Below are 101,930 nucleotides of genomic sequence, written 5' to 3'. Positions count from 1 at the left end.
TTGCCGCATTCTGCCGCAACCAGCCATACCTCAGCTTGTCGATTCAGAGCGCCTCAAGGGTTCGCTGCGCCGGGCTTACGCCCGCCCTTGACCCGCTAACATCACCCACTCGGAATTCAAAAGAGGCGAAAAAAGCGCTCGCTGTGCCGAAGGCGGTCAGCGCCGATCGCGCTTCATGGAAGCGCGCATGGGCGTGGCAAACGCTGCGGCGCTCGAGGGTTTCGCAGCCGCGATGTCGACAGCGTTCGGATACGATGCCAATAGCACCCGTAGCACGCCGTTGGTCCAGCCGAAGCCGTCCTGCAGCGGATACTCGCCACCACCGGCGGCCGACGTATCGGCACTCACATCGTATTTTTCGACGAGTTTTCCCGTGCGGACATAGGCCGCGACGTTGGTGCGAATCCAACGCGTCGCGATCGTGCGCGCCAGTTCGTCCTCGCCATAGCGGCGCAGCCCGGTCACCGCAAGATACTGCAGCGGTGCCCAGCCGTTCGGTTCGTCCCATTGCTGGCCGGTCTTGACTTGCGTCGTCGCCATGCCGCCGGGCCGAAGCAGTCCTCGCCGAATCGTTGCGGCGGTTTCGTGCGCCTCGTCGCGCGTCGCGACGCCGGCAAACAGCGGGTAGACGGCGGCAGCCGTCAATCGATGAGTGAGCTTGCGCTGGACGAATTGATAGTCGCCGAACGCCTTGATCTGCGGATCCCACAACCAGCGCCGAATCGCTTCGGCACGTGTCCTCGCCCGCACCTCCAGGTTCTCCGCATGCGCGGCATCGCCCTGGATACGGTACGCCTTTGCCAGCGTCTTCTCGAGACCGTACATGAGCGAATTCAGGTCGACGGGGATCAGTTCCGTCACTTCGATAGACGCGAGCGTCGCATCGTCGGCGAACCATCTCGAGCTGAAATCCCAGCCCGTCTCGCCGCCCGCGCGCAAATTGCGCCACAGGTCGGGTGCGCCGCGTTGCGGGGTGGCGGCCGCAGTCGCCAGGTCCTCGCGATACGATTCATCGCGCGGCAGCGCGAGGTCGTCCCAGTAGCGATTGAGCAATGTGCCGTCTGGTAGCCGAACCACGTGGCGATAAGCGCGGCCGGGCGCAAGCTTGTCCGCGCCGTCCATCCAGTAGGCATATTCCGCTTTGAGTTCCGGCAGCGAATCCAGATAGACACGGTCGCCGTCCTCGCTCGCGATGAGGCCGACCATCTGCGCGAAGAACGGCGGTTGCGAGCGGCTCAGATAATAGGTGCGATTGCCGTTGGGAATGTGCCCGTAACGGTCGATCAGCGTGGCGAAATTCTCGAGCTCCTCCTTCGCCAAGTCGTGCCGGCCGCTTTGTTCGAGGCCGAGCATGATGAAGTACGAATCCCAGTAATAGATTTCGTCGAAGCGGCCACCCGGGACGACGTAGGGCTGAGGCAGCGCCAGCAGAGACGACCATCGGCTCTCGACGCGATCGGGGCCGCGGCGTAGCACGTTCCAAAGCGTGTCGATGTGCGCGACGACGTTCTGATTCGGATCCGTTGCATAGTGGCTATCGCTGCCGGCCGGGGCGCTGAACCGCGCTTCCACGAATTTGCGCAGATCGAATCCGGGCTGGTCCCGCTGTGCGGCGAACTCGGCGACGATCTTCTGTGGCGGTGCGTTCGGAATCATATCGGCGAACGTCTTGCTATCCGGAAAAATCCGGGCGAGCTCCACCGCGCGATAGAGCTCGCCGTACAGCGCGAACGGAGATGCCGGCTCGACGGGAGAGGGCTGGGCGTGGGGGTTGACCTGCGATGCCGCGATCGGCGGCGATTGCCGGGCGACAGCGCTCGAATATGGCGGCGCCTCGATCGGCTGCGCGCCGTAACAGACGCTGAGCGCAACCAGGCTCGCGGACAGGGTGGCCGTGAGGCTGGCCGCTGCGAGGCGCCGGGCGAGGGAGAGCGACATAGGCGGTCCTTGGCGATTGGGCCCGAGCGCATGTCACCGGCGCGCTCGCAGCAACGATGGGGTGCGTCGGCGCCAGGGCGGGCGACGTGCGCGTCGGCGAATGAGCAACCGCTGTTCCCACTGCGTGGCGGCCTTCGACGAACGTCTTCGTGAAGCCAAGAAAAAGCCGCGCGCACGTGACGCGTGGCGCGCGGCAAATTCCGTCCGGTGGCTGTCCGCGTCAGGAGTGTCGGCGCGGCGCCGGACGGGGGCGGAACCGACGTGCGGCAACGATGCCGCGAAGCATCGCGGCGCCGCTATTGCAGATGCTGTCCACCGTTGATCGAGATGTTGGCCCCGGTGACGAAACCCGCTTCGTCCGAGCACAAATAGGCGATCAACGCGGCGACCTCCTCGGGCTGACCGAGTCGGCCGACGGGAATCTCGGGCAGGATTTTCGTCTTCAAGACGTCCTCCGGTACCGCCATGACCATACGCGTTGCAATGAAGCCCGGCGATACGGTATTGACCGTCACCCCCTTGCGGGCCAATTCGAGCGCAAGCGACTTGGTAAACCCATGCATGCCTGCCTTCGCCGCAGCGTAGTTCGTTTGCCCGAACCCGCCTTTACAGCCGATCACAGATGAAATATTGACGATGCGCCCCCAACCGCGGGCCGTCATGTCCTCGTACCACTGCTTCGTCATGTTGAAGACCGAATCCAGATTGGTGCTCAATACGGCATCCCAGGCACCCTTGTCGAGCTTCTTGAAACTGGCGTCGCGTGTGATGCCGGCATTGTTGATGAGGATGTCGATCGGTCCGATTTCGGAGCGGATCTGCGCGGCACAGCGCGCACATGACTCGTAGTCGGCGACATCCACGGCATACGCGCGAAACTGGCGCCCGTTCGCGTCCATCTTGGCAAGCCAGCTGTCCGCATTCGTATTATTCGGCGAGTAAGTGACGACGACGGTGTATCCGGCGTCATGCAGCTTGACGCTGATTGCTTCGCCGATTCCGCCCATGCCGCCAGTAACGAGGGCAACTCTTCTTGCCATATAGGGTTCTCCAAAATTGTGATGTACGAAGGGATGCCGGACGGCGCCAGGCCGTCATCGCATGCGTGCGAACGCCTCGAGGACCGAGTTGCCGTTCGGCGTGATGCGCGGCCGCGGTATCCCGCGCTCCGCCTCGTCGAGCGCGACGAGTTCGCGCTCGAGCAAGGTGCCGAGTTCGGCGCGGTGTGCCTCGATCTGGTCGGGGGCATCGCGGACCAGAATCAAAGTGGCAAATTCATGTGGGCTTAACATGCTCTACTCCCAGTAAAACCAGACCATCTATTCGTTTTCGCCGATCAGCCAGGAGAGCGACGGAATCGGTTTTGCGCGGTGGATTGCCTTTCACCCACACCGTCGCGCACTGCGACGGGTGAAAATCGCAAAAAATTCAATCGATCGATTAAATACGAACATGCTCTATAATCAATTAGTGCTACGAGTTGAAACGTTTTCGCTTCCCTCTTACGATAATGTAAGAACGAGTATTAATTACGGATAGGCGTGTGCCCGCACGGGCTGAGCGGGTAATTGTTTCGGATATCCACGCTGATGACGCACGCTCAAACTCGGATTCGCTGCTGGAGCAATACTAATACCGCTCGCCGAACTTCGCAATATGGAATGGATTTCTACGAAGCGAACCTGTTTGGTTTGCGAGGTAGGCATTTTACCGAAGCGTCATTTCGACCGATGTCAAGTATGTCTATAAGAACGATTTGCTTGTCACCGAGTAGTAACGGTCCGATGGCATGGAATAACAATATTGCCAATCGGGATATCGTCGTCATTTATCGGATGTGTGAAGAAATGGTGGCGGAACCCTGATTTTGGGCTGACCGCCGGCCCGCGGAGCCCGGTCCGCCGTTTGCTGCGCGTTCTGCATTGCGGCTCGGTGCCGGTCTTTAGGGAGAACTGCTCATGCAAGACACCAACGAACAACATCCGGGAGATGAAGGCCCCCCGGGCGCACCGGGTGTCGGCGAAACGCCGTGCCAGGCGTGCCGCGGCACTGGCACTGTAGAGGGAAAGCCGTGCACAGTTTGCGGCGGGACCGGCCGCGTGTTACAGGGCATAGGCGGAGGATAAACGGATGCCATTCGGACCGCCGCCGCAACGGCGGCGGTCCCGCGGCTGCCGGCTACTTAGTGATGAGGTTCGTCCCGGGGGACGGTGCCGCTCGGCATGTCGAGATCGCTATTCAGGTCGCTCGCGCTCGAGCCCCAATACGGCGCGGTCCCGTAATAGTCATGCAGTTCGCTGGCCCACGCCACGTCCGCCATCGCAGGCCAGTGGTCCTTGTCGAACCCCGGAGCATTCTTGACGGTGTCGGACGACACGGACAGTTGGAAGCATTTGCGGTCCGTATCGAGCGTGAGGGCCTTCCATGGCAACGCGAGCAGTTTGTCGCCGATGCCGAGAAAACCGCCCACGGACATCACGGCGTAGGCAATGCGTCCCGTGTAAACGTCGAGCATGATCTCCTTGATCTTGCCCGCTTCCTTACCGTCGGAACACATGACCTTGTCGCCTTCCAGCGTGCTGGCCGCCATCACATAGGGCCCCGGACCTTCGGCCGTTTCGCTGCCTTTGCCGATGATGCGCGTTTCACCTCTGCTGCCTAGTGGATCGGTTGAGATGGGCATAACTTTCTCCATTCTGTTAATCGAATCGATGTGCGGGCCGGCGCTCAGTGTTGCCGGCTGATCGCCTTCGATACCGCCGCCGGGCTGTCGTACTCGTGATCGGGCAGGTTATCGATCAGCTCGACGATCTCGCGATCGGCATGGTGGGATCGCGCCACTTCGACAAGGTGCTCGCGGGTCGTCGGGTAGTCGACGCCGGCGAGCGCCTTTTGAATCTCGACTGGCGATGGTTGTCCCGAATGCCGCTGGTGCTGCGAATGCGCTGGATGTTGCGCCATGTACGCCTCCTTGTGCGCGGGTTGGACATATTCGATACGCAGCAACGTCCGTTCCATGAGACGCTGAACGCGCGATGCGGCGCGGTTCAGGGCGGCCATGAAAAACCTGCACCGGCGCTGCACGCATTGCCGGCTCGGGCGACACGCGCGGGCCGGCTGTCCGATACGGATAGGTACATGCGTTGCTGTAGTGCCATGGATCAGTCGCTTACTGCCTTGCGAGGAAGCCCCCCATGCAACGAGACCCGAGGCTCGATCGGTTGGCGATCGACACCATTCGCACGCTGGCCATGGATGCTGTGCAAAAGGCGAACTCTGGGCACCCCGGCACGCCGATGGCGCTCGCGCCCGTCATGTACGAGCTTTGGCAGCACCATCTGCGTTACGACCCTCAAACGCCGTTATGGCCCAACCGCGATCGGTTCGTGCTCTCGGTAGGACATCGGGGCCCGCGGCGAGGCGGCACGGCGCGAATGGGAGCGGCGCCGAGAAGCCTACGCGCGGCGCTATCCGGACCTCGCCCGCGAGCTCTCGCAAATCGAAGCGCATACCTTGCCGGATGGGTGGGATGCCGATATTCCGAGGTTCGACCCCGATGCGAAAGGCGCCGCGACGCGGGAGTCATCCGGCAAAGTCCTCAATGCCGTCGCGGCGCGCGTGCCGTGGATGATCGGCGGCGCCGCCGACCTGGCGCCTTCGACCAAAACGCTGCTCAAGTTCGAAGGCGCGGGCAGCTTCAGTCGCGACGATCCAGGTGGGCGCAATCTGCATTTCGGTGTGCGGGAACATGCGATGGGGGCGGTGTGCAACGGCCTCGCGCTTTCGAACCTGAGGCCGTTCGCGGCAACCTTCCTCATCTTTAGCGACTATATGAAGCCGCCGATCAGGTTGGCGGCGATCATGGAGATACCGGTCGTCTACGTATTCACTCACGATTCGATCGGACTGGGCGAGGACGGCCCCACGCATCAACCGGTGGAGCAACTCGCCTCGTTGCGTGGCATACCGGGGCTCACCGTGCTGCGCCCCGCCGATGCGAACGAGGTCAGCGAAGCCTGGCGCATTGCGCTTTCGCAACCGTACCGCCCTACAGCTCTCGTCTTGTCGCGCCAGCCGTTGCCGACTCTCGACCGGACGCGTTACGGGTCGGCGGACGGTGTACGGCGCGGCGCCTATGTGCTCGCCGATCCACCGGATGCAAGCGCCCCGCAGGTACTGTTGCTCGCAACAGGCAGCGAGGTATCGGTATGCATCGAAGCGTACGAGCGGCTGACACGCGAAGGCATTGCGGCACGCGTCGTCTCGATGCCGTCATGGGATATCTTCGAGCGGCAGGACGAGGCCTATCGGGACAGCGTGCTGCCGCCCGAAGTCGAGGCGCGTGTGGCGGTCGAACAGGCGGCGACGCTCGGTTGGGACAGATACGTGGGGCGCACCGGTGCTCGAATCGTGATGCACACGTTCGGCGCATCGGCTCCGGTGCGGGCTCTTCAACGCAAATTCGGGTTCACGCCCGAATGCGTTTATGACGCCGCCAAGCGGCAGCTCGCACGTACGGTCGCGACGAGGGGCCTGCACGGGGAGAGCTGAGCTGCCGGGGCAATCCGGGCGCGTCCGCACGGACGCGCCGGCTCGACGCCGGGGCCCGACGCATCGCGCGCCGGGCCTCCGGGAACTCATACGTCACTCATGACCTTGATCCGGCGGGCTCTGAGGCGTCTTCGGACCATATGTGCCGTTGGTCGTGTCCGGGGTCTGTTCGTCGGTGCTGCGCGGCTGCATCGTCGAGTTGCTGCCTGCGCCCATGCCCGTTGTGCCAGGCGAACCGTACCCGCCCCGGTCCCGTTTGCTTCGCATGTGTTGACGCTTGGACGGCGTATTGAGCGTGCTGCCGTCCGGCGAGGCGCCCGCACCCGGGCCGCCCACCGCGCCGGTCGTGTTGCCGCCCGCGCCGCCGCCCGTGCCCGCCGGGCCGCCGCCGGCGGCTTGCGCGTACACGCCGCTCGCGCATGCGATGGCGAGCGCCGAAGCAAGTAAGGTCTTCGTCGTGGATTTCATCGTGATTCCTCCATCGAAAGGTTTTTCCTATGCGCGTCGGATTTCGCACGCATGGAAAGACCCGCAAGCACCATGCCTCGAAGCGCTTCCGACGTACCCGGGAACGCCCATTGCATCGCACGGACGACAGCGCAAGCTCGCAATTTTGCGTGTACGGGCATGGATAGGCCGCTATGATCGCCGTAACCGAAACTGACGACGCTCGTCGAGTGAATAAGTGAGAGACCCCGCTGCCGCCCGCGCCAGGCTCAAGCGGCGCATTGCCGGCGACCTGTGGCAGGCCGTCTGGCGTTACCGGAAAGAGACGCTCGGCGCCACCGCGCTGATGATCGCGGCGAAGCTCGCGGGTGTGTCGGTCCCGCTGGCACTGCGCTCGCTCGTCGACGATCTCGGCCACCGCACGCCGCTCGCGCTCGTTCCCGTTTTTCTGGTGCTCGCGTACGCGCTGCTGCGCTTTTTAGGCGACGCATTCGGCGAGGCGAGGGACGTCGTTTTCAGCACCGTCACTCAGCACACGGTGGCCTCGCTCGCCGAGCGCACGTTTGCGCGCCTGCATCGCCTCGGCGCCCGCTTCCATGCCAAACGCGAGACGGGCTCCATCGTGCGCGACGTGCAGAAAGGAACCGATGGCATCGGCTACCTGCTTGGCGTCGGCTTGTTCACGATCCTGCCGGCGTTGATCGAGATTGCCAGCATCATCGGCATCATGGTGCTGAACTTCACCGCGACGTTCATCTGGATCATTGCCGGTACGCTGGTGGCGTACTCGACCTACACGATGATCTTCACGCGCCGGCGCATGACCGTGCAGCGCGAGGTCAACCGGCTCGAGTCGGCGGCGGACAGTCGCCTCGTCGACAGCATGCTCAACTATGACACGGTGAAGTATTTCGCCGCCGAGGAGGTCGAGAGCGAGCGCTACCGTGGCGTGCTCGCGGGGTGGGTGCTCGCACGCCTGCGTAATCAGCGCGCACTCACGGCACTGCACCTCGGCCAGAGTGCGATCGTCTGTCTCGGCATCGCGGCCACGATGCTGCTGGCCGTGCAGTATGTGGCGGCGGCGCGGATGACCGTCGGCGATCTCGTGCTCGTGAACGCATATATCGTGCAGGTCTGCATGCCGCTGAACACCCTGGGCTTCGTCTTCCGGGAAACCAACGACGCACTCGTCAACGTAGAGCGCATGTTCGCGGTGCTCGCGGGCGACGAGCACGGCGAACATGCGGACGAGCTGGAGGATCGCGATGCGTCCGGCGCGCAACCGATCGTCGTGGGCGCCGGCGAGATCGTGTTCGACCACGTCGACTTCGGCTATGACCCCGCGCGGCAGATCCTGCACGAGGTCAGTTTTCGGGCGACACCGGGCCGCACGCTCGCTGTGGTCGGGGGAAGCGGGTCCGGGAAGTCGACGCTGGTGCGGCTCCTCTTTCGGCTCTACGCGCCGGCCCGCGGGCGCATTTCCATCGACGGCCAGGATGTGGCGAACGTGACGCGCCGCACGCTCAGAGAGGCGATCGGCATCGTGCCGCAGGACACGGTGCTCTTTAACGAAACCATCGCCTATAACATCGGCTACGGGCGGGCGAGGGCGACCCGTGCCGATATCGTGCGCGCTGCGCGTGCGGCCCAGCTCGACGAGTTCGTCGAGCGGCTGCCCGATCATTACGACACGCGAGTCGGTGAGCGCGGCCTGCGGCTGTCCGGCGGCGAACGCCAACGCATCGCCATCGCGCGCGCATTCTTGAAGGACCCGCCCATCATCGTCTTCGACGAAGCCACGTCCGCGCTCGACACGCGCTCCGAGCGCGCGATCCAGAACGAGTTCCGTCGCCTATCCGAGGGTCGTACGTCGATCGTGATCGCGCATCGCCTTTCGACGATCGTCGATGCCGACAAGATTCTCGTGATGGAGCACGGACGAATCGTCGAACAAGGCACGCACGACGAACTGCTCGGGCGGCGCGACGGCGTCTACGCCCGCATGTGGGCACTGCAGCGCGAACAGGGCGAGCTCGAACACGCGCAGCGCAAGCTTGCCGCGCACCCGCTGCCGATCGGCGAACTCGCCGCAGCGATTGCGACACGCGTCGTCACAAAGGCGGCGGCACGCAATGTCGCGTTCGAGACCGACGTCGCCGATGCGACGCTGCCCGTCACCGGCGAAACCGAGGAGATCGAGCACGCTGTTGCGATGTTGTGTGCCAACGAGATCGAGCATGCGTCTGCCGGCGAGCGCGTCGTGTTGCGCGCGCAACGCATGGAGAACGTGGTCTGGCTCGTGGTGCTCGGTGCCCACGCGGAGCCCGCGCCACTGACGGACGAGCAGGCCATGGAGGCCGAGCGTGTGCTTGGCGCCGCCGGCGGCACGTTCATGCCGAGGCCATTCGAGACGCGCGTGGCCTATGTCGCTGCATTGCCGCTCGTACCGGTCGTGCCGGCCGTCGCCCCTTGGCTCGTGACAAAGCCGGGCACGGAGCGCGCGCAAGGCCCGGCCGCCGAAGCACGGCGTCTGCTTCCGCTCGACGGCATCGCGGTGCTTGCCATCGACGACGACGAGGAGGCGCGCGACGCGCTCGAAGCCGCGCTGGTCGCGAATGGAGCGACGGTCGAGTTGGCCGGGACCGGCACCGATGCGCTTGAGCGGCTCGAGTGTACTGCGCCTTCGCAATGGCCGGGGGTCGTCGTATGCGATGTCACATTGTCCGACGAGGACGGATGCGACGTGTTGTCGCGCATTCGCGAATTGGCCAGACGGCGTACTGCGACGGTGCCGCCCGCCATTGCGCTGACGGGTCATGCCGACGGCGCGACGCGCCAGCGTACGCAGCGCGCCGGATTCGATGCGCATCTCGTCAAGCCCGTTCAGATCGACGCGCTGGCCGAAGAGATTCAGCGGCTCGCCGCGCACGCCTGAGCAGGACGAGCCGCACAGCCGCTCGCGCTTGCTGCGTTCAAGCGGCTAAGCAGCGCTGCGACGCTCGTTCGAGGACTTCGTCGGCCCACTGATTGATGCTCTTGCCGGCGGCGGCAGCCGCGACGCCGATCGCCGCATGGACTTCCGGACGAATGCGCAACATCAGCTTGCCCGATGCGGGCTTTTCCGGAAGGCGGCCGGTTCTGCGGCAATCGGCAAGATAGTGATCGATTGCAGCATGAAAATCCTCGGTCAGTCCGGCCACTGTCTCGCCGTGAAACGAAATGCGATCGGACACACCGAGCACATGGCCGACCAAGATGTTTTCGCGCGGATCGTATTCGATGCGCGCAAGATATCCGTTATAGCGCATGACATTCATCACGGCTCGACTCCCAATTCACTGAACCATTCCCGTAGAGCTTCCACTTGGTACCTTCGTGCGTCTTTGCCGGGATGCGGCCGATGCAGGTACCGGCGCGAGCAGCGGATCTCGAACACGACTCGTGAGCCCGAGCCGCCCCTGACTTCCCCGCCCAACCCGAGGACCCACGCTTCGATCTCGGCGAAGACGATGCCCGCCAGCGTGGGCTGGTGGAATATCGCCGCGAGCGTTTTCGCATGTTTGCCCTTCATCGCACCTCGCGATAGCAAAAAATGATATCAGATGAACCGAGAGAATGCTACCGACGCGTGTGGCGTAGAGACAGTCGGCCATTCGGGTAACGGAATGGCGATCGAGCGGTCCACGATGGCGTATCGGACGGCGGATTCGGGACCTTCCTTTGCTGCGCGTTGGATTCGGTTCCTACGAGTTCTTTGGAGGGCAAAAATGAAGGCAGTCGTTTTTCATGGGATAGGCGACATCCGGCTCGATACCGTGGCCGAGCCGACGGTGCAGGCGCCGTCGGATGCGATCGTCCGTCTGACCGCAAGCGCGATTTGCGGCACAGACCTTCATATGGTGCGCGGCACGCTGAGCGGGATGGTGCCCGGAATGATTCTCGGGCATGAGGGCGTCGGTGTGATCGAGGAGATCGGCAAAGGGGTGCGCAACCTGTCGAAGGGCGATCGGGTCCTCATCCCGTCGACGATTTCGTGCGGTTACTGCGCCTACTGCCGAAGCGGCTACACCGCTCAGTGCGACAACGCGAACCCCAATGGTCGGCTAGCCGGCACGGCGTTTTTCGGCGGCCCGAAAACAAGCGCGGACGTCTGGGGCGGCGCGGCGGACGAGGTTGATCGTCGAGCAGAGGGTGTCCCATGCGACCGACATCGGTTTGTTCGTGCTCGGTGCCTACTGACAGACCCATTGTCGTCGGTCAACCCGGTGTTACGCCCGACACTAGTCTTTCTCGGAAGTGCGCGGCCGTCGTGCGCAAACCCGCGTCGAGCGTCGTCGTCGGTTCCCAGCCCATCAATGCGCGCGCCGCGGAAATGTCGGGTTGCCGATGCCACGGGTCGTCTATCGGCAGCGGCCGAAACGTAATCTCGCTCGACGAGTCCGTCGCGCGCAGCACGTGCCCGGCGAGTTCCAGCATCGTGACCTCGTGCGGGTTACCGAGGTTGACGGGATTGCAGGTCCCGTCCGGCGCATCCATGAGGCGGATGAACGCATCGATCATGTCGTCGACATAGCAAAGCGAGCGCGTTTGCGAGCCGTCGCCATAGACCGTGAGCGGCTCGCCCGACAGCGCCTGAACCATGAAGTTCGAGACCACACGCCCGTCCGCCGGGTGCATGCGCGGACCGTACGTATTGAAGATACGTGCGATGCGTATTTCGAGCCCGTATTGACGGTGATAGTCGGCGAACAGCGTTTCCGCGCAGCGCTTGCCTTCGTCGTAGCAGGAGCGGGGGCCAATGGGGTTCACATGGCCCCAGTAGTCTTCCTTTTGGGGGTGTACACGCGCATCGCCATAGACTTCGCTCGTCGACGCTTGAAAGATCTTCGCGCGTACCCGCTTTGCTAGCCCGAGCATGTTGATCGCGCCATGTACGCTGGTTTTCGTGGTGCGTACCGGATCGTATTGGTAATGGACGGGCGACGCAGGACAGGCGAGGTTGTAGATTTCATCGACCTCGACATACAGCGGAAACGTCACGTCGTGGCGCATCAATTCGAAGTTGGCGCGTGGCAACAGGTGCGAGACGTTCTCGCGCGTGCCGGTAAAGAAGTTATCCACGCAGAGCACGTCGTGGCCCGCGTCGACCAGTCGCTCGCACAGGTGCGAGCCGAGAAAGCCCGCACCGCCTGTCACGAGTATTCGCTTTCGATCGAGTTCCTTCACGTCGTTTCTCCGGTTAAGCGGTGACCTCGTCCAGGACGCGACACCAGTCTTCGATGAAGCGGCCGATGGAAAAGCGCTCGAGCGCGACACGGCGCGCGCCGTCGCCGAGCCGCTTGGCTTCGCCGCGATCGCGCAGCAGGCACTGCATGTCTCGCACGAGCGAATCGACATCGGTCGAGATGAAACCGCTCTCGCCGTTTTTGATTACGGTGACGAGCTCGGTCGTCGCCAGCCCGACGATCGGCATGCCGATCGTCATCGCTTCTACGATCGCGAGCCCGAGGCTCGTCCAACGGATCGGATTGAAAAAGAGCCGGTAGCGGGCGCAAAACGCGGCGAGATCGAGATTGCCGATTTCGCCGAGCCCGCCTGCGCTTTGCGCATCCATGCCGACCAGATCGAGCGGGACGCGCTCGGCCACGCTTCGGTAGATGTCGGCGCCGAGCCGGCGCCCGCGGCTCGCGAGATTGTTGATGACCACGATGCCGCGTTCGAGCTCGCCCGTATAGCGGACGCCCTCGGGCACGACGACGCCATGCTCGATGACCCGCGTCGGCGTATCGCCGCACTCCCACATCAGTCGATTGAACGGCGTCACGTGAACGATAAGCGTGCTCGGATCGTCGACCCAGTGTCGTTCGCAAAACGGATTGCGCTGGGGCGGGTCGTGCTCCAGATAGATGCGCGGCAGCGCGCGCTGAGCGTCGGACAACACCTCGAGGCGGTCCGTCTCCCAGTGCTCGCGATGCTGATACAACACGACATCGAATTCGCGTCCGGGAACCTCCTGTGCGTCGACTTCATGAACGTTGTCGCCCCATGGCAATACGCCTGTTCTTCCGGCATGGCCCGGCGGATTGCCGGGGCGCGTGACGAGCCAGAAATCGTGAGGTGCTTGTGTCAGGTAATAGAGATAGTTGCCGTGCACGTGCCAGGTCAGCACACGCAGTCTGCGCTCAGTTCGCATGCCGTTTCTCCCTCGCCGGTGTATTGCGCATATGCAGCACGCCGGGCGCACCCCGGTGCGTGCGCATGCGATGCGCCAATTGAGCGAGCGCCTCGCCCACGACGCTCTCGACGCTGACGTTGCGCGCGCACGCGTGCTCGTACGGACACTCGCGAAACGCGCAGGGACGGCATGGCGGATAGTCCGCCAGCACGTGATGAAGCTCGCGATCGAGCGGTGCCCAACGGCGCGTGTCGCTGCCCGAAGCGATGACCGTACTTGGCGTACACATGGCGGCGGCCAGATGCGAAATGCCCGTGTCGTTGCAAACGACGAGCCGTGCACGGGCGACGAGCGCGGCCAGTCCGCCAAGCGATGTGGCTCCCGCGAGATGGAGCGCCGGGGCCGTCATGGCGCCCAATACCGCCGCGGTGATGTCCGCCTCGTGCGACGTGCCGGTGATCGCGATCTGCCAGCCCTGTTCCGAGAGCGCATCGGCGACTTCGGCGAAGCGGGCGGCCGGCCATCGGCGCGACGGCAACTGCGCTCCGGGATGCAGCAATACGAGCCGCTCCGGCTCGATGCCGTGCAGCGCTTCCAGCGCGGCATACTCGGCGCGATCCTGCGCGGTGAGCGGAAACCAGAGGGTGTCGTCGGCCGCGGGAAGCCCGAGCGCCCGCACGAGGGCGAGGTATCGACGCGGTTCCGCTAGCGTGTCGGGCCATGCCAGGAGCCCGGGTGCTGGCGCTTCGTGTGGCTCGATAAAGCCCGCGCAGGCGGTCGCGCCCAACTGGCTGACGATTGCATTGGCGGGGCCGCCGCTGCCATGCATCTGAATGGCGAGATCGAAGCGGCGCCGGCGCATGGCCGCGAAAAACGACGGCAGGCCCGCCTCGCTTTCTTCCTGCTCGGGAAAGCCGGGCGCGCCCGGAAAGACGACGAGCTCGTCGACGAGCGAGCTGAAGCGCTCCACGAATTGCGTCGCCCACGGCAAGCCGATCAGCGTGATATACGCCTGCGGCCAGGCAGAGCGCAGCGCGCGCAGCGCAGGCACGGCGCACAACATATCGCCCAATTGCAGCGCGCGGAATATCGCGACGCGGCTCGGCGCCGGAAAGATCGGCACGGCCGGCGCGGTGTCGTTCAGAGGAACCATGTTCGATAGCTCAAGGCGCCGCGAAGACGCCAGTAGATCGATAGGAACGGAATCAGCGCCGATGTCGCGGCCATTTCGGCGATATGCCGCCAGGCGCGAGAGCGCCCCTGCATACGAACGGCGAAAAACCGCGCGGTGAGCGCAAGCCAGATCAGCGCGGCACCGCCGGCGGCCCACGGCGCGCCGGCCGCGGCGCAGCCCAGTGCGATGAGCGCTGCCGCCACCGTGACGTAATAGTCGATGGGCGGCCTGCGGGCGATGCGGCGCTTGTACAAATCGCGATGCTTGTTGTAAAGAAGCGCCTCGAAGCGACTCTTCTTCTGCTGCGCGAGGCTCACCCCCCACCGTGCCGGCCGTACCGGATGCAGCACGACCGCATCGGTTGCCTGAACGATGCGCGCTCCGATGGAAAGCAGCGCAAATTGCAGGTCCGAGTCCTCGCGCCATGCTGCCGTGAAGCGCTCGTCGAATCCCCCGACGGCTGCGAGTGCGTCGCGACGCACGAATGCGTTGGCGGTGGCGAACTCGGCTCGTTCGAGCCCGCTCGCATCGGCTTCGTAGTCGGTCGGCTGAGGTGGCAGTGGCACGACGATTTTGCCGGCCGCGGCGCCTACGCCGTCGGTCAGCGCGGCGAGGCCACGTTCGAGCCAGTGCGCATCGGGTATCGTGTCGTCGTCGGTAAAAGCAATGACCGGCGCACGCGCGTGTCGCCAGCCCGCGTTTCGCGCGGCAGCCGGACCTTGTGTCGCGCGAATCGGCAGATAGTCGATGTGCAAACCGCGTTCGGTCTGCACGCGCGCGAAGCGCTGCGTCAGCTCGAAGGTGGCGTCATCCGGACCGTCGTCGCAGACGACGATCTCGTAGCGTTGCGGTGCCAACGTCTGATGCGTGAGCGCATTCAGGCACCGTTCGAGCAGATCCGGTCGGCGCCAAGTGGGCACCACCACCGATATCTCGGGCATCGACGCGGCGAGGCCGGGAGGCCCCACGACGCGCGACGCGGCGTCTGCTTGCGGATCGCGCGCGTTCACCCGGCCCTCCCGTTCGCAGCGTCCTTGCCCTTCGTGACGAGGAACGGGCCGATCACGAGTGCGTCGAGCGGAGACGTCCAGAACGACTCGAGCGCGTCGCGCGGCGAATTGACCATCGGCTCCCCGCGCGTGTTGAACGACGTATTGACGAGAATCGGCACGCCCGTGCGCGCGTGAAATGCCGCGAGCAAGTCGTAGTAGAGCGGATGCTGCGCTCGGTTGATGGTCTGGATGCGCGCGGTGCCGTCGACATGACGGACCGCTGGAATCCGCTCGGCGCGATCGGGCCGGACATCGAAGATGAACAACATGAAAGGCGCCTTGCGTGCGCCGACGAACCAGTCGGCCGCATGCTCTTCCATCACGACCGGCGCGACGGGGCGGAAATCTTCGCGGTCCTTGATCTCGTTGAGTTTTGCCTGCATGCCGGGATCGATCGGCGACGCGAGGATCGAGCGGGCGCCGAGCGCCCGCGGCCCGAACTCGGTACGGCCCTGGTACCACCCGATGACGTTGCCGGCGGCCAACAATTCCGCCGTCTCGCCGGCGATATCGGTCAAGCGCCTGAACGGCAGTTTCGACCAACGCAAAAACGCCTCGATTTCAGCATCGGAATAAGCGGGGCCCAGGTAGGCATGGTCCATCGTCCACCGGCGCTCGTCGTCGCCCTGGCGGCTGCGCTCGCGCGAGTCGATCCAGAGCGCCGCGCCGAGTGCCGTGCCCGCATCGCCCGCGGCCGGCTGCACCCAGACCTCCTCGAACGGGCCGTGATCGCGGATGAACGAGTTCATCACGCAATTGAGCGCAACGCCTCCGGCCATGGCGAGGCGAGGCAGACCGGTGCGTTCATGCAGCCACTGCGCCAACTGCAGCACCGTCTCCTGCAACACGGACTGCAACGATGCCGCGATGTCGTAGTGCCGAGCGTCGAGCGGTCCGCCCCGTTCGCGCGGCGCACCGAAGCGTTCCTCGAGGCGCGGCGGCTCGACGGTATAGCTGCCATCGCCGCGATAACGGACGATTTCGCGGAACACATCGGCATGGACCGGCTTGCCGAACGCGGCGAGCGCCATGACCTTGTACTCGTCGGAGGAGTGCAAAAAGCCGAGCCAGTCGGTCACGGCCTCGTAAAGCAGCCCGAGCGAATGCGGCAGTTCGACTTGCTTGATACGTTTGTATCGCCCGCCGACGTATTGGCCGAGGCTCGTCGTCACGCCTTCACCGCGGCCGTCCATCGTGAGCACGGCCGTATCGCCGCCCGGCGCGGCAAGAAAAGCGCTGGCTTCATGGGCGAGATGGTGTTCGACGTAGTGCCAGGCGAAGCGATGTTCCCCCTTCGGTGCCCGGAAACGTTTGGCCAGGTGGTGCGGCGCGCCGTCGATGAGTTGTGCCCGCGCGTTGACGATGTAGCTCAAAAAGAGCGGATCCCATGGCGACGCATTCGGATCGCCCGGTTGCTCCAAACCGGGTTCGAGCGGCAGCGTGATCGAGGCGCGGCCGGCGCGCGTTGCCGCGGGCATGATTGGCAGGAGCGCCGGATCGTAGGAATAGGCCACATGATCCACATCGGCCAGCGAAATGCCGGCTTCCTTCAAGCAATAATCGATCGCATCGAATGGCAGTTGCCATGTCGAGAACGGTACTGGACGCTTCCCATGCTTCACATGAGTGAAGCGTTCGTCTTCGGCCGCGGCAAGGACTATCCCGTCGCGCACGATCACCGCGGCGCTGTCGTGATAAACGGCATTGATTCCCAAAGTATGCATGGCTGTCACTCGTCAATCGTCGTTCGTCGTTCGTCAAAATTCGATGACACACGTTCGGGGAGATGGGGCGTCGCTATCGCCCGAACGGCATCGGGGGCGGGCATCGAAGCGGTGCGTTTGGCCGCGAGTTCGAGTGCGGCCGCGGCGACCTCGGCGGCTGGCACGCCGAGCAGGCAGGCATGATGACCTTTCGGACAGACGCTGCGATAACACCAGCGGCAGTCGACGTCGCGAAAGAGCACACGATGTTCCGTTTGCCATGGCGTATGCTGCGGATTGGTCAGCGCGTACAGATCCACAACGGGCGTGCCGAGCGCCGAGGCGAGATGGACGGGGCCGCTGTTATTGCTGACCAGCACGGCAGCTCGCTCGATCAGTGCACCGAGTTCGCCGATATTCAGTTGTCCTGACAGATCGTGCAGGCGCGTTTGCGCCGCGGGTCCTGCAGCCGAAATGACGGACCGGATCAGTTCGCGTTCGTCGGCGCTGCCGGTCAGCAGGATCGGCAGTGTGCTCATGCGTGCCAGCCGGGTCACCGCTTCGCCGTAGCGTTCGGGCGGATAGCGGCGCGATGCGGCGCTCGCACCTGGATGAACGACGAACCACGGGCCGCGTGCCGCGATGCCGCGCGCCGCGAGCCGGCGCGTGAGCGTGCGTCGTGCCTGGGCACTCACGTCGAAGCGCATGCGCATATCGCCGCAGGTCGCGCCGACCTGAGCGACCAGGTGCAACTGTCGTTCCGCTTCGTGCCGCACGCCGTCGTGCGGCTCCGTTTCGCAGACCCAGTCGGTCAGAAGGCCGTACGGGTTCTCGCGGCAATGCGCCAGCCGCCGCGGTATGCCCGCCAGGTAGCAGAGCATTGCAGCCGGCAGCGGATTCTGGCTGTAGACGGTGAAGATCGCTGCCGCATCGAAGTGACGCGCGCGCAGCGCGTCCGTCATCGCGAGATCGGGCCCGGGGTCGAGCGTGTCCTTGCAGCCGTGCCAGGGCGCATCGTAGCTGAGCACTTCGTCGACATCGCCGAGGAACGGCGCGAGCCCCGCGTTTGCCTTGGATGTCAGCAGCGTCAGTTGCCGCCCGGGCACGGCCGCGCGCAAAGCATGCAGAGCGGGCGTCGTCATCAGCACGTCGCCCATGTGATCGAGGCGCACGCAGAGAATGCGCTTGACCTCTGGGCCCCAGCGCGACGCTGTCGATTCGCGCGCATGTGCGTGCGCCGAGGAGGGAGCCACCGAAAACGGCAGTGCGTTCATCCCGCGGCCCTCGCTGTCTCGATGGACGCATGCGCCCGGGACTGCTGTCGCTGAAGCGAATCGACGATGGCGAGCGCCGCCTCGCGCATGTCGTGCACGCGCAGCGTCGGCCGCCGCAGCGGGCCATCGTGCCACTCCGTCTCGTGGCCGTTATCGATCAATACCGTTCGGCAGCCGGCCCGCGTGCCGGCTTCGATGTCATCGAGGATGTCGCCGACGAACCAGCTCGCGCCGAGATCGAGACCGTGCTCGCGCGCGGCGCGCAGCAACAGCCCGGGCGCCGGCTTGCGACAGGCGCAGGGGCCGGCATAAGGGGCGACGTGGCCGTGCGGATGGTGAGGGCACCAGTAGGCGCCGGCGAGCACGGCGCCGCACGAGGCGAACATATCGCGCAGATGAGCTTGCATCGTATCGAGTGCACTGTGAGGAAAACGTCCGAGCGCGACACCGCCTTGATTGCTGACGACGACGAGCGTCACGCCGTGCGCCGCAAAAAGGCGCAGCGCATCGGCCGCGCCGGGAGCAAATCGCATCGACGCGGGATCGACGTTATAGGGCACGTCTTCGAGCAACGTGCCGTCCTTGTCGAGTAATACGGCGGGTTTGAGCATGGCAGCGTCATGCTCAAACGCGGCCCGCGGCTGCGCGTGCGCCGCGTTGCTGCTTCTTGGCCCGTTCGCGACGGATATCGGTTACCGGCAGATCTGCCGGGATTCGTGCCACGCGGCGATAGACGGCTTCGAGTCGAGCCGCGACGTGAGCCCACGTGAACTCGCGGTGAGCGCGGGCGAGCCCCGCTTCGCCCATGCGTGCGCCGAGCGCCGGGTCGGCGGCGAGCTGCGCGAGCCGTTCGGCCAGCGCCATCGGGTGGTGCGGCGGCACGAGAAAGCCGGTTTCGGAATCGACGACCGAATAGCGGATACCGCCCACGTCCGCGCCGATCACCGGACGCGCGCATGCCATCGCTTCCAGCGGCGTGATGCCGAAGGGCTCGTACCACGGCGTCGTCACGAACACATCGGCCGCGCCATAGTACTGACGAAGCCCGGCGCGCCCGCGCCGCCCGACGAACGTCACGTGCTCGGCCACGCCGCACTCCGCGGCGATGCCACGCAGGCGCGCGATTTCCGGTGTCGCGATTTCGTTCGGAAGATCGGCATTGCCTCCCACGACGTACAGATGAGCATCGACATCCCTTCGTTCACGCAACAGCGCCAGGGCGCGAACGACATTCTCGATGCCTTTACGCGGCACGATCCTGCCCAGTTGCAACACGGCGAACTGGTCATTCGGCCAGCCGAGCATCTTGCGCGCGAGTTCGCGCTCCATCGGCGCGAATTCGGCGGTATCGAAGCCGCAGGGAACGATTTCCACGCGTGACGGATCGACCGCATAGTGCTCGCGAAGGTCCGCTGCATCCTGCGGACACTCGGCGATGACGACGTCGCTTTCCCGCACGAGCTGCTCTTCGATCGCAAAGCGCTCGTCGGGAAAGCCGTCGTCGGCACCCTGATGGAGCCTGCGCACTTTACCGAGCGCATGGAACGTCATGACGAGCGGGATGCGCTGTGCGTGTTTCGCTTTGAGCGCCGCCAGGCCCGACATGAAGAAGTTGGCGTGAATCACGTCGTAAGGCCTCGATTCGCGCCGGCAAAAGCCGAGCAGAAAGTCGGCGAAGGCCGGCATATAGGGGAGGAGCGCTTCCTTCGGCATTTGCGTTGGCGGACCCGCCGGCACATGGATCACCCGCACGCCGTCCATGTCCGAAATAGCGGGCAGCAAGGCGCGATCGCGCCGTGTGAACACATCGACGTGGTGCCCGGCACGCCGCAGTTGTCGGGCGACGTTGGCGACATAGATGTTTTGGCCGCCGCTGTCGACACCGCCCGCGACGGCGAGCGGAGAAGCATGTTCACTGACCAGTGCGATTTTCATGTGGTGTCCTTCATACGGAGACGGTGCAGGGCGTTTCGCCGATGGCCTCCCTGGCAGGTACACACGCGAGGCCGTCTCCCGCCCCCGAGCATGCCTTGTGCCAATCGCATCCGGTCAAAGCTTCACAAGCGCTGGGGAAGCGCTGCATCGCTTCTGTGTTCTTTACTCAACGAACGGCGCACCGCCGCTCTTACCGGAACGATGTAATTAGGACGCACCTTTGCCGGCCGCCGGATGGCGGGAATCGCTGGAGCACTTCTTGCTGCCGCGATGGCGTCCCGGGCGAACGGAAGGTCCGGAGAGTCGTCAAGACAGCGGGAACCGCAAGGAGCGAGAGCCGAGATGAACACCCGAATCTCCGTAGTCGTGTTGACCTACAACCGCCTACCCGAGGTGATGCGAACGGTGTCGCAGCTACTTTCGCTACCCGAAGCGCCGCCCGTCATCGTGGCGGACAACGGTTCGACGGACGGCACGGCGACCGCGCTGCGCGAGCGCTTTCCCGACATTCAGGTGATCGAGTGCGGCGCCAACCTTGGCGCGGCGGGGCGCAATCGCGGCGCGAAACTCGCAAGAACGGATTACATCGCCTTCAGCGACGACGACACGGAATGGCAGCCCGGTGCGCTCGACGAAGCGGTTCGCATACTCGATTCAGCGCCAAGCGTGGCAGTGATTTCCGGGCGCGTGCTCGTCGGCGAATCGCGCGAACTCGATCCGACCTGCGCGCGCATGCGGGCAAGCCCGCTCGATCGGGCCGGCTTGCCCGGACCGGCACTCGTGGGTTATATGGCCGGCGCCTGTGTACTCCGAGCCGCGGTGTTCCGGCAAGTGGGCGGGTACGAGCCTCGGCTTTTCATCGGCGGCGAGGAAGCGCTCGTTGCGCTGGATGTGCTCGATGCCGGCTACGCGATCGTCTACTGCGATTCCGTCGTGACCCTGCACCGGCCGTCGGCTGCGCGGGACGCATCGTTGCGCCGGCGCATGCTCGCGCGCAACGCCGCACTCGTGGCATGGCTGCGCCTGCCGCGGGGCGACGCGTTGACGGCGAGCTTCCACGCATTCGAGGCACTTGCGGGCGAACGCGATTTCGTCAGACATGCTGCCGCCTTGCTGCGTGACATCGCGTGGGCTATGCGCAGGCGCCGTGCGGTGGGTGCCGCCGTCGTGCGAATGTGCGAGCAGGTACGGCAGGCGGAGCTGACGGCGCTCGGCCGAGGGCAGGCGCTTCAGCGGCTGCAGTTCGCGCGCCGATACACGCTGCGCGCGAGCGATAAACGCCAATAGCGCTCGGGTTCGACGAGATCGTTCGGATGCGCGTCGCCGAGCGCGCGCAATTGACTTCGATAGGCTCGCACGCTCCGCCATTTTTGCGCGGCCGCGCGCGCGCTCCGAACGGGCCCGAGAATGTCGTCGGTGTCGGGTGTCGTCAGGATTCCCCTCGACGCGAGGGAGCCGCGGCGCTCCAGCGCGATTCGCCCGATGTGCCGATAGATCGCTTCCTCGTATGCGATCAGCGGGGCAACCTTTGCCGAGCCGAGCAATGAGCAACAGGCGTCGGCAACGAGTACGTGGTCGGAGTGATAAAGGCCGAGCGGCACGACAAAGGAGAGACGGCCGCTTCGTTGCCATGCCTCGTAAAGCGCCGCGCTCAGGGTCTCGATTGCCGGGGTGTGGCGGTATTGGCTGTCGGTAAACGCCAGCCGGATTGGCCGGGCATCGAGCAATGCGAGCGCGCGATCGTCTTCGCGCCTGCGCGCGTCCAATGCGGCGTCCGAATCGGCAAAGCCCGAGGCCTCATCCCACGGTGTAGATAGAGCAGGCCGCGGTGCGCCCGCGAATACGGTGCAGACGATCGAGCCTGGGTGCATCGCGAGCAGCATGCCGCAGCTGAAAACGGCATCGTCGAGATGGGGCGAAACGACGAAAAGCGGCGAGGGACTCATGCGGCGGGAAAGGCGAGCCGGCGGCGGCAACGCAGGCATGCGCCGCAAGGACAATGCCCGCCGTTCGCGCTCAGGCCGCCAGGGCTTGGCGGATTGCGGAGGCCAGATCGCCGGCCTGGAACTTGGCCACGTACCCCGTCGCACCCGCGTTCTTGACGTGCGCCTCGTTGGCCGTGCCCGTCAGCGACGAGTGAATGATGACGGGGATGTCGCAAGTGCGTTCGTCGGCCTTGATCTGCCGTGTCAGCATGAACCCGTCCATTTCCGGCATTTCGAGGTCGGTCAGCACCAGCGCGATCTTGTCGCGTGTGCGCACGCCTTCGTCCTGCGCTTCGCGGGAGATCTTGCTGAGAATATCCCACGCCTCCTGACCCGTCTTGGCGATGATGTATTCGGCGCCGAGCGCGGCCAGGCTTTGCTCGATCAGCTTGCGGGCGAAACCGGAATCGTCGGCCGCCAGAATCTTCGCTCCGGTTTTGACCGTCACGGCTGCGCCGACCTCCTGCGGGTCGACGCTCGGATGCTGCGCCGGAAACACGTCGCGCAGTACCTGCTCGACGTCGACCACCTGCGCGAGCCGGGAGTCGCCGGTATTGCCGTCGATGCGGGCAATGCTCGTGACCGAGCTGGCGCCTGCCGACGCTTCGGCCGAAAGAACCTGATTCCATTCGAGGCGGACGATGTCGTCCACTTCCTCGACCGCGAACGCCTGCGTCGAGCGGGCGAATTCGGTGACGAGCAGGATGTTGAGGCCCCGTGTCGGGTTGCATCCCATGAGCCGCGGCAGATCGATCACAGGAATGATCTGGCCGCGGATGTCGACCGCACCGAGTACGTGAACGGACGAACCGGCAATCGGCGTCACGGCCGGCATCGTCATGATCTCGCGCACCTTGAAGACGTTGATGCCGTAGAGCTCGTGCGGATCGCCTTCGTCGCCGGAGGCCGCGCCGAGCCGGAATAGCAGGAGTTCGAACTTGTTCGAACTGGTCAGATTGGTGCGTTCGTCGATCGAGTGATGATCTGCGGCCATTGAAGCATTCCTCGAGGTTGGACCTGTCGATACAAGGGTTGCGGCCCCGATTCCGGGCACGGGTGGGCGTGCCGGGGGCTTACCAGCTTGATAACGGCCGCGAGCGCCAAAAATTGATAGGCCCCCTCGTTTGCCCTAGGCAAACGCGTTTTCGACTGCGTGGGGTGCCCACAGCGCGTCGATGGCCGGAGTGCCTCAAACGCGGCGCGTCAACTGCCCGCGCGCCCGTTCGCGTTCGTCGGCGCTGAGCTCCGCCAGGAAATCGAAGTGCCCGGAGATCAGCGTCGCAATCGGTACGCCATCGCGAAAGACGATGCGGTTCCCCGCGAGCGCAGGGATCTTGTCGCCCGGCAAGATGGTACCGACGAGGTTGAGCGGGTCCGCGCCGTTCACGCAGACCAACGTGCCGTCGGCGGGACGCTTGCGCGTTTCGCGCAAGACCGGAATCGCTTCGGGCAAGGCGAATTGTTCGCCCGACAGGCCGTTGACGAACCTCCCGCCGCGTACTTCGCCGCGCCCCTCCAGCCGGTGGAAGGTACGCAGCAGCTCGCGCCAGCGCGGCAGCCACGACGGCTCGCGCTCGAGCAGCTGCCAGCAGACGACGCCATAACGTCGCAGCAATGTCATGGCGACATGTTCGAGTACGTCCGCCGATGCGGCGCTCGAGTGCCGTGCATCGCCGATACCGGCGGGCGCATCCGCGGCCGCGGTCTCTCCGACGGGTGGCCGCCTGATCAACGCCCAGCGCCCGGCATCCGCCATGCCGCCGATGAACGCCCCGTGTCGCGCGCCGCGCCGAGGCCCGTGACGCGCGGTGCGCTGGCGTGCCGCGGCCGGCTGCAGCAGCGCGCGCAGTCCCGCGAAGCTGTCGGCATTGACGAGGCCGGCTGCGACCAGTTCGCCGAGGGCCGCTTCGAGCTCGATGGGCAGCGAGCGCGTCTCGTGAAGCTGCTCATCGAAAAACATCGCTCCGTGTCGCGAGAGTGCGTCGAAGACGGCGCGGGCGCGGGCAGATAGCGCATCGGCGGCAGGCGGTTCGCTCAGCGCCTGCCAGAGCGGCAGATGGCGGCGAGCGAGCAGCACGATCGGCGTCGAGCGCACAGGCGTACTCGATACGCGGGCGGACGCTTGCGCGAGCCGGGCCCAGACGAGCCGGCCTGAGCGGCATAGCGCGTCGAGCGACGTGCCCGTATAGTCGCGAATCCGGCCGGGCAGGATGTCTTCTTCCCACGCGGCGGCGGGCGCCTCGAAGCCTTCGAGTTGCTCGAGCGTGGCGGCGAGCGCATCGGGTCCCATGCCGCGCGCGTCGGGCGCAACGCGCTGCCATTCGAACAGGAAACGCATGAAATCGGCACGCTCGACAGGCTCGATCTCGCGACGCAAACGCCGAATGGTATAGCGGTGAATCCGTGCGAGCAGATGCCGCTCGCACCATTCGTCCATGTTCGCGCCCGGTGAAAAGCGGCCGCGCATGACGTAGCCTTGTGCTTCGAGCGCGACGAGCGCGCCGGCAACGGCCGAGGCGGGCAGCGCAAGCGGGCGCGCCAATTGGGCAACGGTGGATGGCGGCAGGGCGCTCAGACGCGACCGGACGATTTCGACGAGCGCATCGTCGGTCGATCCGCCCGCATCGAACTGCGCCGGGACGACGAGGCGCGGCTCGTACACGGCGTCGGGATAGACCGCGCGAAAAGCGGCAAGCCGTTCGAGCGGCAACCAAAGGGCATCGTCTTGCGCGATCTGCATGCGGGTTGCACGCCCCGACCGCGCCAACTCCGCGAGCCACGTGGCCCACCCGTCGTTCGACCGAACCTCGCTTTCGCTCGCGCACGCGAGCGTCATCAACGCCTCGTGCATCTCGTCGGCGTTTCGCACGCCAGGCCATGCTTCCTCGCGCACCGTGTCGATCGCGTGCGCATCGAGCGCGCCGAGATCGTTGGCGCTGTCAGGCTCGCTGAAACGGCGCGAGAGCACTGCTTGCGTACGGCGCTCTTCGAGCGGGGCGTCGTCGAGGAATGCGTAGGGCCGTGCATTGAGAATCTCAGCGGCGAGCGGTGACGGCGCCGCAAGCTCGCGCGTCACGAGCGAGACGCTGCCGCTTTCGATTCGACGCAGCAACGCAACCCAGCCTTCGCAGTCCATCGCTTCATGCAGGCAGTCGTCGATCGTCTGATCGACAAGCGGATGATTCGGCAGTTCGCGCTCGCCGGCGATGTTCTCGAGGCACGCCACTTGATCGGGGAAGACGGCCGCCAGCAAATCCTCGCTTTTCATGCGCTGCAATTGAGGTGCCGTCTTGCGCCCGCCCGTGAAGCGCGGCAACGCCAGCGAAGTCGTCGCGTTCCAGCGCCAGCGTACGTTGAACAGCGGTGCGTCGAGCAGAGCCTGAATCAGAACATGCTCGGCCGTATTCGAATGCAGATAGCGCCAGACTTCGTCGAGCGGAAAACTATGGGCGCTCGTGAGCGAGAGGACGATGGCGTCCTCGGTTGCCGCGGCTTGCAGCTCGAAGTTGAACGTGCGGCAAAAACGCTTGCGCAAGGCGAGCCCCCACGCGCGATTGATCCGGCTACCGAACGGCGAATGGATCACGAGCTGCGCGCCCCCCGATTCGTCGAAGAAGCGCTCCATCACGAGCGTATCCTGCGTGGGCAAGGTCGTCAGTGCAGCGCGGGCGCGGGCCAGATATTCGACGATCTGGCGTGCGGCGCTCTCGCTCACGTTCAGCTCGCGCATGAGCGTCTTCACTGCGTCATCCACGAGGGCGGGCGGCACGGACGATTGCGCCATATCGTCGGGAGACCTCAGTAATGCGTCGATGCGCGCGCGTAGACGCGAAACTGCGGCGGACAGTTCGTCGCTGCGCCCGGGCGCCTCACCGAGCCAGAACGGGATGTTCGGTGCTTGCCCCGCCGCATCGACGACGCGCACGCGTCCGGCTTCGACGCGTAGGATGCGATAGGCCGTGTTGCCGAGCTGAAAGACATCGCCGGCGAGGCTTTCGACCGCGAAGTCTTCGTTGACGGTGCCGATATTGATGCCTTGCGGCTCGAGCAGCACCGCATAGTCGGCGTTATCAGGGATGGTGCCACCGGACGTGACGGCCGTGAGCTTACCGCCGCGGCGCGCACGTAGCGTGCCGCTCACGATGTCGCGATGCACGTACGCACCGCGCGGCCCATGTCGGCTTGTGTAGCCTTCGGCCAGCATGCGCAGCACGGCATCGAAGCGTTCGCGCGTGAGCGTTGCATACGGCGCGGCGTGGCGATAGCACTCGAACAGCGCATCCTCGCTCCATTCCTCGCAGCCTACCTCCGCCACGATCTGCTGGGCGAGCACGTCGAGCGGCGCACGCGGAATGACGAGTGCATCGAGTTCGCCGCGCCGCGTGCAATCGATCAGCGCGGCGCATTCGACGAGATCGTCGCGCGAAGTCGGAAAAAGTCGGCCTTTCGGCATACCGCCGACATGGTGTCCCGAGCGGCCCACGCGTTGCAGGAAAGGCGCAATGGCACGCGGCGAGCCCAGCTGACACACGAGGTCGACGTCGCCGATATCGATGCCGAGTTCGAGAGAGGCGGTGGCGACCAGCACACGCAGAGCGCCGCGCTTGAGCCGCGATTCGGCATCGAGCCGATGTTCCTTGGCCATGCTGCCGTGATGCGCCGCGACGGCATCCTTGCCGAGCCGCTCCGTCAGATGACGCGCGGCGCGCTCGGCCATGCGGCGGGTATTGACGAAGACGAGCGTCGTGGCATGCGCCGCCGCGAGCTCGGCGAGTCTGTCGTAGACACGTTCCCAGACCTCGTTGGCCATGACGGCTTCGAGCGGGACCGGGGGCAACTCGAGCGCGAGATCGCGCGGGCGGTTGTGGCCCACGTCGACGATCGCGCACTGCGCATGCGGGCCCTGCCCGACGAGAAACTGAGCGACGGTCTCGATCGGCTTTTGGGTGGCGGACAGTCCGATGCGCGGCAGACGACGCTTGCAGAGCGCGTCGAGCCGTTCCAGCGAGAGCGCTAGATGGCTGCCGCGCTTGGTAGCGGCGACAGCGTGGATTTCATCGACGATGACTGTGCGCGTCGTGGCGAGCATGCGGCGGCCCGAATCGGACGAGAGCAGCACGTAGAGCGATTCTGGGGTCGTGACGAGGATGTGCGGGGCCCGTTGGCGTTGCGCCGATCGTTCGCGTTGCGTCGTGTCGCCCGTACGGACCGCCGTGCGGATATCGACGGGCGGCAGCCCGAGGCGGGCCAGTTCTTCCGCGATGCCGGCCAGCGGCCGCTCGAGATTGGCATGGATGTCGTTCGACAGCGCCTTGAGCGGCGAGACATAGACGACGAGCGTTGCGTCCGGCAACGCGCCGCCCGCGGCGAGCCCGTCGCGCACGAGTTGATCGAGCGCCCAGAGAAAAGCCGTCAGTGTTTTGCCTGAGCCGGTCGGCGCGGCGACAAGCGTCGACCGGCCGCGCCGGATAGGCGGCCATGCACGGCACTGTGCCTCGGTGGGCGCATCGAACGTGCGCTCGAACCACGCGGCGACCGCGGGGTGGAATTCGGCGAGCGCCTCGTGAGCGAGAGAGGGCGTCATGACGTCGATATATGGCGCTTGCGCTGAACTTTCAAGCTGGCGTATCCGCGCCGGTTCGCCGGTTCGCGAACAGATCGCGGTAAGCCGCAAACGTCGACAGATACGCGAGCGGCGCAAGCACGATGAGGCCGATGCCGAGTGTGACCAGCGCGGCGCCGGCCAGGCCCGCGATGAACACCCCATACACGAGCGCCGCCAGCGGATTGCGCCAGGTCGCGACCGCGCTGGCTTTGAGCGCGTCCAGCGGCGGCATGCGTTCGAGCACGATCAGCGATGGCGCGAGCCAAAGCGTGATCGCGGCGCCGATGACCGCTATCGCATAGAGTAGCGCGGCGAGCCACGGCGCGCTTGCGCTTGCCGCGCCGGGGGTAGCGAGTGCGAGCGCATTGAACGATGCTGCCATGCGGCTTGCGGCGAAATCGCAGACGAGCGCGGCAGCCAGTGCGACGAGGCTGGCGGCAAAGAGCGGCTGAGCATGACGGCGGATGCCGTTGAACGCATCGGCCACGCGCACGGTGCCGAGCGTGCGGCAGTTTTCGGCCGCGGCGCTCATGCCGCCGGCCCATAAAACGGTGAATACGGGCGTGAGATCGCTGATCACCGGAATCATGCTGAGCAAAACCGTGACGACCAAGTCGATTGCGCCGAGCGCGACCCATACGGCGGGCCGCACGCGGAACAGCGCCCATCCCTCCACGATCCATTGCGAGCCGTGATGAGCGGGAACGGTGTGCGTGTACATGGATGATGGCTCCGAAAGGACAACGCCCAGACGACTGACGAGCGCCGATGCCGCGAATTATCCACCAGCGCGCCGCTGGTCAGTTGCGGTGCTCGCGGCTGTCAGCCCGGGACCGTTTGCGTAAATGTCTGGTTCAAATAGTACTTTTTTTGCGGCGGAGAGACCCGTTTTCGCCTCGTGATGGATGCGCAGCGCAGACTCTCGTTCCTGAGCCTGCTCCAAGCCGTCAGCTGTCACCACGGAATGCGACTACGGAACTTCGTCGTTTCGCAAACCATTTCCGCGTGATATAAGCGCGTGCATACGATGATTTACGAGGAGGGGACTTCATGAATTCAATCAGCCGCATCAAGGCCACCGCGGCAGGGTGGAGTGTCGTTGCGCTGGCAACGGCATCGCTCGGCCTGATGGAAAGCGTACCGGCCGTCGCAAAGACCGGTACGGCGAAACCCGTATTGACGGCATCGGCCATGGCGGTCGCGGACGAGTTCAGCGCCGATGCGGCCGAGCAGATCTTCAAGGAAGGCGGCAACGCAGTCGATGCGGCAGTGGCGATCGCCTTCACGCTGGCCGTGACATATCCCGAGGCAGGCAACATCGGCGGCGGCGGGTTCATGACGCTCTACGTCAACGGCAAGCCGTACTTCCTCGATTACCGCGAGCGGGCCCCGCTGGCGGCGACGAAGGACATGTACCTCGACAAGGACGGCAACGTGATCAAGGGCATGAGTCTCGTCGGCCCGCGCGCCGTCGGCGTGCCTGGCACGGTGGAGGGAATGTGGGAGGCGCAAAAGCGCTTTGGCCGGCTGAAATGGAAGCAGGTCCTCGCTCCGGCCATCCACTACGCGCGAGACGGCTTCGAGGTCAGCGATCAATTGCAGGAGCGTCGCGACAACGCGGCAAAGGAGTTCGGCGATAAAACGAACTTCGGCAAATATTTCGGCGGCCTGAATACCGGCGTCACGTTCAAGCAGCCGGAGCTCGCTGCGACGCTCACGCGCATCGCCGAGAAAGGCGCGAAAGAGTTCTACGACGGCAAGACGGCCGACCTGATCGCGGCCTCGATGAAAGCGGATGGCGGCCTCATCACGAAGCGCGACCTGCAGCAATACAAGGCTGTATGGCGCCAACCGGTGCAAGCTGACTGGAACGGCTATCACGTGATTACGGCGCCGCCGCCGAGCTCAGGCGGCATCGGGCTCGTGCAGTTGCTGAAGATGAAGGCCGACTTGAAGGACAAGTTCGAGGGCGTGCCGCTCAATTCGGCGAAGTACATTCACCTCGTCGCGGAAATCGAAAAGCGTGTCTTCGCCGACCGCGCGCAATATCTCGGCGATCCCGATTTCTTCAAGGTACCTGTTGCACAGTTGATCGCCGACGATTACATCGCCAAGCGCGCGGCCGAAGTCAATCCGGACAAGCCGTCGGACACGAAGAGCGTGCAGCCGGGCCTCGGCGCCTCGATGCCGGAGAAAGCGGAGACGACCCACTTCTCCGTGATCGACAAATGGGGCAACGCCGTCTCGAACACTTACACGATCAACGGTTACTTCGGATCGGGCGTCGTGGCGGACGGAACGGGCATTCTGTTGAACGACGAGATGGACGACTTCTCCGCCAAGCCTGGCGTGGCGAACATGTTCGGCGTGGTCGGCAGCGATGCGAATTCGATCGAGCCGAAAAAGCGTCCCTTGTCGTCGATGTCGCCGACGATCCTGACGAAGGATGGCAAAGTGGCGCTCGTCATCGGCACACCGGGCGGCTCGCGCATCTTCACGTCGATCTTCCAGGTCGTCAGCAACGTCTATGACTTCAAGATGCCGTTGCCCGATGCCGTTGCGGCGATGCGCTTTCACCACCAATTGCTGCCGCCCAACACGATCTTCTGGGAGCCGTACAAGCCGATCGAGGGCGAACTCGCGAAGCAATTGCAGGACATGGGCTACGTCTTGCAGAAGCAGGGTTTCAACGGCGACATCCAGGCCATCGAGATCAACGGCGATACGCCGGAGCCGGCGGCCGATCCGCGCGGACGGGGCGTGACCAGAATCGTTCAATAAACGCGCTATGGTTGGCTGTGCGCGCCCCCTAGAGCGCGCAGCCAATCGAAAATTTATCGGCACCGCGACCGGAATAGGAACGGTGCTTGCTCGGTCGGCCATATGATGCAAAGTTCCGACGAACGAGCGATGGCAATTCATATTGGCATTTCCGGCTGGCGCTACGAGGGTTGGCGTGGCGTCTTCTATCCGAAAGGATTGCGACAGGCGAGCGAACTCGCGTACGCATCGCGAGCCGTCGATACGATCGAAATCAACGGCTCGCACTATTCCTTACAGACGATAGACAGCTATCGGAGTTGGCATGATGCGGTGCCCGAGGAGTTCGTGTTCAGCGTGAAAGGGCCACGCTATCTCACGCATATGCTGCGTTTTCGCGACGAGTCGGCCCGGCCCGCGATCGCGAATTTCTTCGCCTCCGGAGTCCTCGCGCTGGAAGGCAAGCTCGGCCCGTTTCTCTGGCAGTTTCCGCCGAACTTCCCATTCGAGGCGACACGGCTCGAACGGTTTCTCGCACTGCTCCCTCCAACGGTGGAAGACGCCGTAACGCTTGCGAAACGACATGATGCGCGCGTAAAGAAACCGTGGTGCGAAACGCGGCGGGCGGGGCAATTACGCCATGCGGTCGAAATCCGGCACCGCAGTTTTTGCACGGCCGAGTTTCCCGAAATCCTGCGACGGTATGGCGTTGCGCTCGTGATCTCCGACGCCGTGGCCGACTGGCCCTATACCGAAGACGTGACGGCCGATTTTCTCTATTTGCGTCTGCATGGCACCGAAACGCTCTACAGCGGCGCTTATTCGGACGCCGCACTCGAACGCTGGGCGAGACGTATCGCCACGTGGGCACGCGGCAGCGAGCCGCGCGACGCAAGACTTATTGCGAAGACACCCCTGACACGTACGCCGAGGGATATCTATTGCTACTTCGACAACGACCAGAAAGTGCAGGCGCCTTTCGATGCGCAGCGCCTGAAGCAATGGCTCGGGCGCGAAGGCGTCGCCATCCGGAAGCGCGAGGCCCCGCCGTCACGGGCCGCGGCAAGCGCAGCTCGGCGCAAGCCGCGCTCCAATGCCGTGCAAGCATCGCACGAGTAAAGTACAGTGCATGCAAAAGCGGTGGCCGCCACCGATAGAAACGATGCGGGCCGCGCCGGTAGCGCGGATCGGACCGTGTTTGCTTTGATGAAGGAGCGAAAGCCGATGGGCTGCGATGTATCCCAGCTGCGGCAGGCCTTCGAAGAAGTCCGCCGATACAGCCTCGAACTGGCCCGCCCGCTCTCGGCGGAGGATCAACAGGTTCAGTCCATGACGGATGCCAGCCCCACCAAATGGCATCTGGCCCACACGAGCTGGTTCTTCGAGACGGTGCTGCTCGCGCAGCATGTCCCGGGTTACCGGTTTTTCGACCAACGCTATCCGTTTCTCTTCAACTCGTATTACGAAGCGCTGGGGCCTCGCCACGAGCGGGCACAGCGTGGGATGCTGACCCGCCCCTCGCTCGACGAGGTGCATGCCTACCGCCGGCATGTGGACGAAGCGGTGCTGGCGTTGCTCGCCCGCGCCGAGCCTGATCGGCTCGATACGATCGAGCCGATCGTGACGCTTGGACTTCACCACGAACAGCAACACCAGGAACTGATCGTGACGGATGCCCTGCATGCGTTCTCATGCAATCCTCTCCTGCCGGCTTATCGGAGCCCGGATGTGGGCGCGCCGCTTTGGCCCACGACGCATGCCGGGCCGATCGAATGGCTGTCCCGGCCCGGCGGCGTTGTGAGGATCGGTCATGAGGGCGGGGATTTTTGCTTCGATAACGAGGCACCCAGGCATGAAGTTTTGCTCCGTCCCTACGAAATCGCGCATCGGCTCGTCACATGTGGCGACTACACTGCCTTTATCGCGGACGGAGGTTACGAGCGGCCTGAACTCTGGCTCTCGGACGGATGGGCGATGGTGCAGCGCGAAGGGATGCACGCGCCGGCCTATTGGCGCCAGCGCAGGCAGGGTGCCGCATCGGATGCGGCGAGTGTGGACGAGTGGCTCGTATTCGGGGTTGGCGGTCTCGAGCCGATGAAGGCCGAAGCACCGGTGTCGCAGCTGAGCTTTTATGAAGCCGCGGCGTACGCGGAGTGGGCCGGCGCCCGATTGCCGACGGAGTTTGAATGGGAGGCAGCCTTCGATGTACCGGGCATCGACCAGATGATGGGCCACGTCTGGCAATGGACGCGGTCGTCATACGATCCTTATCCGGGCTTTCGCGCCATGTCGGGCCTTGCAGCGGAATACAACGGCAAGTTCATGGTGGGGCAACTCGTCTTGCGCGGCAGCAGTATCGCGACGCCGCCGGGTCATGCCCGTCGCAGTTACCGAAACTTCTTTCCGCCGGCGGCGCGCTGGCAATTCTCTGGAGTACGCCTTGTTCGAGACATCTGACACGTCGGGGCTGACCGGCGCCGGCTCGCGCGCCGCGGCATTCGTCGGCGACGTTCGGCAACCGCGCGGTGCAAGCAACGCCTTCGAACGCGACTTCTTGGCCGGTCTGTCCGTGAAGCCGCGGCGGGTGGCACCGAAGTATTTCTACGATGCGGCCGGATCTGCGCTTTTCGACCGGATATGCGACTTACCGGAGTACTACCCGACTCGGACCGAGTTCGCCATCCTCGAGCGCAATGCACGCGCGATCGCCGAATGTATCGGCCCGCGCGCGGATATCGTCGAGTTCGGCGCAGGATCGCTTTCAAAGATCCGGCGCCTGCTCGATGCATTCGAGCCTGCGCATGCCCCGCGCCGTTTCTTTCCGATCGATATTTCAGCGGACCATCTCCAGGGTGCGGCGCGCAGACTTCATGCCGACTATCCGTGGCTGCACGTACACCCGGTGGGAGCGGACTATATGCAGGAGGGCGCGCTCGGTGACCTGGAGGCCGCGTCGGAGCGCCGTGTCGGGTTCTTTCCGGGCTCGACGATCGGCAACCTCGACCCCGACGAGGCGCGCGGCTTTCTACGTCGGGCGGCACGCCTGCTACAAGGCGGGGGCCTCTTGATCGGTGTCGATCTCGTGAAGGACCCCGACGTCTTGCACCGCGCCTATAACGATCGGCAAGGCGTCACCGCCGCGTTCAATTTGAATTTGCTTCGGCGTGCCAACGAAGAGCTGGGAGCCGATTTCGAGTTGAGCCGGTTCGCGCATTACGCGTTTTACGAGCCGCGCCGACAGCGTATCGAAATGCATCTCGTGAGCCGTTGCGCGCAGACGGTCACGCTCGGCGGACACGCCTTTGCGTTCGATCAGGGCGAGAGCATTCACACGGAGAACTCGCACAAGTTCACGGTCGAGGGCTTCCGCGCACTTGCGGTATCGACAGGATTCGAGCCGGGTCCCGTCTGGACAGACGAGGCCCGGCTTTTCAGCGTGCATTGGCTCGCCAGCCCACTGGGCAGGACGAGCCGTTAGCATCAATAGCCGTAACCGCCCCAACGGCGTTCGCGCCATTGGTGCTCACGCCATTCATGCTCGCGCCATTCGCGGCGGCGCCACTCGCGTTCGCGCCAGTCGTCGCCGCGGTAATAGCCTACCGCCACGGGTGCCGCGTAGGCCGGGGCCGGCGGCGCCACGTAGACGGGTTGCGGAGCCACATATACCGGCGCGGGGATGCCGACGCCGATGGCCAGATCGACGTGCGCGGATGCCGCGCTCGATACACCCAATACCGTCAGGCCGATCAATGCTCCCACGAGCTTCTTGTTCATCGCGCTACTCCTTGCACTCCAGGTGCGTTGTTTTGACTGCGGAGCCAGTGTAGGGGCCGCGCGCTGACACAGGTGAAAGCGGCTTGCGAGATCGGTAACGCTGGATTACGGGCCGCAAGCCTTGCCTGGAGCGGAGTTCGGGCCGCATGACCCGACGACTGCAGCGCAATCAGTCGTCTTCGGGGAAAACGGCGCGGCCCTGCGTGAGATCGCGCAACGTGTTGCGTGCGGCCTCGATTTCGCTCGCCGGCATCTGCATGGCGAGCCACACCTGCGCACCGTAGCGGCTCTCGAGGAGCACGACGTCGTGCTGCTCCATCCACCGTCGCGCGCGTGCCTCGTCCGCATAGCTGAGCTCGACGGCCAACCGGGCCTGAGCGATGCGCTCGACACGTTGCGCCTCAACCAGCGCGGTGGCAATGGCGTCGGTATAGGCACGCACGAGGCCGCCCGCACCGAGCTTGACCCCGCCGTAGTAGCGAACGACGGCGCCGAGCACGCTATCGAGATCGTGATGGCGCAGGACTTCGAGAATCGGGCGGCCGGCCGAGCCGGACGGCTCTCCATCGTCCGACATGCCGGACTGCCCTCCGGCGAGCAGCGCCCAGCAAACATGCGTGGCACCGGGATGCGCGTCGCGCAACTGCCGCAGCACCTCCATTGCCGCGTCCCGATCGGCGACGGGCAGCGCATGCGCAATGAAGCGGCTTTTGCGGATTTCGAGTTCGGCCGTGACCGGCGCGGCAAGTGTGAAGACGGGCAAAGCGGTGGGCGAAGAAAGCGGGAGGCGCCAGTTTAACGCACCGGCCGGGAGGGACTCGCCTACGGCCGGCTGGCTGACCGGGCTTCGGGTAGCCCGGCGGGACTTATCCCCAGATATTGTTGGCAAACCTGTGTATAACCCGCCGGGAGTCCATGTAAGTACTTGATGCGAAAGCATGTGGATCGCAGCGATACGAACCTGAGCAGGCTCGAAGGATTTGCGCGGACCGGCGGCGATCGAGCCGAGACACCCGATTTCGGACCGGCCGCCGCCCGACGATGGCATGATATGCGCCTCGGCCTTTTTCGTTCGTTCACCGCTCATCCCCAATATGTCTGACCTTATCGTTCACGGCGGCCTTCCGCTGCGCGGCGAAATCACGCCTTCGGCCAACAAGAACGCCGTTCTGCCGATTCTTTGCGCCACCTTGCTGACCGATGCGCCGTTGCGGCTCATCGGCGTGCCCGACATCACCGATGTCAGGAAAATCCTCGATATCTTTCGCACGCTCGGCAGCGAGGTCTCGATGGATTTCGCGACCGGGGTGCTCGAACTCCATCATCGCTCGACCGTGTTCGATCCGAGTCGCCATCACCTGCCCGAGGAGATGCGCTCGTCGATCATGCTGGTGCCGCCGCTGCTTGCACGCTTCGGCGTGGCGCGCCTCGAAAACGACGTCAAGGGTTGCACGCTCGGTGTACGAGAGATCGATCCGCACGTCGAAGTGTTCGAACGGTTCGGCGCGCGCATCGAGCGCACGAAGGGCTCGCTGATCGTACGCAGCGACGCCGCGATGCGCGCGAACGATCACTGGCTCGATTACGCCTCCGTGACGACGACCGAGAACTTCGTGCTCTGCGCCGCAGCCGCATCGGGAACGTCGACGTTGGTCAATGCCGCATCCGAGCCGCACGTGCAAGAGTTTTGCCGGTTCATCGCGATGCTGGGTGTACCGATCGACGGTATCGGCACATCGAAGCTCGCCATCTCCGGTGGCTGCAGGCTCGGCGGCGGAGAGTTCCGATTCGACGAGGATTTTCACGAGATCGCCACGTTTCTCGCGCTGGGTGCGATCACGGGCGGCGATATTGTGGTCAAAAACAGTGCGCCCGAGCAGTTCCCGTTGATCGACAGGACATTCGCCAAGTTCGGCATCGATGTCGTCCACCGCGATGGCTGGTCGCGCGCGCGGCGCGATGGGCCGCTACGCGTGCGCAAGCCGTTTACGCCGAACATCCTGACCAAGATCGAGGCGGCGCCATGGCCGTATCTGCCCGTGGATCTTCTGCCGATTTTCATTGCGCTCGGTGTGCGAGCCGAAGGCAGCGCGATGTTCTGGAACAAGGTGTACGACGGTGCAATGGGCTGGTCTGTCGAGCTATCGAAGTTCGGCGCGCACGTGTTTCTTTCGGACCCGCATCGGCTCATCACGTTCGGCGGTATCCCGCTCACGCCGGCCAAAGTGGAGAGCCCCTATATCATCCGCGTAGCCATCGCACTTTTCATGGTGGCGGCCAGCATCGAAGGGCAATCGGTCATCAAGAACGCCGTGCCGATCCGGCGCGCGCACCCGCATTTCGTCGAGAACCTGCGTTCTGTCGGTGCGAACGTCGAATGGACGAGCACGGAGTAAAGCGATGCGGCGGGCGCGCGTATCGCGTGCCGGCCGCTATGCCCAGTGCGGGCAGTCGATCGATTATTCGCTCACGCCTTTTTTCTTGGCGAGCGATTCGGCCATCCGATAATGCTTTTCGATTACCGGAAGCTCTTTTTGCGCGAATTTCTTGAGATCCGCGTTTTGGCCACTCTCGATTTCCTTCTTGAAGGCGGCTACTGCTTCTTCGTGGCCCTTCACTCCAAGCTTGCTGATATAGGCTCGATCGAACTCTTTACCCTTGAGCCCGCGTAGCGAATCGAGCAGCTCGGTGTCCGAGTTGTCCTTCGGTGCCGTCACATCATGAGGCGCCGCCGCCTTGAGCTGCACCGTCATCTTCGTATGGTCATACATCATGTGGCGTGCAAACGATTTCACATCCTTGTCGTTCGAATGCGACTGGGCGAGCTTGCCCGCGTCGATTTCGGTCGACGACGATTTCGTTGCCGCCTGTACGAAGCTGCGATCGGGTTCGGGTAGCGGATTGGCCGACGTCGTCGACGCGGCCTCGGTTTGCGCATTGCCGAGCCCGGGGATCAACAACGCGCAGCAAGCCAAAGCTAAGAACGAACGCTTCATAACGGCTCCTCGAATGGTTGGGAATAACCCAGCCCTGCCGACGAGGCGCTGGGCTGCGGTACCGATAGGGCACCGCAAACAACGTACCGCTTCACACCGAGAGCGCGTCCGCGCGGCGGTTGCGGCTTCGCAGCATGCGTGCGTAAGAGTTGCAATCCGATGAGTCGATGTTGCCGTAGCGCGGCAATCGAGCCAGGCTGCGTGTACCCCGACGCGTTCGAACGGGCCCGCCGTTTGCTCGACGCTCGGTGAAGTCGACAGAGGGAGGCGCTTGCGCTCGCCATGGATACGATGCCGCTCGTGCTCGATTGGGAAGCTGTTGCGATCCGGCTCGTCTTTGCGCTCGGAACCGGGTTTATCTTTGGTTTCAATCGCAGCGAATCGGGAAAGACAGCCGGCCTGCGCACGACGATTCTGGTGTGCCTCGCTTCCTGCATCGCGATGCTGCAAGTCAACGCTTTGCTCCCGCAGGCCGGAAAGCATCCGGATTCGTTTCCGACGCTCGATTTGATGCGTTTGCCGCTCGGCGTCCTGACGGGCATGGGTTTCATCGGCGCGGGCGCGGTGATGCGCAAGGATGGGCTCGTCACCGGAGTGACGACCGCGGCCACGTTGTGGTTCGTCACGATCGTCGGGTTATGTATCGGCGGCGGGCAATATCGACTGGCAGCCAGCGCGCTCGTATTGGGCCTGGCCGTTCTATGGGGACTGCACTATGTCGAGCAGCGCATGCACCGCCGCAAGAGCGCGTGGCTCACCGTCGAGTACGGGGCGGGCAGCGAATGCCCATCGCGGCTCGCTCACGAGTTGGCCGCTCTCGGTTGCTCGGTCACGCGGCGCGGCGCGGCTTGGCGGCGCGGCGACGAACAGTTCGAAGAGCGCTTGCTCGTGCGATGGCGCGAACCGTTCGACCAGGATGCGAAAGTCTCTGCCTTCGCCGAACTGGCCAGGCGCTCGGGCGCGGATGCGACGCATTGGCAGATGGTCGAATAGTCGCGTAGTCGCGTAGTCCAATAGCGCCGCAACCGCATGTCACGATGCCCGCAGCGGCGGTAACGACGGATTGGCCGGCTGCGTATACCGTTTTTCGACAGCGGCCCGGATGCGCTCGCGGCTCTCGTCGGGCGAGAGCGATGTTTCTTGTTCGACCGCCTTGGCTTCCTGCGCGAGTTCGTCGTCGCCGATCACTTCCCCGAACCAGTGCGAATAATCGCCGCGTTCGAGATGAAAGCGCCAAGTGTCCTCGTCCACGCCATCCGCCATCTCGAGAAACAGCACGAGGTTGTGCGCACGCAGGTTGAGCTTGCCTTCGGGACCGCGGAAATAAAAGCTGCGCTCAGGGATCAACAAGCCTTCCGCATACTTGCGATGATGCCGCCGGCGCTGCGTCGAACCGGGCTCGACTTGCACCAGGCAGGGTCGAGCGGCTTGCCGCATCGGTTCCCAGACAAGTACTTGTCCCCGCTCCAGCGCATCCGAGGGTAGCGCGAGCGACGACGGTGCAACGCCGGCCGCCTCGGCGAACGCATTCATCGTTGCAACGGGCTTGGCGCCCGTGGCGATCATCGTGTTGACTTGCCGCAGGAATGGACGAGCCACCTGGTCCGGATGGACCGTAACGGCCAGCGCGGTCTCGAGGACGATCGGTAGCGACGCGTCCGCGGGGTCCCAGCCCGCCGGAAAGAGCTGATGCGCCTCTTCGAACACGAGCCAGTGCGGCCGCCCGGTCCGCACACGCAGCGCTTGCAACCGCAGCAACAAGTTCGCGCAAAACTGCGGCCGCTCGGGCAGCGGCACGCGCAGCAGATTGACGGCGACGCTTTGTTCAGGCCGCTCGAGCAGCTGCAATGCGTTATCGATCGATGGGACGGTATGTGGATCGCCCAGCGCGACGAGGTTGCCTTCGCTGCAATGGTCGCCCTCCGGATCGAGAATGCAGGCCTGGTATCCGGCGTCCGCGAGCCGTTCGAGCACGGCGGCGGTCACCGTCGATTTGCCGCCGCCCGAGGGCCCGGCCAGCAGTGCAATCGTGCCGTAGGCGCCGAGGTGAACCGGCGGGCGCGCCTCGTCGTCGAGACGATGGCCGAGCAGCACCCGGCAGCGTTCGACGTTGGATATGCGCGAACTCAGATCGTCGTCGATCAATGCGCGGGCCAGCTCTTCGACGCCCTGGCCATTGGCAGCCTGCGTGACCATGCTCGCATGGGCTTTGAGCGCGGGCAGGGCATTCCCGACGGCCACCGAAAACCCGCACGCATCGATCAAGGGGTGATCGTTTTCCGCGTCGCCCACGCCGACGACGTTCAAAGGTGAAAGGCCCAGTTCATCGAGGGCGGCCATCAGGCCGGTTGCCTTGGTGATGCCGGGTGCAAGAATCATCACGGCGTCGCCGTTGAAGACGACATGCAAGTCGAGCCCGAGATCGCGAATCGCCGCGAGTGCGATCTGCTCGTTCGGCTTCATCATCGCGACGAGCGTTTCGCTGACGCTGAAATCGCGCAGGCCGCGTTGCTTCAACGCGGCGACGAATGCATCGGGCGGCGGTGGCGCAAGCAGCCGCTTCTCGCCGCCATCGGGCTGGTAAAGCACCCCGCCATTCTCGGCGACGACACGCGCAAAGAGATCGAGGCGTGGGCAAATCGTCTTGAGATCGTCGAGCTCGCGTCCGCTCACGAGCAGCAACTGCCGACCCGATTGCCGCAGTTTCTCCAGCACCGACCAGGTGCGTTCGGCGACCCTGCCGTCCGTGGCGAGCGTGTTGTCGTAGTCGGTTGCGAGCGCAACGAAGTGCATTTCATTCTCCTCATTGATTCGCGGGCGCGCCGGAGCGCTGGTACACATCGCCAAGGTTCGGTTGATTCGACGCGCTCAATAACTTCGTATAGAGGGCGACATATTCGTCCGTCATTCGCTCCACCGTGAAGCGAGCATCGAACGTGGCGCGGCAGGCCCGCCTGTCGATTTCGTGAAGCCGAGCCACCGCGGCCACGGCCTCATCGACATTGCCGACGATGAATCCGTTGACGCCGTCCTCGATGATTTCGGGCACGGACCCATGTCCGAATGCGATGACGGGCGTACCGCATGCCAGTGCCTCGATGAGCACGAGCCCGAACGGTTCGGGCCAATCGATCGGAAACAGCAGGGCACGGGCATGGCACAGCAACGCGTGCTTTTGCTCATCGCCGAGTTCGCCGCAATATTCGATCAGCGGATCTTGAAAGAGCTGCGCGATGCTGCCGTCGTAGTACCAGCGATCGCCGTTGTCGATCTTCGCGGCGATCTTCAGCGGTATGCCCGCGCGCTCCGCGATTTCGATGGCCAGATCGGGGCGCTTGGCCGGTGCGATGCGGCCGAGGAAAGCGAGGTAATCGTGAGCCTCGAATGAAGGCGTCAATCGATTCGCCGGCAACCCGTGATAGACGGTACCGGTCCAGCCGGCCCAAGGTAAGGGCGAGCGCTGCGCGTTGGAAATCGATACGAGCGGTAGATCGGCGAACGCTCGATAAAGCGGTTCGAGCCCGGGTATGTCGAGCCGCCAATGCAGCGTGGTCAAGTGTGGGCAGGCAAGCCTGCGCGCAAAAGGGAAACCTTGATAATCGGTATGGAAATGGGCGATGTCGAATTCGGATGACATCCGAACGACGCGTTCGAGCATCGCGAAGTGAAACGCTTGCGGGTCCGCCGTATCTTCGATGCACCTGAGCGCGACCGGCGAACCGGCGATGAGCCGCGCCCGCGTGATCGAATCGCCGCTTGCGAACAGCGTGACCTCGTGGCCGCGCTCGACGAGCGCTTCAGTCAGCCAGGACACGACCCGTTCGATACCTCCGTATCCGTTCGGCGGGACACTTTCGTACAGCGTGGCGATTTGGGCGATCCGCATGGCTCCATGCCTTCCAGCGATGGTTTGATTGCAAGACGCAATGGTCTTTCGCGCACCTCTTTGCATTGAGCGTGCCGCGGGCGGATCGGATGCCGCGGCACGCGAGTCAGCGAATAAAAAACCAGGCTTGAAGCGCTATATCTGGCCGAACACCACGAGCAGGATCACGATGACGAGCAACAGGCCCAGACCACCGGTAGGTGCATAGCCCCAGCCGCGGCTATACGGCCAGGCAGGAAAAGCGCCGATCAGAAGGAGAATCAGCACGACGAGCAAAATGGTTCCTAACATATCGACCTCGCACGAGCGAATTGAAAAGAATGCGGGGAAATGCAGGCCGCATAGATTTATCTCTGCAAGACTTGTGCCGGCCCGGCGCCCAATCCCCATAAGGCGGCAGGGAGCAAACCCTGCCGCTTTTTGCGATGGATGCGGCAAATTCGGCCTAGACGGCGTGTCGAATGGCCGCTGCGTCAGTCGTCAGTCGAGAGCCCGTAGATCGGCGATTGCCGCCGCGAGAAACCGTGCCGCTTCGCCGCCCGTCACCACGCGGTGATCGAACGTCAGGCTTAGCGGCAAGATCCGATGCACGACAGCCTGGCGGTTTTCCGCCACGATGCCGTCGTGAATCCGGCCCGCACCGAGGATTGCCACGGTTGGCGGCACGACGATCGGCGCGGCGTATTTGCCGGCGATCATGCCGAAATTGGACAGTGTGATGGTTGCGCCGCGCAATTCCTCGGGCGGGATTTTGCGCGCTTGAACATCGGCGCGCATGCGATCGAGACCTGCGCGCAAGTCGGCGGCATCGCGATGTGCCACGTCGCGCAGCACGGGCACGAAGAGGCCGTCCGGAAGATCGACCGCGATGCCGACATCGATATGCGCAAGCACATGGCGGCGCGCCGCGCGGCCGTCGAACCACGCGTTGAGTCCCGGCTCCGCGCGGCATCCGGCCACGAGCGCGCGAATGAGCCGGATCGTGACATCGGTACCGGGCGGCCAGGCATCGATATCGGCATCGTCGATGACGGTAGCCGCGGCCACCTCGCTTTGGGCGCGCGCCATGTTTTGCGCCATCGCGCGGCGCACCCCGCGCAACTCCTCGGGCGGTCCCAGTTCGACGAGCAGTTTGGCCGTGCGCTGCACGTCCGCCGAGGTCACGACGCCATCGGGGCCCGACGGCGTGACCATCGCCAAATCGATGTCGAGCGTGCGGGCCAAGGCACGTACGGCTGGCGTCGCCTTGATCGAGGGAGCCCGGGCGCCCGCGCCGGGCGCGACGACACCGCGCATGGACACCTCGCGCGCAATGTGTCCTGCGGGTGCGGGACGTGCGGAAGGAATCGAAGGCTGCGTCGGTTGCATCTGCGGCATCTGGCCGACCACCGTGCCCGTATCGTCGTTCGCTCCCTCGAACGCGACGAGCGGTGCACCCAGGTGCATGATGTCGCCTTTCTTGCCGAACAGCTTCGCGACCCGGCCCGCTTGGGGCGAAGGAATATCGACGATCGCCTTGGCCGTTTCGACCGCGAGAAGCGGTTGATCGACCTTTACTTCGTCGCCCTCGTGGACACGCCATTCGATGATCTCGGCTTCTTGCAGGCCTTCGCCGAGGTCGGGGAGCTTGAAGACTTTCATGTGGATGCCTCGAGCGTTTTTCGGACCGCGCTCACGATGCGCGCGACGCTCGGCATGTATTGGGCCTCGAGCCGAAAGAGCGGAACGACCACGTCGTAGCCGGTGACACGCTCGATCGGCGCGAGCAGCGAATAGAGCCCGCGCTCCGCGAGATTCGCGGCGATTTCGGCGCCGAGCCCGCATGTGCGGGGCGCCTCATGAACGATGACGCAGCGCCCCGTCTTCGCGACGGAGGCCACGATGGTTTCCATGTCGAGCGGCTTCAGCGTCGCGACATCGATGATCTCCGCTTCGATGCCCTCGGCGGCGAGGGCGTCGGCGGACGTTTGCACTTCATGGAGCATGGCGCCCCAACTGACGAGCGTCACGTCGGTACCTTCGCGCAACGTGAAGCAGGTGTCGAGCGGCGCAGCGGTACCGTCGTCTTCGACCGGTTGCTTGTAGAGCCGATAGAGCCGGGTCGGTTCGAGAAAGACGACGGGGTCCGGATCGCGTATGGCGGCCAGCAGCAAACCGTAGGCGCGTTCGGGCGAGGAGGGCATGACGACCCGTAGCCCCGGCATATGCGCGAACAGCGCCTCGGGACTCTCCGAATGATGCTCGGGTGCATGAATGCCCGCCCCGCAAGGCGAGCGGATCACGAGCGGACACATGAGCCTTGCGCGTGTGCGATGACGCAATCGCGCGGCATGGTTGAGTATGTGGTCGATCGCCGGATAAATGAACCCGCTGAATTGAATCTCGACGACAGGACGCAAGCCCATCGCGGCCATGCCGATCGCCGTGCCCGCAAGCGCCGTTTCGGCGAGCGGTGTATCGACGATCCGTTCGGTGCCGAAACGCGCCTGCAATCCGAGCGTGGCGCGAAATACGCCGCCATTGGCGCCGATATCCTCGCCGAGCAATACAACCGATGGATCGTGCTCCAGCTCATAGGCGAGGGCGCGATTGACGGCTTCGACGAGATTCAACTCAGGCATGGTCGTCCTCCGCGCTCTCGCCGTTCGCGAATCGCAGTGCCGTGTCCAATTGCTCGTCGAGCGCACGCGGCAGCGTTGCATACAAATGCTCGAACATGGCCGAGACGGTCGGCGGTGCCACGGCGAGATAGGCTTCGACCGCGCTCTCGACTTGCTCTCGACAGGTCCGCGAAAGCGCTTCTTCCTGCGTCTTGTCCCAGACACCGACCTGGACGAGGTACTTACGAAGACGTGCAATGGGCTCGCTCGCCCATTGTTGGGCGACTGTTTCCGGATCGCGATAGCGCGTCGCATCGTCGGCCGTCGTGTGATCGCCGAGCCGGTAGCTGAGCGCTTCGATGAGCGTGGGGCCCTCGCCGCGCCGCGCTTTGTCGAGTGCGCGGCGCATCGCGTCGTGCACGGCAATGACATCGTTGCCGTCCACCTGTTGGCCCTCGATGCCTGCCGCAATGGCCTTTTGCGCGAGCGTGCCGGCTGCCGTCTGACGTTCGCACGGCATTGAAATGGCCCAACGATTGTTATTGACGACGATGACCAGCGGCGCCCGCCAGATGCCGGCCATGTTCATCGCTTCGTAAAAATCGCCTTTGGACGTGCCGCCGTCGCCGACGACCGTGACCGCCGCGCGCTGCGTTTTTTGCAACTTGAACGCGTAAGCCGCGCCTGCGGCATGACAGACCTGCGTCCCGATCGGCACGCAATTCGGAAAATCGTGACGCGCAGCGGCAAAATTGCTCCCGCGCTCGTCGCCGCCCCAATACAACAGGCTTTCAGTCATGGTGACGCCGCGCAGTAATTGTGCGGCGTGATCGCGATAGGAAGGAAACAGCGCATCGTCGTGCTGCATGGCCGCGGCCACACCGACACCGATGGCCTCTTGCCCGAGCGATGAGGCAAACGTGCCGAGTTTGCCGGTGCGTTGCAGCGCAACTGCTTTGTTGTCGAACGAACGCGTCAGTGTCATTGCGCGATATAGTTCGACGAGCAGTGCCGTTTCGTTTGCAAACGCGGGCAGCGGTTGCGTCGCGTTACCGTCGGGGTCGAGATAGCGGGTGTATTCGACCTGAAAGCGGGCGGCAGTACTCATGATCGGTACCCCTCGCCCGTGCCGCCGTGGTTCGGTAGCACTCGGGGGGCGTATGTCTCCCTTTTATGTATGGACGGCTCTTGGCCGCCATTTGAACGTTAGTACGTTTTCCGATGAAAACAAGGACAGGTGACCTGCCGATGTGGCCGAACGCAAGATTAGGAGGCGCAGCCGCGCTGCACTAACATTTTCCCGGTACCACGCGGCGCATCATTGAACGCCTCCGACCGAGGTTGCAGTTGTGCATGCCCCGGTCCAGCTCAATCCAACGGCGCTCCCGGTGCCATCCAGCATCTGCAAGCGATCGGCTCGACGTCGATCGTATCGACCTACGAAGTAAAGAACTGGAGGAAGAGATGGCACACGAACGGGATGACGATCAGGAACACGGCGGTGAAGGGTTCAACGCGGCGCGGCGCGGACTGATGCAAGGGGCGGGGTTGGGCGCGGCGCTTTCGCTGATGGGCGCACTGGGCGGGGCGGGGGGGCTGATCGGCACCGCGCAGGCTGCCGAGGCGGCTTTTCCGTCGCACAAGAGATGGAAGATCGTGTTCGTCAATCACGTCACCACGAACCCGTTCTTCGTGCCGACGCAGTACGGCATTCAGGACGCCTGCGCGTTGCTCAACATGGATTATCAGTGGACGGGTTCGGCCAATTCGGATGCGGGCGAAATGGTCCGCGCCGTGAATTCGGCGATCGCGGCGAAGGCCGATGCGATCGCCGTGCCGATCGTCGATCCGACAGCGTTCGACAAGCCTATCCAGGCCGCGCTCGATGCCGGGATTCCCGTATTCGCGTATAACGCCGACGCGCCGCGCGGCAAGAAGAATCCTCGCCTCGCCTACATCGGGCAGGATCTCTATCTATCCGGCTATCAGATGGGCGAGCGCATCGTGAGTCTCATCGACAGTGGGATGGTCGCACTTTTCATCGCGACACCGGGGCAGCTCAATATCCAGCCGCGTCTGGACGGTGCCAAGGAGGCGATCATGAAGTCCGGCAAGAAGATCGACATCCAGACCGTGGCCACGGGCGCGACGGTCAACGAGGAGCTTTCGAAGATCAAGGCGTTTTATCTGGGCCACCAGGATCTGAAGGGCATGTTCGCCGTGGACGCGGGCAGTACCCAGGGCGTTGCACAGGTGATGAAGGAATCGAACCTGCCATCGAAGGGCGTGCACGGCGGCGGCTTCGATTTGCTTCCGGCCACGATCCAGCATATCCACGAAGGCTTTCTCGATTTCACCATCGATCAGCAGCCCTACGTACAGGGTTTCTATACTGTCATGGAGGCTTTCGTATTCCTTGCGTCGGGCGGGTTGGTGGGGCCGGCCGACATCAACACCGGCCTCAAATTCGTGACGAAGGACACCGTCGAGCCGTACCTGAATACTTCGACGCGCTATGAGGGCAAGACTACCAAGCCGCAGATCGTTCCGATGAAGGGCGCCATCAGGTCGTAATGAATACAGTGAACGAAACCAGTCAGATCGAAGCGGCCCGCGCGGCACGGCGCGCGGGCGTTCCGTTCGTATCGCGATGGGCGGCTGAGCTGCGCATTCTGCTCGTGGCCGTGCTGCTGGCCGCCTATTTCGAATTTGCGAACCACGATTTCCTGCTCACCAACGCGAGCCTCGTCAATCTTTCGCAGTTCATCGCGCCGGTGGCGATTATCGCGTTCGGCGAAATCATGTTGATGATCGGCGGCGATATCGATCTATCGGCAGGCATGGTGTTCGCCTTCGCGCCGTTCATGATGGTGTTTGCGAACGAAGCCGGTGCGCCGATGTGGCTCGCGGTGATCGCGGGGCTCGTGGCTGCGGCGCTCGTCGGCTTCGTCAACGGCGCGGTCACGGTCTGGCTGCGGTTGCCTTCGTTCGTCACCACGCTCGGCACGCTGTTTCTCATCAACGGCATCACACTCACCGTTTCGCACGGCACGCCCGCCGCTGCACCCGGATCGCCGACGTTCTCCGAGTTCATGGGCGCATGGGGCTACAGCGAGATCGTCTGGACCGTGGCGATCGCTATCGCCATGCACGTGTTGTTGCGGCATACGCGCTGGGGTTTGCATACGCAGGCTGCAGGCGCGAATGCACTCGGCGCGAGCGAGGCTGGCATTCATGTGAACCGGCTGCGCCTCGGCAACTTCGTTCTCGCGGCGGTGCTGGCGGGCTTCACCGGCATGCTCGAGGCTTTTCGCATTACCTCGATCGATCCGCAGGCGGGCGGCAACCAGATCATGTTCCTTGCCGTGGCTGCCGCCGTGATCGGCGGCACGCCGCTCACGGGCGGCTCGGGCACTATCGTGGGCGGACTCATCGGTGCTGCTGTGCTCGGCATTCTCAACGACGGGTTCACGCTGATCGGCATCAACGCCTTCACGTTCAACATCATTCTTGGCGCCGCGATTCTCGCGGCGATGATCTTCAACATTCATGTTGGACGCATTCGCCGCAAGGGAGGGCGCTGATGGACGAATCGCAAACCGCCTCGCCTGGCGCGAACGCGGCCGCCGATGCGCCGCTCGCGCTGCACGGCGAGAGCCTCGTCAAACGTTTCGGTGCGGTGACTGCGCTCGACGGCGTTTCGCTCACGCTCGGCGGCGGGGAAATTCTCGGCATACTCGGCGACAATGGCGCGGGCAAGTCCACGCTTGTCAAAATACTGACGGGCTTTCATCAACAAACGAGCGGCACGCTTTACATCGACGGTCAGGAGACGCTGCTGCGTTCCGTCGACCATGCGCGTTCGCTCGGTATCGAATGCGTATACCAGGATCTCGCGCTCGCGAATTCGCTGAGCATTTATCACAACATGTTCCTGAACCGCGAAATCGTGCGGCGCGGACCGTTTAGGCTGCTCGATCACAAGCAGATGCGCGAGCGCGCGGCGCAGTGTCTCGACGACGTGGGGGTGCACGTACCTTCGGTGGATTTGCCCGTGGAACGCCTTTCAGGCGGCCAGCGTCAGGCCATTGCCGTGGCGCGCGCCGTCTATTCCAATGCGAAGATTCTGTTACTCGACGAACCGCTCGCCGCGATGGGTGCGCGCGAGGCGGGGCTCATCATCGACCTCCTGATGCGGCTGAAGGAAAAAGGAGGGTTGTCCATCATCATGATCATGCATAACTATGCGCAGACGCTCGATATAGCGGATCGCATCATGTTGATGCAGCGAGGCCGCGTGACGTACGAGCAAAAGAGCGCGCTGACTTCGGTGGCGGAGCTCATGGATATCGTGAGAAGGGAATACCGCGCGATGCGCGCCGCCGATGTACAGTGATCGGGCCCATTTCATCCTCAATTCCGCCGCCGATAGGGAACCATTCGCATCGCTATATGACTGAGCCTCGTCTGACATTCCTTGACCAGAGTGAATGGGAGAACTGGTTGACGCAAAACGGCGGTGCCGCGGCCGGGGCATGGCTACGCATTGCCAAAAAGGGCGCTCGACAACCGACCGTGACTTACGAACAGGCGCTGGAAAGCGCCCTTTGTCATGGCTGGATCGACGGTCAAAAAAAGACTGAAAGTGAAGAGTACTGGTTGCAACGCTTCACTCGACGCTCCGCAAAAAGTATCTGGTCGAAGCTCAACAAAGTCCGCGCCGAAGCGCTGATCGCCGCAGGCAGAATGCTTCCTTCGGGCATGCGAGAAATCGAGAAGGCGAAAGAGGACGGGCGCTGGGAGGCTGCGTATACGTCCGCTAGCAACTCGGTGGTGCCGGACGACCTGCAGGCCGCTCTGGATGCTAATCCCAAGGCCAGCGCGTTTTTTGCGACGCTGAACGGCCGAAACCGCTATGCCATCCTGTTTCGGATACAGAATGCCAAAAAGCCCGAAACACGGGCGCGCAAGATCGAAGAGTTCATCAGCATGCTGAATCGCGGCGAAACTATTCATTCCTAGACTGGGAAGGTTGACAGCCGACCGTCGTGATCGAGCGATGCCGCGCTCAAGGCCGACAGCCAGCGGTGCCTTGCCTCAGTGTCGACTGTCCGTTCTTGGTCAGCGCTGCCTCACGTAAGGCGCCTACTATCCCGGCCGCGCGCGAATGCGATCGTCGGCTTGCGACCCGTTGCCGCCATTTGGACCGCCGTGGCGGCAACGGCTGGTCTCAAAGTCCAACGGTCATTCGCTCGGAGACTGGGGCGCCCGCCGCTTGTCTTGAGGGGTGTTTGATGCCCGCCCTCTGCCATACGTCGCTACGCCTTGCACGGACAGTTGCGGACGGAGGGATTCTTAAGGCAGCGGCGAACCGTGCTGGCACCAGGAAAGGTTTGGCGCCACCTGTTGGCGGAATTGACAACAGCCCAATCTGTTGTCATACTTGCCAACATGAAAGCACGATTGATCCATCGCGACCGGATGGCCTTCGATGACGGCGCAATCCTTGAAATGGTTATTTGGGAAGTGCCGACCCCGGTCGAGGGGAGCTCGCATTGCTACAAGTATCGGCTGTTCTATGGCTATGCTGGCAATCGTGTCGTCGGATACGACAACGAGCGACCCAAGGGCGACCATCGGCACGTCGACGGCGCCGAAGAGCCATATCGATTCACCACCCCAGAGGACTTGATCCGAGAGTTTATCGCGGAAGTCACTCGCAGGAGGGCACCATGAAAACCGCCACCATTCGCATTCGCCGGGACACGGCGACCGCGCTCGCGGAGATGGGCGAGCGCTTTATCAAGGTCTGGCACGAAGGCAAGTCTGACACGGATACATTCGAGTTTGAATCGCCCAAAGCTCTGTTCACGGTACTGACGCCGAAGCGCTGGGAATTGATCGAGCGTCTACAGGCCCTTGGCGAGGTCAGCTTGCGCGCGCTCGCGCGCAGCCTGGAGCGTGATGTAAAGCGGGTTCACGAAGACGCCGCTGTGTTGCTCGACTGGGGGCTGATTGAGCGCACGCCACACGGCAAACTCCACGTTCCGTACGAGAAGATCCATACCGAGTTCGATCTGCTCGCAGCCGCCTGAGCCACGATTGTCCGAAACTGCGGCGCGGAGATGTTCATTGCACCGCGCAGATTCTTCTGCGGTCCCGGGAGGTGAGCCGCATTTGATGGTCTCGCGGCTAGCCTTCATGCACGACGACTCGGCGATCGAAGTCCGTTAGCTGTGCGGAGCCGACGCTCGAATGTCCGTCTGAGAGCTTGATCGAACGACCGCTGGTGGCCGCTCTGCGTCCGACGACCGAGCGCGGTGATCGCCGCAGCCGTGCGCCTCATGCAAAAGGCATAACGCTACCCTGAGCGGTCGTTGGCAGCTTGTGACAGCGGACGCTAACGCGGTTCTTATGTAGTTTTGCGCGACTTTAGAGCAATGAGAGGTTAGACCGCATCTGGCATCTCGTTTGGTAATGGTGGTCGGACGTGCGGAAGGTCCTGTCTGCGAGAAGCGCCAAATGCTCGGTAGTTGGCTCGCCCCACTGTAAGGCTCAAATCGCCATTGGGCCCGCCGAGCACTTCGTCTGCGTCATCATCGTCCTGCCCGTCGTCTTCCCAGAAACAGACTGCGCAGATTTCATAGCCGCCACGCTCGCCGAGCGTCTTGAATCCGCAGCAAGGGCATCGGAGAGGAAGGTCACGGATATGAGTCATGTGGCTTAACCGAAATGCCTTCGTGTTTTGCTTCTGGGAAGCAGCCGTTCGCGATCTCTCGCAATCGGCCATCAAGAGCCGCTGCTCTTTTCGCCCTCAATGGCCAATCAGGGCCGCCGCGTTCCGGCCGTTCGGCGCTCAAGGTAGACCCTCCCCGAGACACGAGGAATTGCCGGTTCTGACAGATTGGTCGACGTAGCCTGTCAGCTTGCGGGATTGCGTGCCATGACGATCCACGCCGCGCCGTTGATCATCACCGACCGCTCACCGGGGAGGCTTGCGAAGGCGGCACGAACTGCGGCCGAGGCGCGGGCGCGGATGTCGTCGGGCTGATCAGCGAGCACACGCGACAGCGGACCGACCTCGAGCGTCATCTTCACCGCGTCGTCGATCGCAGCGTCCCGCGTTTCGCCCTCGCCGAATGGGACGGACGCGTCGAAGGGCATGATAGCGATATCGGTGAAGCCGGCCGCCGTCAGGATGCGCGCCACGCGCGCTCGGTCGCCGAACGAAAACGGGCCGGGCGCGTCGGGAGCGGGCAGCGCGCTCGGCGGGAGAATGTCCTTGAGCGCGCCCACCGGCAGGCGCATCCAGTCGTTCTCGGCCGCGCCGCGCCAGCAGACAAAAGCGACCCGCCCGCCAGGCCGGAGTGCGCGTCGCATGTGGGCGAACGCCGCTGTCGGATCGTCGAAGAACATCACGCCGAAACGCGAGAACAGGATGTCGAACTCGCCTTCGGGCAGCTCTGCGCTGCTGGCGTCGGCCACCTGAAACAGGGCCGGCGTATCGTGTTGCGCAAGCGCGCGCGCTCGCTCAATCAGCGGTTCGGATATGTCCACGCCCAGCACTTGGCCCCCCGCGCCGACGCGGGCGGCCAGAGCCAGACTCGATGCGCCCGCGCCGCAGCCGATGTCCAGCGCGCGCTCGCCCGTCGCGGGCGCGGCGGCATCTATCGCGGCCTGGCCGAACACCGCCACCAGAGCGTCGAGCCGGGCCTGGTTGGCGACCCAGCGCTCACCGCTTTGACCATTCCAGTCACCCACCTGATCAACACTTTGCTTTGCCATGTCATCTCCTTGACTCGACGGTCCGCCTTTCGCCGCGTCGATCTAGCCAACCTTTTCGAAGGCGACGACGCAACGGGAGAAAGGAATTTGTGCTCTCAAACCACCATCGACTGCTGGGCGAAGATACCCGCCATCGCGCCCTGCGAGGATGCCTGGGTGACCGAGGGCAAGAAGGGCGTGGCGAGGTCGCCAGCGGCGTAGATGCCAGGGATGCTAGTTTGGCGGCGCTCGTCGACCTTGAGAACGATGCCGGTGGGCGTATCGACCGTGTCCAGGCCCAGTGATTCATGCAGGCTTGCGGACGGCTTGTTGCGCGGATGGGCGAACAGGACGTCAACGGCGACATTGCGGCCGGTGTCGAGATTGACGGTGGTGATATGGCCCTTCTGATGGGCGATCTCGGCGATCCTGCCATCCACGAGAGGTATCTTGCGGCGCGCCAGATCGGCCTGGATATCGGGCGCAATGTCATGACCATCGGCGAAGACAGTCAACTTGTCAGTCCAATCGCGGAACAGCCTGGCAGACTGGTGCGACTGTGGGCTGGACCAGACGAGGCCCCAATGCTGGCCGGCGACTTCAAAGCCGTCGCAATAGGGACAGGGCACGATGGACGTGCCCCAGCTTTCGGCAAAGCCCGGAACATCAGGTATCTGGTCGGCGACGCCATAGCTCAGGATCAGGCGGCGCGCCCTTAGGCTTTCGTGATCGTCAGTGAGGACGGAGAAATCATCGATGGCGCCAGACACGCTCTCGGCCCGGGCATTGACGAGGCTGATCGTTGGATAGCGCGCCAGTTGCTGCCGCGCCTCGACCAGGATGTCCAGCGGCGGCTTGTGATCGTGGCCGAGCAGGCCATGCGAGTGGCCGGCAAAGCGGTTGCGCGGCCGGCCCGTATCGAGAACGGTGACCTTGCGGCGGGCACGGCCGAGCTGGAGGGCGGCGGCGAGGCCGGCAAAGCTGCCGCCGATGATGATGACGTCATTCATGGTGATGGGCTCCGTGTTGTGGATGAGGGGTGGGCCGAGGAAACCTGATCTGGACAACCGGTTAAAACCTGCCCTTGGCTTGTACATTACGGTACTGCATGGTATCGTATTAACGAATTTACATACTGTCAAGTACTGGAATTGTCGTGACCGAAAATAGCCGGGGCCGGCGCGGCCGGCCCGCCAACGAGGCGCTTCGCCAAACGATCGTCGACGCGGCCTGCGAACTCTTTGTGGAATTGGGTTTTCAAGCGACGACCATGGACAAGGTCGCCCAGCGCGCGAAGATATCCAAGCTGAGCATCTATCGGCACTTCGAGAACAAAGAGGCGCTGTTCAGCGCGGCCATGGTGGCCCGCTGCGATCAGTTTGCACCGCAGGCCCTTTCTGAAGGCGCCGACGGTTCGGCCGAAGATCAGCTCATGGCGGTGGGATCATCGCTGCTTCGCACGCTGTTGAGCCCGGACGTCCGCAGTGTCGAAGCCATGGTTTTGGCCGACAAGACGAATCAAAAGGCGTTAAGCAAGCTCCATTACGAGGCCGGGCCTGCCCATGTCATCGCCCACATCGAGGCCGTGTTGCGTCAGTTGCACGAGAAAGGGATGCTGAACGTACCCGATGCTCTGCTGTCCGCACGCTTGTTTGCCGCGCTTTTCAAAGGGGCCGATCTCCTGCTGATCGCACGCTTCGATGACGCCAGAGCAGAGGACGACAACGAAATCGAATCCTATTGCCGGTCGGCCGTCGCCATGTTTATCGCCGCGCACGGTGGCATCTGAAGGTGCGCTATCGCGGCCGATGAAGAACACGCAGCAATTGCATACGCTGTTCGCCCCGAGCAACCTATGGATGATGCGTGGACGAGGAGACTGATGGGCTAGGCTCATTGCATGAGCGCAAAAGCCGCCCGCGCGGGCAGGCAGAGGCCGCTTTAGATAGCGGTCGCTACTGCTGCCTGAGTGGAACGACAAAGAAGGGTCGGGACACGACGGTCCCCACTTCGAGTACGCCGCCGGAAAGCTGCCGTCGAGGTTCTGGGTCCCGGAAGCAGCCATTCGTCAGCGAGTGCTGGCGACCCACTTCGGCCCCTCGACCCGCCGGAACATCAAGGGCGGATTTCAAGATACAACGGCCATTCGTGCAAGTACGCAGCCGGCAAGTATGACCTTGTCCCCCTTAGCGTTGCCAGTAGGCGCGCAGCAAGTTCTCATCCTTACTGTATTTAAGCTCCAGCGCTCCCTGGAAAGCTGCCTTGAGCGCCGAACCCAGGTCGCGGGCAAGATGAACGCCGGTCGTCGTCACAATCGTTTTGCCAGACTCATCCTCGATCGCAATGATGCGCTCCATGGCATGCTCCGCGCGCGCATACTCCTCGTGATGACGCAGAAGATGAACCAGTTCATCTCGATGCTGCGTCGCAAACTCACCCTCGATGTACACGAATCCTGCAGGTTCACGATCGGCAATGCGATGACAGGCTGAGCAGACAACCTCGTCCGCGTCCGACGGACGCGGCCCCCATTGCCATCTGCCCTCCTGATAAACCGCTCCGCAGGTTGGACACACTGTGGGTTCGCGCAACTTGTGTTGCAACTTGTACGCATCGTACCCCCGTTCCGGGAACAGTTTTTCTTGGCTGCCGGCCTTAAACGGCCTGGTTTGGGGCTTCATATGCGCTTACCTCCGAGGCTTGTATTCCGACTCACGCTACCCCGGCGCCAGTGGCCCACGTTGACGTACATCAACACCGCCCCATCTCAACCATTCATTCACGCCGTTTCGAAGGCGTCGGTCGTGCCACGATCGATTGAAGGGAAGACCTGGTGAAGGCAACGCGTGATGGCAATTGGCTGCTTCGCTATGGGAAGCGAAAAGCACACAGCACGACACTCAGAGCGGCATCGCCCCCGTGTGATGATGCTGATGCTCTTCCATAGCGACAGGCCGGCGACAAGCAATGCGAGCGTCCGGCGCTTCAGACGACCGCACCAAACAACGCGCCGACGCCTGAGGATACGCCCATTGCCAGAGCACTCCAGAACACGACGCGAAGGACACCTGGGCCAACCTTCGCTCCGCCCGCTTTAGCGGCCAGACCACCTAGCGCGGCTAGCGAAACGAGAGCCGAGACGACGATGGCTGGAAGCAGCACCGATTCGGGCGCAAGCGCAGCAACGATAGCCGGCAACGTGGCGCCAACCGCAAAACTGGAGGCAGAAGCCAGCGCGGCTTGAAGAGGTCGGGCAGACGTCGCCTCCGAAATGCCCAACTCATCACGCGCATGCGCACCTAGTGCGTCGTGCGCCATCAGCTTTTCGGCAACCTGCTTGGCAAGCGGCACATCCAGGCCGCGACGTACATAGATTGCAGTCAATTCTCGATGTTCGCGCGGGAAGTCGGCATTGAGTTCGGCCTGCTCCTGGGCGAGGGAGGCCTTTTCGGTATCCGCTTGCGAGGAAACAGAAACATATTCCCCGGTCGCCATCGACATCGCACCGGCCACCAAGCCGGCTATGGCCGTGAGCACAACGCTTCCATGAGGGGTGTGCGCAGAGGCGACGCCGGCGACGAGGCTTGCCGTCGACACAATGCCATCATTGGCGCCCAATACAGCGGCACGCAACCAGTTCATGGATCCGAGACGATGCAGTTCAAGATGGCGCAGCCGCATAGTGCCTCCGTTAGAAATCGCGCCAGCGAGTTCAAGCAGCAGTATCGTTCAACCGAAGCAACCAGGGCCATTGTTCAAGGCGGGATCCGGGGTCATTCTACCGCCCACATCCTCATCAACCTGACAAAGCCGGCACGCCGACCGTACGCACTTCCATTCAATGTATTTCTCACCTGGCCGGCAAGGTTGATTTTCGTCAATCGGCCGGGGCCGCGGCCGCTCACAATCAAGCTTCAAGCGCGGCGTTTGCGAGCCGCGTAAGGTCATGCAAGCTGGAACAGTCGGGGCAGAGATTGGAGGCCGCGAATTGAACCGCCACCCTCATGTAACAGTTGTCCGAGCCAGGCAGGTCGTGCACGCCCGCCCGACGGTCGACCTAGCCCGCATCGTGCTGGGAGTTTTAACGCTATCGCTGCTGATCGGCGGTAGCCTCTATATCCTTCGTCCGTTTCTGCTCGCGCTCGTGTGGGCCACCATGATCGTCGTCGCGACCTGGCCGGCCCTGGACGCGGTGCAGAGACGTCTGCGAGGTCACCGCGGGCCGGCCGTGGTCGTGATGTTGCTGGCATTGATGGTCGTGATCGTGCTTCCCATCTATAGCGCGGTGTCGACTCTGGCGGCCCACGCAGACGAGATCTCGACACTCGCGAAGAGTTTGCCGAACTACACGTTGCCACCGCCGCCGAACTGGCTCGGTAGCCTGCCGCTCGTCGGCGCGCGTGCCACACACGAGTGGCAAATGCTCACGGACGCAGGACCGGGCGGCGTCCTGGCGACGCTGCAGCCGTATGCGAGTCGCGTTGCCGGGTGGCTTCTCCAGCGCGCGAGCGCTATTGGCGTACTCGTGCTTCATTTGCTGCTCACAGTCATCATTTGCGGCATTCTCTACACGAAGGGGGAAGCAGCCGGGCTCATCGCGGCCCGCGTTGCACGGCGTGTGGCACCTGGGAACGGCGCGGCGATGGTGCGGCTCGTCGAACATGCGATTCGCGCGGTCGCACTGGGCGTCGTGGTTACGGCGCTGGCCCAATCCGCGCTGGGCGGCCTCGGGCTGTGGGTCGCTAGCGTCCCGTATGCCGGCGTCCTGACAGCGATCTTGTTCATTTCCTGCCTCGCTCAGCTCGGCCCGCTGTTGCCGTTATTGGCGTCTGTCGCCTGGCTGTTCATGCATGACGCACGGGTTGCGGCGATCCTGCTGTTCGTCTGGTCCATCGGCGTGGCGACGCTTGACAACATTTTGCGCCCGATCCTGATCCGGCGCGCCATCGCGCTGCCGATGATCCTCGTTCTTGCCGGCGTGCTTGGTGGTCTGATTGCCTTCGGTATGATCGGACTGTTTATCGGGCCGGTGATGCTTGCCGTCACCTATGCCCTCATGCTCGCATGGGTCGACACGCAGGAAGTTGCTCGTGGCGCGGACAATGCACCGGCCACACCTGACGCGCCCTGCGCCGCGAACGACCCCGCTACCCATGAGTAACGACAGCGACCGGGTCGGACGAAGGATGGAACAAAATGCGCGCTTTTTTTGGGAACACCCAATCGATGCTAAGGCTTGCGACACTGGTTGCCATTGGCGGCTTGTCGCTCAGCCTCGCAGCCCACGACTTCACTTGGTTTTCCCGTAGCGGTGCGCTGGTCGTGGCGGCCGGCATTACGCTTCTGTCGCGAGCCAGCGTGATCCGAGAGGGCATCCGAACCCACATTATAGAGGGCGAAACGGGGCTGAGCAGGCTTGACCCGGAGCACTATAGACAGGTTGGCGAGCCCGTTCCGGATTGGGTGCATGAGGATCGCCGAACCAGGGCGGCGGTTGGGTTGTGGGGGCCTTTCGTCAGCTTCATGGGCACCCTGATCTGGGCTTTGGAGATTGAAGGTTTCATTTCCGGCTGAGTGTCGAGAGCACATCGTCTATGTTGCCGGAGCCTTCGGCATGGCCTTCTCCGCGTCAGCCACGCGGCGCTTGACCGCGATGAAGCTGTCGGGACTCACCGATATCGAATCAATGCCGCAACCGACAAGGAAGGCGGCAAACTCAGGGTGATCGCTCGGCGCCTGCCCGCACAAACCGACGTCGGCGCCGGCCTTGTGCGCCTCCGTGATGACGCTCTGGATCATCCACTTGACCGCATCGTCCTGTTCATCGAAAAGTTCCGCAAGATCCGCTGAGTCGCGGTCCACGCCCAGCGTCAACTGCGTCAGGTCGTTGCTTCCAATCGAAAAGCCGTCGAAGCGTTGCGCGAACCTTCGCCAGAATCACGTTCGACGGGATCTCGCACATTACGTAGATCTCGAGGCCGGCTTCATCGCGCCGGATACCGTTTTCCGCCATGACCTCCAGCACGCGGTCCGCCTCGTTTGGTGAACGACAGAACGGGATCATGACGACTACATTCTTGAAGCCCATCTCGTTGCGCAGGCGGCAAATGGCCTGGCACTCGAGCGCGAATCCCTCCCGGTAGCGGGAAGAGTAGTACCGTGAGGCCCCCCGGAACCCAAGCATGGGGTTCTCCTCCTTCGGCTCGCATTGCGCCCCACCGATAAGATGTGCGTATTCGTTGGTCTTGAAGTCGCTCATGCGAACCACTACGGGGTGCGGATACTGGACTGCGGCGATCCGTCCTAATCCACGTGCGAGGCGATCGACGAAATACTCTGTCCGGTCTTCGTACCCCGCCGTCAACGCTTCAATGGTCCGCTTTGCGTCTTCGTCCCTGAGCGCCTCGAAGCGTGCAAGGGCCATCGGATGAGCCTTTATATAGTTGCTCACTACGAATTCCATTCGTGCAAGCCCGACGCCGTCCGCCGGGATCCGCCACCACCGAAATGCCGCCGCCGGATTGGCGAGGTTCAGCATGACCTTGGTGCGCGTCGCCGGGATACGGCCAAAATCGATCTCCTCGACATCAAAATCGGCGATGCCTTCGTAGACGAATCCTTCTGGGCCTTCCGCACAGGACACGGTCACTTCCTGCTCGTCGTGCAGCAGGTGAGTTCCATTGCCCGCCCCGACGATGGCCGGGAGCCCGAGTTCGCGGCTGACGATCGCGGCGTGCGAGGTGCGGCCGCCCTGGTCGGTGATGATGGCAGCGGCGCGCCTCATGACGGGCACCCAGTCAGGGTCCGTTGTCTGGGTAACGAGGATGGCGCCGTCGACGAAACGTCCCATGTCACGCGGGCTTTCGATAACGCAGACTTTGCCGGCCGACCCTCCTCTGGCTCCTGAGCCTTGTACTCGTTCCACAATAGATCGAGCGTGACGCCCTTCCTGCCCAACTCGCGATGCACCGTCGGCCAGTCGGGCTTCGGGCGCTCGCGGTTCGACGGCGGCGCCGGCGGAAACAGCAGTGTCTCGAGCGCCGCGTCGTCCATCGCGCTCGCATGTTCGTAGCTCAGTTGCGCCCGTCTGGCTCGATCCAGATACTCCCAGACCGTCGCCTTTGACGCGCCGATCGTGCGCGCGATTTCGCTTTGGCTACGCTCGCAGACAAACCGCAGGCGCAGCGCCTCTTTTATCTGACGCATGGATAACCTTGTTCTTGGCATTCGCGGCACCCCGGACCAAATCGTCCAGCGTGCCATGGTTATCCCGCGTCGCCGTCGTCCTTCCTACCGTTCGCTTACGCGTGGAATGAGCGTTCGGTTTGCTGTGGAATCAGCATTCGTTTTTCCGTGGAAACCGCGTTCGGTTTGCTCTGGAATCCGCGTTCGCTTTGGCCTGGAATACGCAGTGAAGGTCGCGCAGCGATTGATCTGAACCATGCCTGCACAGATTTTGCAGAATGGCTCGCAGGCGCCTGGCCTAGTATAGGCGAGCGTGACGTTGCGCAGCTTGCGCTTGTGGGTGGCGCCCTCTGGCGGGACGCGTACGCGAGGATTCTACTGGAGTTAGCCACGCCTCTATGGCACGCCGTATGCGTGACACTCGTCAGTAGGGGAGCTTCCGCGGCCGCACGCTTATCGATGGGCCAAGGCAATTTGGCGTGAATCGGTCGCTTGGGCTAACGAATTCAGGAGGGCGTCTTGAAGCTAGCTACCCCTGAAATTTCGCCTCGTCGATGATAACGTGGCAGTAGGCATCCGAGGCCGCGAGGGCCAATTCCTCGGAGAGGAACTTGCCAGGCACGTCCATCTTCGAAATCACTGTCTCCGCGGCGCCGTCCCAATGACGCCGAAGAATATCAATCGTGCCCCGCCACTGACCATCTTGCCCGAAACTTGCAGAGACCCGATAGAAGTAACCGCGATATGGCCGGAATTCGTCCATCTCCATTGCTTACCTCCACTCGCCGAGGTTTTTCATCGTAGCACGCGAGGGAGAATTGGGATCGGATTGCAGGAATAACGAGCTGACGCGAAGCCCTCGTTCACTTGTTCGGATACCCCGGTGAAGCGGCGTCCGCCTTCGGCGCTCGAATGGCTGTTTGCTGACGCGGAGCCGCCGCATGAATGTCCGGGCGATGTGCCGGACGAGCGTCTCATCATGGCCGGGCAGCGACCCGCCGCTGTCCGGCCTACGTCCCCTCACACGTCGGTTTGCTCAGCCATCTCGAGCGCATCATCGACCTCAATTCCAAGGTATCGAACCGTGCTCTCCAGCTTCGTGTGTCCGAGCAGTAACTGTACTGCCCTCAGATTTTTCGTGCGACGGTAAATCAGCGCAGCCTTGGTCCGGCGCATCGTATGCGTTCCGTAAGCTGCATCATCCAGTCCGATCGCTCTTATCCAGCGATGGAGTCGAGCGTATTGTCGGGTCGACAGGTGCAGTGAGTCGTGGATGCGACTCGGAAACAGATAGTCGCCACCCGAAAGCGCGGCGGCTTGCATCCACGCCTCCACGCTCGTACGTGTCTGCTCGGTGATCTCGAACTGCACCGGCCGCTGCGTCTTCTGCTGCATGATCGTCGCCCGCGCCGCGACGCGCGAGCCCAGGCACATGTCCGAGACTCGCAACCGCGTGAGATCGCACGCTCATAGCTTGCTGTCGATCGCAAGGTTGAACAGTGCCAGGTCTCGCGTCTTTCCGGCGAGCTGTAAGCGGATACGAATCGCCCAGATCTCTCTAAGCTTAAGTGGTGGCTTCTGGCCTGTCAGTTTTCCCTTGTTCCATGGCACGCGCCGCGCGCTGCCTACACCAATGGCTTCCATGACGATTCTCCTTTCGACGGAAGGAGAATCAGTCTGAGCCGCTCAGGGTCGGACGAAGTCCGACCCATCTGCGACATCCAGGCTACGAATCTCGCCGCCCGAAAGCTGACATCCTGCATAGGCCGCGGTCGAGATCGCTCCGACCGCCAAAACCCGCATTCTCGAGCTCATCGACGGTTCTAAGGCGCGGATGGCGTGGTGGCATTGCACGGTGCCAACGCTCCTCGCAGCTTAGTCATTGCGGAGCTGTGGGCGGCCACAGCCCATTCAGGCTTGAATTCCGTTGCTAGGGCCATTGTCTTGACGCCTTCTGGCATGGCGTGCGACTGTTCAATGGCTTCACGGTACTCGGCAACGGCAGCCTCTGTATCAATGGTGGCTTCAAAGATGCCTGCGACGTTCAAACAATCAAGCATCACCGAGCCAACGACCGATTCGCACTTTGCGATGACATGCAGCAAGTATTTGTCGAAGGCGACGAAGGTCTTTGTCCTCTTCTGGTTTTGAACTTTCGGCTCCGCAAGGATCATCGGGAAGTTGCCGTCGATGTGTGCAGCAGACGTGATGTCCAGCCCGCGGTGAACAACCGCATTGCGCAGTTCACGGATGTAGGAGTAGTTCGCCTCTCCGTCCTGGAATCCATCAAACACGAAGCGCGAATACAACTGCGCTTCAAAGTCGTTTGGCTGCAGCGTAGTCGTTTCGCGGAAGAGTTCGGTCGCTGCCAGAAGATTCAAAAAGTAGCCAGAGTAGTGAACTCTCATGTCCATCTGATCAGTGACGGAGAGCTGCGTGCGGAACGAGAGCGCGGCGCGCAGCGCAGTCTGTCTTGCGGACATGTACCACGATAGCGAATAAAGCATGTCTCGATTGGCGATGCTCAAGGTCGTCATTGGTCCTCCTTGCGGACGCTAACATTGAATAGGCCGAGGATCGTAGCTTAACCATACTGCCCGAAAGGCGACATCAGCGACCGACAGCAACTGGCCGACCACCGCCCGACGATGCCGTCGCGGCGCGCCTGGACGGGTGGACGGCACGCGTCGCCCGTTCAGGCCGCTCGACGCTCTCCGGAGCGGACATCATCGGTGTGTCGGCATGCCGCGACGAACGTACGTTGAAGGGACACGCCCGTGATCTATGCGCGGATCAGCGTGTCACCTTCGAAAAGGTGATAGGGAGCCGACTCGAGGTTCATGCGCTCGGGGATTGGTAGTCCGTTTCCGCAGTAGTCGATCTCAACGTAGTTCAAATGACCCGAATCATCGGCGAACAAAAGAATTTCAAGCGATCGTGACTCGTCCGGTTCGCTAAGGTCCCGAAAGTCAGCTTCAAACACCAGACCGTAACCGTGTCCGCTCGTAGATATTCTAGGCACGCCGTCGGGCGCAGCCATTGATAGCGCGAAACTGTTGCACCCGCATTGACAAAGCTCGCCGATTTCAGCATTCGCGAATTGCGCCGCGAGCGCATCGCGATTCGGAAACTGGCAGCGTTCGAGGGTGAACGCAATCCAGTAAGCTGCGCGGTTTAGGTCATTTCGCATGTTGTGCCTAGACGGATGCGGAGCGAATCTCGGTTCGCGAGTGTGTTGATTGTCGACGATCTACGCGACGGTGTCGACCGGCCGTTCATGGCCGAACCCGGCCGGCTGTCATCGGGGAGGCGGCCAAGCAACGCGAACACCCGCATACCGCTCCAGGTCGGGACTTGCAGCGAGCGCTCGCTCTGCGTTTATCGGCGGAAATACGTCGCGTTGACTGAGCAGGTCCAGCTTGTTCCACTTCCGGAGAAGGTGCAGCTCGAGGTCCCTGCGAAGGTCCATCCCTTCGATAGCCAATTGACCCTGTCCCGCTCCGCCGCAGCGATTGCGGAACGGCAAGCGTCCCGCTGATCGCTGCCGTTGCTTGAGTAGGATCCCATGGACGTGGCGGCGATCGCAGCCGCGCTAAAAGTGCGATGAAGGCAATCCCCACCACCGATTTCATCCTAAGTCTCCTTTCCGTGGTTGACCTGCTGCTCGCCAAGCAGATCGGCGGCCACCCGACGCTGGAGGAGGCGCTTCGGATCCATCGTTTCAAGGGCGTTGCGCGTCGGCGCAGACACCGCACGCTCGATCGGATGGCGTCGTTTTTCAGCGGGGAATTGAAACGAAATTCTTCGTTTTGTCCCAGAACGGTTTTCGCCGTCCAAATTCGCTTGAAGCACCGATTTCGGAACAGTAAATAGAAACAAGTGCCCTGTCCTGGCGGATCCGAGGAACCCGGCACGGCACGATATGCCCCGGAGGAGACGCCAGGGGCTCCCGAAATCCCCGATCGCAAGCGCGCACGGGTATTCACTGGAGGAGAGCCGTTTCATGTCATCCCAGCCAAACATCGATTCACGCATGGTTCGCCGCGTCGCATTGGCCAGTGTCGTTGGCGCGACGGTCGAATGGTACGACTTCTTCCTGTATGGCGTAGTGGCCGGCATTGTCTTCAATAAGCTCTACTTTCCGGCGAACGACCCGCTCGTTTCAATCATGCTCGCTTATTCGACGTTCGCCGTCGGGTTCGTGACGCGTCCTGTCGGCGGGGTTGTGTTCGGTCACTTCGGCGATCGCATCGGCCGTAAATCAGCACTGATTCTGTCGCTATTCATCATGGGCGTCTCGACCGTGGGCGTCGCCTTCGTGCCGACGTACGCGCAGATCGGGATTTGGGCGCCGATCCTGCTGTTGTCGTTGCGCGTGCTCCAGGGCATCGGCCTCGGCGGCGAATGGGGTGGCGCGGTGCTGATGGCGTACGAGTATGCGCCGCCGCATCGGCGCGGACTGTACGCCAGCCTGCCGCAGGTCGGGCTGTCGATCGGCCTGTGTCTCGCGTCGGGGATGGTGGCGGCCGTGTCGCATCTGCTCTCGGAGCAGGCGTTTTTCGCGTGGGGCTGGCGCGTCGCGTTCGGCGCTTCGCTCGTGCTCGTCTTGATCGGGCTCTACATTCGTCTGAACGTGATGGAAACGCCCGAATTCGCCGCGCTCAAGCGCGGCCGTTGCGCAGTGCGGCTGCCGTTCGTCGAAATGTTCGCCAATTATCGACGTGAACTGTTGCTCGGGATGGGAGCGCGCTATATCGACGGCGTCTTCTTCAATGTCTTTGCTGTCTTTTCGATCGGTTACCTGACGCAACACATCAAGATGGATCGCACGGACGCGCTGCTCGGCGTGATGATGGCCGCGTTCGTCATGTGCTTCTTCATTCCGTTGTTCGGCAGTCTCGCCGACCGCGCCGGGCGTGCACGTGTCTTCAAGTGGGGCTCATTGCTGTGCGGCATATCGGTCTATCCGGCGTTCTGGCTGATCGAAAGCCACCCGGGCAATACGCTGCTGATCTGGCTCGCGATCGTAATCCCGTTCGGCATCTTCTACGCGATGGTATATGGCCCCGAGGCGGCGCTATTTGCGGATCTGTTCGATGCGAGTGTCCGCTATACAGGCATCTCTTTCGTCTATCAATTCTCGGGAATTTTCGCGAGCGGTCTCACGCCGATCATCGCCACCGCCCTATGGAAGACGAGTGGCGGCAAATGGTGGACCGTCTGCGCCTACGTGCTGTTTTCCGCACTGGTCTCCGCATGGTCGGCGCGGGCGATGGACCGTGCGCGCGGGCGGCAACGCGTATCGCCTCGCGAACGGCCCGCCGTCAGTGCACCCTGAGCGCGCTGTGATGGGAAGCAGAAGACGACACCTCGGCCCGCCATAACGAGCGATGCTGCGGTTGCCGCGCATCCGTACTTCACGCACTAAACGTTTTAGCCGTCTCTTCGGCCGCGTGCCGCAGGTCCGGCTCGAATCGCAGCAGGTCTTCGAGCGTCAATCGTCCCACGGGCGCCTGGACCGCAATCGCCGCGCAGGCGCGATTGCGGTCCAGCATGACCGGCACCGCGATCGCGATCAGCCCTTGCAGGTGTTCCTGATTGTTGATGGCCAATCGACGGCGACGCGTGATCGCGAGTTCCTTGCGTAGCGTCTCGCGGTTCGTGATGGTGCGCTCGGAATAGGGACGCAGCGGCAGCGTTTCGATCACGCGGTCGCGTCGATCTTTCGGCAAAAAGCTGATCAGAAGCTTGCCGCTGGCCGAGCAGTGCAGCGGAACATGCGACCCTGGCTGCAAATGCACGCGCAGCGGCCATTCCGTTTCGACGCGATCGAGATAGATGACGTCGTTGCCCGACAGCATGGTCAGATTACAGGTCTCGCCGATTTTTTCGACGAGCTGTTCGAGCAAGACATGACGCGCCGCAGCGGGGCCCGCATGCATGAGCACGTTGACGGCCAGCATCCGCACGCGCGGCGAACATTCGTAGCGCTTGTCGCCGGCGCCGCGCGTAATCAGCCACGCGTCGCTCAACTGCACGAGGATGCGGTGCATCGTCTGCTTCGGTAAATCGAGCGTGCTCGCGAGCTCCATCATCGATAGCGGGCGGCCAGCCGCCGCCAACGTTTCCAGCACGCGAAACGCTCGGACTGCCGCCGCATTCGACTGATTCGACGCCGACATCGCCTCTCCCCGGTTCTACCACCCGCTGTAGTCCTCATTGTGTATCGATTCGGGCGGATTTCGGGACTCGGGTAAGTCCCGAAATGCGCACTTTTCGTTGAACCTGCCAACGCTGTCGGGAAATGTGCGGGAAACGGGACCCGGCTCGAGAAGCGCTCGCCTAGATTGGCTGTACCGCCAATTCTTTTCGCAACGGAGTGCATCTATGAACGTGAGGGCGACAGTCGCCGAAATCGTAGCCGCGCCGGCAGACGAAGCTGTGAAGGAGCGCGTCGCCGCGCTCGTTGCTCGCGCACGCGAGGCGCAGCGCGCATTCGAGGTCGCGGGGCAATCGACGCTCGATACTGCGGCGGCCGCGGCCGCCTGGGCCATCATGGAGCCCGATCGCAATCGCCAGCTCGCCGAACGTGCGGTGCAAGACACCGGGCTCGGCAATATCGGAGACAAGATTGGGAAGAACTACCGCAAGACGCTGGGCTTGCTGCGCGATCTGCACGGGCAACGCACCTGCGGCGTCATTTCGCGCGATCCCGAGCGCGGCATCGTCGAGATCGCACGGGCCGTAGGCGTTGTCGCGGCGATCACGCCTTCGACGAACCCTGCCGCCACGCCCGCTAACAAGATCATCAATGCGCTCAAATGCGGCAATGCCGTGATCGTGGCGCCGTCGCCCAAGGGTTACTCATCGTGCGCGTTGCTGATCGGGTTCATTCATCAGCAGTTTGAACGGGCCGGCATCGATCCGGCTCTCGTGCAGATGCTGCCCGAGCCTGTCAGCAAGCTCGCGAGCGCCGAGTTGATGCGGGCGGCCGATCTTGTCGTCGCGACGGGCTCGCAGGCGAACGTGCGCATGGCCTATACGAGCGGCACGCCTGCTTTCGGCGTCGGCGCGGGCAATGTGGCCTCGATCGTCGAACGGTCTGCGGACTTGGCCGAGGCCGCGCGCAAGATCGCGCGATCGAAAACGTTTGACAACGCGACGAGCTGCTCGTCGGAAAACAGCATCGTGATCGACGACGCAGTGTATGACGCGATGCTCGAACAGTTGCGGCGATGCAAAGGCGTATTGCTCGACGCGGGGCAGAAGGCACGCCTGCAGGCGGCGATGTGGCGCGACGGAAAGCTCTCCGAGCGCTGCACCGCGAAATCGGCACAGCAGATCGCGCAGCTGGCGGGACTCGACGAACTGGCCGCGCGCGAACCGAAATTCCTGATGGTGGAAGAGGACGGCTTCGGGCCGGAACACCCGTTCTCCGGCGAAAAGCTCTCACCTGTGCTGGCTGTCTATCGCGCGAGCGATTTCGCCGATGCCGCGCGCATCGTGCAACACATCTATGCCTATATGGGCGCCGGCCATTCGGTCGGATTGCATACGGCAAACGCCGATTTCGCCGTGGAGTTGGGCGAACGGTTGCCCGTGGCGCGCGTCATCGTCAACCAGGCGCACTGCCTTGCAACGGGCGGCAACTTCGACAACGGCCTGCCGTTCTCGTTGTCGATGGGCTGCGGTACTTGGGGACGCAACAATTTTTCGGGCAACCTCGATTTCCATTACTACCTCAATGTAACGCGCGTCGCTTATCCGATCGAAGAGCGCATGCCCGATCCGGACACGCTGCTCGGCGACTACTTCGCGAGGGTCGGCCGATGAACACGCCTACGACGCTGCGCGCATTGATCGATGCGCGCGCCACGCAGTATCCCGACAAACTGTTTCTGTTGGCAGCGCCGGCGCACGACGAGGAACAGACCGAAGCCGGTGCGGCGATCACATTTGCAATGTTGCAGGAGAAGTGCCGCAAACTCGAAGCGCGATTCCGGCGGGCGGGGCTGAAGCCCGGCGATATTGTCTCGGTGTTCATGGGCAACGGGGTGCAGACGGCCACGCTGCTGCTCGGCGCCATGTACAGCGGGCTCGTCGTTCATCCGTTGAACCTGCTGTGCCAACCGTCGCAACTTCGCTATATCGTCGAGCATTCGGACACGCGCATGATTTTTGTCTGCGATGAGACGCATGATGCGGTCTCGGCTGCATGCGCGGCGCTCGGCGAGCAGGCGCACCCGCGTAACATCGCGCTCGTGCATACGGCGCCAGAAGCGATCGATCTGCCTGCGCTGCCGCAGCTCGAACTCGCGCTCGCGCAATCAGGGGGAGCGGAGCCCGCCGCGGCGAACGACGATTGCACGGCCGGGCACACCCTGTGGCCGGACGACCTCGCATTGCTGATGTATACGTCGGGAACGACGGGCGCCCCGAAAGGGGTCTTGCTCAGCCATCGCAACCTGCTGGCGAATGCGCGCAATATCAGCGTCGAGCATCGGCTCGGTGCCGACGATCGCGTGCTCGCATCGTTGCCGCTTTATCACATCAACGGCCTCGTCGTGACGCTGCTCGCGCCGCTCTATCACGGCGGGTCAGTCGTGATGACGCCGCGGTTTTCTGCGCGCACGTTCTGGCGCGACGTGGCGCGTTTCGGTTGCACCTGGATCAACGTCGTGCCGACGATCGTCGCCTACCTGCTGGGCGGCGACGAGCCGACCGGATTCGATCTGTCCGCGCTTCGCTTTTGCCGCACCGCATCGGCTGCGTTGCCGGGCGACCATCATCGCGCGTTCGAGGCGCGTTTCGGCATCGGCATCATCGAGACGATGGGGATGACGGAGACGGCCGCGCCGATATTCAGCAATCGTTACGATCCGGCGCTGCGGCGCATCGGCAGCATCGGGCTACCCTCGGGAGTGCAGGCGAAGGTGATCGATCGTGAGGGGCGCGAGTGCGGCCCGAACGAGTCGGGCGAGATCGTGTTGCGCGGCGAGCAGGTGATGCAGGGGTACTACAAGCGCCCCGAAGAAACCGCGAAAGCCTTTACGGCCGACGGCTGGTTGCGCACGGGCGACCTCGGCTATCGGGACGAGGACGGCTACTTCTTTATCAACGGCCGCGCGAAGGAACTGATCATCAAAGGCGGCGAGAACATCGCGCCCCGTGAGATCGACGAGGCGCTGTTGCGCCATCCCGGCGTGCTCGATGCCGCGGCTGTCGGCGTGCCCGATTCGATGTATGGGCAAGAGATCGTGGCGTTCGTGGTGCCGCGCGAGACGCATTGGCACGGAGCGCCCGATGCGCATGAATTGCGCACGCATTGTCTGCGCGAGTTGGGCCGCTACAAGACGCCCAAGGAGATCCGGTTCGTCAGCGATTTGCCGCGCGGCCCGTCGGGCAAGGTGCAGCGCCTGAAGTTGCTCGCGCCGGCGCCCGATTAGCAAAGGGGGCTCTGAGCCCGCAGTGCGATTCGCTTCAGACATCGAAATCTCGAACAAGAGACAGTAGGAGACAACCGTATGAAACAGCGTGCGCAGCGCGTGAAGACGCGCCATATCATCCTGGCGGTCATGTGCCTCATGTATTTCATCTCGTACATCGATCGCGTCAACATTGCAGTCGCAGGGCCGCTGATTCGCCATGAGATGGGGCTGACAACCGTGCAGCTCGGCCTCGTGTTCTCTGCGTTCGCTTATCCTTATGCAGCGATGCAGATCATCGGCGGCTGCCTGTCGGATAAATTCGGACCGAAAATCGTGCTGACGGTGCTCTCGTTGATCTGGGGCGCCGCGACGCTCGCTACCGGTTTCGCCGGCAGCGTGGCCATGCTCGTCGCGCTGCGCTTCGTGCTTGGGATTGGCGAAGGCGGCGCATTCCCCACCGCGACGCGCGCATTCACGTATTGGATGCCCGTCGGCGAACGCGGCTTCGCGCAAGGCATCACGCATAGCTTTGCACGCCTGGGCGGCGCGGTCACGCCCCCGCTCGTGCTCGCCGTGGTGGTGGCCGGTGGCTGGCGTGACGCGTTTATCCTGCTCGGCGTCGCGAGCCTCGCATGGACCGTCCTTTATCTGTTCGTGTTTACGAACACCCCCGAGCAGAATCGCCGCATCACGCCTGAGGAAACGGCCGAGATCGGCTATCGAACCGGCGATTGCGAGCGCGCGAAGCGTGCACGGACGCCCTGGCGCAAGCTGATCCACCGGATGTGGCTCGTCACGTTCGTCGACTTTTGTTACGGCTGGCTGTTGTGGGTGTATCTGACCTGGCTGCCTTCATATCTGAAGGAATCGCGTGGCTTCGACCTCAAACATCTCGCACTCTTCACAGCGCTGCCGTTGCTTGCCGGCGTGGTGGGCGACACGTTGGGCGGCGTGGTCTCCGATCGCATCTACAAGGTGACAGGGCGTCTGCGCTTCGCGCGCTGCTCGGTGCTCGTCGTCGGACTGGGCGGTTCGCTCGCGTTCCTGCTGCCGATGATTTCGGTGGCCGATCCTTTGACCGCTGTATGGTTGCTGAGCGGATCGTTCTTCTTCCTCGAAATCACCAACCCGGTGCTGTGGACGCTGCCGCTCGATATCGCGGGCAAATATGCGGGCACGGCGGGCGGGATGATGAACACGGGGTTCGGCGTCGCGGGCATGATCTCGCCGGTTGCTTTCGGTTACCTCATCGAACATACGGGCAGCTACAACGCGCCGTTCATGATGTCAGCCGGCTTATTGGCCCTGGGTCTGGTGGCCGCCTTGTTTATCGACACAGACCGCACGGTCGAAGCCGACGAAGCGCGCGAGCGCAACGAAAGTGCGGAGGCGAGCGGGGCGTTCGCCTTTCTCGATGCGATGCCGGCCGTGCGATTGGAGCGTCACACGTTGCGGCGGCCGCTGCGTTGGCGCCGTTGAAGCACCGGGTCGTATCGGGCCGGGGCTCAAGCCCCGGCTGCGACAGGCTCGTGTGCCGCTACGGGGGGCGCGCGCCGGTCTTCGAGAATCATATCCGCGGCTTTCTCGGCAATCATGATGACCGGAGCATTCGTGTTGCCCGACACGAGCTCCGGCATGATCGACGCATCGACGACGCGCAGCCGTGCGATACCGCGCACGCGCAAACGCTCGTCGACGACGGCTAGCGCGTCGTTGCCCATTTTGCAGGTACCTGCCGGGTGATAAATCGATTGACTGTACTGCCGCGCCGCCTCGAGCAATTCGGCGTCGCTTTGGTACTCCAAGCCGGGCGTGAACTCCGAGACGATGCGTGCGGCGAGCGAGGGTGCCGCGGCGATGCGGCGTGCCACGCGTATGCCGCCGATCACGACCGGGTGATCGCGCTCGTCGGACAGGTAATTGGCATGAATAGCCGGATATTGCAACGGGTCTGCCGAAAGAATCTCGATGTAGCCCCGGCTGAAGGGGCGCAACTGGCAGACCGACGACGTGAACGCGGAAAACCGATGAGCGCCTTTGCCGGGCTTGTCGGCGCTGAGCGGCTGCATATGGAATTGGATGTCGGGACGATCGACGTCGGGGCGCGAGCGCGTGAAGATGGCCACCTGGCTTGCGGCCAGCGTGAGCGGCCCCGTGCGCCACAGCGCGTATTGCATGCCGATCCATGCTTTGCGCAACGGGTGATTGACTTCGTCGTTGAGCGTGCGCTCGCGTGTGCGGAACACGAGCCGGACCTGCAGATGGTCTTGCAGATTGCGCCCTACGCCGGGCAGGTCCAGGCGCACGGGAACGCCGACGCGTTGCAGCAAAGGCGCGGGGCCGATGCCCGAATGTTGCAGGATCTGGGGCGAGCCGATGGCGCCCGACGCGAGGATGACCTCGGCGCGTGCTCGCACGATCTTGCGCTCGCCGCCCCGGATGTATTCGACGCCGATCGCCGTTGTGCCTTCGAACAGGATGCGGCACACCTGCGCGCGCGTGACGACCTGCAGATTGGGGCGCTTGCGGGCCGGTTTCAGAAAACCCTTTGCCGTACTCCACCGAAGGCCCTTGTAGGCGGTCTGCTGGTAGTAGCCGACGCCCTCCTGGCTCGCGCCGTTGTAATCGGCGTTGGGGGGGATGCCGATTTCCTGTGCCGCCGCGATGAAGTGATCGGCGATGGGCCGTCGCAGCCGCAGGTCGGAGACTTTCAACGGTCCGCCAACGCCGTGGTAAGCATCGGCCCCGCGCTCCTGGTCTTCGGATTTCTTGAAGTAGGGCAGGACATCGGCATAGCGCCAGCCGCGGTTGCCGAGCGCAGCCCAACGATCGTAGTCTTCGCGCTGCCCGCGCACATAGAGCAAGCCGTTCAACGAACTCGAGCCGCCGAGCACTTTGCCGCGCGGCCAATCGATGCGGCGGCCGGCGACGTTCGGATCGGGCTCGGTGCGGTAGCACCAATCGAGTTCGGGATCGTGCATGGTCTTGAAATAGCCGACGGGCACGTGAATCCACGGATTCGTGTCCGCGCCGCCGGCTTCCAGCAGGACGACCGAGTCGCGCGCATCGACGCTCAGGCGGTTGGCCAATACGCATCCTGCCGACCCCGCGCCCACGATGACATAGTCGACTTCGTGTTCCATGAAAAACGTCTCCTGGCGATCCGAAAGATATTTCGGGAAACCGCGTTGCATCCCGCTCGATGGATTCAATGTCGCGGATGACGAAGGGCTTCGCAAGCTCATGACGTGTTTCGGGTGCCAAACTGAAACGGAATGTGTCGATTTCGGCTCAAAAACGCCCTTATCCATGGAGTCGCCTGGGCAATCCGGCTACGATGACACGGCAACCGCACCGCTGGTCCAACCGAAATGTCGCTACTGGTTCTTTGGCGCTCCCTGATACGAGGCTACGATCGCGATCAGGATCGGGAGTGGACCGCCGTGGCGGCGAGCCAGTTTCAAAGGAGAAAGCTGTGACGATGGATGGGATGCAAAGAACGCCGGATCGCATCGTGTCGGTGCGCGAATGCTTCGGCATCGATTCGGGCCTGATGGTGCCCATGTTCGATGAGCGCGACGATCATGTTCCCGAGATCGATACGGCGTATCGCTTCAATGCACAAGTCACGCTCGCGATCCTGGCCGGTTTCAGCTATAACCGCCGCGTGATGGTGCAAGGCCTGCACGGGACCGGCAAGTCGACGCATATCGAGCAGGTCGCTGCGCGCCTGAACTGGCCCTGCGTGCGCGTCAATCTCGACGGACATATCAGCCGCCTCGACCTCGTCGGCAAGGACGCGATCGTCGTGCGCGACGAGCGGCAAATCACGGAATTTCAGGAGGGCATCGTACCGTGGGCGTTGCAGCGTCCCGTCGCGTTGATCTTCGACGAATACGACGCGGGCCGTCCCGACGTGATGTTCGTAATTCAGCGCATTCTGGAACGAGACGGCAGTTTGACGCTGCTCGACCAGAGTCGTGTCATACGCCCGCATCCCTGCTTCAGGCTGTTCGCGACATCGAATACGGTCGGCCTCGGTAATCTGAATGGTCTTTACCACGGCACGCAGATGTTGAATCACGCGCAGATGGACCGCTGGAATGTCGTGGCTACATTGAGCTATCTGCCGCGCGAAGAGGAAGCCGGGATCGTGCTCGCCCGCGTGCCGGAACTTGCCGACGATGCGGGCCGCGCGCTCGTCGAATCGATGGTTGCGATGGCTGCACTGACGCGCAGGGGCTTCGCGACGGGCGATCTTTCCACGCTGATGTCGCCGCGCACCGTGATCGATTGGGCGGAGAACTGTCAGATCTTTCGCGACCCCGAGCTCGCCTTTCGGTTGACGTTCCTGAACAAATGCGACGAAGCGGAATGGCCGATCGTGAGCGAGTATTACCAGCGCTGCTTCGGCGTCGCGCTGGGCGATGAGGCGGCGAGCGCAGAGGTCGAAGGGCCTGCTGACAGCGGCGTACCGCTCGCTTCGCGATGATGAAGCCGTTGCATGACTCGGCGGCGACGGCCGTAGGCCGCGAACGGCTGTGCGCGGCCGTCGTGCGGGCGTACACGGGCGATGCCGCCTTGCATTACCGCGCCGGCCGTTTATGCCGCCAGGTGCGGCCGTTGCCGCTCTTTGCTCCGCATCTGCGCAGCGATGCGCAGCAAGACGACTTCGCGTCGTTGCGCGGCGCGGCCGACTGCGCCGCCATGCGGCTCGTGCATTCGGACGCCGCACTGCATCGGCAGCTCTCACCCGATGCGTACGTCGAGCGCTGGTTGTTCGAGATGTTCGAGCAGATCCGATGCGAATCGTTGGCGCCGCCCGGCATGTCCGGTCTCGCCGCGAATCTGCGCAATCGCTTCGAAGGGTGGTCGCGTGCCTACCATCGCGCGGGCTTGGTCGACAGTCAGCTCGGCATTCTGATCTATACGGTGCTTCAGGTCGTATGGTCGCGCGTGACCGGCTCGCGCGTGCTGGAAGAGACCGAAGACCTCATCGAGGCCACACGTGCCGGCATCGTGCCGACGATCGGCGTTTGTTTGACGGGATTGCGCCGCAATCGCTTCGATCAACGCGGCTATGCGCAGCATGCGCGCGAATTGGCGCATCGCGTGACGTCGAAGCTCGAACAAGCCGGCGCAATGTCGCTGGCCGACGCTGCCGCCGATGGCCGCGACGCCGACGATGCGTTGACGTCGTTTTCGCTATGGGTCGACTTCGAAGGTACGGATGAAGCGTTCGAAGCCGGGAACGCTGCTCAGGGCACGCGTGTTGCGAATTTGTCCGTGCAGCGTTACCACGCCTATACGACGCAGTTCGACCGCGAGGTGTCTGCAGGTGCGCTCGTGCGTCAGCCGCTGTTGCGCGAATACCGTGAGCGGCTCGACGAACGCATCGCCCGGTGCGGATTCAATATCGCACGAGTCGCGCGTGCCCTGGAGGTTGCGCTGAGCGCGCCGCAGCGCGACGGGTGGTCGTTCGGCGAGGAAGCGGGGCGCATCGACGGCCGGCGTCTTGCGCAGATCGTCAGCTCGCCGGCTGAGCGCCGCGTGTTTGTGCAGGAGCGCGTGAGGCCGCGCGGCGATTGCGCGATCGGCTTTCTGATCGATTGTTCGGCGTCGATGAAGGCGCATGTCGACACCGTTGCGGTCCTGGTCGACAGCCTCGTTCGGGCCAGTGAACACGCGGGGCTGACGACCGAGATACAGGGCTTTACGACGCTCGCCTGGAACGGCGGCCGCGCACGGATGCAATGGCTCGGAAAGGGGCGGCCGCCGCATCCGGGGCGGCTGAACGAAACCTGCCACATGGTATTCAAGGCGGCCGACGTCGGTTGGCGGCGCGCACGCACCGATATCGCCGCATTATTCAAGGCCGATCTGTTTCGAGAAGGGGTGGATGGCGAAGCGATCGATTGGAGCTGCCGGCGGCTGGCCGCACGTGCGGTGAGCCGGCGCATTCTTGTCGTCATTTCAGATGGCAGTCCGATGGACGCCGCTACGTCGCAAGCCAATGGGCCTTCATATCTCGACGACCATTTGAAGGATGTGCTGCTTCGACACGAATCAGTGCGCGACGTCGAAATCCTGGGACTCGGCATGGGCTGCGATTTGAGCACGTTCTATCGGCACTGCACGACGGTCGATCCCGCAGCGCCGCTCGATACGAAGCGGCTGCTCGATCTTGCGCAGTGGATCGGGCAGCGGCGCGGTTAGCGTTGCACCCTAGGCTTCATGCCGCGTGAGGCTTGGTCGAATGATGGGCGTCCCGCTCATGCGCGGCTTGTGCCTGCACGGCGGTCACCGCGATCACATAGAAAACGTCTTCGCTGCTGCAGCCGCGCGACAGATCGTTGGCGGGGAAGTGCAGGCCTTGCAGCAGGGGGCCGATCGCCTTCGCCCCGCCGATCCGTTCCGCGAGCTTGTAGCCGATATTGCCGGCGTCGAGGTTCGGGAAAACGAGTACGTTCGCGTGCCCGCCGACCTGTGAATGTTCAACCTTGCGTTCGGCGATTTCGGCGACGATCGCCGCGTCCAACTGCACGTCACCGTCGATGGCGAGACCGGGGCGCAATGCTTTCACGCGCTGTGTCGCTTCGACGACCTTGTCGACATGCGCATGATGCGCACTGCCGCTCGTCGAAAAAGACAGCATTGCCACGCGCGGGTCCTCCATCAACAGGCTGCGTGCGCTGTCGGCGGCGGCCAGGGCGATCTCGGCCAGTTGCCCGGCGTCGGGATCGACGACGAGCGCGCAGTCGGAAAAAATCAGTCCGCCTTTATAACGGTGAAACGGCTCGCACAACATCATCAGAAAGAAGCTCGAGACGAGCTTGAACGAAGGCTCGACGCCGATCAATTGGATCGCTGTGCGAACGACGTCGGCGGTCGTATGGACGGCGCCTGCGACCGATCCGTCCGCATAGCCGCAGCGCACCATCAATGCGGCGAACACGAGCGGTTTGAGCACTTCGGTCTGTGCGAGCGCTTCCGTCATGCCTTTGGCAGAGCGCAGTGCAACGAGCTCGCTCACGAAGCGCGCGCGCCACTCCGATGTGGCCGGATCGACGAGCGCGATGTCATCGAGCGACAGCGACTCGCGTTCGGCCACGGCACGGATCGCATCGGGCGCGCCGACGAGCATGATGCGTGCGATACCCTCGCGGCTCGCGCGCACGGCGGCCGCCAGCACGCGCGGATCTTCGGCTTCGCAGAGCACGATGCGCATCGGTGACATGCGCGCGGCTTCGATGATGCGGTTGAGGGCTTTCATGGTTGATCAACTCGAAAGAAGGCGTAAGAAGGAAGGCATGTCGGTTCAAATGAAGAAAGCGGCCGAGCGGGCGCGTCGATTCGCCGGTCCGGCCGCAAGCTGCAGGGTGCGAGGCGCGGCGCCCGCGAGGCGGGCGCGCAGCGCCATGACGATCAGACGTAATCCTTGTACTTGTCGAGCAACCGCACAGGCTTGGCCAACGCATCGCGACGGAACGGATCGCCCAGCTCGCGCGTGCACATGATTTCGATGATCGTCGTTTTGCCTTCGTTCATCTGCATGTCGATGGCACGCTTGAGCGCGGGGCCGACATCTTCGAGCTGATCGACGACGATGCCTTCGGCGCCCATCGCACGCGCGATCGCCGCGAAGCTCTGGTTGTCGAGCTCGCCTGCCACGAAGCGGCGGTTGTAGAAGTCGACCTGGTTCTTTTTCTCCGCACCCCACTGCCGGTTATGGAAGACGACGGCCGTCACTGGAATGCCGTGCCGCACACAGGTCATCGTTTCCATGAGGCTCATGCCCCAGGCGCCGTCGCCGGCGTATGAAACCGCCGGGCGATGCGGGGCCGCGACCTTCGCACCGATGATGGTCGGGAACGCGTAGCCGCAATTGCCCCAACTCATCGCCGCGAAGAAGCTGCGCGGCTTGTTAAAGCGCAGATAGCTGTTCGCAACCGAATTGATGTTGCCGATGTCGGTGGACACCATCACGTCCTCGGGCATCGCTTTTTCAAGTTCGCGCAGCACTTGGCGCGGATGCAGGTACTGGCCACCGTTGAACGTGCGCTCGTGCTTTTGTTCCTCGATCATGTCGAGGCTGTACGGATCGAGTTCGTGCGTCCAGGCGTCCAGTTCCTTTTCCCACGCGGCTTTTTCGATGGCGATGTGGTCGGCCCGCTCGCTGCGCGTGGCGTCGCACGCGAGCTTGCGATCGGCCAATCGTTGCGTCAGCGCAATGGCCGACGCTTTTGCGTCGCCGCAGATGCCAACCGAAATCTTCTTCACGAGGCCGAGCATTTTGTGATCGGCGTCGATCTGGATGATCTTCGCTTCCTTCGGCCAATAATCCATGCCGTGCTGCGGCAGCGTGCCGAACGGACCGAGGCGCGAACCGAGCGCAATCACGACATCGGCACGCGAGAGCAGTTTCATCGCGGCCTTTGAGCCTTGATAGCCGAGCGGGCCGCACCACAGCGGATGGTTCGCCGGGAACGAGTCGTTGTGCAGGTAGCTGTTGACGACAGGCGCACCGAGACGTTCGGCGAGCGCCTTGCATTCTTCGACGGCATCGGCCATGACCACGCCGCCGCCCGAGATGATCACGGGAAACTTCGCTTGTGCGATGAGGTCGGCCGCTTCATTGAGGCTTTGATCGCCGCCGGGGCCGCGGTCGAGTTTGCGCGGTTGCGGAATCTCGACTTTGACCTTGCCGTAGAAGTAGTCGCGCGGGATGTTCAGTTGCGTCGGTCCCATTTCGGCTTGCGCGCGATCGAAGCAGCGTGCCGTGAATTCGGCCATGCGTGCCGGATGCGTGACGTGCCCCTGATACTTCGTGAACTCCTGGAACATCGGCAGTTGGTTCGCTTCCTGGAAGCCGCCAAGCCCGATGCCCATCGTCCCCGCTTCAGGCGTGACGATCACGACGGGGGTGTGCGCCCAATAGGCGGCGGCAATCGCGGTCACACAGTTGCTGATGCCGGGGCCGTTCTGACCGATCACGACGCCGTGACGGCCCGATACGCGGGCGTAGCCATCGGCCATATGGCCCGCGCCCTGTTCGTGGACCACAGGGATCAGGCGAATGCCGGCCGGCGCGAAGATGTCCATCGCGTCCATGAACGCAGAGCCCATGATGCCGAATATGTCGGTCACGCCGTTGGCAGCAAGCGTTTCGACGAACGCCTCGGAAGGCGTCATATCCTGCGGGCCGTTGGCAGTCGTGGATTGGGGGCGGGTGGGTTCGCTCATTGGGTGTCTCCGGTCATCGTTTGGCGAAAGGCATGATTTCCGATCCTATGCAAGGCCTGTATCGGGTCAAGCCATTCCGGTGAGCGATGACGAAATTGGAATGAAATGAAATGATTCGTTTCAAAAGAAGGGCCCGCGCGGTGCCATCAGTGCGCGAGCGCGCATTCGTGGCTTATCGCGTGCTCTGCTTCGGCCGCTCTTTGCGGAACGCTCGCTTGACGGCGATCAGTCCGTCGCGAAACTCGAACAGGTCGCAACCCTCGGCCTCGATGCGCCAGCCGTCCGTGTGTGTGCCCGAAAACACCCATTCGGAGACGCCGCGATCGCCGACGACATAGTGGCGCCCGCTCCCCCAGTGCGCGTCGGGAAAGGCGGCGAAGACGGCTTCGAACGCCATCCGTACGGCATCCCGGCCGACGAAGCGGGTGCCATGGACATCGGGCCCCGCGGCGGCGTCGAATACGCAGTCCTCGGTCATGAAGCCCATCAGCGCGTCGGCGTCGTGGCGGTTGAACGCGTCGGAAAACGCGGCGAGCGTATCGGCCGTGACGGCGCACGGGACGAGCGAAGTTTCAGTCATCGGTGTCTCCTGAAGGATGGTGGCGAGCCGCAGACCGCCTCCATGCACGGCGGGCCCATTGGATAGGGAATACGTTAATGGGGGTTCGCATAGGCCGGTAGCGCCAGTCTTGCGCTTTCGACTGGTCCAGCCTGACGCGCGAGGCAGACGGGCGGACGCACGGCGGCAGCGTCGGGCGCACTGGACCCATCGGATCTGTTCGCCTGGCTCTACCCGGTCTTTTAATGATTGACAATGCTTGACTAAACGGGCGAATCGGCCATTGCCAACCATGGCTCAAGACAAGACCCGTCGCAGGTGTTGGCGCTGACTATACTTTTATCAGCGCTTTTAACCATGCTTTTATCTACAGCCATATCGGCGCTCTTATCAGCGCGCCAATCAGCACTTTTGACAGTCGGCGAGCTCATTACGGCTGCTCAATGGTGACGAGAAGCGGTGGTGAGAAGCGGTCGCGAGAAGCGGCGACGAGAAGTCAGGATCTGCAACTTCAGGAGACAGCAGTGAGAGCGAGAGCACTAACTGAGCACGGCAAGACGATGAAGCGACCTGCCCGGCCCCCCGGCGAATCATGGCTCAAACTGTGCCTGATGAATTCGACCGCAAGATCATACGGATTGACCGCCGCTGTTTTGGCGATAGCCGTTCTGTTGTGGCAGGCGGTTTCGATGGCGGGCATCTTTCCTTCGTTCGCGCTGCCTTCGCCCATTGCCGTCTGGCAGTCGTTCGTCGACATCGTGCGTAACGGCTATGGCGGACAGTCGCTGATCAGCGACATTCTGATCAGTTGCTTCCGGATCGTCATCGGCTTTGTCGGCGCGGTCGCGATCGGCGTGCCGGTCGGGCTGCTGATGTCGCGCAACAAGTTCATCTTCGACATCATCGACCCGCTGCTCCAGTTCGTGCGGCCAGTGCCGCCGCTCGCCTATATTCCGTTGCTCGTCGTCTGGTTCGGCATCGGGGAGTTGCCGAAGGCGATCCTGATTCTGGTCGGTACGATCCCGGTCATCATCATCGGCACGATGTCGGGGGTCAAGAGCACGCCGGCCCTGCGGATTTCGGTTGCCCGCACGCTCGGTGCAACCAACGCGCAAATCTTCCGACGGATCGTTCTGCCTTCCGCGATGCCCGAGATTTTTACGGCGATGCGCGTCGGGATCGGCGTGGCCTGGACGTGTCTGGTCGCGGCCGAACTGATCGCCGCAAGCAGCGGGCTTGGCTGGCTCGTTCAGTTCGCCGGGCAGGCGTTGCAGGTCGGCGTCGTGATTGTGGGCATCGTCATCATCGGGGTGATCGGCTATGCCATGGAGCTGGCGATACGCCAACTCGAGAATTGGATCGTGCCCTGGCGCGGGCATGACTGAACCCACCCATCGAGGAGACGAAACATGAAAACCAAAACCGCGATTCAAGGCGCAGCCGCTGCGCTGCTGGTCATGAGCGCGCTGGTTGCCGGCGTGTCCCACGCCCAGAGCAAGCCGCAAGTGATCATCGGCTATGAGGACAACGGCGCAGACCCGTATATGGTGTCGATGGCCGAGCATATGTTCGAACGTCACATGAATGCCGACGTCCAATACAAAATGTTCAGCTCCGGCCCGGCGGCCATGAGCGCGCTCGCATCGAACAGCCTGACGTTCATGTGCGGCATCGGTGTGCCGCCGCTCGTCACGGCCATCGCGCAAGGCCTGCCGATGACGATCGTCTACAACCAGGAGCGCTATACGAACGCGGCCGGCATCGTGGTCAAGCCGGAAAGCGGAATTCACGATGTAGCGGGCCTGCAGGGCAAAAAGATCGCGATCGTCGCCGGCTCGCAGGCTTCGTTCGAATTGGCGACGTTCCTGGCCGAGGCGCATGTGCCGTACTCGTCGGTGACGCAGATCAACATGGCGCCGCCGCAGATGCGCACGTCGTGGGTCACGGGTGCGATCGATGCCGCGATCGTCTGGGATCCTGTATTCAGCGCACTGCGCACAGCCGGCGGCAAGGCGATCAAAACCGACGGCGATCTGCCGCGCGGCGCGTCGAGCTACAACGTCTGCATCGCCAACGCCGAGTGGGCCAAAGCGCATCCCGAGCTCGTGCGCGGCTTCGTCGCGGCGCTCGACGAAGGCTATCAGGTCACGCAATCGAATCGCGATCGCGCGATCGCTGAAATGGCGCGCCAAACGGGTGTAACGGTGCCGGTCGCGCAAAGCGAACTGGCGGGGTACGAGTTGTTCTCGGGTGCGGACCAGACGACACCGAAGGTCATGGGGTCGGGGGCGGGCGTGACGAAATCGGCGACGTACGAGACGTTGGTCAATACGGCCAAGGTCCTCAATAAGATCGGTCGCATCCAATCCGTGCCGAGCAGTTTCGAGGCGAACGTTGCGCCGCAGTATTCGCAATCGCTTGCCCATTGAGCTTGATTGAGCCAGTCGCGTAGGAGACGAACTTGAACATCGTCATCGATTCCCTGTATAAGACGTTCGGCGCGACTTCCGCGCTCGAGAACATCAACCTCCAGTTCCAAGGCGGTGAATTCGTCACCGTGCTCGGCGCATCGGGATGCGGCAAGACCACCTTGCTGCATCTGCTGGCGGGGCTGACGTCGCCTTCGAGCGGCAATATCTTCGTCGATGGCGAAGTGAAGAACGAACCCGGTGCGGACCGAGTCGTCGTCTTTCAGCAGGCGGGGCTCTTTCCGTGGCTCAGCGTCGAGGAGAACATCGAGTTCGGCCTTTCGCTGCACTCGGTGCCGAAGGCGGAGCGCCACCGCGCGTCGGCGGAGATTCTGCATACGATCGGACTCGAGGCGTTCGCGCGGCACAAGCCCTATGAGCTTTCGGGCGGGATGCAGCAGCGCGTCGCGATCGCACGTGCGCTTGTCATGCGACCCAAGGTGCTATTGATGGACGAGCCGTTCGGCGCGCTGGATGCGCAAACGCGCAGCGCGATGCAGACGTTCCTGACCGCGCTCTGGGATCAGTTGCAATGCACGATCGTGTTCATCACGCACGACATCGATGAGGCCGTCTTCCTCGGTACGCGCCTCGTGGTCCTTTCGGCCCGGCCTGGCCGCGTGGCGCTCGATGTGCCGATCGAACTGACGCGCCCGCGTACGCCCGAGGTCGCGTTCGATCCGCACTTCCTCGAATTGAAGAAGCGGGCGATGGACATTCTCGCGCATTAGGCGCGCCTGGCGTGCACGGATGGGTCGAGCATTGGACGGGCGGTAGACGCTGGACGCGCTTTGCACCGGATGCGATGCGCGTCCTCGCTGTATTTGTCATGCGCTTTCGTTCAAATGCAGAAGCGGCGCGAGGCGGCTCGCGGCAAGTTTCATCTGCGGCACCGCTTTGAGCAGATCGTCGAGCGTTGCGCGTGCCGTGGGCGCATGCACGGCCAACGCGGCAAGCGTATGGCCCGCAGCGGGATCCTTGATCGGCACCGCCACCGCGACCATGCCGCGCACGAATTCCTCGTTGTCGATTCCGACGCCCCGCGTGCCGAGCCGATCGAGTTCGGTTGCGAGCGCGTTTGCGTCGATGAGGGTTCGATACGTCATCTTCTTGAGCGTCATGCGCGTGAGCATCGCATTGCGTTCGAGCGGCGTCATCTGCGATAGAAACAGTTTGCCGCTGGCCGTGCAATGCAACGGCACACGCATGCCGGGCCGCATTTCAAGCCGCAACGGTTCATTCGTTTCGACGCGCTCGATATAGAGCACAGAGTCGTTGTCGAGCGCCGTCAGATTGCAGGTTTCGCCGAGCACTTCCACGAGTGCGCGTAACACCGACCGGCAGCCGCGCGTAAACGTATTGTTCGCCAGCGCTGCCAATGCGAACTGCGCGGCGCGAGGGCCGAGCGCGATGGCGCGATCGTAGCCGCGCGAGTCGGGCATGTGAAGCACATAGCCGCGTTGCTCGAGCGACTCGATCATGCGCAACAGCGTGGCTTTCGGAATGTGCAGACGCGCCGACAGCTGGGACAGCGTGTACGGCTGCCCGGCGGAAGCGAGTGTTTCGAGCACCGCGAGCGCCCGCAGCACGCGGGCCTCGTCGGTGGGTGCGGCGTCGGGCGTTCGATCGTTATTGGCGGCCATGCGTCATCCGTCCTGCTGGCGACTCTCGAAAATGAACCATTTCGTACCAGTTTCATAGCGTGATCCAGGAAGCGCCGTCTGCCTATGCTCGTTTATGCCGATGCCGATGCCGATGCCGATGCCGATGCCACGGACGCAGCGGCGACTGTCATCCTGGTCCAAGCGAATGGCTGTCTCTGGTCCTACCGAGCCGAAATTGACCTGACTAGACTTTCTTCACAGATCGCGCAGGGCCAGCCAGGTTTGCGCGAAACACAAAAGAGACCGATCAGGAGGAAGGCATGGCCGACGGATACGCCGCAGCGCCTGCCGATGCGGTGAGGCCCTACCGTCTGGCCGCCCGTGCAACGCTGAAGTCGGGCAATGCCGCCGTGCTGCACGTAAAAGCGTGCGCAGCCTCCGTCAATCACTAGGAGTCCTTAGCATGGAATACAGCTCAGTCGAACGGACGGCGGGCGGCTTTGCCGGGCAGACGACGACGGATCGACGCTACGATCCGACGTACGATCCACTCGTCTCGCCGGGTCCCGGTCACGGCAAGGACTATGCGCCGACGTACTGGGTGGCGACAGCCGGCCCGGCACCGGCCGACGACGGCCCGATCACGCGCGATATCGACGTCGACGTGGCGATCATCGGCGGCGGCTACACGGGGCTTGCGACGGCGCTTTGCCTCGCACGCGAGCACGGCATCAAAGCGGTCGTGCTCGAAGCGAACAAGACGAGTTGGGGCTGCAGCAGCCGCAACGGCGGCCAGGCGCAAAACGCATCGGGACGGCTGTCGCGCTCGCAGTGGATCGAGCGCTGGGGCAAGGATGTCGCGTTAAAGATGCACGAGGAAATCCTCGAAGGCTTCAACCACTTCAAGTCGTTCCTCGACGAGATCGATTGCGATCCGCAACCGGGCGGCCACTTCCTGATCGCGCACCGTCCGCGGATCATGGAACAGCTCGCAGCCGAAGCGAAAGTATGGAAGGACGTATTCGGCTATCCCTCGGAGCTGATCAGCGCCAAGACGTTTCGGCGTGAGTTTCTCGACGATCACGAGGCGGCCGGCGCGCTGCACGAGCCCGAAGGCATCGGCATTCATGCGCTCAAGCTCGCATTCGGCTACCTGCGGCTTGCACGGGCGGCGGGGGCGAAGGTCCATACGAGCAGCCCCGTGATCGGTTGGGAGACGATTGGCGGCGTGCATCATCTGCATACGCCGGGCGGCATCGTTCGCGCCCGCTCGGTAGGCATCGCGACAGGCGCCTATACGGCGCAGACGTTGCATCCGTCGCTGCGCAGCAAGGTGATGCCGATCCTGTCGAATTCGATGGTCACGCGGGTGCTGACGGACGCAGAGATCGCTGCGTGCAACTTCCGCACGACGCAGGTGTTGACCGATACGCGTACGCTGCGCTTTTACTATCGCTTTCTGCCCGACCGCCGCCTGCAGATCGGCAGTCGCAGCGCAATTACCGGTCACGACGCGCCCAACCCGCGTCATCTGGATCTGCTCAAGGAAGGGATGGCCCGCAAGTTTCCGGCGCTGCGCGGGGTCGACATCGATTACTCGTGGTGGGGGTGGGTGGATGTGAGCCACGACATGATGCCGCGCATCTGTCAGCCCGATCCTAAGCAGTCGGTGTATTACGCGCTCGGATACGGCGGCAACGGCGTGTCGTACTCACAGCAGGCCGGACGCCGACTCGCGGAACGCATCGCGGGCAGAGGCGCGCATCTGACGCTGCCGATCTTTACGAGCCCGCTGCCTGGGCACCTGTTCGCACCATTTCGCCGGCTCGGGCAACGGATGTTGTATGCCCAGTACTTCAGGCGCGACGAACGGCCCTGAACCCGGTGCGCGGTTGCGCGCCCACTCCCTTGCGCGCGCCCGGCGAATGAAAAAAGCCGGGCGTGCCGACACGAATCACACTACCAACAAGCTCGTAGACCAATCCATGCGGCGGCATGCATGGCATGAACAAGTGTGCCTGCGCGCCTATCATCGATCGCGCTGCCATCGCGATCCGCCGCCTTCGCATGGGCCGGGTTCAAATCAATACGATATGGAGAAGACATGCAACCTTCGATGGACGGAAGCAATCTGAAATGTGGGCTCAAGCAACGTCATATGACGATGATCGCGCTTGGCGGCGTGATAGGCGCGGGGCTCTTCGTGGGCAGCGGCGTCGTGATTCAGCAGACGGGCCCCGCTGCGATCCTGTCATTCCTGATCACCGGCGCGCTCGTGGTGCTCGTCATGCGAATGCTGGGCGAAATGGCATGTGCGATGCCAGCCGTGGGTTCGTTTTACGAGTACGCACGCCTTGCATTTACCAGTCGGCGCGGTCCCGGCCGGCTCGCAGGATTTGTGACGGGCTGGATGTATTGGTACTTCTGGGTCATCGTCGTAGCGCTGGAAGCGGTGGCCGGGGCCAAGCTCGTACAGTTCTGGCTACCGGATGTGCCGGCGTGGCTCATCAGTCTCGTGCTGTTGGTCGTGCTCACCGCGACCAACCTGATATCGGTCGCGAGCTACGGGGAATTCGAGTTCTGGTTCGCGTCGATCAAGGTCGGCGCCATTATCGTGTTTCTGTTCCTCGGCGGTCTCTACGTGCTCGGCCTCTGGCCTGCTGCGTTGCACACGAGCGCCGTGTTGCCGACGTTGCTCGGGCATGGCGGCTTCATGCCGCTCGGCATCGGCCCTGTATTGAGCGGTGCGGTGGCCGCGACCGGCTTCTACTTCGGCGCGGAAATCGTGACGATCGCGGCTGCCGAGGCGCACGAGCCCGCCCGTGCCGTGGCGAAAGCGACCAACTCGGTGATCACGCGCGTACTCGTCTTTTATGTCGGGTCGGTGGCGCTCGTCGTAGCGCTCGTGCCGTGGAATTCGACGCGGATGGCGACACCGTATGTCAGCGCATTGCAGGTCATGGGCCTGCCTGCTGCAGCGCACATCATGAATGCAATCGTTTTGACGGCCGTATTGTCTGCGCTGAACTCCGGCCTTTATGCAGCATCGCGCATGCTGTTCGCATTGACGCGCAACGGCGATGCGCCGGCCTCGCTCGCCAAGGTCAATAAACGCGGCGTGCCGGTGCGTGCCATCCTGCTCGGCACGCTGTTCGGGTATGTATCGGTGGTGATGTCGTATATATCGCCCGATACGGTGTTCGCATTCCTCGTCAATTCGTACGGCACAGTGGCCATCTTCGTTTATGTGCTGATCGCATTCTCGCAATTGCGGCTGCGCAGCCGTCTCGACCCCAAGGCCGCCAACAATCTGCGCGTCAAGATGTGGGGCTTCCCGTATCTGACGTGGCTTTCGATCGCCGGCATGATCGGCATTCTGGTTGCCATGGCGTTCATCCCCGACCAGCGTAAGCCGCTCTGGCTTGGCGTCGCGAGCCTCGGATTGCTGCTGGCCGCTTATACGCTGTTCATCGGCCGTCGCCGTGCGCGGGTCGTCGACGAACACGAACTCGTCTCCTATCCGCCGCGTTGAACTATCGCTGCAGCCGATAGTTTCGGTCATCGAATACGATTTTTAGGGAACGGCGCCGCCTCATACCATAGAGACTTCAACGGGCGGCGCATGCGCGTCGAGGTTGGGGCGCCGCCAGCCGCGAACGAGGAAGCACGATGGACCATCACGCCCGCACGCAGAACGAGAAACTCGAGATCAAGACGACCACCTGTTATATGTGCGCCTGCCGCTGCGGCATTCGCGTGCATATGCGCGATGGTGAAGTGCGTTACATCGACGGCAACCCCGAGCATCCGTTGAATCAGGGCGTCATTTGCGCAAAAGGCTCGTCGGGCATCATGAAGCAGTATTCGCCTGCGCGACTGACCCGGCCGCTGTTGCGCCAGGCCGGCACCGAGCGCGGCGAGGCCCGATTCGAGCCGATCTCGTGGGATGTCGCGTTCGACCTGCTCGAAAAGCGGCTTGCGCATTTGCGGGCGACCGATCCGAAGAAATTCGCGCTGTTCACGGGCCGCGATCAGATGCAGGCGTTGACGGGCCTGTTCGCGAAGCAGTTCGGCACGCCGAACTATGCGGCGCATGGGGGTTTTTGCTCGGCCAATATGGCGGCCGGCATGATCTATACGATCGGCGGGTCGTTTTGGGAGTTCGGCGGCCCCGATCTCGATCATGCGAAGTTGTTCTTCATGATCGGAACGGCTGAAGACCATCACTCCAATCCGCTCAAGATCGCCTTGTCGAAATTCAAACGGGCAGGCGGGCGCTTCATCGCGATCAATCCCGTGCGCACCGGTTATGCGGCGATCGCCGACGAATGGATCGCCATTCGCCCCGGTACCGACGGCGCATTGTTCATGGCGTTGATTCGTGAACTGATCGAGCAGAATGCGTACGACGAGGCGTTCGTCGAGCGATTCACGAATGCGGCCGAACTCGTCGATCTTCGCGAGGACCGCGATACGTTCGGGCTGTTCGTGCGCGACGCGGATGCACCCGAAGTCAATGCGCTCTATCCGCAGAACCATCTCTGGTGGGACACGCGCTCGAACCGCGCGGTGCTGCACCACACGGAAGGCGCGCAGCCCGCGCTCGACGGGCGCTATACGCTTGACGACGGCACCCCCGTCGCGCCGTCGTTCACGCTGTTGCGCGAGCAGGTGGCGCACTGCACGCCGCAATGGGCCGCTTCGATCACCGGCATCGCCGCGGAGACGATCTCGCGCATCGCCCGCGAGATGGCGACAGTCGCACGCGAGCAGCGCATCGTGATGCCCGTGCAATGGACCGACTCATGGGGCATGACGCACGAGTCGGTCGAAGGTGCGCCGATCGCGTTTCATGCGATGCGCGGACTCGCGGCGCATTCGAACGGCTTTCAGACGATACGTGCGATGGCCGTTTTGATGTCGTTGCTCGGCACGATCGATCGGCCCGGTGGCTTTCGCCACAAAGCGCCGTACCCCCGTGCGGCACCGCCGTCGGCAAAGCCGCCGAGCGATCCGGCATCGATCAAACCCAACACGCCGCTTGCGACAGGCCCGCTCGGCTGGCCTGCGGCGCCAGCCGACCTGTTCGTGCACGAGGACGGCTCGCCCGCGCGCATCGATAAAGCCTTCTCGTGGGAGTATCCGCTCGCCGTCCATGGGCTCATGCATTCGGTCATCACAAACGCATGGCGCGGCGATCCTTATCCGATCGATACGCTGCTGATCTTCATGGCGAATATGGCGTGGAATTCGTCGATGAATCCGGGACAGGCGCGCAAGATGCTCGTCGATAAACGCGAGGACGGCGAGTACAAGATTCCCTTCCTCGTTGTTTGCGACGCGTTCGAATCGGAGATGACCGCATTTGCCGATTTGATCTTGCCCGACACGACCTACCTCGAGCGTCACGATGTGATGTCGGTGCTCGATCGCCCGATCTCCGAGTTCGACGGGCCAGTGGATTCGGTGCGGGTGCCCGTCGTGCCGCCCACGGGAGAATGTAAGCCGTTTCAGGAGGTCTTGATCGAACTGGCGAGCCGCCTGAAGTTTCCCGCGTTCACGACGGCGGACGGTAAGCGCAAGTTCCGCGACTATCCCGAGTTCGTCGTCAACTTCCAAACGTCGCCCGATTCGGGCACAGGCTTTTTGATCGGCTGGCGCGGCAAGGACGGCACGAAGGCTGTCACAGGGGAGCCGAATCCGAAACAGTGGGAGCAGTATGCGAAGAACAACTGCTTCTATCACCATCGGTTGCCCGAATCACTGCAATATATGCGCAACTGCAACGGTCCCTACATGCAATGGGCCGTCGATAACGGCATGCGCAAATACGGTGTGCCGATCGTCATCCAGCTTTATTCCGAGGCGCTGCAGACGTTCCGGCTTGCGGCGCAGGGCAAGACGAAAGGGCGGCAACCGCCCGAGCATCTGCGCGAGCGCATTGCACGTTACTTCGATCCGCTGCCGTTCTGGTACCCGCCGCTCGAAAACGGTGCGACCGATCTCGACCATTACCCGCTCGCGGCCATCACTCAGCGGCCGATGGCGATGTATCACTCGTGGGATTCGCAGAATGCCTGGCTGCGGCAGATTCATGGCGAGAACCATTTGTTCGTCAATCCGGTGACGGCCGCCAAGGATGGGATCGAGGATGGCGGGTGGATCTATGTCGAATCGCCGTGGGGCAAGGTGCGTTGCCGCGCGCGCTACAGCGAGGCCGTCGAACCGGGCACGGTGTGGACCTGGAACGCGATCGGCAAGGCGGCCGGCGCGTGGAATCTGGCGGCCAATGCCGGCGAATCGCAGCGAGGCTTCCTGCTGAACCACGTGATCACCGATGAACTGCCGGGCGACATGCGCGCCGGCGAGCGGATGTCGAACTCCGACCCGATCACGGGGCAGGCGGGCTGGTACGACGTGCGGGTGCGGATCTATCGGGCCGAAGCCGATGCGGCCACCACGCTGCCGCAATTCGAACCGATGCGGCCGCTGCCCGGTTCGACGAATGTCTTTCAGCGCGTGCAGGCGTATTTCGCGGGCAAGGGCGAATTCGCCGCGCGATTGCGGCGCGCGGGTACGGCTGCCTCGCCGACCGACCCGACGCTCAAACAAGGGGAATGACTATGACTCAGATGGCCCTTGTCATCGATCTCAATGTCTGTGTGGGTTGTCACGCGTGCGTGACAAGTTGCAAGGAGTGGAACACGTCGGGCGAGGCGGGCAGTCTCACTGACATGCGCCCTTACGACGACGATCCGTCAGGGACGTTTTTCAACCGCGTGCAGACCTACGAAGCGGGCGTATTCCCGATGACGGACACGATTCATTTTCCGAAGTCGTGCCTGCATTGCGAAGATCCGCCTTGCGTCCCGGTGTGTCCGACCGGCGCGAGCTACAAGCGCAAATCGGATGGCATCGTGCTCGTCGATTACGACAAGTGCATCGGCTGCAAGTACTGCGCGTGGGCGTGCCCTTATGGCGCGCGCGAACTCGACGAAGGGCGCAAGGAGATGACCAAATGCACGCTCTGCGCCGACCGCATCGACAACGAGGCGCTGCCTGAGCGCGATCGCAAGCCGGCCTGCGTGTTGGCGTGCCCCACGTCGGCGCGACTCTTCGGCGATATTCACGATCCGCAGTCGGAGGTGTCGCAGGCAATTCGCGAACGCGGCGGCTATCAATTGATGCCGGAATGGGACACGAAACCCTCGAACCACTATCTGCCGCGTGTGAAGACTGAATCCGCGTGCGGTTGCGCAAGCGGTGGATGCGGGAGTGACGGTGCATCGCGCGATGCTTCGCTCGAAGCGCAGTTCGAACGCGGCAAGATCGATCTGGCTGCGTTGGCTGCTCAGCGTTGATTTGCGCATCGGCGCGCGGCAGCAAGGGTTGCGATGTCGGCCGCGCGCCTTCGCGCCTTCGTGCGATTGGTCATCGGAGCGTCAGGCGGCAACTTCATCAACGAATAGTCATCAATATCGACGGAGTACCTTATGAGGCCCGCTTTCTCGGTCATCTTTCTCACGACGCTATGCGGAGCCGCGCAGGGGCTCATGCTCACGCTCGTGGCAATCGAAGCCAGCACGCGCATCACGGGCGCGAGCGTGCCTTCGGCGTTCTACGTGGTCGGCGCTGCGATCGCCGTGGTGCTCGGCGTATTGGGGCTGTTCGCATCGTTCTTCCACCTCGGGCATCCCGAGCGTGCATGGCGCGCGGTCGCGATGTGGCGTACGTCGTGGCTGTCGCGTGAATGCATCGCGTTGCCTGTGTTTCTGATATTCGCGTCGGCGTACGGTTTCGCGCATTGGGTAGGTTGGGGCGGCACGCTCGCCATCGGCCTGGGCGGCGCGACGACGAGCCTCGCCCTGTTCGTCTGCACGGCGATGATCTATGCGTGCTTGCGGTTTCTGCAGGAATGGGCCAGCCCGTTCACGCTCGTCAATTTTACGCTGCTCGGCTGCGCCTCGGGCTGCACGCTGGCCACGGCTTGCGCGGCCTGGTGGGCGCCGATGCTGGTGGGCACGCTTGCTTCCGGGGCCTGCGTCCTGACCTTCGCCGCCTGCGCCACGCGCCTGGCGTCGCTCGCGCGCAACGCGCGGCTCAAGCCGAAGTCGACGGTGCAAAGCGCAACGGGCATCCGCAACAGCAAGGTCGAGCAAAAGTCGCGCGGCTTCACGGCGAGCGCATTCAACACGCGCGAGTTCTTTCACGGCCAAACGGTCGACACGTTACGCGTCGTCAAAGTCGTGTTCATCGCCGCTGCGTTCGCGGTGCCGTTCGTGCTGACGGGAGCGGGCGCGCTTGCGCCGCGATCGCTCGCCGCGGCCATTGCGTTGGGCGCTGCGTTCGTGATCCAGTATGCGGGGCTCGTGGCCGAGCGTTGGTTCTTCTTCGCCGATGCACGACACCCGCAGAACATCTACTATCAGCGCGCGTCGTAACGTTGGATTGACGCGGGCGTCGACGCGGTGTGTCGACGGCCCCCTCGAACTCAAACCGCCGGTTGCTGGGCACGCACGCATTGCGCGAGCGCGCTGACGCCGGGCTCGATCCGTTCGAGCGCAATGGCGGAAAAGCCCATGCGGAAGTGGCGACGTGCGTCCGTATCGTCGTTCATGAAGAAGACGCTGCCTGGCTCGATGAGCACGCCGACGGCTTGCGCGTCGGCGGCCAGGCGCTCGGCATCGAGCCATGTGGGTCCCTCGACCCACGACGAAGCGCCGCCGGTGATCGGCACATAGCGCAGTTGCGGCAGATGTGCATCGAGCGCGGCCATCAGCGCCTGCGATCGTTCCCGATATGCATGCGCGAGACGCCGTAACAACGCGTCGTGGTGGCCCAGTGCGAGAAACGTCGCGAATGCGCGTTGCACGTAGCCCACCGGATGCCTCACCATCAGGCGCCGCAGCGCGCGCAATTCGCGTATCAATTCCCGCGGGCCGACGACATAGCCCAGCCTCAGGCCCGGTGCGAACGTCTTTGAAAGGCTGCCGACATAGATCACGCGATCGGCGGTGTCGAGACTTTTCAGCGCGGGGTGAGGCGTGCCGGAGAACGTGTTCTCGCTCTCGTAGTCGTCTTCGACGATCACGAAGTCATGCTGCTGCGCCATCGCCAGTAGCGTTCGACGCCGCTCGATCGGCATGGTGGCTGTCGTCGGACACTGATGGCTCGGCGTGACATAGACGTAATCGCAGCGCGCGAGTGACTCGTCGAGCGCTTCCGGCGCGATGCCGTGCTCGTCGATGCCGAGCGGGACGAGGCGAGCGTGGCGATTTTCGAAGATGTTGCGCGCGTCGGGATAGCCGGGATTTTCAAAGCCGACCGTCGTGTCTTTGCCGGTGAGCAGATCGGCGATCAGATACAACGCCTGCTGACAGCCATTGGTAATGATGATTTCGTCGGGCGCCGCGAACACGCCGCGCCGCGGCAGCACGCGCGTGCGAATTTGCTGGATCAGCGATTCGTCGTCGCGTTCGATCAGATCGGGCGCCCAGTTTCGAATCTCCATGATCGACAGCGCCTTCATGCAGCATTCGCGCCAATCGTTGGTTGGAAACAACGATTGATCGAATTGCCCGTAGATGAAGGGATATTCGTAATGCTGCCAGTTCGCAGGCTTGACGATATTGCGTTGGCTCGACGGCGGATGAACGATGCGTTGCCGCCAGTTCGGGCGACCGACCGCTTCGTCGTCGCTCGCGGCGTACGCATTCACGGGTGCCGTGCCGAAACGCGGCAAGCCGTGCAGCATATCGGGGTTGACGAAATGTCCGCTGCGTTCGCGAGAGATCAGATAGCCTTCTTCGACCAGCATCTGATACGCGAGTACAACGGTGTTGCGTGCGACGCCAAGCTGATCGGCCAGCTCGCGGCTCGACGGCAATGCCACCTCGGGCGCAAGCTGCCCATCGAGGATGGCGGCTACGAGCATCTGACGGATCTGATCCTGCAGGCTCTTCTTCGATCCCGACGACCGTTGAAATTGCTGGGCCCACATGGCTGTCGGGGTGCGGCTCGGCATGCTCTCTCCTGGCGTCGTTCGGGATCGTCAATGATGATGCGCGTGTTGATCGCGTGATGCACGAGATCATACTGAGAACGACGCTGTCCAGGCGATCCGGTCAAACATCGGTGGCTTTCACGGCGTGCGTGTGCCGATCAAGGCGCGAGACGATGCAGCACGAAGTGCGGCGCTTGCAGCGCCGCCTCCTGCATCTCTTCCGGCTTCAAATGATAGGCCAGCAGCACCGGGCTGCTTAGCACGACAATCAACAGATATTTCACGATTGCCTCGTCACGGGGGCGTGAGGCTGTATGACGAATCGATCGCCTATGGCGGGCTGAAGAGCAGAACCCATGCCATGAACTCGAATCGGGTGTGTGACTCGCTATCGGCGGAAATACGTCGCGTTGACTGAGCAAGTCCAGCTTGTTCCACTTCCGGAGCAGGTGCAGCTCGAGGTCCCTGCGAAGGTCCATCCCTTCGATAGCCAATTGACCCTGTCCTGCTCCGCCGCAGCGATTGCGGAACGGCAAGCGTCCTGCTGATCGCTGCCGCTGCTTGAGTAGGATCCCATGGAAGTGGCGGCGATCGCAGCCGCGCTAAAAGTAGCGATGAAGACAATCATGAGCACCGATTTCATCCTGCGTCTCCTTTCCGGGGTTGACACGGCGGCCCCTCCATCCTATAACCATCCCATTGGATGGTGATCGGATGGAGAATGAGAGCGAACAAAACCCCCCCTGCACTCCCGGTGCCGCCCCGTCCGAAGGGTGGCGAGACGGAAAAGATCACCATCAATCTGGGCCCCGTCGACCTCGGCCAGATCGACCTGCTGGTCGAAGAAGGCTTTTACTCGAACCGCACGGATCTGATTCGAACGGCGATCCGTAACCAGTTGGCAGTCCACGCCCAGACCGTGAATGAAACGGTTACGCGCCGGGCGCTGGTACTGGGTCTACAGCACTTTTCGAAGGAGGACCTGGAGTCGGCGCGGGCGGCCAAGCAGCGCCTCAACATTCATGTGCTGGGGCTGGCCAGCATTGCATCCGATGTTACGCCTGAACTCGCGCTTGCCACGATCGCGTCGGTCGTGGTGCTGGGCGCATTCCACGCTTCGCCCTCGGTCAAGGCAGCGTTAGCAGGAAGGATCAGCTAACCCGTCCCGCTGCTCGAGCCACCATACGGACAACGATGATGAAGATGAATGAAGATTTCCTTTCGTCGATGCAAGAGGCGATGCACCTGCTGCGTACCGCAGGGCCGCTTGAAGCTACCGCGGCGATTCAACGCGCGCTGCGCGGGCGCGATGGCAGCGCCGAGCGCGCGGCGCCGGAGCCACCTGTCGACGCGCATCACGCACTCGGGCGGCTTCGCGTCGACGCGCTCGACGGGAGCCAATCCGCACGCGCGAGAGCAACGGAGGCGTTCGTTCGCCCGCATGTCGCCAGGCAGGCCGATGTGGAGGACCGTGGGCATTTCAGTGCGCTCGCGTACGTCAACGACGCCGGGCAGCGGGACTACAAGCTCTACGTGCCCAGCGGGTACCGAGGGGCGCCATTGCCGCTGATCGTGATGTTGCATGGCTGCACGCAAGACGCAGACGATTTCGCGGCAGGCACCCGGATGAACACGTTCGCCGAGCGTCACGACTGCCTCGTTGCATATCCGATTCAGTCGAAGCGGGCGAATCCGTCCGGCTGCTGGAACTGGTTCAAGCCGGGCCACCAGCAGCGGGAGCGGGGCGAACCTTCGTTGATCGCGGGAATCACGCGTGACGTGATAGCCAATCACAGCGTCGATCCGGCTCGTGTGTATGTCGCCGGTCTGTCGGCAGGCGGCGCCATGGCCGCGGTGATGATTCACACTTATCCGGAACTGTATGCCGCGGCGGGAATCCACTCGGGTCTGCCGTATCGCTGCGCTCACGACGTGCCGTCGGCGCTTGCCGCGATGAAGGGCGCCGTAGGGGCACGGCGTGGGCAGGGCGCCGACGGTCACGATGGGGCGACAGTGCCGAAGCGACCGTTGATCGTCTTTCATGGCGACGCCGACACGACAGTTCATCCCTCCAACGGCAGCGAGCTCGTGCGGGCATTCAGCGCTAGCACGTCCCCCGTCACTGAGCGACTGGATCGCCCAGGGCGTGCATGCACGCGGCGGCGCCTGACGGCTGCCAACGGCATCGATGCGGAGTATTGGATCATCCACGGTGCACCGCATGCGTGGGCTGGCGGCAGCGTCCGCGGGACGTACACGGATGCCACTGGCCCCGATGCCAGCGCGGAGATGGTGCGATTCTTTCTCGCGCATCCACGGCACCTTGAATAACGCATCTCGATTGCGTGGTTCTCCGCAATAGCCGTCTTCATAAATAGCGCGACGGTTGTATTAAATCGAAACCGGCCAGCGGTCGCGACTCTCGTGCGAGGCGGCGCACTCATAATCCGATGGCACGCGGCGAGCGCGGTGTAGTATCTGATTCGCAGGGTCGCCCTGCGCGGCATTTCGGTACGTCGCGAACGCGGTCGGTGAATCGCGTCGGGGCTTTGGGGAGAACGATGAGGGGCTGGCTCGTAGCATGGGTATGCGCATGCATGCTGTCGGTTGCTGCGGCGCAAGGTACGCCGGCTGCCTCCACACCAGGGACGTCCGTCGCGGGAGAGAACTACCTGGCCGCGGCGAAACGCGTCGTCGATGCCGCGGCGCAGCCGGCCGCACCTTGGAACGGGCCGCGCACCGGGCCGCGGGCGCAACCTGGGAAACGGGTCGCCGTCGTCGCCGAGGATTTGCGCAACGGCGGCATCGTCGGCGTGATCGACGGTGTGCTGGAGGCGGCCAAGGTCATCGGCTGGCGTGTGCAGATATTCGACTCCGCCGGCATGCCGGATCAGCGGCTGAAGACGCTTGCAAGTGCGCTGGTCAATCGTCCGGACGGACTCATCATCGTCGGTGGCGACGCACGCGCCCTGTTGCCCGGGTTGCGGCCGTTTGCCGAGCGGAAGATTCCAATCGTCGGCTGGCATGTCGCGGCCCAGGCCGGACCGGTGTCCGGCACGCCCGTGGCGATGAACGTAACGACGGATCCGCTCGAGGTCGCGCGCGTGACCGCGCTGGCGGCCATCGTTCAGTCCGGCGGGCATGCGGGAGTCGTCATCTTCACGGACTCCAATTTTCAAATCGCGCAAAGCAAGGCAAATGAAATGGCCGCCGTCGTGCGCGCGTGCAGCGGTTGCAGCTTGCTCGAAGTGCGCGACGTGGCGATTGCGCGCAGCCAGGAATTGATGGCGGGCACGACACGCGCGTTGCTCGAGCGGTATGGCAAGCGCTGGACATATGCGCTCGCCGTCAACGACATCTACTTCGACTACGCCGCCCCGGTGCTGACCCAGGCTGAAATGCCGAGCACCGCCATGGCCATGCTGTCGGCCGGCGACGGCAGCGAGTCCGCCTTCCTGCGTATCCGAACGGGCAGCTTCCAGACGGGCACCGTGGCAGAACCCGTGAATTTGCACGGCTGGCAATTGGTCGACGAGTTGAACCGGCTCTTCGCCGGGCAGCGCGTCACCGGATACGTGTTTCCGGTGCATCTCGTGACGGCGGACAACGTCGCAGCGGACGGCGGCGATCGTCTGCTCTACGACCCCAACAACGGCTATCGCGACGTCTATCGCCGCATCTGGCAACGCCCGTGAAACTTCAGCTCCCACGGTCACTCTCCGCGCAGTTCACGCTCGTGGTTTCTTGCCTCGCCACCCTGGTGGTGGCGGTCGGTGCCACGACCATCTACTCGCTGGCCGGTTCGGTTTACGCCATTCGCCAGTTGGCGGAACAGCGGCTGGCTCGCCAGGAAGATGCACAGGACCTGGCACAGCGCACGCTGATGATCGAACGCCTCGCATTGGAGTTGTCCAATGACGATGCCGTGGGCTCCGTACGCGAGACACATCGGCATGTCATGGAGCAGTTGGCATCCTTCGACCGCCTGGTGGACCGCCTGGCCTCCGCGACCGCGCCCACGAGCGAGAACGTCGGTGTCGACGCGCTGGCGCTCCATCGATCGAGTCAGCGCTTCCGCAATACGGTCAACATCGAGGCGCAGGTCCGCGAGACGGCGTTGGTCGCCGCAGTCGCGCCGGGGGCCGCGCCGCGGCCCGGGGCGTCATTGGCCAGCCTCGATGACGATCTGCGCCGCCAGGCCGACGCCATGGCCACGGCGGCGCACGAGCAGTCCGAGTATTTCACGCGCGATTACCGGAAAGCGGTTGAAGATCTGGCTGCAGACCTGGACCGCACGCGCAAGTGGGTGGGTGGCGAAGTTGCGGTGAGCCTGCTGCTTGCCTGGCTGATTGCCCGGACATTCCTCGGTCGCCACGTCGTGGAACGGCTGCGTCGGGTCAGCCACTTTCTGCGCCACGGCGATGTCGACGGTGCGCGAGCCGGTGTGCCCGTTTACGGCGGCGATGAGATTGCGGATATGGCGCGCGCCGTCGAGCAGTTCCTCGAAGACCGGCGACAGCGCAGGCAGGCCGAGGATGCGCTGAAGAATCTCAATGCAGAACTCGAAGCGCGCGTCGCACAGCGCACTGCCGAACTCAGCAAGGCGCTAGCAGGCCAGGCGGCCGAGATCATCGAACGGCAGCATGCCGAAGAGGCTGCGCGAGCAAGCGAACATTTTCTTGACAGCATCATCGAGAATATTCCCGACGTGATCTTCGTCAAGGATGCAGCGACGCTGCGCTTCGTGCGATTCAACAAGGCTGGAGAGCAACTGCTCGGGTATCGGCGAGAGGAACTCATCGGCAAGTCTGTCCATGATCTGTTTCCGGCGGAGGAGGCAGCTTTCTTCGCGCTGAAGGATCGTGAGGTACTGGAGTCACAGCAGATGGTCGATGTGCCGGAGGAGCCGGCCCACACGCGTCACGGGCTGCGTCTGGTGCATACCATGAAGATCCCGATCCTCGACGCGCGCGGCGAGCCGCAGTTTCTGCTCGGCATCTCACGTGACATCACAGAGCAAAGGCGTGCCGAAGGGGAACTGCGCCGCTATCGCGAGCACCTCGAAGATATGATCCGCGAGCGAACGGCCGAACTGGCCATCGCCAAGGAACGCGCCGACGCAGCCAACCAGGCCAAGAGCGGCTTTCTCGCGCACATGAGCCACGAGTTGCGCACGCCGTTGAACGGAATCTTAGGCTACGCGCAGATCCTCAAGCGCGATAAGAGCCTCGGTCAACGCCAGATGGAGCGGGTCGCGGTGATCCAGCACAGCGGCGAACACCTGCTTGCGATCATCAACGACCTCCTGGATATGGCCAAAATCGAAGCCGGAAGGGCGGAACTCAATCCGTCCGACATTCGGCTCGATGGGTTCATCGACTTCATCGCCGAGACGATTCAGGTGAAGGCAACGGAAAAGGGCCTGGGCTTCGCGTGCGAGATGGCCCCCGATCTGCCCGCGGGCGTGCGGGTCGACGAAAAGCGGCTGCGCCAGGTGCTGCTCAACTTGCTCTCCAACGCAATCAAATTCACCGAAGAGGGAACCGTGCGCCTACGCGTCAGTTGCCTGCCGCCCGCACGGCTGCGGTTCGAAGTCGAGGACACCGGCATTGGCATAGACGAAGTGCGTCTGGAGGCGATCTTCCGGCCATTCGAACAGGTGAGCGATGCTCAGCACCGGTTCGGAGGCACAGGGCTCGGCCTGGCGATCAGCCGGCAGCTGGTGCGCTTGATGGGGGGCGAAATCCACGTCGATAGTCGCCGCGGCGTTGGGAGCACTTTTTCGTTCGAGCTGAACGTCCCGGTGGTGGCGCCTCAGCCACCTGTCGCTGCGCCTGAATGGACGGTGACGGGCTATAAGGGGCCACGCAGGACCATTCTCGTAGTGGATGATGTAGCGGCAAACCGTTCTCTGGTGGTCGATCTGCTCGGCCAGCTGGGATTCGACACCGTCGAGGCCGACGATGGACTGGAAGCGATCGAGAAGGCCAAAGCCCACCGGCCGGAGCTCATCCTGATGGACGTCGTCATGCCGGGGATGGACGGACTCGAAGCCACGCGGCGGCTGCGCGAAATGCCGGCGTTCGGGAATCTGCCCATCGTTGCCGTCTCCGCCGGCGCGTCGGGGGGGCACGCTAAAAACAGCTTGGCTGCCGGTGCAAACGCCTTTCTGTCGAAACCGATCGATTTCAGTGAGCTCTTGTCACAGATTGCGGCTCTGTTGAACATCGAGTGGAACGACGAGATGCCGGAGACGCAGACCGTCGGCGCGGGTCGAACGGCTGTACGCGCCACCGAGCCCTCCGTGGGGACTTTGGTCGTACCGCCGCGGGAGGAGATCGAAGCGCTGCACCACCTGGCGCGAATGGGCGACATGCGTGCCATCGTGCAACACGCCACACACCTGAGTGAGCTCGATGAGCGCTATCGTCCTTTCGCCGACCACCTTTGCCGGTTGGCGAGGGATTACCGGTCGAAGGCGATCCTCCGCTTCGTCGAGCATTATGTGGCAAGAAGGGAAGTCCCTTGATCTTGCGTTAGCTCATACCGGCCGCCCATCACAGTCAACTTCAGCAGCCATTGTCCAGGGCGCGCGTTGCGCTGCAGCACGAGCGCTTGGGTCAGATGCGGGTACGTGAAGTGCTACCCAGCAAGCGTCGGCGACCCGGTCGGTCTTGACAATAACGGAGATAAGGCCATGGACGATCATCAACCTTCGAATACACCCGATCCCATTCGCCGCAAGATTGTCGCCGCGCTCGCGGGCACCGTCGCGTTGTCGGCTTGCGGCGGAGGGGGCGGGTCGTCCGGCAGCACCGGTGCGACGAGCGGCATTCCGCCCGATCGCGCGAATCTTCCGCGGCCTGCATTGCCAGACCCGGCGACGTCGGGCGTCGATCACATCGTTCTGGTCACGATGGAGAATCGCTCGTTCGATCACATGTTCGGCTGGGTACCGAACGCCGAGCACCAGCAGATTCGTCAATTCCCCGATGCGTTCGGTCAGCTGCAATCGTCGTTCGCGTTGACGTCGAACCCGGCGTACGGATTCCAGGCATGCTCGTTCTCCGATCCGAACCATACGTACGAAGGCGGACGCGTCCAATTGGCCAACGGCGCGATGAACGGCTTCCTTCTGACGCCCGGCACGAGTCTCATGCGCGGCGACCTGCTGCCCATTGGCTACTTCGGCCAAGCCGATCTCGATTTTTATCGGGGAGCCGTTACGCAATACACAGTGTGCGACTACTTCATGACCGGGGTGTTGTCGGCCACGTTTCCGAACCGTCTCTATCTGCATAGCGGCGAGACCGATCGTCTCGACGACAGCACTGGAACGTCGACGTTGCCGACCATCTGGGATCGGCTCGACGCAAAGAACGTCTCGTCGACATACTATTTCCACGACGTGCCGATCACTGCGCTGTACGGCACACGCTATGTCGGCCGCTCGAAGTTGTTCTCGGATTTCCTGTCGGATGCGGCGTCTGGCAACCTGCCGTCGTTCTGCATGGTGGATCCGAGCTTCTCGGGGGAAGCGCAGGGGACATCCAACGACGATCACCCCCATGCCGACGTGCGCAATGGGCAGGTGCTGCTCGGCCAGATCTATGAGGCGCTGCGCACCGGGCCGCTATGGAGCAAGACCCTGATGATTCTCGTGTATGACGAATGGGGCGGCTTCATGGAGCACGTGGTGCCGCCCGTCAAGCCGGTGTCGACGGCGGAAAAGAGCGTCGGCAACGATGGCCGGCTGGGGTTCCGCGTGCCGTGCATGCTGTTGGGGCCGCGCGTGCGCGCGAACAACGTATCGCGCTATCCGTTGGATCCCAGCTCGATTCATCAACTGATCGCATGGCGTTTCGGTCTCGACCCATTGGGTGTGCGTGCAACCGACCCGAACACCTTCAACATGGCTTATGCGCTCGACTTCACCGACGCCGCGCGAACGGACTCGCCTGCCATTGCGGTCACGCAGGGCACATTCGGCGTCGCGTGCTCGACGGCAGGCATCGTACCGGGGCTCGGCGGAGTCGATCATAGTCAGCAGACCGCTCCCACTTCGGCATCGGAGACAGCGGTCGCACCACCCGGGGGACGCTTTGCGGAGTTGCGGGCGAAGGCGACCGCGTTAGGTTTTCCTAGTGGTGGGTAAATTGTACGAAGCGCTTGTACGGCTTGGGTACGGCTCGCGAGCAGCCTCGTCGGTATTGCGCGTGGCCAGTCGCAAGCCAAAGTTACGTCAGGTGAATGAGGACTGATCCCTCCGATATCTCCGGTGCGCTCACGCCCGTGCTCCCGGCGTTTTTCGCGATCCAGTCCTTGGCTTTTTGTACGCTTTCGTCAATGCCCGCCTTGTTCTCGCATACCGTCACCGAAAATCCGCCATCGCCGCTGCGTGCGAGGGTGTAGCCGACAAAGCCTTCGACGGAACGCATTAGTTCTTCGACGTCGGTCTTGTGCTTCTCGAGCAGATCGAACAACTCCTTCGCGCCCTTTCCGGAAAATCTCCTGATAACAGTTTGCATGATTGCGTTCTCCTGTTTGATGGACCAGCGGGACGAGCATGCCGACGAACAATGGGTGCAGCGTGTAACTACTCTTTCCGACAGCGTGGAGTGTGTGGAAGTAACGGAGAAGGCCGCGCAGCTGATTTTCGCGACCCATACCAAGTGTAGTCACTGTGCCGTCGTAGTAAACCTGGGAAGCGGTGCCAAATCCTGGCGCCTTCGGCCAGCGTTCGCAATTGGCCGCCCTCTACCTGTCCGCGATCGGCGGCACACGCGCCGGAGCGGACGCTGGTCGCATCCCGCAACGGACATTCAGCGCGCGTTCATTGGTACGAGACTGCGCTGTCGAACGCCCCTGGCTGAGAAGGAACGGACACCGTCCTTCCTTCGGGGAGTTTTACACGGCGGGCGTGGCATCTTCTGCGGCGAGCGCGGCCTTGACCGTGGCGCGTGCGCCGATGCGGTCCATGAAGCGTGCAAGCGCCGGCCAGCGCTTGATGTCCATCGAGAAGTGCGGCAGCCACGTCAGCACCGTATACAGGTAGGCGTCCGCCACGCCGAATTCGCCGAGTAGGTAGTCCTTGTGCGAGAGCGTGGCGTCGAGGTTATACAGGCGCTTGTATAACTTTTCCTTGATGATGTTTTTCACGCTGTCGGGAATATCGCTGCTAAACAGCGGGCTGCAACCGGCGTGGATTTCTGAGGTGATGAAATTCAGCATTTCCTGGAGCCGCACCCGTTCCCAGGTGCCGTTCGCCGGCGCGAGATTCGCTTCGGGCTTCAGGTCGGCCAGGTACTGGAGGATGGCCGGTCCTTCGGTCAGCACCTCGCCGTTGTCGAGCTCGAGCGCGGCGACATAACCCTTCGGGTTGACCTCCAGGAAGCTGCGGCCCTCCGAGGTCTGTTTGGTCTTGTTGTTCACACGGACCAGTTCGAACGGCAGGCCGAGTTCACGCAGGACGATGTGCGGAGACAGCGAGCACGTATGGGGAGCGAAGTAGAGTTTCATGAGCTTGCATCCTTCGATGACGTTGAAACGGGCTGGCACGATACGCCCATCAATCCTTTCTCATATGCGGCATTAAAATGCGGCCCGCTGATTTCCGCCATTCTTGCTGCATTACGTGCCCTCGGCTTAGTCGATGCGCCGATATCGATATCACTACGACGATTATCGTGATTGCTGCCTCTTTTGAATTCCGAGTGGGTGATGTTAGCGGGTCAAGGGCGGGCGTAAGCCCGGCGCAGCGAACCCTTGAGGCGCTCTGAATCGACAAGCTGAGGTATGGCTGGTTGCGGCAGAATGCGGCA

At 63.2% G+C, this 101,930-nt stretch carries 86 protein-coding genes and 4 pseudogenes; 39 read left to right on the top strand and 51 right to left on the bottom strand.

The genetic code is table 11. The features are described 5' to 3' along the window. Positions 1–156: 156 nt before the first annotated feature. From treF to GWC77_RS12355, 5 genes are all read right to left on the bottom strand, one after another. On the bottom strand, positions 157–1,938 hold the full coding sequence (treF, locus tag GWC77_RS12375) for an alpha,alpha-trehalase TreF (protein ID WP_173257186.1): 1,782 nt from the start codon (positions 1,936–1,938) through the stop codon (positions 157–159). Between the two features lie 296 nt (positions 1,939–2,234). Beyond that, positions 2,235–2,978 (bottom strand): acetoacetyl-CoA reductase, encoded by a 744-nt coding sequence (gene phbB, locus GWC77_RS12370; protein ID WP_173257185.1) that lies wholly within the window; start codon positions 2,976–2,978, stop codon positions 2,235–2,237. Between the two features lie 54 nt (positions 2,979–3,032). Then, the gene (locus GWC77_RS12365; protein WP_173257184.1) at positions 3,033–3,230 is read right to left on the bottom strand and encodes a hypothetical protein; all 198 of its coding nucleotides are present in this window, start codon (positions 3,228–3,230) and stop codon (positions 3,033–3,035) included. A gap of 890 nt (positions 3,231–4,120) precedes the next feature. After that, the gene (locus GWC77_RS12360; RefSeq protein WP_173257183.1) at positions 4,121–4,621 is read right to left on the bottom strand and encodes a PRC-barrel domain-containing protein; all 501 of its coding nucleotides are present in this window, start codon (positions 4,619–4,621) and stop codon (positions 4,121–4,123) included. A 44-nt stretch (positions 4,622–4,665) separates the two neighbouring features. Continuing rightward, complete coding sequence (locus GWC77_RS12355; protein ID WP_254366924.1) at positions 4,666–4,998, bottom strand: DUF2795 domain-containing protein; 333 nt, start codon at positions 4,996–4,998, stop codon at positions 4,666–4,668. A gap of 134 nt (positions 4,999–5,132) precedes the next feature. Between GWC77_RS12355 and GWC77_RS12350 the strand changes: the two are divergent. Then, positions 5,133–6,489, top strand: a pseudogene (locus GWC77_RS12350) (transketolase C-terminal domain-containing protein). A gap of 93 nt (positions 6,490–6,582) precedes the next feature. Here GWC77_RS12350 and GWC77_RS12345 read toward each other — a convergent pair. Next, positions 6,583–6,957 carry a hypothetical protein gene (locus GWC77_RS12345; RefSeq protein WP_173257182.1) on the bottom strand — a complete coding sequence of 125 codons (375 nt, stop codon included), beginning with the start codon at positions 6,955–6,957 and terminating at the stop codon, positions 6,583–6,585. Between the two features lie 217 nt (positions 6,958–7,174). On the opposite strand from GWC77_RS12345, the gene GWC77_RS12340 reads away from it, so the two are divergent. Continuing rightward, positions 7,175–9,871, top strand: coding sequence for an ATP-binding cassette domain-containing protein (locus GWC77_RS12340; protein WP_173257181.1), 2,697 nt, complete (start codon positions 7,175–7,177; stop codon positions 9,869–9,871). A 37-nt stretch (positions 9,872–9,908) separates the two neighbouring features. On the opposite strand, the gene GWC77_RS12335 is transcribed toward GWC77_RS12340, so the two are convergent. Further along, the gene (locus GWC77_RS12335; protein ID WP_173257195.1) at positions 9,909–10,253 is read right to left on the bottom strand and encodes a type II toxin-antitoxin system HicB family antitoxin; all 345 of its coding nucleotides are present in this window, start codon (positions 10,251–10,253) and stop codon (positions 9,909–9,911) included. Then, the gene (locus GWC77_RS12330) at positions 10,253–10,507 is read right to left on the bottom strand and encodes a type II toxin-antitoxin system HicA family toxin (protein ID WP_173257180.1); all 255 of its coding nucleotides are present in this window, start codon (positions 10,505–10,507) and stop codon (positions 10,253–10,255) included. The genes GWC77_RS12335 and GWC77_RS12330 overlap by 1 nt, the downstream gene beginning before the upstream one ends. 196 nt (positions 10,508–10,703) lie before the next feature. Between GWC77_RS12330 and GWC77_RS12325 the strand changes: the two are divergent. Next, positions 10,704–11,072: pseudogene (locus GWC77_RS12325) on the top strand (alcohol dehydrogenase catalytic domain-containing protein); the annotation flags it as partial. Between the two features lie 121 nt (positions 11,073–11,193). Here GWC77_RS12325 and GWC77_RS12320 read toward each other — a convergent pair. The 8 genes from GWC77_RS12320 to GWC77_RS12285 form a co-directional block, all read right to left on the bottom strand. Beyond that, positions 11,194–12,162, bottom strand: a complete 969-nt coding sequence (locus tag GWC77_RS12320; protein ID WP_173257179.1) for a UDP-glucuronic acid decarboxylase family protein — start codon at positions 12,160–12,162, stop codon at positions 11,194–11,196. A gap of 13 nt (positions 12,163–12,175) precedes the next feature. Beyond that, positions 12,176–13,129 (bottom strand): glycosyltransferase, encoded by a 954-nt coding sequence (locus tag GWC77_RS12315; RefSeq protein ID WP_173257178.1) that lies wholly within the window; start codon positions 13,127–13,129, stop codon positions 12,176–12,178. Continuing rightward, positions 13,119–14,264: a glycosyltransferase family 9 protein gene (locus GWC77_RS12310; protein ID WP_173257177.1), complete on the bottom strand. Its 1,146-nt coding sequence runs from the start codon at positions 14,262–14,264 to the stop codon at positions 13,119–13,121. The genes GWC77_RS12315 and GWC77_RS12310 overlap by 11 nt, the downstream gene beginning before the upstream one ends. Next, positions 14,252–15,226: a glycosyltransferase family 2 protein gene (locus GWC77_RS12305; RefSeq protein ID WP_173257194.1), complete on the bottom strand. Its 975-nt coding sequence runs from the start codon at positions 15,224–15,226 to the stop codon at positions 14,252–14,254. The genes GWC77_RS12310 and GWC77_RS12305 overlap by 13 nt, the downstream gene beginning before the upstream one ends. A 65-nt stretch (positions 15,227–15,291) precedes the next feature. After that, positions 15,292–17,061, bottom strand: coding sequence for a carbamoyltransferase C-terminal domain-containing protein (locus tag GWC77_RS12300; protein WP_173257176.1), 1,770 nt, complete (start codon positions 17,059–17,061; stop codon positions 15,292–15,294). 5 nt (positions 17,062–17,066) lie between these two features. Then, on the bottom strand, positions 17,067–18,314 hold the full coding sequence (locus GWC77_RS12295) for a glycosyltransferase family 9 protein (protein WP_173257175.1): 1,248 nt from the start codon (positions 18,312–18,314) through the stop codon (positions 17,067–17,069). Further along, the gene (locus tag GWC77_RS12290; protein ID WP_173257174.1) at positions 18,311–18,925 is read right to left on the bottom strand and encodes an HAD-IIIA family hydrolase; all 615 of its coding nucleotides are present in this window, start codon (positions 18,923–18,925) and stop codon (positions 18,311–18,313) included. Before GWC77_RS12290 ends, GWC77_RS12295 begins: the two co-directional genes overlap by 4 nt. A 13-nt stretch (positions 18,926–18,938) precedes the next feature. Beyond that, on the bottom strand, positions 18,939–20,249 hold the full coding sequence (locus GWC77_RS12285; protein ID WP_173257173.1) for a glycosyltransferase family 1 protein: 1,311 nt from the start codon (positions 20,247–20,249) through the stop codon (positions 18,939–18,941). 342 nt (positions 20,250–20,591) lie between these two features. Between GWC77_RS12285 and GWC77_RS12280 the strand changes: the two genes are divergently transcribed. Beyond that, on the top strand, positions 20,592–21,536 hold the full coding sequence (locus GWC77_RS12280) for a glycosyltransferase family 2 protein (protein ID WP_173257172.1): 945 nt from the start codon (positions 20,592–20,594) through the stop codon (positions 21,534–21,536). Here GWC77_RS12280 and GWC77_RS12275 read toward each other — a convergent pair. The 4 genes from GWC77_RS12275 to GWC77_RS12260 all read right to left on the bottom strand — a co-directional run bounded on the left by GWC77_RS12275 (position 21,479) and on the right by GWC77_RS12260 (position 28,560). Beyond that, positions 21,479–22,195, bottom strand: a complete 717-nt coding sequence (locus GWC77_RS12275; protein ID WP_173257171.1) for a PIG-L family deacetylase — start codon at positions 22,193–22,195, stop codon at positions 21,479–21,481. The genes GWC77_RS12280 and GWC77_RS12275 overlap by 58 nt on opposite strands. A gap of 70 nt (positions 22,196–22,265) precedes the next feature. Continuing rightward, entirely contained in the window at positions 22,266–23,228 is a 963-nt protein-coding gene (locus GWC77_RS12270; RefSeq protein WP_173257170.1) for a chemotaxis protein CheV, read from the bottom strand. A gap of 195 nt (positions 23,229–23,423) precedes the next feature. Continuing rightward, on the bottom strand, positions 23,424–27,818 hold the full coding sequence (locus tag GWC77_RS12265; RefSeq protein WP_173257169.1) for a DEAD/DEAH box helicase: 4,395 nt from the start codon (positions 27,816–27,818) through the stop codon (positions 23,424–23,426). A gap of 31 nt (positions 27,819–27,849) precedes the next feature. Further along, the gene (locus tag GWC77_RS12260; protein WP_173257168.1) at positions 27,850–28,560 is read right to left on the bottom strand and encodes a BPSS1780 family membrane protein; all 711 of its coding nucleotides are present in this window, start codon (positions 28,558–28,560) and stop codon (positions 27,850–27,852) included. Positions 28,561–28,889: 329 nt separating this feature from the next. Between GWC77_RS12260 and ggt the strand changes: the two genes are divergently transcribed. The 4 genes from ggt (at position 28,890) to egtD (ending at position 34,077) form a co-directional block, all read left to right on the top strand. Further along, positions 28,890–30,620, top strand: coding sequence for a gamma-glutamyltransferase (ggt, locus tag GWC77_RS12255; RefSeq protein WP_173257167.1), 1,731 nt, complete (start codon positions 28,890–28,892; stop codon positions 30,618–30,620). Positions 30,621–30,749: 129 nt separating this feature from the next. Beyond that, entirely contained in the window at positions 30,750–31,718 is a 969-nt protein-coding gene (locus GWC77_RS12250) for a DUF72 domain-containing protein (protein ID WP_173257166.1), read from the top strand. Positions 31,719–31,823: 105 nt separating this feature from the next. Further along, entirely contained in the window at positions 31,824–33,056 is a 1,233-nt protein-coding gene (gene egtB / locus GWC77_RS12245) for an ergothioneine biosynthesis protein EgtB (RefSeq protein WP_254366923.1), read from the top strand. After that, the gene (gene egtD / locus GWC77_RS12240) at positions 33,040–34,077 is read left to right on the top strand and encodes an L-histidine N(alpha)-methyltransferase (RefSeq protein WP_302181359.1); all 1,038 of its coding nucleotides are present in this window, start codon (positions 33,040–33,042) and stop codon (positions 34,075–34,077) included. The genes egtB and egtD overlap by 17 nt, the downstream gene beginning before the upstream one ends. A 2-nt stretch (positions 34,078–34,079) precedes the next feature. On the opposite strand, the gene GWC77_RS12235 is transcribed toward egtD, so the two are convergent. Then, positions 34,080–34,373, bottom strand: a complete 294-nt coding sequence (locus tag GWC77_RS12235) for a hypothetical protein (protein WP_173257164.1) — start codon at positions 34,371–34,373, stop codon at positions 34,080–34,082. Between the two features lie 169 nt (positions 34,374–34,542). Next, positions 34,543–35,136 carry a YigZ family protein gene (locus GWC77_RS12230; RefSeq protein WP_254366922.1) on the bottom strand — a complete coding sequence of 198 codons (594 nt, stop codon included), beginning with the start codon at positions 35,134–35,136 and terminating at the stop codon, positions 34,543–34,545. 331 nt (positions 35,137–35,467) lie between these two features. Here GWC77_RS12230 and GWC77_RS12225 point away from each other — a divergent pair, with 331 nt between their 5' ends. Beyond that, positions 35,468–36,769 carry a UDP-N-acetylglucosamine 1-carboxyvinyltransferase gene (locus GWC77_RS12225; protein WP_173257163.1) on the top strand — a complete coding sequence of 434 codons (1,302 nt, stop codon included), beginning with the start codon at positions 35,468–35,470 and terminating at the stop codon, positions 36,767–36,769. A gap of 63 nt (positions 36,770–36,832) precedes the next feature. Here the strand turns inward: GWC77_RS12225 and GWC77_RS12220 are convergent, their stop codons facing one another. Further along, positions 36,833–37,369 carry a DUF4142 domain-containing protein gene (locus tag GWC77_RS12220; RefSeq protein WP_173257162.1) on the bottom strand — a complete coding sequence of 179 codons (537 nt, stop codon included), beginning with the start codon at positions 37,367–37,369 and terminating at the stop codon, positions 36,833–36,835. Positions 37,370–37,651: 282 nt separating this feature from the next. Here GWC77_RS12220 and GWC77_RS12215 point away from each other — a divergent pair, with 282 nt between their 5' ends. Continuing rightward, a complete protein-coding gene (locus GWC77_RS12215) occupies positions 37,652–38,362 on the top strand; it encodes an MgtC/SapB family protein (RefSeq protein ID WP_173257161.1) in 711 nt (236 codons plus the stop codon). A gap of 39 nt (positions 38,363–38,401) precedes the next feature. On the opposite strand, the gene GWC77_RS12210 is transcribed toward GWC77_RS12215, so the two are convergent. The 6 genes from GWC77_RS12210 to pdhA form a co-directional block, all read right to left on the bottom strand. Further along, positions 38,402–40,162, bottom strand: coding sequence for an HAD hydrolase family protein (locus tag GWC77_RS12210; RefSeq protein WP_173257160.1), 1,761 nt, complete (start codon positions 40,160–40,162; stop codon positions 38,402–38,404). A gap of 10 nt (positions 40,163–40,172) precedes the next feature. After that, positions 40,173–41,255, bottom strand: coding sequence for a glycosyltransferase family 4 protein (locus tag GWC77_RS12205; protein WP_173257159.1), 1,083 nt, complete (start codon positions 41,253–41,255; stop codon positions 40,173–40,175). A gap of 135 nt (positions 41,256–41,390) precedes the next feature. Further along, positions 41,391–41,546: a DUF3309 family protein gene (locus GWC77_RS12200; protein ID WP_173257158.1), complete on the bottom strand. Its 156-nt coding sequence runs from the start codon at positions 41,544–41,546 to the stop codon at positions 41,391–41,393. A gap of 189 nt (positions 41,547–41,735) precedes the next feature. After that, a complete protein-coding gene (locus tag GWC77_RS12195; protein WP_173257157.1) occupies positions 41,736–42,896 on the bottom strand; it encodes a dihydrolipoamide acetyltransferase family protein in 1,161 nt (386 codons plus the stop codon). Then, complete coding sequence (locus tag GWC77_RS12190) at positions 42,893–43,876, bottom strand: alpha-ketoacid dehydrogenase subunit beta (RefSeq protein ID WP_173257156.1); 984 nt, start codon at positions 43,874–43,876, stop codon at positions 42,893–42,895. Before GWC77_RS12190 ends, GWC77_RS12195 begins: the two co-directional genes overlap by 4 nt. Then, the gene (gene pdhA, locus GWC77_RS12185) at positions 43,869–44,963 is read right to left on the bottom strand and encodes a pyruvate dehydrogenase (acetyl-transferring) E1 component subunit alpha (protein ID WP_173257155.1); all 1,095 of its coding nucleotides are present in this window, start codon (positions 44,961–44,963) and stop codon (positions 43,869–43,871) included. The genes GWC77_RS12190 and pdhA overlap by 8 nt, the downstream gene beginning before the upstream one ends. Before the next feature lie 356 nt (positions 44,964–45,319). Here pdhA and GWC77_RS12180 point away from each other — a divergent pair, with 356 nt between their 5' ends. The 6 genes from GWC77_RS12180 to GWC77_RS12155 all read left to right on the top strand — a co-directional run bounded on the left by GWC77_RS12180 (position 45,320) and on the right by GWC77_RS12155 (position 49,950). After that, positions 45,320–46,429: a sugar ABC transporter substrate-binding protein gene (locus GWC77_RS12180; protein ID WP_173257154.1), complete on the top strand. Its 1,110-nt coding sequence runs from the start codon at positions 45,320–45,322 to the stop codon at positions 46,427–46,429. After that, positions 46,429–47,439, top strand: a complete 1,011-nt coding sequence (locus GWC77_RS12175; RefSeq protein ID WP_173257153.1) for an ABC transporter permease — start codon at positions 46,429–46,431, stop codon at positions 47,437–47,439. The genes GWC77_RS12180 and GWC77_RS12175 overlap by 1 nt, the downstream gene beginning before the upstream one ends. After that, positions 47,439–48,251: an ATP-binding cassette domain-containing protein gene (locus GWC77_RS12170; RefSeq protein WP_173257152.1), complete on the top strand. Its 813-nt coding sequence runs from the start codon at positions 47,439–47,441 to the stop codon at positions 48,249–48,251. The genes GWC77_RS12175 and GWC77_RS12170 overlap by 1 nt, the downstream gene beginning before the upstream one ends. A gap of 56 nt (positions 48,252–48,307) precedes the next feature. Further along, complete coding sequence (locus GWC77_RS12165; RefSeq protein ID WP_173257151.1) at positions 48,308–48,877, top strand: YdeI family protein; 570 nt, start codon at positions 48,308–48,310, stop codon at positions 48,875–48,877. Positions 48,878–49,228: 351 nt separating this feature from the next. Beyond that, positions 49,229–49,591: a DUF6516 family protein gene (locus tag GWC77_RS12160; protein WP_367949039.1), complete on the top strand. Its 363-nt coding sequence runs from the start codon at positions 49,229–49,231 to the stop codon at positions 49,589–49,591. Further along, positions 49,588–49,950, top strand: a complete 363-nt coding sequence (locus GWC77_RS12155; protein WP_254366921.1) for a transcriptional regulator — start codon at positions 49,588–49,590, stop codon at positions 49,948–49,950. The genes GWC77_RS12160 and GWC77_RS12155 overlap by 4 nt, the downstream gene beginning before the upstream one ends. Positions 49,951–50,303: 353 nt before the next feature. Here GWC77_RS12155 and GWC77_RS12150 read toward each other — a convergent pair whose 3' ends face one another. The 3 genes from GWC77_RS12150 to GWC77_RS12140 all read right to left on the bottom strand — a co-directional run bounded on the left by GWC77_RS12150 (position 50,304) and on the right by GWC77_RS12140 (position 52,629). Beyond that, positions 50,304–50,573 (bottom strand): CPCC family cysteine-rich protein, encoded by a 270-nt coding sequence (locus GWC77_RS12150; RefSeq protein ID WP_173257150.1) that lies wholly within the window; start codon positions 50,571–50,573, stop codon positions 50,304–50,306. A 203-nt stretch (positions 50,574–50,776) separates the two neighbouring features. Further along, a complete protein-coding gene (locus GWC77_RS12145; RefSeq protein ID WP_173257149.1) occupies positions 50,777–51,640 on the bottom strand; it encodes a class I SAM-dependent methyltransferase in 864 nt (287 codons plus the stop codon). 95 nt (positions 51,641–51,735) lie between these two features. Beyond that, positions 51,736–52,629 carry an NAD(P)/FAD-dependent oxidoreductase gene (locus GWC77_RS12140; protein ID WP_173257148.1) on the bottom strand — a complete coding sequence of 298 codons (894 nt, stop codon included), beginning with the start codon at positions 52,627–52,629 and terminating at the stop codon, positions 51,736–51,738. Between the two features lie 146 nt (positions 52,630–52,775). Between GWC77_RS12140 and GWC77_RS12135 the strand changes: the two genes are divergently transcribed. Continuing rightward, the gene (locus GWC77_RS12135) at positions 52,776–53,408 is read left to right on the top strand and encodes a TetR/AcrR family transcriptional regulator (protein WP_173257147.1); all 633 of its coding nucleotides are present in this window, start codon (positions 52,776–52,778) and stop codon (positions 53,406–53,408) included. 397 nt (positions 53,409–53,805) lie between these two features. On the opposite strand, the gene GWC77_RS12125 is transcribed toward GWC77_RS12135, so the two are convergent. Both GWC77_RS12125 and GWC77_RS12120 read right to left on the bottom strand, forming a co-directional pair. After that, positions 53,806–54,300: a BCAM0308 family protein gene (locus GWC77_RS12125; RefSeq protein WP_173257146.1), complete on the bottom strand. Its 495-nt coding sequence runs from the start codon at positions 54,298–54,300 to the stop codon at positions 53,806–53,808. Positions 54,301–54,604: 304 nt separating this feature from the next. Then, positions 54,605–55,300, bottom strand: a complete 696-nt coding sequence (locus GWC77_RS12120; RefSeq protein WP_173257145.1) for a VIT family protein — start codon at positions 55,298–55,300, stop codon at positions 54,605–54,607. Between the two features lie 352 nt (positions 55,301–55,652). On the opposite strand from GWC77_RS12120, the gene ydiK reads away from it, so the two are divergent. Both ydiK and GWC77_RS12110 read left to right on the top strand, forming a co-directional pair. Further along, positions 55,653–56,780: an AI-2E family transporter YdiK gene (gene ydiK / locus GWC77_RS12115; protein WP_367949038.1), complete on the top strand. Its 1,128-nt coding sequence runs from the start codon at positions 55,653–55,655 to the stop codon at positions 56,778–56,780. A 35-nt stretch (positions 56,781–56,815) separates the two neighbouring features. Then, positions 56,816–57,193 (top strand): hypothetical protein, encoded by a 378-nt coding sequence (locus GWC77_RS12110; protein WP_173257143.1) that lies wholly within the window; start codon positions 56,816–56,818, stop codon positions 57,191–57,193. 18 nt (positions 57,194–57,211) lie between these two features. On the opposite strand, the pseudogene ppsA reads toward GWC77_RS12110, so the two are convergent. The 7 genes and pseudogenes from ppsA to GWC77_RS12075 form a co-directional block, all read right to left on the bottom strand. Next, positions 57,212–58,508 (bottom strand): annotated as a pseudogene (gene ppsA, locus GWC77_RS12105) (phosphoenolpyruvate synthase); the annotation flags it as partial. Then, the gene (locus tag GWC77_RS12100) at positions 58,400–58,825 is read right to left on the bottom strand and encodes a sigma factor-like helix-turn-helix DNA-binding protein (protein ID WP_254366920.1); all 426 of its coding nucleotides are present in this window, start codon (positions 58,823–58,825) and stop codon (positions 58,400–58,402) included. The gene GWC77_RS12100 and the pseudogene ppsA, both read right to left, overlap by 109 nt. A gap of 508 nt (positions 58,826–59,333) precedes the next feature. Beyond that, positions 59,334–59,573: a hypothetical protein gene (locus GWC77_RS12095; protein ID WP_173257142.1), complete on the bottom strand. Its 240-nt coding sequence runs from the start codon at positions 59,571–59,573 to the stop codon at positions 59,334–59,336. 251 nt (positions 59,574–59,824) lie between these two features. Then, positions 59,825–60,448: pseudogene (locus GWC77_RS12090) on the bottom strand (tyrosine-type recombinase/integrase). Positions 60,449–60,627: 179 nt separating this feature from the next. Beyond that, entirely contained in the window at positions 60,628–61,341 is a 714-nt protein-coding gene (locus tag GWC77_RS12085; protein WP_173257141.1) for a hypothetical protein, read from the bottom strand. Between the two features lie 245 nt (positions 61,342–61,586). Further along, on the bottom strand, positions 61,587–61,994 hold the full coding sequence (locus GWC77_RS12080; protein ID WP_173257114.1) for a hypothetical protein: 408 nt from the start codon (positions 61,992–61,994) through the stop codon (positions 61,587–61,589). Positions 61,995–62,437: 443 nt separating this feature from the next. After that, the gene (locus GWC77_RS12075) at positions 62,438–62,683 is read right to left on the bottom strand and encodes a hypothetical protein (protein ID WP_173257140.1); all 246 of its coding nucleotides are present in this window, start codon (positions 62,681–62,683) and stop codon (positions 62,438–62,440) included. A 124-nt stretch (positions 62,684–62,807) separates the two neighbouring features. Between GWC77_RS12075 and GWC77_RS12070 the strand changes: the two genes are divergently transcribed. Further along, positions 62,808–64,142, top strand: coding sequence for an MFS transporter (locus GWC77_RS12070; RefSeq protein WP_173257139.1), 1,335 nt, complete (start codon positions 62,808–62,810; stop codon positions 64,140–64,142). Positions 64,143–64,221: 79 nt separating this feature from the next. Here GWC77_RS12070 and GWC77_RS12065 read toward each other — a convergent pair whose 3' ends face one another. Beyond that, the gene (locus GWC77_RS12065) at positions 64,222–64,986 is read right to left on the bottom strand and encodes an IclR family transcriptional regulator (protein WP_173257138.1); all 765 of its coding nucleotides are present in this window, start codon (positions 64,984–64,986) and stop codon (positions 64,222–64,224) included. A gap of 205 nt (positions 64,987–65,191) precedes the next feature. On the opposite strand from GWC77_RS12065, the gene GWC77_RS12060 reads away from it, so the two are divergent. The 3 genes from GWC77_RS12060 to GWC77_RS12050 all read left to right on the top strand — a co-directional run bounded on the left by GWC77_RS12060 (position 65,192) and on the right by GWC77_RS12050 (position 69,711). Then, a complete protein-coding gene (locus GWC77_RS12060) occupies positions 65,192–66,637 on the top strand; it encodes an aldehyde dehydrogenase family protein (RefSeq protein ID WP_173257137.1) in 1,446 nt (481 codons plus the stop codon). Further along, positions 66,634–68,250 carry an AMP-binding protein gene (locus GWC77_RS12055; protein WP_173257136.1) on the top strand — a complete coding sequence of 539 codons (1,617 nt, stop codon included), beginning with the start codon at positions 66,634–66,636 and terminating at the stop codon, positions 68,248–68,250. Before GWC77_RS12060 ends, GWC77_RS12055 begins: the two co-directional genes overlap by 4 nt. Before the next feature lie 78 nt (positions 68,251–68,328). Then, on the top strand, positions 68,329–69,711 hold the full coding sequence (locus GWC77_RS12050) for an MFS transporter (RefSeq protein WP_173257135.1): 1,383 nt from the start codon (positions 68,329–68,331) through the stop codon (positions 69,709–69,711). Between the two features lie 26 nt (positions 69,712–69,737). On the opposite strand, the gene GWC77_RS12045 is transcribed toward GWC77_RS12050, so the two are convergent. Beyond that, a complete protein-coding gene (locus GWC77_RS12045; RefSeq protein WP_173257134.1) occupies positions 69,738–71,375 on the bottom strand; it encodes a GMC family oxidoreductase in 1,638 nt (545 codons plus the stop codon). Between the two features lie 338 nt (positions 71,376–71,713). Here GWC77_RS12045 and GWC77_RS12040 point away from each other — a divergent pair, with 338 nt between their 5' ends. Then, a complete protein-coding gene (locus GWC77_RS12040; RefSeq protein ID WP_173257133.1) occupies positions 71,714–72,724 on the top strand; it encodes an AAA family ATPase in 1,011 nt (336 codons plus the stop codon). Next, complete coding sequence (locus tag GWC77_RS12035; RefSeq protein WP_173257189.1) at positions 72,724–74,448, top strand: cobalt chelatase; 1,725 nt, start codon at positions 72,724–72,726, stop codon at positions 74,446–74,448. Before GWC77_RS12040 ends, GWC77_RS12035 begins: the two co-directional genes overlap by 1 nt. Before the next feature lie 16 nt (positions 74,449–74,464). Here GWC77_RS12035 and pta read toward each other — a convergent pair whose 3' ends face one another. The 3 genes from pta to GWC77_RS12020 form a co-directional block, all read right to left on the bottom strand. Next, positions 74,465–75,505, bottom strand: coding sequence for a phosphate acetyltransferase (gene pta / locus GWC77_RS12030; RefSeq protein ID WP_173257132.1), 1,041 nt, complete (start codon positions 75,503–75,505; stop codon positions 74,465–74,467). 152 nt (positions 75,506–75,657) lie between these two features. After that, positions 75,658–77,475 carry a sulfoacetaldehyde acetyltransferase gene (xsc, locus tag GWC77_RS12025; protein WP_173257131.1) on the bottom strand — a complete coding sequence of 606 codons (1,818 nt, stop codon included), beginning with the start codon at positions 77,473–77,475 and terminating at the stop codon, positions 75,658–75,660. Between the two features lie 172 nt (positions 77,476–77,647). Then, a complete protein-coding gene (locus tag GWC77_RS12020) occupies positions 77,648–78,055 on the bottom strand; it encodes a nuclear transport factor 2 family protein (protein ID WP_173257130.1) in 408 nt (135 codons plus the stop codon). 668 nt (positions 78,056–78,723) lie between these two features. On the opposite strand from GWC77_RS12020, the gene GWC77_RS12015 reads away from it, so the two are divergent. Genes GWC77_RS12015 through GWC77_RS12005 form a run of 3 tightly spaced genes read left to right on the top strand, consistent with a single transcriptional unit; the run spans position 78,724 to position 81,233 of the window. Continuing rightward, positions 78,724–79,419 carry an ABC transporter permease gene (locus GWC77_RS12015; protein ID WP_254366919.1) on the top strand — a complete coding sequence of 232 codons (696 nt, stop codon included), beginning with the start codon at positions 78,724–78,726 and terminating at the stop codon, positions 79,417–79,419. Between the two features lie 24 nt (positions 79,420–79,443). Beyond that, positions 79,444–80,463 carry an ABC transporter substrate-binding protein gene (locus tag GWC77_RS12010; RefSeq protein WP_173257129.1) on the top strand — a complete coding sequence of 340 codons (1,020 nt, stop codon included), beginning with the start codon at positions 79,444–79,446 and terminating at the stop codon, positions 80,461–80,463. A gap of 32 nt (positions 80,464–80,495) precedes the next feature. Further along, a complete protein-coding gene (locus GWC77_RS12005) occupies positions 80,496–81,233 on the top strand; it encodes an ABC transporter ATP-binding protein (protein WP_173257128.1) in 738 nt (245 codons plus the stop codon). 96 nt (positions 81,234–81,329) lie between these two features. Here GWC77_RS12005 and GWC77_RS12000 read toward each other — a convergent pair whose 3' ends face one another. Then, entirely contained in the window at positions 81,330–82,145 is an 816-nt protein-coding gene (locus GWC77_RS12000) for an IclR family transcriptional regulator (protein ID WP_173257127.1), read from the bottom strand. Positions 82,146–82,426: 281 nt separating this feature from the next. Here GWC77_RS12000 and GWC77_RS30100 point away from each other — a divergent pair, with 281 nt between their 5' ends. The 6 genes from GWC77_RS30100 to GWC77_RS11975 all read left to right on the top strand — a co-directional run bounded on the left by GWC77_RS30100 (position 82,427) and on the right by GWC77_RS11975 (position 90,547). After that, complete coding sequence (locus GWC77_RS30100) at positions 82,427–82,558, top strand: hypothetical protein (RefSeq protein WP_302181358.1); 132 nt, start codon at positions 82,427–82,429, stop codon at positions 82,556–82,558. A gap of 11 nt (positions 82,559–82,569) precedes the next feature. After that, positions 82,570–83,985 carry an FAD-binding oxidoreductase gene (locus GWC77_RS11995; protein WP_173257126.1) on the top strand — a complete coding sequence of 472 codons (1,416 nt, stop codon included), beginning with the start codon at positions 82,570–82,572 and terminating at the stop codon, positions 83,983–83,985. A gap of 225 nt (positions 83,986–84,210) precedes the next feature. Then, positions 84,211–85,638, top strand: a complete 1,428-nt coding sequence (locus GWC77_RS11990) for an amino acid permease (protein WP_173257125.1) — start codon at positions 84,211–84,213, stop codon at positions 85,636–85,638. 137 nt (positions 85,639–85,775) lie between these two features. After that, the gene (locus GWC77_RS11985; protein WP_173257124.1) at positions 85,776–88,727 is read left to right on the top strand and encodes a molybdopterin oxidoreductase family protein; all 2,952 of its coding nucleotides are present in this window, start codon (positions 85,776–85,778) and stop codon (positions 88,725–88,727) included. A 2-nt stretch (positions 88,728–88,729) separates the two neighbouring features. After that, a complete protein-coding gene (locus GWC77_RS11980) occupies positions 88,730–89,467 on the top strand; it encodes a 4Fe-4S dicluster domain-containing protein (protein WP_173257123.1) in 738 nt (245 codons plus the stop codon). Positions 89,468–89,599: 132 nt separating this feature from the next. Continuing rightward, positions 89,600–90,547, top strand: a complete 948-nt coding sequence (locus GWC77_RS11975) for a DmsC/YnfH family molybdoenzyme membrane anchor subunit (RefSeq protein ID WP_173257122.1) — start codon at positions 89,600–89,602, stop codon at positions 90,545–90,547. 50 nt (positions 90,548–90,597) lie between these two features. On the opposite strand, the gene GWC77_RS11970 is transcribed toward GWC77_RS11975, so the two are convergent. Continuing rightward, a complete protein-coding gene (locus tag GWC77_RS11970; RefSeq protein ID WP_173257121.1) occupies positions 90,598–92,130 on the bottom strand; it encodes a PLP-dependent aminotransferase family protein in 1,533 nt (510 codons plus the stop codon). Between the two features lie 137 nt (positions 92,131–92,267). Next, entirely contained in the window at positions 92,268–92,393 is a 126-nt protein-coding gene (locus tag GWC77_RS30095; protein WP_302181357.1) for a hypothetical protein, read from the bottom strand. A gap of 437 nt (positions 92,394–92,830) precedes the next feature. On the opposite strand from GWC77_RS30095, the gene GWC77_RS11965 reads away from it, so the two are divergent. The 5 genes from GWC77_RS11965 to GWC77_RS11945 all read left to right on the top strand — a co-directional run bounded on the left by GWC77_RS11965 (position 92,831) and on the right by GWC77_RS11945 (position 100,264). Next, on the top strand, positions 92,831–93,268 hold the full coding sequence (locus GWC77_RS11965) for a CopG family transcriptional regulator (RefSeq protein WP_173257120.1): 438 nt from the start codon (positions 92,831–92,833) through the stop codon (positions 93,266–93,268). 38 nt (positions 93,269–93,306) lie between these two features. Further along, the gene (locus GWC77_RS11960; RefSeq protein ID WP_173257187.1) at positions 93,307–94,440 is read left to right on the top strand and encodes a PHB depolymerase family esterase; all 1,134 of its coding nucleotides are present in this window, start codon (positions 93,307–93,309) and stop codon (positions 94,438–94,440) included. 230 nt (positions 94,441–94,670) lie between these two features. Then, entirely contained in the window at positions 94,671–95,804 is a 1,134-nt protein-coding gene (locus tag GWC77_RS11955; protein WP_173257119.1) for a substrate-binding domain-containing protein, read from the top strand. Further along, on the top strand, positions 95,801–98,638 hold the full coding sequence (locus GWC77_RS11950) for an ATP-binding protein (protein WP_173257118.1): 2,838 nt from the start codon (positions 95,801–95,803) through the stop codon (positions 98,636–98,638). The genes GWC77_RS11955 and GWC77_RS11950 overlap by 4 nt, the downstream gene beginning before the upstream one ends. Positions 98,639–98,806: 168 nt before the next feature. Beyond that, positions 98,807–100,264, top strand: a complete 1,458-nt coding sequence (locus GWC77_RS11945; RefSeq protein ID WP_173257117.1) for an alkaline phosphatase family protein — start codon at positions 98,807–98,809, stop codon at positions 100,262–100,264. Positions 100,265–100,346: 82 nt separating this feature from the next. Here the strand turns inward: GWC77_RS11945 and GWC77_RS11940 are convergent, their stop codons facing one another. Together GWC77_RS11940 and gstA are read right to left on the bottom strand one after the other, a co-directional pair. After that, on the bottom strand, positions 100,347–100,637 hold the full coding sequence (locus GWC77_RS11940) for a hypothetical protein (RefSeq protein ID WP_173257116.1): 291 nt from the start codon (positions 100,635–100,637) through the stop codon (positions 100,347–100,349). Between the two features lie 379 nt (positions 100,638–101,016). Continuing rightward, positions 101,017–101,628 (bottom strand): glutathione transferase GstA, encoded by a 612-nt coding sequence (gene gstA, locus GWC77_RS11935; RefSeq protein WP_173257115.1) that lies wholly within the window; start codon positions 101,626–101,628, stop codon positions 101,017–101,019. Positions 101,629–101,930 lie beyond the last annotated feature (302 nt).

Origin of the sequence: Paraburkholderia sp. NMBU_R16 (assembly GCF_013282575.1) — a bacterium.
Taxonomy (GTDB): Bacteria; Pseudomonadota; Gammaproteobacteria; order Burkholderiales; family Burkholderiaceae; genus Trinickia.
The sequence above is the reverse complement of the archived record's forward strand: the minus strand, read 5'-3'. Positions and strand labels throughout refer to the sequence as shown.

What these genes read in the sequence shown, in the direction of transcription:
- GWC77_RS12280 (WP_173257172.1), top strand. Translation starts at nt 20,592, where the DNA reads ATGAACACCCGAATCTCCGTAGTCGTGTTGACCTACAACCGCCTACCC.
- GWC77_RS12155 (WP_254366921.1), top strand. Translation starts at nt 49,588, where the DNA reads ATGAAAACCGCCACCATTCGCATTCGCCGGGACACGGCGACCGCGCTC.
- GWC77_RS12175 (WP_173257153.1), top strand. Translation starts at nt 46,429, where the DNA reads ATGAATACAGTGAACGAAACCAGTCAGATCGAAGCGGCCCGCGCGGCA.
- GWC77_RS12360 (WP_173257183.1), bottom strand. Translation starts at nt 4,621, where the DNA reads ATGCCCATCTCAACCGATCCACTAGGCAGCAGAGGTGAAACGCGCATC.
- GWC77_RS12365 (WP_173257184.1), bottom strand. Translation starts at nt 3,230, where the DNA reads ATGTTAAGCCCACATGAATTTGCCACTTTGATTCTGGTCCGCGATGCC.
- egtB (WP_254366923.1), top strand. Translation starts at nt 31,824, where the DNA reads ATGGGCTGCGATGTATCCCAGCTGCGGCAGGCCTTCGAAGAAGTCCGC.
- GWC77_RS12180 (WP_173257154.1), top strand. Translation starts at nt 45,320, where the DNA reads ATGGCACACGAACGGGATGACGATCAGGAACACGGCGGTGAAGGGTTC.
- GWC77_RS11995 (WP_173257126.1), top strand. Translation starts at nt 82,570, where the DNA reads ATGGAATACAGCTCAGTCGAACGGACGGCGGGCGGCTTTGCCGGGCAG.
- GWC77_RS12010 (WP_173257129.1), top strand. Translation starts at nt 79,444, where the DNA reads ATGAAAACCAAAACCGCGATTCAAGGCGCAGCCGCTGCGCTGCTGGTC.
- GWC77_RS12145 (WP_173257149.1), bottom strand. Translation starts at nt 51,640, where the DNA reads ATGGCAAAGCAAAGTGTTGATCAGGTGGGTGACTGGAATGGTCAAAGC.
- GWC77_RS11955 (WP_173257119.1), top strand. Translation starts at nt 94,671, where the DNA reads ATGAGGGGCTGGCTCGTAGCATGGGTATGCGCATGCATGCTGTCGGTT.
- GWC77_RS11985 (WP_173257124.1), top strand. Translation starts at nt 85,776, where the DNA reads ATGGACCATCACGCCCGCACGCAGAACGAGAAACTCGAGATCAAGACG.
- GWC77_RS12015 (WP_254366919.1), top strand. Translation starts at nt 78,724, where the DNA reads ATGGCGGGCATCTTTCCTTCGTTCGCGCTGCCTTCGCCCATTGCCGTC.
- GWC77_RS12190 (WP_173257156.1), bottom strand. Translation starts at nt 43,876, where the DNA reads ATGCCTGAGTTGAATCTCGTCGAAGCCGTCAATCGCGCCCTCGCCTAT.
- GWC77_RS12355 (WP_254366924.1), bottom strand. Translation starts at nt 4,998, where the DNA reads ATGGCCGCCCTGAACCGCGCCGCATCGCGCGTTCAGCGTCTCATGGAA.
- xsc (WP_173257131.1), bottom strand. Translation starts at nt 77,475, where the DNA reads ATGAGCGAACCCACCCGCCCCCAATCCACGACTGCCAACGGCCCGCAG.
- GWC77_RS12110 (WP_173257143.1), top strand. Translation starts at nt 56,816, where the DNA reads ATGCGCGCTTTTTTTGGGAACACCCAATCGATGCTAAGGCTTGCGACA.
- GWC77_RS11965 (WP_173257120.1), top strand. Translation starts at nt 92,831, where the DNA reads ATGAGAGCGAACAAAACCCCCCCTGCACTCCCGGTGCCGCCCCGTCCG.
- GWC77_RS12260 (WP_173257168.1), bottom strand. Translation starts at nt 28,560, where the DNA reads ATGTACACGCACACCGTTCCCGCTCATCACGGCTCGCAATGGATCGTG.
- GWC77_RS12040 (WP_173257133.1), top strand. Translation starts at nt 71,714, where the DNA reads ATGGATGGGATGCAAAGAACGCCGGATCGCATCGTGTCGGTGCGCGAA.
- GWC77_RS12315 (WP_173257178.1), bottom strand. Translation starts at nt 13,129, where the DNA reads ATGCGAACTGAGCGCAGACTGCGTGTGCTGACCTGGCACGTGCACGGC.
- GWC77_RS12100 (WP_254366920.1), bottom strand. Translation starts at nt 58,825, where the DNA reads ATGCGTCAGATAAAAGAGGCGCTGCGCCTGCGGTTTGTCTGCGAGCGT.
- GWC77_RS12050 (WP_173257135.1), top strand. Translation starts at nt 68,329, where the DNA reads ATGAAACAGCGTGCGCAGCGCGTGAAGACGCGCCATATCATCCTGGCG.
- GWC77_RS12210 (WP_173257160.1), bottom strand. Translation starts at nt 40,162, where the DNA reads ATGCACTTCGTTGCGCTCGCAACCGACTACGACAACACGCTCGCCACG.
- gstA (WP_173257115.1), bottom strand. Translation starts at nt 101,628, where the DNA reads ATGAAACTCTACTTCGCTCCCCATACGTGCTCGCTGTCTCCGCACATC.
- GWC77_RS12080 (WP_173257114.1), bottom strand. Translation starts at nt 61,994, where the DNA reads ATGCGAAATGACCTAAACCGCGCAGCTTACTGGATTGCGTTCACCCTC.
- GWC77_RS12275 (WP_173257171.1), bottom strand. Translation starts at nt 22,195, where the DNA reads ATGAGTCCCTCGCCGCTTTTCGTCGTTTCGCCCCATCTCGACGATGCC.
- GWC77_RS12330 (WP_173257180.1), bottom strand. Translation starts at nt 10,507, where the DNA reads ATGAAGGGCAAACATGCGAAAACGCTCGCGGCGATATTCCACCAGCCC.
- GWC77_RS12095 (WP_173257142.1), bottom strand. Translation starts at nt 59,573, where the DNA reads ATGGAGATGGACGAATTCCGGCCATATCGCGGTTACTTCTATCGGGTC.
- phbB (WP_173257185.1), bottom strand. Translation starts at nt 2,978, where the DNA reads ATGGCAAGAAGAGTTGCCCTCGTTACTGGCGGCATGGGCGGAATCGGC.
- GWC77_RS12290 (WP_173257174.1), bottom strand. Translation starts at nt 18,925, where the DNA reads ATGCTCAAACCCGCCGTATTACTCGACAAGGACGGCACGTTGCTCGAA.
- GWC77_RS12270 (WP_173257170.1), bottom strand. Translation starts at nt 23,228, where the DNA reads ATGGCCGCAGATCATCACTCGATCGACGAACGCACCAATCTGACCAGT.
- GWC77_RS12220 (WP_173257162.1), bottom strand. Translation starts at nt 37,369, where the DNA reads ATGAAGCGTTCGTTCTTAGCTTTGGCTTGCTGCGCGTTGTTGATCCCC.
- GWC77_RS12150 (WP_173257150.1), bottom strand. Translation starts at nt 50,573, where the DNA reads ATGACTCATATCCGTGACCTTCCTCTCCGATGCCCTTGCTGCGGATTC.
- GWC77_RS12070 (WP_173257139.1), top strand. Translation starts at nt 62,808, where the DNA reads ATGTCATCCCAGCCAAACATCGATTCACGCATGGTTCGCCGCGTCGCA.
- GWC77_RS11970 (WP_173257121.1), bottom strand. Translation starts at nt 92,130, where the DNA reads ATGCCGAGCCGCACCCCGACAGCCATGTGGGCCCAGCAATTTCAACGG.
- GWC77_RS12215 (WP_173257161.1), top strand. Translation starts at nt 37,652, where the DNA reads ATGGATACGATGCCGCTCGTGCTCGATTGGGAAGCTGTTGCGATCCGG.
- GWC77_RS11940 (WP_173257116.1), bottom strand. Translation starts at nt 100,637, where the DNA reads ATGCAAACTGTTATCAGGAGATTTTCCGGAAAGGGCGCGAAGGAGTTG.
- GWC77_RS12020 (WP_173257130.1), bottom strand. Translation starts at nt 78,055, where the DNA reads ATGACTGAAACTTCGCTCGTCCCGTGCGCCGTCACGGCCGATACGCTC.
- pta (WP_173257132.1), bottom strand. Translation starts at nt 75,505, where the DNA reads ATGAAAGCCCTCAACCGCATCATCGAAGCCGCGCGCATGTCACCGATG.
- GWC77_RS12065 (WP_173257138.1), bottom strand. Translation starts at nt 64,986, where the DNA reads ATGTCGGCGTCGAATCAGTCGAATGCGGCGGCAGTCCGAGCGTTTCGC.
- GWC77_RS12285 (WP_173257173.1), bottom strand. Translation starts at nt 20,249, where the DNA reads ATGAAAATCGCACTGGTCAGTGAACATGCTTCTCCGCTCGCCGTCGCG.
- GWC77_RS12295 (WP_173257175.1), bottom strand. Translation starts at nt 18,314, where the DNA reads ATGAACGCACTGCCGTTTTCGGTGGCTCCCTCCTCGGCGCACGCACAT.
- GWC77_RS12120 (WP_173257145.1), bottom strand. Translation starts at nt 55,300, where the DNA reads ATGCGGCTGCGCCATCTTGAACTGCATCGTCTCGGATCCATGAACTGG.
- ggt (WP_173257167.1), top strand. Translation starts at nt 28,890, where the DNA reads ATGAATTCAATCAGCCGCATCAAGGCCACCGCGGCAGGGTGGAGTGTC.
- GWC77_RS12335 (WP_173257195.1), bottom strand. Translation starts at nt 10,253, where the DNA reads ATGAATGTCATGCGCTATAACGGATATCTTGCGCGCATCGAATACGAT.
- GWC77_RS12140 (WP_173257148.1), bottom strand. Translation starts at nt 52,629, where the DNA reads ATGAATGACGTCATCATCATCGGCGGCAGCTTTGCCGGCCTCGCCGCC.
- GWC77_RS12265 (WP_173257169.1), bottom strand. Translation starts at nt 27,818, where the DNA reads ATGACGCCCTCTCTCGCTCACGAGGCGCTCGCCGAATTCCACCCCGCG.
- GWC77_RS12085 (WP_173257141.1), bottom strand. Translation starts at nt 61,341, where the DNA reads ATGACGACCTTGAGCATCGCCAATCGAGACATGCTTTATTCGCTATCG.
- treF (WP_173257186.1), bottom strand. Translation starts at nt 1,938, where the DNA reads ATGTCGCTCTCCCTCGCCCGGCGCCTCGCAGCGGCCAGCCTCACGGCC.
- GWC77_RS12300 (WP_173257176.1), bottom strand. Translation starts at nt 17,061, where the DNA reads ATGCATACTTTGGGAATCAATGCCGTTTATCACGACAGCGCCGCGGTG.
- GWC77_RS12200 (WP_173257158.1), bottom strand. Translation starts at nt 41,546, where the DNA reads ATGTTAGGAACCATTTTGCTCGTCGTGCTGATTCTCCTTCTGATCGGC.
- GWC77_RS12305 (WP_173257194.1), bottom strand. Translation starts at nt 15,226, where the DNA reads ATGCCCGAGATATCGGTGGTGGTGCCCACTTGGCGCCGACCGGATCTG.
- GWC77_RS12055 (WP_173257136.1), top strand. Translation starts at nt 66,634, where the DNA reads ATGAACACGCCTACGACGCTGCGCGCATTGATCGATGCGCGCGCCACG.
- GWC77_RS12310 (WP_173257177.1), bottom strand. Translation starts at nt 14,264, where the DNA reads ATGGTTCCTCTGAACGACACCGCGCCGGCCGTGCCGATCTTTCCGGCG.
- GWC77_RS11980 (WP_173257123.1), top strand. Translation starts at nt 88,730, where the DNA reads ATGACTCAGATGGCCCTTGTCATCGATCTCAATGTCTGTGTGGGTTGT.
- GWC77_RS11990 (WP_173257125.1), top strand. Translation starts at nt 84,211, where the DNA reads ATGCAACCTTCGATGGACGGAAGCAATCTGAAATGTGGGCTCAAGCAA.
- GWC77_RS12165 (WP_173257151.1), top strand. Translation starts at nt 48,308, where the DNA reads ATGACTGAGCCTCGTCTGACATTCCTTGACCAGAGTGAATGGGAGAAC.
- GWC77_RS12060 (WP_173257137.1), top strand. Translation starts at nt 65,192, where the DNA reads ATGAACGTGAGGGCGACAGTCGCCGAAATCGTAGCCGCGCCGGCAGAC.
- GWC77_RS30100 (WP_302181358.1), top strand. Translation starts at nt 82,427, where the DNA reads ATGGCCGACGGATACGCCGCAGCGCCTGCCGATGCGGTGAGGCCCTAC.
- GWC77_RS12205 (WP_173257159.1), bottom strand. Translation starts at nt 41,255, where the DNA reads ATGCGGATCGCCCAAATCGCCACGCTGTACGAAAGTGTCCCGCCGAAC.
- GWC77_RS12345 (WP_173257182.1), bottom strand. Translation starts at nt 6,957, where the DNA reads ATGAAATCCACGACGAAGACCTTACTTGCTTCGGCGCTCGCCATCGCA.
- GWC77_RS12195 (WP_173257157.1), bottom strand. Translation starts at nt 42,896, where the DNA reads ATGAAAGTCTTCAAGCTCCCCGACCTCGGCGAAGGCCTGCAAGAAGCC.
- GWC77_RS11945 (WP_173257117.1), top strand. Translation starts at nt 98,807, where the DNA reads ATGGACGATCATCAACCTTCGAATACACCCGATCCCATTCGCCGCAAG.
- GWC77_RS11960 (WP_173257187.1), top strand. Translation starts at nt 93,307, where the DNA reads ATGAAGATGAATGAAGATTTCCTTTCGTCGATGCAAGAGGCGATGCAC.
- GWC77_RS12170 (WP_173257152.1), top strand. Translation starts at nt 47,439, where the DNA reads ATGGACGAATCGCAAACCGCCTCGCCTGGCGCGAACGCGGCCGCCGAT.
- GWC77_RS12035 (WP_173257189.1), top strand. Translation starts at nt 72,724, where the DNA reads ATGAAGCCGTTGCATGACTCGGCGGCGACGGCCGTAGGCCGCGAACGG.
- GWC77_RS12225 (WP_173257163.1), top strand. Translation starts at nt 35,468, where the DNA reads ATGTCTGACCTTATCGTTCACGGCGGCCTTCCGCTGCGCGGCGAAATC.
- GWC77_RS12250 (WP_173257166.1), top strand. Translation starts at nt 30,750, where the DNA reads ATGGCAATTCATATTGGCATTTCCGGCTGGCGCTACGAGGGTTGGCGT.
- GWC77_RS12000 (WP_173257127.1), bottom strand. Translation starts at nt 82,145, where the DNA reads ATGGCCGCCAATAACGATCGAACGCCCGACGCCGCACCCACCGACGAG.
- GWC77_RS12125 (WP_173257146.1), bottom strand. Translation starts at nt 54,300, where the DNA reads ATGAAGCCCCAAACCAGGCCGTTTAAGGCCGGCAGCCAAGAAAAACTG.
- pdhA (WP_173257155.1), bottom strand. Translation starts at nt 44,963, where the DNA reads ATGAGTACTGCCGCCCGCTTTCAGGTCGAATACACCCGCTATCTCGAC.
- GWC77_RS12235 (WP_173257164.1), bottom strand. Translation starts at nt 34,373, where the DNA reads ATGAACAAGAAGCTCGTGGGAGCATTGATCGGCCTGACGGTATTGGGT.
- GWC77_RS11975 (WP_173257122.1), top strand. Translation starts at nt 89,600, where the DNA reads ATGAGGCCCGCTTTCTCGGTCATCTTTCTCACGACGCTATGCGGAGCC.
- GWC77_RS12045 (WP_173257134.1), bottom strand. Translation starts at nt 71,375, where the DNA reads ATGGAACACGAAGTCGACTATGTCATCGTGGGCGCGGGGTCGGCAGGA.